The organism is Bacillus mycoides, assembly GCF_018742245.1.
In the GTDB taxonomy this organism is placed as follows: domain Bacteria; phylum Bacillota; class Bacilli; order Bacillales; family Bacillaceae_G; genus Bacillus_A; species Bacillus_A cereus_U.
Map to the genome: position 1 here is coordinate 420,343 of NZ_CP036132.1, position 115,343 is coordinate 535,685.

Consider the following 115,343-nt stretch of genomic DNA (forward strand, 5'->3'; position numbering starts at 1 on the left):
TACACCTTGGTTTGGCATGAATCCAAATTACAAAGAAATTAATGTTGAAAAGCAAAAAAATGAAGAAAAGTCTATTTTCAATTTCTATAAGAAAATGATTGCCTTGAAAAAAGAGCACGATGTATTGAACTACGGTACGTACGATTTACTTTTAGAAGATGATCCACAAATTTATGCGTATACACGTACGTTACAGGATGAAAAAGTCATTGTAATTAGTAATATCTCAAAAGAGGAAGCTGTGTATAATGAGAGTTTATTTGCATTAGAACGCAAACGTTTGCTTTTAAATAACTATGAAGTTGCGGAACATGAACAAATAACTACAATCACGTTAAAACCTTATGAAGCAAGGGTTTATCGCATTTTATAATGAAAAAGGATGCTCCTTGAGCATCTTTTTTTATGAAAAAAAATAAATTTCTATTGCAATGTGAAAACGCTTTTATTAAAATAGATTTATGAAAACGGTTGCGTAAAGAGGAGAAGTAACATAAGGAATCGTTTTCATAAGAGAAACAGAAATTATAATTTAAATCATTATGTTGTTATAAATAAAGGGGAGGAAGAACAGATGAAAATTACGTCTTTTGATTTTTGGCAAAAGTTCGGGAAGGCATTATTAGTTGTTGTAGCTGTAATGCCAGCAGCGGGCTTAATGATTTCGATCGGTAAGTTAATTGGGATGTCTGCTGGGGATATTAACGCAGTTCATACAATTGCTCGAGTAATGGAAGACATCGGTTGGGCAATTATTACAAATCTACACATTTTATTCGCAGTAGCAATTGGGGGATCTTGGGCGAAGGATCGCGCAGGTGGTGCATTTGCAGCACTATTAGCATTCGTCTTAACAAACAGAATTACAGGAGCTATCTTTGGCGTAAACGCTCAAATGTTAGCGGATTCAAAAGCGACAGTTTCTTCATCATTAGCAGGTGATTTACTTGTAAAAGATTATTTCACTTCTGTACTTGGTGCACCAGCATTAAACATGGGAGTGTTCGTAGGGATTATCACAGGTTTCTTAGGAGCTACTTTATATAACAAATACTACAATTATAATAAACTGCCACAGGCACTAGCATTCTTTAATGGAAAACGATTCGTACCATTCGTTGTAATTGTATGGTCTACAGTCACTGCGATTGTATTATCACTTGTATGGCCATTTATCCAAAGTGGATTAAATGAATTTGGTCGCTGGATTGCAGCATCTAAAGACAGTGCACCAGTTGTTGCACCGTTTGTATACGGAACGTTAGAACGTTTATTATTACCGTTTGGATTACATCATATGTTAACGATTCCGATGAACTACACAGAGCTAGGCGGAACATATACGATGTTAACTGGTTCAAAAGTTGGACAAATTGTAGCAGGACAAGATCCATTATGGCTTGCATGGATTACAGATTTAAATAACTTATTAGCAAATGGAGATACGAAAGCATATAACGACTTATTAAATAACGTTGTACCAGCTCGTTTCAAAGCTGGACAAGTTATCGGCTCAACAGCAGCGTTAATGGGGATTGCATTTGCGATGTTCCGTAATGTTGATAAAGAAAAACGTGCAAAATATAAACCAATGTTCTTATCAGCTGCATTAGCAGTATTCTTAACAGGTGTAACAGAACCAATTGAATTCATGTTCATGTTTATTGCACCAGTATTATATGTTGTGTATGCAATTACAACAGGACTTGCATTTGCATTAGCAGATTTAATTGATTTACGTGTTCATGCATTTGGATTTATTGAGTTAATTACACGTACACCAATGATGGTCAATGCAGGATTAACAAGAGACCTAATTAACTTTGTCATTGTTTCATTAGTATTCTTCGGTCTTAACTTTACGTTATTCAATTTCTTAATTAAAAAATTCAATTTACCAACACCAGGGCGTGCAGGTAACTATATTGATAATGAAGATGAGTCATCAGAAGGAACAGGAAATGTACAAGACGGTTCATTAGCAACAAAAGTTATTGATTTATTGGGCGGAAAAGATAATATTGCTGACGTAGATGCTTGTATGACACGTTTACGTGTAACAGTAAAAGATTTAGATGTTGTTGCACCAGAAGCAAAATGGAAACAAAATGGTGCTTTAGGACTTATTGTTAAAGATAAAGGTGTACAAGCCGTATATGGCCCGAAAGCTGACGTATTAAAGTCAGACATTCAAGATATGTTAGGTGCGTAATAATATGAAATTGCTAACTTTAAATTGTCACTCTTGGCAAGAAGAGAATCAAATTGAAAAAATAAAGTATCTTGCTAAAGCAATTCAAGAAGAAGATTATGATGTGATCGCATTGCAAGAAGTAAGTCAGTCTATACAAGCTGAAAATGTATGCGGTAACAAGAAAAAAGATAATTTTGGACTTTTACTGCTAGAAGAGTTAAGAGCATTAAATGTAAAAGAATACAATATTATTTGGGATTTCTCTCATATTGGATATGATGTGTACGAAGAAGGATTAGCAATTATAACAAAGCACAACATTGTAAAGGAAGATACGTTCTTTGTCTCAGAAAATAAGGATACAACGTATTGGAAAACACGCAAAATTGTAAGTGCAACAATTGCTTATAATGATAAGAATATAACGTTTTATTCTTGCCATCTCGGTTGGTGGAATGATGAAGAAGAATCATTCAAAGACCAAGTTGATCGTTTAATGGAGCGTGTAAATAGCAATGAACTTTCCTTCTTAATGGGTGATTTTAATAACAATGCTCGTTTGGAAGGAGAGGGTTATGAGTATACGATGCAAAAAGGTTTATATGACACATATGAACTAGCGATAGAGAAGGATGAAGGAACAACTGTCCAAGGAGAGATTGCTGGTTGGGATGAAAATAAACAAAACTTACGAATCGACCTAATATTAAGCAATCAAAGTAAAACAGTTAATTCTTCAAAAGTCATTTTTAATGGAACAAATCGAAATGTAATTTCTGATCATTTCGGTGTAGAAGTACAATTAGATATATAATAGAAGAAACCCTCACAGATAATGAAAAGCTGGGAGGGTTTTTTGATAAATACAAGTATTCCCAAGAGAAAATACTTGTATTTTTTATGACATTTCCTATATATTTGTTATTATTGAATGTAAAACTAATTTGGTCATTTTGTATGCATACTTTTTTTACTTCGTTATATAATGAAGTAAGTGAAATATTTAATGGGAAAAATAGTATGTTTTCGTTTAATCCACGATGTAGAAAGTGATATAATTGCAAAATGTATGTATCATTTTCTAAAGAAAGAAAAATATATAATTAGGTGATTGCTTATATGAAACAGATTTGGCGTATTTATAAGACAGATTTACGGAATGTAGCCAAACATTGGGCTGCAATTGTTATTGTTTTAGGATTAATGATTTTACCATCGTTATATGCATGGTTTAACATCAAAGCTTCTTGGGATCCTTACGGAAATACGAAAGGAATCCAGATTGCAGTTTCTAACCAAGATGTTGGATCAAATTTAAGAGGGAAAGATATTAACATCGGGAAAGAAATTGTAGATTCACTTAAGAAGGACAAAAATTTCGGGTGGAAGTTTGTTGATGAAAAGCAAGCAATTTATGGAGTAGAGCGTGGAGATTATTCCGCAAGTATTACTATTCCAAAAGATTTTTCTGAAAAGATTGCAACAGTCTTGAATGAAAATCCACAGAAGCCGGAAATTGATTACTATGTAAATGAAAAGGTGAATGCCATTGCACCGAAGATTACAGCTAAAGGTGCATCGGGTCTTACAGAAGAGGTTAGTAAAAACTTTGTTAAAACAGCAAACGGTGAGATTTTTAAAATCTTTAATGACCTTGGAATCGATTTAGAAACTAACTTACCAAGTATTGAGAAGGTCAAGGATCTTGTATTTAAGTTAGAAGCGCAGTTCCCAGAAATGAATACACTTGTGGATAAGGCATTAGATGATGCGACTCGAGCAGAAGATGTTGTGAAAGTAGCACAGAAAGAGTTGCCAGTTGTAGAAAGTGTTATTAATGATGGGCAAGAAGCGTTAGGGAATTTAGATAAATTCTTTGCGAGAAATGATGAAACATTGAAACGTGCTCCAGGAACTATTAAGAATAATTTAATTGTAATGCAAAAAGGTTTAGATGGTGCGGCGGCAATTACGGATTACTTAAAAAATCCGGCATTTGATTTTAATCTGACACTTCCAGATCCAGCTAAATTACCAGAGTTACCTAATATAACTATTCCACAAATACCAACGCTTCCAGAGTTACCGCAAGTGAATGGTGAGGGATATAAAAATATTGCTACAAATATTGATCAAACTGTAAACAATGTTTTCAATTCTACTCGTGTTGGAACGGCATATGTGAAAAGTGTTATGGATGGGCTTCAAAATAAGGGCGTGGACCCAACTGTAGCTCAGAAAAATGTTCAGGATGCTTCAAAACTTCTCCAAGACCGTATTGATAGTGTTTCATATTTAATTGATTTCTTTACAACTTTTAAAGAATCAGCTTCAACGGACTTTGGTAAGCAGTTCTTTGGAAACAGAGCGGAAAGTCTAAAAGTGCTTAAAAATTCTATGGTGGATGCTAACAATAGAGTTAAGCATGTAGGGGATTTAATTAGTTCTGGTCAAGAAGTTAAACAAGATGTACGAGATGCTGTAAATCAAAAATTAGATGCAGTAAATAATTTAGTAAATCAAGCTGAAAAAGACTATAATGCAACATTTGTAGCTGACTTTGAAAAAGCAGTAAGCACAGCTGAACAATTGAAAAATAAGGCTGAAAATGTACAAGGAGATGCTCAGCAGCTAAGAGGCAATTTAAATCAAGATATAAACAAAGCTAATGAGATATTAAACAATGGTAGAGAGAACTATGATCAGGCTGTAACGGATTATGCAAAACTAAAAACTAATCTTGAAAAAGCAACAGCAGACTTAAGTAACAAAGGCGTTAATGGATTAGATTCCACAAAAGTAGCCTTAAATGATTTAAATGGACAGTTCCAAGCAGGATGGAATTTAGTTAACGATATGATTCCGGTTATGGAAAGTACAAATAAAGTTTTGGCCGATGTGAATAGTGGTAAAAATCTTAATGGCACAATTGCTAAGTTAAATAAGGCAAAAGATGGTTTGCAAAAAGGAATGGATTTAACTGATAAAGGAATTGACGCTATTAATAAAGGTCAAAAACCAGCAGCAGATGTTATTGAAAGTATTAATCAAGTATCTAAAAGTGTTTCAGGACAAATAGGTGACATCTTAGCTAATTACGATTCAGAAATTGTTCCAAACTTTAACGCAGCAATTGCTCGTACAAAAGAGATGTCTAAAAATACATCTCAAATTTTAGGCGAGGCAGATAAGAAGCTTCCAGATGTGAAAAAATTACTTGAAGACTCATCAAAAGGCTTAGTAGATGGTCAAAAGAAAATTGCAGATATTAAAGCTGAAATGCCAGCTACTGAGAAAAAGATTAAAGAATTAGCAGATAAAATTCGTGATTTTGAATCAGAAGAGGATATAAAAGACATCATTCGTTTATTGAAAAACGATGTTGAAAAGCAAAGTGATTACTTTGCGAATCCAGTAAATTTAAAAGAGAATAAATTATTTGCGATGCCGAACTACGGTTCAGCAATGTCACCATTCTATACAGTGCTTGCATTATGGGTAGGCGCATTATTAATGGTTTCATTATTAACAGTGGAAGTACACGAAGAAGGCGCGAATTATAAGAGCCATGAAATATACTTCGGACGTTTATTAACATTCTTAACGATAGGTCTTTCACAAGCGTTTATCGTATCGATGGGGGATATATTCCTACTCGGTACGTACGTAGTCGATAAGTTTTGGTTTGTGTTATTTAGTTTATTTATTGGGGGAGTATTTGTTTGTATCGTGTACTCACTCGTTTCTATTTTCGGAAACGTTGGGAAATCGATGGCGATTATTTTACTTGTACTACAAGTAGCAGGATCGGGTGGTACGTTCCCAATTCAAATGACACCACCGTTCTTCCAAGCACTGTATCCGTTCTTACCGTTCACATATGCTATTAGTGCAATTCGTGAAACAGTAGGTGGAATGCTTTGGGATATAGTAACTAGAGATTTGCTTGTGTTAAGTGCTTTCGTAGTAATCATGGTTGTGGCTGCATTATTACTGAAAAAACCAATTAACAAATCAAGTGAAAAGTTTGTTGAGAACGCAAAAGGAAGTAAAATTATTCATTAAAAATAAAAGGTTCCTACCGATAGTGGTAGGAACCTTTTTGTTTAGTCAAATTTTAATTTCTTTAATGCTTCTGCGAATGGATTGTTTAATGGTTCTTCTTCTTTGTTCTGTTGTTTCATATATTTTTGGACGTCACGTTTATCAGCTTTGCTGCCGGATTCTTTTTTACGTCTTTCTTGGAAGGTAGAAAGTTTCTCACGATAGCCACATTTACATGCGAAAATTTGGCCCGCTCCTTCACCACGAAGTTCTAGTTTCTTTTTACACTGAGGACAGCGTGCGTTTGTAGTGCGGGATACATTTTTACGGTGACCACATTCGCGGTCTTGGCATACAAGCATTTTACCTTTTTTACCGTTTACTTCTAACATTGGTTTACCACAGTCTGGACAAGACTTCGTTGAAATGTTGTCGTGCTTATATTTTTTATCGCTTGATTTAATTTCAGTAACAATTTCCTTCGTATAGTTCTTCATTTCTGAAATGAATACTTCTTTCTTTAACTTTCCTTTAGCGATAGCTTCTAACTTTTGCTCCCATTCACCAGTTAGTGTAGGAGATTTCAGTTCTTCTGGCACTAAATCAAGTAACTGACGGCCTTTTGAAGTAATATGAATATCTTTACCACGTTTTTCAAGTAAGAACGAATTGAATAACTTGTCGATAATATCAGCACGTGTAGCTACAGTACCTAATCCACCAGTTGATTTTAATGTATCAGCAAGTTGTTTGTTTTGCGTATCCATGTATTTTGTTGGGTTTTCCATCGCTGAAAGTAATGTTGCTTCATTAAAACGTGCAGGTGCTTTCGTTTGACCTGATGTTTGGACAATTAGTTTTACGTTTAATGTGTCGCCTTTTTCGATGCGAGGTAAGATTTGTTCTTTTACATCATCGATTGCATCATCATCTTCAAATCGATTTTCATAAACCTCTTTCCAACCAGCATGTAAAATCGTTTTTCCTCGTGCGATGAACGTTTCGTCACCAATTTTCGTGCGCAATGTTAGTTGTTCATATTCAAAGACCGGGAATAAAACAGCTAAGAAACGTTTTACAACTAAGTCATAAATTTTACGTTCTTTATCGGTGAAAGCTGAGAAGTTTACATAGCTCTCTGTTGGAATAATTGCGTGATGATCACTTACTTTACTATCATCAACAAATGATTTATTAGATTTTACAGGTTTCTGCAATACTTTATGTGCTAAAGGACGGTATTCTCCAACTCCACAAGCCTTCAGACGCTCTGGAAGTGTTCCGACAATATCAGATGAAATATAGCGTGAATCTGTACGAGGGTACGTTAAAACTTTATGCTGTTCATATAATTTTTGCATAATGTTTAATGTTTCTTTCGCAGAGTAACCAAATATTTTATTCGCATCACGTTGTAGCTCAGTTAAATCGTAAAGACCAGGAGCGAACGATTTCTTTTGTTTTTTATCAATGTCTACAACAGTAGCGTTTTGCTTACTAATTTTGTTCACGATTGCATCAGTTTTTTCTTTATTAAAGCTACGGCTATTTCCTTTTGTATCTTGCCAAGTTAGCTTTAATCTCTCAGCTGTTTGAGCTTCGATACCATAGTAAGTTTGAGCTTTGAAATGTTTGATTTCATCTTCACGGCTTGCAATCATGGCTACAGTAGGTGTTTGAACACGACCACAATTTAGTTGGGCATTAAAGCGGGTAGTTAATGCTCGAGTCGCATTAAGCCCGATATACCAGTCAGCCTCTGAACGTGCGACAGCCGAAGCATATAGATTTTCATATGCTTTTCCTGGTTTTAAATTTGCGAAGCCATCTTTAATTGCTTTATCGGTAACAGATGAAATCCATAGACGTTTAATCGGTTTCTGCATTTTAACTTTATCGATAATCCAGCGTGCGACCAACTCTCCCTCACGACCGGCGTCAGTAGCTATAATGATTTCATTTACATCTTTTCTAATAAGCTGACTTTTCACAGCGTTAAACTGTTTCCCTGTTTGTTTAATAACTGTTAATTTCAAACGCTCCGGTAGCATCGGTAAATCTTCTAAATTCCAATTTTTATATTTCACATCATAGCTTTCTGGATCAGCTAATGTAACGAGATGACCTAAAGCCCAAGTTACAATATATTTACTACCTTCAAGATAGCCGTTTCCTTTTTTATCACATTTCAGTACACGCGCGATATCACGTGCAACAGAAGGTTTTTCAGCAATTACAATACTTTTTGCCATTTAATCGAACTCCTTTATTAACTATATATCGTCTAATATACCACAGTTTTCAAGAGGGAATGTAAAGGAGCCCCCTACCTTATAGGAGGCCACTGAAAAACGTAAGTTTTTCAGTGGCCTCATTTATTGCGCTTATTGTTTTATCAGTTGCGTCTATTTTCATTGGTGAAAAAGATGTTAGTCTGAATGATATTTTGCATATGGAAAGGTAAAGAGCTTGTTATTTTACTAGAATAAGAGTAGACTCTGAAGTAAGTGAATAAGAAGCACATGGGGGTTTGTGGATGCAAACTGAGAGTATGACTAATAGTCCGTCATTGACCATTTGAACCTGTTGGATAATGCCAGCGTAGGGAGAGTGTAAAAGCACATGTTCAGGCACTTTGCGTACGCGCAAAGTGCCTTTTTGTGTATCTCCCATCACTATAGTTAGGAGATGAAAAGGATGAATATGAAAGAAATTAGTAAAGTAGTGGATTTGGTAAGAGAGTCTAATCCGCTCGTTCATAATATTACAAATGTTGTTGTAACGAATTTTACAGCAAACGGTTTATTAGCATTAGGGGCATCGCCTGTAATGGCGTATGCAAAAGAAGAAGTAGCAGAAATGGCTAGCATTGCAGGAGCTCTTGTTTTAAATATGGGTACACTTCGTCCTGAAGAGGTAGAAGCGATGTTACTTGCTGGTAAATCAGCAAATACGAATGATGTACCGGTACTGTTTGATCCAGTTGGTGCAGGAGCGACCTCTTATCGAACAGAAGTTGCGAGATATATTCCAGCTGAGATCGATTTAGCTATTATTCGCGGAAACGCAGCTGAAATAGCTAATGTTATTAATGAGAGATGGGAAATTAAAGGTGTAGACGCTGGTACTGGAAATGGTAATGTTGTAAATATTGCAAAACAGGCAGCGGATGAATTAAATACAGTTTCGGTGATTACTGGAAAAGAAGATGTTGTTACAGATGGAGAGCGAACTATTCTGATTCGAAATGGCCATCCTATTTTAACGAAAGTTACTGGAACAGGTTGTTTACTAACTTCTGTAATAGGAGCATTTGTAGCGGTAGAAAAGGATTATGTAAAGGCAGCAGTAGCCGCATTAACATTCTATGGAGTAGCAGCAGAAATATCAGCTTCGAAAACAGTAGAGAATGGACCAGGAAGCTTCCAAATTGAATTTTTAAATCAGTTAGCGAATACAACTTCAGATGATATTGAGAAGTATGGAAAGATTGAGGTTATACAGTAAGGAGGGGAACTAGATGTCGCGTATTACAATGGATGAAATGTCTAGGTTATTACCGGTATATTTTATTATGGGAAGTAACAATTGCATGAAGGAGCCACTACAAGTATTGAGAGATGCACTAGAAGGTGGTATAACAATTTTTCAACTTCGTGAAAAGGGAGAAGGGGCTTTAACGGGAGAGAAACGTATTGATTTTGCGAAGGAACTACAAGCGCTTTGCAAGGAGTACGGTGTACCATTCATCGTAAATGATGATGTGGAACTAGCCCTCGAGTTAGATGCAGATGGCGTACATGTTGGACAAGATGATGAAGGAATTACATCTGTTCGTAAAAAAATGGGAGATAAAATTATTGGAGTATCTACACATACAATTGAAGAAGCACGCTGGGCGATTGAAAATGGAGCCGATTATTTAGGAGTTGGTCCAATTTTCCCGACGAGTACGAAAAAAGATACGAAAGCGGTTCAAGGAACGAAAGGTCTAAAGTATTTTAGGGAACAAGAGATTACAATACCGATCGTTGGGATTGGTGGGATTACCATTGAAAATACTGCTTCTGTTATAGAAGCGGGTGCGGATGGTGTTTCAGTTATTTCAGCGATTAGCTTAGCAGAATCTGCGTATGAAAGTACGAAGAAATTAGCTGAGGAAGTAAATAAGAGTTTGTAGAGTCGCAAAATGGGTTGTTTCGTTTATCCTGCTATTTGTGGGAGCCTTGCTGCCCGTAAAGGTCCGATTGGTGAGGGCTAATAATCAGTGAGGGATGAACAAAATCCCCACTGATTAAAGCTTCACTTTATTTAAACAAACGTTTGATTAAAAAAGCACAAACCCTTTAGAAGTGTAGGTTTGTGCTTTAATTTAAAACATAATTGAAATTAAGAGCATTCCAATTCCGATAGAAGTGAATGTTGCAATTAGGCCCGGAATCATAAAGCTATGATTTAATACATATTTACCGATGCCTGTTGTGCCAGTACGGTCAAAGTTAATGGCAGCAACGATTGTTCCATAGTTTGGAATGAAGAAGTATCCATTTACTGCAGGGAACATTGCAATAAGTAATGCCGGCGGAATACCAAGTGATAGTCCAAGTGGCACTAAAGCACGAACTGTTGCTGCTTGGCTATACAGTAAAATAGATAGAATGAATAGTGCAATAGCAAATAGCCATGGTGCACTTGTCACTAAGTGTTGAATTGATCCTTGAATTATATTTAAGTTTCCGTTGAAGAAAGTATCTCCCATCCAAGCGATACCGAAAATAGCAACAACTGCTGTTGCGCCTGCTTTAAAGACGTTACCAGTTACAATGCTTTCCACATTTGGCTTACAGAAAATAATAATAAGAGCAGCAATGGTTAACATGACCATTTCAATTGTGTTTGGCATTGACAGACGAACTAATTTCCCATCAACCATCCATCCTGGACGAAGTGTTTCAAATGAACCGAGAAGTACAACAAGGAAAGTTGCGACTAGGAAAAGAATAACTGATAATTTCGCGCCTTTTGAACCTACAAATTCTTTTTTCTCTTCAAGTTTAGGAATCATTCCCTCTTTTAATCGCTTCAAGTATTCAGGGTCTTCATTTAATTCTTTTCCCATTTTACTAGCAACGAATGCAGCTACCATACAAGCGATGAAAGTAGAAGGGATACTGACTTTTAAAATATCTAACAAGGTGATTTTATAGTCGGCTAACATTGCTAAAAGTGCAACTGTTGCAGCCGATATTGGACTAGCTGTAATTGCCTGCTGGGAAGCGATAACGGCAATTGACATTGGTCGTTCAGGTCTAATTCCTGATTCACGAGATACTTCGGCGATAACGGGAAGTACAGAATAAGCGACATGACCAGTTCCTGCGCATAGCGTGAATAAATAAGTAACAATAGGAGCAAAAAATGTAATGCGCTTTGGATTTTTTCGTAATGCTTTCTCAGCAAGGTGGACGAGATAATCCATTCCTCCAGCAGCTTGCAAAGCACCGGCAGCTGTAATTACTGCTAAAATCATAAGCATGACATCAATAGGAGGAGCTGTAGGTTGTAAGTGGAAGACGAAAACAAGTATTGCCATACCAACGCCACCCATTACTCCTAGACCAACTCCGCCTAGGCGTGCACCAATAAAAATACAGAGTAGTAACGTAAGAAATTGTAGCCAAAACATGATAAACTACCTCCGAAATTCGTAAGTTAAGATATATTCGAATAGTTTAATTTGAATGAAAATTAAATGAATATCCGGAATAATCCTTGTGTTGTATACGTTTTTTATTATATAACACAAGAAATGTAACATTCACGAACTTTGTTAAATTATTTCGAAAAAATAATACATTAAAACTTTATATTTACATCTTTAAATGGGTGGACATTTTAATTTTTATGTTGTAATATTTGGAAGAGAATATTTTAATTCTCATAGAACTCCCATATCGTTCAACTCGTTCAGCGAGAAAGGCAAACTTATGGAAACATGAGGACGCAAAACTACAGGGGCTAAGGTCGAAGGGCTAAGCTAGCCAGTTACCGGACGGATAGGGTTGGTCTTGGCCAATGCTTATTACATTGGTCTTTTTTTATCTTTATTCATATTGAGAACCATTTTCAAACAAAATATTCTTATATTTTGTTTTTTTTTTGCTGGAGATATTAGGGAAGGTGAAGTTAATGAAAAAATATTGGCATAAGTTATCGTTTCTTCAAAAGAATGTATTGTTAACTGTATTAGTTATTTTGACGCTTGTTGGTAGTATGGGGGCGTTAAGTTTTAACATGTTTCAAAATAGTATGATGTCTATATTCGAAAGGCATTCTTTTGAAACAGGAGATACGGTATTACATAAATTAGACGCAGAAATAGTGAGAGATGTTGCAAAAGATCCAACGGCAGAAAGAGAAAAGAGAGAGAAGTTAACAGAGAAATTAGATGAATCAACGGAAGAATTGAACAGTGTTGGACAAACGTATATTGTTGGAGCAAAAGAAAATGAAAAAGGTGAGTTACAAATCGTCGACTTGTCTACAGACTTAGCAAATGTTGTTGAAGTAAAGCCGGGGGACTATTATAAACAACCAGATCTTTGGATGAAAGCATATGATAAGGTAATGAGCACGAAAAAAGCAAACATGACAGTAGTATATGAAGACGCATTAGGATCATGGGTAACGATATTAGAGCCAATTAAAGATGGAGAAGATAATATTGTGGCAATTGTTGCAGCCGATGTAGATGCCTCTATTGTTCCTATTACAAAGGGGAAATTCATTATACAAGGTTTAATGTTTATTTGTATTTCTGTTTTAATTGCAACTGTTATTCAATTCTTAATCGTACGTAACGCACTTGCTCCATTGCGGGATTTACGTGAAGGGTTGCGCAAAGTCGGTGAAGGTGATTTAAGTATTAAATTAGAGGAAAGAACAGATGATATTGGTATTATTAATGCGTATTTTAATAATACCATCGAGAAGTTTAAAGGAATTATAGATAAAGTGAAGCAGACAGCAGAACAGGTTTCCTCATCTTCAAAAGAATTGTCAGTGAGTACGAAAGAGAATAGCATGGCAGTTCAAGAAATCGTAAGTTCTATGGTTGAGTTAAGAGCTGGCGCCCAGTCACAAGAAACTTCAGTACCACAGTATTTAGGTATTGTATATGAAATGGAAGATAAGATGGAAGAGATAACGAATGCTGCAAAACAAATGGCGAAAGAGTCTGAAGGTATGGAGCATTATTCAGTAAAAGGAAATAGTGTTATTGAACAGACGATTAATCAAATGAACATAATACAAAATGCAGTACAAGATTTATCTTCTATTATTTATTCTTTGGAAACAAGATCAAAAGAAATTAGTGATATTGTAACAGTAATTACAGATATTTCAAATCAAACTAATTCGTTAGCTTTACATGCTACTATTGAAGCTTCACGTGCTGAGGAAACTGGAGAGGGATTTGCCGTTGTTGCTGATGAAGTGCGTAAATTAGCAGAGCAGACGGAAGCATCAGCAAAAGATATAGCAAAATTAATTGGGGAAACACAAGCTGGAACGGAAGAAGCTGTTGTTTCAATGCAAAAAGCTTCAAAAGAAGTAGAATCAGGAATTAAACTTGTTGAAAGTAGTGGTGCTTTCTTTGAAAAAATTTCGAAATCAGCACAAACTGTTACCAATCAAGTTAGAGTTGTTTCTAGCAATTCAAATGATATATTGCAAAATAGCCAAAATATTGTTCGTGTTGTAAATGAACTATCACTTATCACAAATAAGTATGCGAATAGTAGTAGTAATGTTCAAGAAAGTATGAAAGAACAGGAAATGTCTGTACAAGATATTGCTGAATTAGCTAGTTCTTTAAGTTGGCTTTCACAGGAGCTACAAGAGTTAATAGGAGAATTTAAAAGTTAATAACATAATATACACCGTCTAATGAAGTTGAAGAAAGAATAGCGAAAGCTTGGATTGATGTATTAGGAATCTCAAAGATTGGTGTACATTTATTAAAAGTATTGAGAGCTTTAGCGTTATTAAAAGAAGATTTTCCACATTTAACAATTCAAGATTTCTTTAACGAGAGAACGATATACGGATTAGCTCGAATTGAGGGAGAAATAAAAGTAGAGACAGAAGAAGTTGGATATTTTCCGAAAATAATGAAATGATATGTACGCTTTTGTTTGTTCAATAAAATAAATCATGCTACAATGAAAACGAATTAAGAACCGGGGAGCCAATTGGCTGAGAGGATGTAAGTATACATCGACCCTCAACCTGATCTGGATAATGCCAGCGTAGGGAGTTACTTTAAAGTGATGTAGCATAAGTTATTATAGAATAACTTGTATACAAGGCTTTCCTACATGGTAGGAAAGCCTTTTCTTTTTTTGAAACCATATTTTGTAAGGGGGATTTTATTATGTCACAACAAGTTACAATTTCATTTTCAGTAGTACCACAAGCGAAGAATAAAGATGTGTATTCCGTTGTTGATAAAGCAATTGAAGTTGTACAACAGTCGGGAGTTCGTTATGAAGTAGGGGCAATGGAAACAACGTTGGAAGGAGAATTAGATGTACTTCTTGACGTCATTAAACGCGCGCAACAAGCTTGCGTCGATGCTGGAGCAGAAGAAGTGATCACTTCTATTAAAATTCACTATCGTCCAAGTACGGGCGTAACGATTGACGAAAAAGTTTGGAAGTACCGTGATGAATATGCAAAACCAGAAGCAATCTAAACTTATTACAACTATTTGGCTTATCCTTCTCATTGTGATATGGGAAGGATCTGTCTCATTATTTAAAATTGAGCCATGGATTTTACCAAAGCCTTCGGCCGTTGTTCAAGAGTTAATTGGAATGAAAGATCTATTATTACCAAATACGATGCAAACACTGCAGGAAGTTATAATCGGACTGTTTTTTGCGATTTTACTTGGGACGAGCATTGCAATTCTTATGGACGTTATACCTTTATTTCGTATTTTAATAAACCCGTTGCTCGTTATTTCGCAAACAATTCCAATCGTTGTACTTGCACCGTTATTTATTATTTGGTTTGGATATGGGATGTTGCCGAAAGTAATGGTCGTCATACTCGTTTGTTTCTTCCCAATTGCGCTTAGCATTTTAGAAGGGTTTCAAACGGTAGATAAAAACATGTTGAAATTGTTGCAAACAATGAAGGCAACGAAATGGCAAGTTTACCAAAAAGTAAAGTTTCCAGCAGTGCTCCCATACTTTTTCTCAGGCTTAAAAATTGCAGTTACATATAGCGTAATGGGGGCAATTATTGGAGAATGGCTCGGTGCAAGTGAAGGGTTAGGGGTTATGCTTACGAGAGCTACAAAATCCTTTTTAACTGCCCGAGTATTTGGTGTTGCAGCGATTATCGTCATGTTGACATTATGCCTGTATTTTATCGTGGAGTTTATGGCAAGAATAACAGCACCATGGATATATAGAAAGGACGGCAGGAAATGAAAAAAGGTTTAAAAGTTATGTTAGCTGCTTTATTAGCAGTAGGGGTGGCTGGGTGTAATCCGGCGAAGAAAGAAGAAAGTGTAAGTAAAGACCAAAAAGTAAAAGTAGTGTTAGATTGGTTTCCAAATACGAATCATACTGGCTTATATGTAGCGCAAACGAAAGATTATTATAAAAAGCAAGGGCTTGATGTAGAAATTATCCAGCCTGGTGATAATGTAACAGCAGAGCAGATGATTGCTTCTGGGAAAGCAGACTTTGCAATAAGTGCACAGGAAAATGTAACACTAGCTCGTGTTGAAGGGATCCCAGTTGTGTCTGTAGGGGCGATTATTCAGCATAATACTTCAGCTTTTGCATCGCTAAAAAAAGATAATATGACGTCACCGAAAGATTTTGAAGGGAAACGTTACGGCGGTTGGGGAGGACCTGCAGAAGAAGCGATGTTAAAAACGATTATGGAGAAACATCAAGCTGATTTTAACAAAGTCGAAAAAATTATTCTTGGACAAACAGACTTCTTCAAATCAATCGGTCGTGATGCAGACTTTGAATGGATTTATTATGGATGGGACGGCATTGAAGCGAAGCGTCAAGGAAAAGAGTTAAACACAATTATGGTGAAGGATCTAGATCCGGCGCTTGATTTTTATAGTCCAGTCATTATTACAAGTGAAAAGCATGCGAAGCAAGATAAAGACTTTGTGAAAAAGTTTATGACTGCAACGACAGAAGGTTATAATTTCGCAATTAAAGAGCCAAAAGAAGCTGCTGATATTTTAATTAAAGCTGTTCCAGATGTGAATAAAGAATTAGTACAAGAAAGTCAAAAGTGGCTAAGTATGAAGTATCAAGATGATGCAAAAGCGTGGGGAGTACAGAAGGAAGAAGTTTGGACGAATTACATGAATTTCTTATATGACAACAAAGTTATTAAAAAGAAAATCGATGTAAAAGATGCCTTTACAAATGAATTCCTTCCAAGTGAAAAATGAGCGGATTACAAATAAAAGATATTGTGAAATCTTTCGATGGAAAGAATGTATTAGAAAATATTAGTGCCTCTATACAGGAGGGAGAGTTTGTCTCTTTTGTAGGTCCAAGTGGTTGCGGGAAAAGCACATTGTTAAATATGATCGCGAGTGTCGAAGAACCAACGAGCGGAGAGGTATTTTATAACGAGGAACATGTGAAAAAACAAGATGCTGTAAGCTATATGCCGCAACAAGATTTATTATTACCGTGGCGATCGGCTTTACAAAATATTGTTCTTCCGTTGGAGATTGAAGGGAAACCTAAAAAACAAAGGTTAATAGAAGGAATGGAAGCATTAAAGCAGTTTGAGCTAGATGAATATGCGGATCATTATCCAGATGCACTGTCTGGTGGTATGCGCCAAAGAATTAGTTTTCTTCGCACATATTTATGTGAAAAACCAATTATGTTACTTGATGAGCCTTTTGGAAAATTAGATGCCTTTACAAAAATGGAAGTACACAGTTGGCTTTTAAATTCTTGGCATCAAGAAAAGCAAACAATCGTTATGGTTACACATGACTTAGATGAGGCCATCTTGCTTTCTGATCGCGTATTTATTTTATCTCAACGACCAGCATCAATTGTCGGCGAGGTGCAAGTGAAATTACCTCGTCCTCGAACGATGGATATGTTAACGTCACTGGAGTTAAAGAAGGATAAGGAAGAAATTTTGAGAGTATTAGCTCCTTATATGAAAAAATAGAAAAAGCTCTTACCAGATTTTAAGATAATTGCTGGTAAGAGCTTTTTTTATAGAAAATGAAAAGAATGAGAAGGAACAAAAGAAAAAATAGAGAATAGAATATAACAGAGTAGTTTATACTCTTAATATAACAAATGTTAAAGGAGTGAAAGGATAAAATGACTTTATCAACTGTTCTTCAAATGGTTTTAGCTTAAGACGGGAGAAGTCTGCCCATTTTTAACAAATAAGCTAAATTGAAGACAGCAGGTAAAGAACCTTAATCCTTTTTTACGATAATATGTAATGGGTAAGGTGTATTCACCTTACCCATTTTTATATGCACAATTAAATAAGGCTTTATACTGTTGGTCTCTCTATTTAGCTTATGGATGATAAGTAAAGGAGAGAGAAAAATGAGTATATTAACAGTAGAAAATGTAGGTTATTCATATGGCGAAAAATCCATTTTATATAATGCGAGCTTCCGATTATTAAAGGGCGAGCATGTTGGCTTGGTAGGTAAAAACGGAGTTGGAAAGTCTACGTTATTAAAGGTTTTAACAGGAGAGCTCATACATGATGATGGGAAAATTGAATGGTTTCCACATGTGAAAATTGGTTTTTTACAGCAACATGTAGATTTGCAAGAAGGTATAACAATTGAAGAGTACTTGCAAAGTGCATTTTCTGATTTATACGCAATTGAGCGTGAGATGTTAAAAATTACAGAAGAGATGGCGACAGAAGGAGAAATAGAAAAGCTGTTAGTAACATATGGAGAACTACAAGCTAGATTAGAGGGCTCTAATTTTTATCAAATTCATACAGAAATTGAAGAAGTGGCAACGGGTTTAGGGTTATTTGAAGTAGGGATGAAGAAGGACGTTTCAAAATTAAGTGGTGGTCAGCGAACGAAGTTATTACTTGGAAAGCTTCTTTTAGAAAAAGCTGATGTTTTATTGTTAGATGAGCCAACAAACTATTTAGATACAGCACATATAGAGTGGTTGCAATCGTATTTACGAATGTATGAAAAAGCTTATATTATCATTTCGCACGATGAAGTATTTTTGAACAGTATTACGAATGTTATTTATCATCTAGAAGAACGAAAGGTAAAGCGCTACGTAGGTGATTATAGTAGTTTTGTACGGAATTACGAGCTACAAAGGAAGCAATTACAAGCGGCGTATGTGAAGCAACAAAAAGAAATCGCGCATTTAGAAACTTTTATTCAAAAAAATAAAATTAGAAAAGCAAAGCAAGCAAAAAGCCGAGAGAAAGTACTGGAGAAAATGCAAAAGGTTGAAAAGATTAATCATGTACCTCGGTCCCGTTTTGTTTTTAATGTTTATAATGAGCCAGTGAGTTGTATATTGCAGGCTGAAAAACTAAGGATAGGGTATAGTGATCCGTTATTTCCAGAATTGGATTTGCAAGTGAAAAAAGGAGAGAAAATCGCCATTGTTGGTCATAATGGGATCGGAAAAACGACAATGTTAAAAACGTTATTAGGTCAAATAAAACCACTAAGCGGTTCAATTTCTGTTGGGGAACGAGTAACCCCTGCTTATTTTGCCCAGGAAGAGTTCGCTTCGGAAATAACGCCATTAGAGAAAGTTTGGACAGAACGGCCAGACATGACAAAGAAAGAAGTGCGTCAAGCATTAGCGAAGTGTGGGTTGAAAGAAGAACACGTATTAAAGCCTATTTGTTTATTAAGCGGTGGGGAACAAACGAAAGTGCGATTATGTGACCTTATCGTAACGAAAAGTAATGTTTTAATTTTAGATGAACCGACTAATCATTTGGATATAGAAACTAAGAAGGCTTTGCAGGAAGCGTTACAACAATATAAAGGAACGGTTTTAATTGTTTCACATGAGCCTTCTTTCTATGAAGCGTGGATAACGAAGATATGGAACATAGAAGAATGGAACGTTGAAAAATAATCATAAAGAAAAGGCATTAGCTCATAAAAGCTAATGCCTTTTCTCTATGATTAACATGATTTTCGAGAACTCTTACATAAGAGTGCTTTTTCTTTTGTTATATTTATAATAATACTAGATGCCTTTCCCTAATAGGCCACTATCTTTCTTTATATATATAGATAGTTTGAAATGGAATGAAAATAATTCCTATATGTAAAGGATAAGGTGATTAAGATGGGAAGACAATAGAGCTTAAAGGAAATTCATGTAAAATTCAGATGAACTTCACAGGAACTTCATATTATAAACTGAATATAACTATAATAGGTTATCGTTATATTTGTTTTTATTTTTCCCTAAAATTAAAAGTTTGGCGGGATCTTGTGTTTTTGTCATTGCTTGAAGAGAAGGGGTATCACCGTTTTTTTGTTGATTAGTAATTTTATAATGATTATTTGTTTGACTACTAATTGTAGCCTGGGAAATTTGAAGTCAATCTTGAATGGCGTAGCAAGATAATAAAATTTCATGTAAAATAATAGTAAAAATATGTAAAGGAGGGAATGGTGTGGATGTGTTTTTGAACATTGCTGAAGAAAAAATTCGACAAGCAATACGGAATGGGGATCTTGATCATATTCCGGGAAAAGGAAAACCACTACAATTAGAAGACCTTTCAATGGTACCTCCAGAACTGAGAATGAGTTATAAAATTTTAAAAAATGCGGGTATGATTCCACCAGAAATGGAACTACAAAAAGATATATTAAAAATAGAGGATTTAATCGCTTGTTGTTATGATGAAGTAGAGAGAAAAAATTACAAGAAGAGTTAACAGCAAAAACGCTGCGTTTTCAGCAGGTAATGGAAAAGAGAAAGATTAAAGATAGTTCAGCATTTCGTATGTATCAAGATAAAGTGAAACTATAATCAGTGGAGGGGGCTCATCCTCCACTGATTATTAGCCTTCACCAATCGGGCATTTACGGGCAGTTGACCTCTCATCTAACTTCTTCGCTCCAGCTGAATTTTGAGGTGAGAGTCTTACTGCCCGTTAATGCGGGGTAAAGTATTTCGTAAATTACGCTAAGAGGGATAAAATGAATAAATTTGAAACGATAGAAGAATTAGCGACATATATTGAAGAACAACCAGTAGTACTTCTGTTTATTAAAACGGAAAATTGCGGTGTTTGTGATGTCATGTTAAGGAAAGTAAATTACGTATTAGAGAATTATGATTATGTAGAGAAAATAGAGATATTGCTACAAGACATGCAAGAGGTTGCAGGGCGATATGCAGTATTTACAGGGCCAACAATTTTATTATTTTATAATGGAAAAGAGATTCTTCGTGAATCACGCTTCATTTCACTTGAAAATTTAGAGAGAACGATTCAACTATTAGAGAATTAAGGGAGGTTTTTATATGGAATTTATTATTGTCATACTATTATTTGTTGTGGTTGGAACAATTGTAACAGCAGTTCGATCAAACAAAAAGAAGGTAAACCTTACGAAACAAAATAACATACATAATTCGTCGAACAGCTCGTCACCATTATTTTTCTTTGCTGGATCGGATAATGATAGCTCGCACGATGGTGGTTCACATGATTGTGGCGGTTCTTTCGGTGGAGATAGTGGAGGTAGCTGCGGTGGCGGCGGTGATTGATGAAAATACGCCTTATATAGGCGTATTTCTTTTTTAAACAAACGTTTGATTAGTTGGCTTACATATGCATAAAAACAGTTAAACAAACGTTTGATTAATATTTTTAACACACTAAGGGGAAGGGAACTGAAAGTAAAAAACAAAGGGAAAGTAGTATTATTCTTGTTAGTTGCGGGAGGGGTATTTCTCGTCAAACCAGTATTTAAATTTGGAACAATACATATGATTCAAACGTGGTTTGAAAGTGTGTTTTCTTAAATAAGGAATCCAGCCTCTTGCAATTGAGGTTTTTTATTTGTTAATATTAGACTGAACGGTCGGTTTAAAGAGGTGTGAATATGAGAAAAAGCGCAGAAGAAATAAAGAAGGAAATCGCATATAAAGCAGAAAGTCTGTTTTCACAAAAGGGTTATGCAGCCACATCTATGGAAGATATTTGTGAAATTACAGGGCGAAGTAAAGGCAGTATTTATTACCACTTTAAGAGTAAAGAAGAATTATTTTTATTTGTAGTGAAACAGCATACATATGATTGGCTTGAAAAATGGAATGAAAAAGAGAAGTTGTATAGTACTAGTACTGAAAAGCTATATGGTCTCGCTGAATATTATGTAGAAGATATACAACAACCTATTTCGAATGCAATAGAGGAATTTTCTATGAGCCAAGTTGTAAGTAAAGAGATTCTAGATGAACTGTTAGCTTTAACTAGAGAATCATATGTTATGGTTGAGCGATTAATCGAAACAGGCATACAGTCTGGAGAGTTTCGTGAAGAAAATACGCGCGATTTGATGTATATTGTAAATGGCTTATTATCAGGGCTTGGAGTGCTTTACTATGAGCTAGATTATAGCGAGCTAAAACGTATTTATAAAAAGGCAATAGATGTATTGTTAAAAGGGATGGCAGCTGAATAATAAATCAGCAGCTTTTCTTATAAAATAAACTAGACCGAACGGTCGGTTTATAAAGAGGGGGATGAAAATGAAAGCTTTATTTAAAAATCGAGCATTTATGCTCGTTATGGCATCTGATATTTTACAGCAATTTGCAATTTGGATTAGAAACATGGCTCTACTGTATTTCATAATGGAGAGGACGAATAATGATCCAGTTTCAGTATCACTATTATCAGTCATGGAATATGCACCTATTTTTATTTTCTCATTTATTGGTGGTGCATTAGCAGATCGCTGGAATCCGAAAAGAACAATGGTTGCTGGAGATGTGTTAAGTGTACTGTCTATTATAGGAATTGTCTTATTGTTAAAGGTCGATTATTGGCAGGCCATATTTTTTGCGACACTCGTTTCTGCAATTGTAGGTCAGTTTTCTCAGCCGTCATCTTCACGCATATTTAAGCGATATGTAAAGGAAGAACAGGTAGCAAATGCGATTGCATTTAACCAAACACTACAGTCATTGTTTATGATCTTCGGGCCAGTCGTAGGATCACTTGTATATACACAACTTGGTTTATTTACGTCACTATATAGTTTAATCATTTTATTTTCGTTATCTGCTATCGCCCTTTCATTTTTACCAAAATGGGTTGAACAAGAGCCAGCAGTGAGAGAGTCATTAAAAAATGATATAAAAGAAGGGTGGAAATACGTTCTTCATACGAAAAATTTACGTATGATTACGATCACTTTTACAATCATTGGTTTAGCAGTTGGATTAACGACCCCATTAGAAGTATTCCTTGTAATCGAACGTTTAGGCATGGAAAAAGAAGCTGTTCAATATTTAGCAGCAGCTGATGGAATAGGTATGTTAATTGGTGGTATTGTTGCGGCAATTTTCACTTCAAAAGTAAATCCGAAAAAAATGTTTGTATTCGGGATGAGTATATTAGCAATATCATTTTTAGTAGAAGGGCTGTCTACATCGTTTTGGATTACTAGCTTTATGCGATTTGGAACAGGGATTTGTTTAGCTTGTGTTAATATCGTTGTCGGTACACTTATGATTCAGCTTGTACCAGAAAATATGATTGGCAGAGTGAATGGGACAATTTTACCGCTGTTTATGGGAGCTATGCTAATTGGCACTTCTCTAGCTGGAGGGTTGAAGGAAATGACTTCACTAGTTATTGTATTTTGTATAGCAATGTCACTTATTTTATTAGCGATAGGTCCGATTTTACGTATGCAAATAAATAAAGAAGCTGTTGCTAATAAAGAGGAACTAACGAATTCATTAGCTTCGAAATAGCTATTGTAAGGGAGCATATTTGCTCCTTTTTTCTATGGGGATCTTTTGACAACTATATGAGCCAATTATATACTGATGTTGTAAAAACGATTTTACAGGTTAGGAGAAATGGTGTGAAAAATCAAATTTATGAATTGCGCACTGAAAATAATATTTCACAAGGTGCATTAGCTGATAAGTGTAGTGTATCAAGACAGACGATAAATGCAATTGAAAACAATAAATATGATCCAAGTTTAGCGTTAGCCTTTCGTTTAGCGGAAGTATTAGGAACAACTGTTGATAAACTATTTTTGTATAAGCTGTAGAGTCTTTAATTGTAAGACGTTATCGATAAAAATAAACAAAGATCCTCTTCTTGTTTGAAGAGGATCTTTTTCTTATAGCGTTTTAGCTTTTGGATTGGGTGGTGTAACAGGAGTATCCTGTTCAGGCACTTTTGTTAACAGAATGCCACCAATAACAAATAGTATGATAATACTAAGTACACCAGCGTTTGTTTTTCCAGTTAACTGAGTCGTAACCCCAACTAATACTGGCCCCATAATGGCTGCAAATTTACCAAAGATATTATAGAATCCGAAGAATTCATTAGCAGATTCTTTTGGTACTAGCTTTGCAAAATAAGAACGGCTTAATGCTTGAATCCCGCCCTGAGATGTGGCAACTAACATTGCTAAAATCCAGAAATCAAGTGTCGTTTTTAAGAAATAAGCATATGTGCAGATAATGATATAAATAATAATACCAACATATAGCATTTTTTTACCGGTAAATGTTTCCGAGAGTTTTCCATACAATAAAGCGAACGGACAAGCAACGATTTGTGTTACAAACAAGATGATTAATAGATTAGTTGCACTAATCCCAAGATCCGTTCCGTAAGCTGTAGACATGGTGATAATCGTATCAACTCCGTCAATATAGAAGAAGTAAGCGATTAGAAACATAAATACAGTTTTGTATTCTTTAATATTTTTAAACGTATCAGCAAGGCGCTTGAAGCTCATTGCAATTGGTCTTGGATGGCGTTCGATATAGTGTGTTTGTTCTACGTTTTTGAGCATTGGAATTGTAAATAACCCCCACCAAAGAGCTGTTATCGCGAAGGAAATTTGACTAGCAATGCCGACTGATAGAGGGATAGTCCCTTTTTGAGCAAGAATGATAAGAGCAATACAACCGATAAAAGGAATTGTGCTCCCAATATAACCTAAGGCAAATCCTCTTGTAGAAATTTGGTCCATTCTATCTTTAGAAGTAACATCTACTAAGAATGCATCATAAAAAATATTTGCTCCGGCAAAACCGACTAATGCGAGCATATAGCACCCTAATAATAAGTACCACTGAGATGTTGGAACAACTGCTAGCATACTTGTAAATACGATACCGAGCCCAAAGAAGAATGTGAAAAAGCGTTTTTTAAATCCTTTATAATCAGCAACCGTGCCGAGAATAGGGGCAAGTATAGAAACTAAAAGTGTAGCGAATGAGTTTGCATATCCCCAATAGGCTGTTGAAGTTGCTCCAGATAGTCCGGCTTCTTTTGCAGCTGCTTTAAAGTAAATTGGAAATAATGCAGTTGTAATGACAAGCGAATATACCGAGTTCGCCCAATCGTATAATATCCAGCTTTTTTCTTGTCTGGACATTTTTTTCATATAATGTTCCCCCTTAAATTTGTTCTACTAACAGTGTACAAAATTAAAAATTGTAAAAAGAGAAACAGTGGTGATTTTTACATAACTTTTACATATATACACAGTTCTTTACAATTGAAGCAAATCCTCTACAATCGCTCCGTCTGTTTCACCTAAGTGCAAACCGAGTAATCTAGCGATAGTAGGACCTTCATCAATAAGTCTCATATACGGGATTGTAACGCCGCTTTTTATACCTTTCCCAGCAGCTATAAAAATTGTTTCATAGTTAGGTTTTGTTGGAGAATATCCATGAGTTCCGAATGTATATTTTTTACTAGGAGTAACATCTTTTTGAACAATGTCTTTTATAAAATCTCCTGTATAATTTTCAGTGAAATAATACCCTTCTTGTGCTTCTAACATAAATAAACAATTACCATCTGCACCGCATTCCTTCGCATCTTCATCATGAAGGATAAATTCAATTCCGTTTTGTTTATTTTGAAGCAATTCTTCAAGAAGTAGTTGTACTTCTCGGATTGTATCTGTATCGTTTTTGTCCTTCACATATACATAGGCAGACCCGTCGCAACTTTGACAATAGGCCTTCCAATCTACTATTTTCCCTTTTGAATTTATAGAGATAAGCCCATTTTGATGAAATAGCACATTTAATTGAATTGCTTTGTTTTCACTTAAAGCGCTATGATCGCCAAGAGCAATAATTGTACTCTCTTCGTATATCCCGCTTTCTTTTAATGCATGAATAATTTTTCCGAGGCGTTCGTCGTGTCTATGGATTGCAGCTACTGTTTCCTCGGACTCGAAGCCATGGTAATGTCTTTGAGTGTCTAAATCAGTAAAATGTACAAACATCACATTAGGCTTTTTCGTATGGATTGTATGTACGGCAGAAGCAAGGACGAAATCATCAAGCTCAGGCTGTGATAATCCATTTCGTATATGGCCGAAACGACGATTTAAATCTAATTGATATAGCGGGCTACCGCTAAATAATGAAACTAAAATTTGATTTTGCCACGGTCTATTTGGAAAAATTTCTGGTAAATTGTAATCGATATTTGCTCTTCCAGTAACAGGCCATAGAAGGGCTGCTGTCGTTAAATTTGCTTTGCGTGCTTCATCATATAAAGTTGTTCCTTTAATGGACTTTCGATACCAATGCCAATCTGGTGACTCACGTCCTGGTTGAAGTAATGTATTGCTGACAACGCCATGCTTATTAGGATAATTACCGGTTACGATTGTTGAGTGGCTTGGATATGTTACAGAAGGATAAATTGGCTCCACTTTTTTCGCAATCGCGCCCTTTTTTATTAAAGTTTGGAAATTAGGTAGTTTTTGTAATATAGGAAAATCTAAAGCTGATAAGCAGTCGAAAGATAAAATAATGACGTGATTTGTTAATGCTTTATCCATAAAGTTTCCCTCCTGATTATATAAAACCTATTCTTATATATTACTATTAATACCTGGTAATAAAAATATATTTTCGAATAAAATTCTATTGTTTATTTTCAGAAAAATTAAACATATAATAAGTATAAGGGAATGAATGGAAGGAGGGAATACGGTGGATTGGTTAGATGGATTTGGTATCTTTTACATCATTGGTGGAGTCACGATTCTCCTTGTATTTTTTATGTCATATTTACTAAAGAAACGTTTTCCAGACAAACAGTTTGATATTATATTTGCACTTAGTTTAGTACTTCTTTGTTTAGCCTTCTTTCCTGTAACAATGATTGCTATTGGTGGATGGGAAGGAATGGGATATGGATTTATTTGTTTCTTCGTTTTAATTGGTACACTTATTGGTATGATTGCTCATCAACTTGTAAAAATAGTTCGGAAAAGTTATGTATAAAACAGTAAGAATTGAAAAGAATGTATAAAAAAAAGAAAATTCACTCTTGTTTTGGAGTGGAATTTATATTATGATATTCAACAAATTTATTTCGTTATAACGATGAAAAAGGAATAGTACATGTCTTACCTTTTTGCAGAGAGAGAATCCTTTTGGCTGGAAGATTCTTAAAAGACGATATGGAACCTACCTTTGAGTTCTGCATATGCAGCGGGAAATTCCCGTTATCAAAAAGAGAGCATACTCAATTTTTTTGTGTATGAATCAGGGTGGTAACGCCGACAAAGCTCGGTCCCTATTTGGGGACGCGGGCTTTTTCTATTTTCTAAAGGAGGAAGAATGACTATGGTAAAAGAACAAGTACAAGCCATTACGAAGATGGAAGAAGACTTTGCTCAGTGGTATACCGATATTGTAAAAAAAGCGGAGCTTGTTGATTATTCAAGTGTGAAAGGTTGTATGATTTTACGTCCATACGGTTATGCATTATGGGAAAATATGCAGAAAGTGATGGATGAAAAATTAAAAGAATCTGGTCATGAAAATGTGTACATGCCAATGTTTATTCCAGAGAGTTTATTACAAAAAGAGAAAGATCATGTTGAAGGATTTGCTCCTGAAGTAGCATGGGTTACTCATGGTGGGGATGAAAAGTTAGCGGAAAGGCTTTGTGTACGCCCTACATCTGAAACTTTGTTCTGTGAGCATTTTTCAAAAATTGTTCAATCATATAATGATTTACCAAAGTTATATAATCAGTGGTGTTCAGTAGTTCGTTGGGAGAAGACGACGAGACCATTCCTTCGTACAACTGAATTTTTATGGCAAGAAGGTCATACGATTCATGAAACGGCGGAAGAATCTCAAATTGAAACATTAAATATTTTAAATCTATATGCTGCTTTTTGTGAAGAGTATTTAGCGATTCCGGTTATTAAAGGGCAAAAAACAGAAAAAGAAAAGTTTGCAGGAGCGAAGGCAACTTATACGATTGAAAGTTTAATGCATGATGGAAAAGCACTTCAAACAGGAACATCTCATAACTTTGGAACGAATTTCTCTGAAGCATTTGATATTAAGTTTTTAGATCGTAACGGTAAGTGGCAATATGTACACCAAACTTCGTGGGGTGTATCAACGAGAATGATAGGTGGACTTATTATGGTCCATAGCGATAATAACGGACTTGTAATGCCGCCAAAAGTCGCTCCAGTACAAGTTGTTATTGTACCTATTGCTCAGCATAAAGAAGGTGTGTTAGAAAAAGCAACAGAGTTACAAGGACGTATTCAGAAGGTTGCGCGTGTAAAAATAGATGCTAGCAATAAAACACCGGGCTGGAAATTTAATGAGTATGAAATGAAGGGAATTCCAATTCGATTAGAAGTTGGTCCAAAGGATATTGAAAAGAATCAAGTTGTACTTGTAAGGCGAGATACGAAAGAAAAAGAATTTATAGCAATGGATCAATTAGAAGAACGTATTCCATCATTACTTGAGGAAATTCATCATTCTTTATTTAATAAAGCAAAAGTATTTCGCGATGAGAATACGTATAGTGTGACGAATTTCGAAGAGATGAAAAAAGCAGCTGATGAAAAGCAAGGGTTTATTAAGGCGATGTGGTGTGGAGAACTAGCTTGTGAAGAGAAACTAAAAGAAGAAGTTGGAGTATCTTCACGCTGTATGCCTTTTGAACAAGAACATTTAGCTGACGAATGTATTTGCTGTAGTAAAGAAGCAAAGCACATGGTCTATTGGGGAAAAGCATATTAATACTCTTTCTGATAGATGCCAAAAGGACTTTGGGTTGCATAATAAACTGCAATCCAAAGTCCTTTTTAGTTTTATATTGGTTTCATGTATTTTTTAGATGGAAGGATGTTGGTCTTTATTTTGCATTTTTACGGCGAATAAACAATAGCATACCAATTAGGAATGTTGAAAGTCCCATTAAAATAGATGCAGGATAATGCGCTGCAGTAGTAGGTAACTTATCACCTTGTTTTGTCGCATTATCTTTTACGTTACCACCTTGTGAACTGCTATCACCTTTAACTCGATTGCCCTCTTGAGAGCCTTTGCCATCTTGCGAACTGCTATCGCCCTTAACTCGATTGCCACCAGAACCACTGCCATCAGAACCGTTGCCACCAGAACCGTTACCACCGGAACCGTTGCCACCAGAACCGCTACCACCAGAACCACTGCCACCAGAACCGTTGCCACCAGAACCACTGCCATCAGAACCGTTGCCACCAGAACCGCTACCGCCAGAGCCGCTACCACCGGAACCATTGCCACCAGAACCATTGCCACCAGAACCGTTGCCACCAGAACCACTGCCATCAGAGCCGCTACCGCCAGAACCGTTGCCACCAGAACCGTTACCACCAGAACCGTTGCCACCAGAGCCGCTACCACCAGAACCACTGCCATCAGAGCCGCTACCGCCAGAACCGTTGCCACCAGAACCGTTGCCACCAGAACCGTTGCCACCAGAGCCGCTACCGCCAGAACCGTTGCCACCAGAGCCATTGCCGCCAGAACCACTATCGTCCTGAGAACCGTTGCTTCCTGGAGGTTTATTATTATCTTTTGAGTTTCCTTCTGCTAAATGATCACTGTTTTGTACAATAGCGTTTGTTATTGGATTGAAGTTTTCAGTTGCAGCACTACCAATATTTAAGCCGCTAAAAAAGGATAAAGAAAGTGTTGATGCTAAAATGAAGATTTTTGTCATTGTTTTCCTCCTGAAGAAAAAATTATTGTTCCATCTAAAATACACACCTTCGTAATATTTCATAGGAAAAAGAGTTTTATGCAAAAAAAACTATATATAGAAAAAGGTGGTGTATTTCTAAAGGGAGAAAAGAGTTAATGTAAATTTTTTGCAAATAGTAGAGTGATGGAGAATTTATACTCATAACAGTAGAGGAAGTGGCAACGGATGAAAGAATATATTGCATTTGATATTGGTGGTACGCAAATTAAATATGGAATTGTTTCAGAAATAGGGGTAGTACTAATGCATAAAAAGGTCCCAACAGAAATTCACTTGGGCGGGGAACAAATTGTTCAAAAGCTTATATATTTATCAAAAAAGTTAATGACTGAACATACTATTTCCGGAATTGGTATTAGTACAGCGGGAATTGTTGATATTGATAAAGGAGTGATAACGGGAGGTGTGGATCATATTCCGCGTTATGCTAATATTTCTATTGTTGAGAGATTACAAGAAGCATTAAAAGTTCCTGTATCTATTGAAAATGATGTTAATTGTGCAGCCTTAGGCGAGAAATGGAAAGGTACAGGGAGGAGAGAAAGCGATTTTATTATGCTTACGCTTGGAACGGGCATTGGTGGAGCAATTGTTATAAATGGGGAGTTATACCGTGGACATTCGTTTGGCGCTGGGGAATGGGGGAACATGTTAATAGAAGGGAATACTTTTGAGGAGGTTGCCTCAATTTCGGGATTAATTCATCTTGTACGAAGATATAAAGGGGAAAAGGAGTGGGATGGTAAAACAATTTTCGAATTATATGATAAGGGTGATAGCGGTGTTACTCAAGCCGTGAAGATTTTCTTTAAACATTTGGCGATTGGAATTAGTAACCTTGCTTATATTTTTAATCCGAAAATAATTATTATTGGTGGAGGAATTACTGAAAGAGGAGATGATTTCTTAAATGAAGTGAAGAAAGAGATAGGAACATACTTAAATCAAGAGATTTATAGTAATTGTGAGATTAAACTTGCACAAAGCGGCAATTGTGCAGGAATGATTGGTTCTATTTACCACTTATTACATCAGTATAAATAAATATAGTATCTGTTTTCATATAATTGAGAATTTATCCTTTTTCTCATTAGATAAATAATGCTACAATATAAGAGGAGAATACAATGTTTTCCGATTTGGAAAATGCTTTGTAGAAAGGAAGAAACTTCATGCCTATTATTTTAGAAAAAGGACAAAAGATTGATTTAACGAAAGGACAACCGAGAGTAGCGAAACTGCAGGTTGGCTTAGGCTGGGATCCAATTGGGCAATCAGGTGGGTTTCTGTCTTCTTTATTTGGAAGTAAACCAAGTGTAGATTGTGATGCATCTGTTGTTATGTTAGAAGGAGATCGTTTTTTAAACAAAAATGATTTAGTTTACTTCGGCAACAAACTTTCTACTTGTGGTAGTATTATTCATTCAGGAGATAATTTAACAGGTGAAGGCGCTGGTGACGACGAAACAATTTTCGTAGAATTACATAAAGTTCCGAGCCGTATTAATCGTTTAGTATTCGTTGTAAATATTTATGACTGTGTAAATCGTCGTCAAGATTTCGGGATGATTCGCAATGCATATATTCGTATTCAAAACCCACAAACAGGTGAAGAATTAGCACGTTATAACTTGTCAGATAATTACGCTGGCAAAATGACTTTAATTGCAGGGGAAATGTATCGAGACGGAAACGAATGGAAGTTTTCAGCAGTTGGAGAAGGAACACAAGATAAAAACTTAAGTGAGATTGTATCACGTTACCAATAAAATAAACCAAGGAGGAATTGTATATGGCATCAATTTCATTGAAAAAAGGACAAAAGGTAGACTTAACAAAAACAAATCCAGGTCTTTCGAAAGTTCTTGTAGGGCTTGGTTGGGATACGAATCGTTATGACGGACAAAACGATTTCGATTTAGATGTTAGTATCTTCTTAGTAGGTGCTAACGGTAAAGTTTCAGGAGCAGAGGATTTCGTCTTCTATAATAATCCAAAAGGTGCGAATGGTGCTGTAGAGCATTTAGGGGATAACCGTACAGGTGAAGGTGAAGGCGACGATGAAACAATTAAAATAGACTTAAAAAATGTTCCTGCACATATCGAACGTATTTGCTTCACAATCACAATTTATGATGGAGAAGGCCGTAGCCAAAACTTCGGACAAGTTTCTAACTCTTTCGTACGCATTCTGGATGAAGAAAAGAATGCAGAATTAATTCGTTACGATTTAGGAGAAGATTTCTCTATTGAAACAGCTGTAGTAGTAAGCGAATTATACCGTCACGCAGGTGAATGGAAATTCAATGCAATCGGAAGTGGATTCCAAGGTGGATTAGGTTCTCTATGTAATAACTTCGGTTTAGATGTAGAGTAATAGATTTATATATCCATCAGTGAAACGCGTATTTACTGATGGATATATTTTTTGAAATTAAAATATAGAGGTGAATATATATGGTTATTCAATTGCAAAAAGGACAGAAAATAGATTTAGCAAAAACAAGCCCAGGTTTATCACGAGCAGTAATTGGTCTTGGATGGGATATTAAATCTTATGATGGTGGATCTGATTTCGATTTAGATGCATCTGCCTTTTTATTAGATGCGAACGGGAAATGTACGAAGGAAACTGATTTTATTTTCTATAATAATTTACAGTCTCCTTGTGAATCAGTTTTACATACAGGAGATAACCGTACTGGTGCAGGTGACGGTGATGATGAGCAACTTGTTGTCGATTTGAAAAAGGTTCCAGCAGATGTTCATAAAATTGCTATTACAGTTACAATTTATGATGGAGAAGGCCGTAATCAAAACTTTGGACAGGTTGCAAATGCATTCGTTCGTTTAGCAAATGAAGAGACAAACGAAGAAGTTCTTCGTTTTGATTTAGGGGAAGATTTCTCCATTGAAACAGCAGTTGTCTTTTGTGAATTATATCGTCATAATGGACAGTGGAAGTTTAGTGCAGTAGGAAGTGGATTCCAAGGTGGATTAGGTGCGCTTGTAAGAGCGTATGGCTTGGATGCATAAGAAGGGAAACGGCATTCGTTTCCTTTTTTTGACCTTTCTATAAATCTAGCAAAGAATAGGGGATAAAGGTAAGATGAGTATTTTGCAAGGAATCCTTGATACGTATGCTCAGTTTTTCGACTTGGACATGTGGATTAAAGTGTTACAAGATCCAGTATCTTGGGGGTTAATAGGTACACTTGTTGTACTTGAAGGTTTATTATCTGCTGACAATGCACTTGTGTTAGCGGTAATGGTAAAACATCTTCCAGAAGAAAAACGAAAAAAAGCATTATTCTATGGACTGATTGGAGCTTATGTATTCCGTTTTATTGCAATTGGAATCGGAATGTTCTTAATTAAATTGGCATGGGTAAAAGTGTTAGGTGCGCTTTACTTAGCTTGGCTGTCAATTAAATATTTCATTGATAAAAGAAAAGGCACTTCAGAAGAAGAGGAAGCCCATGGTATGAACCAAAATAGTATTCTCTTCAGAATGTTCGGTGTTTTCTGGGGAACGGTTGCGATGGTTGAATTAATGGATATCGCATTCTCTGTGGATAGTGTACTTGCTGCATTTGGTGTATCGAATGAAGTTTGGATTTTACTATTAGGTGGAATGCTCGGTATTTTAATGATGCGCGGTATCGCTGGCGTATTCTTAAAATTGTTAGAGCGTATTCCAGAACTTGAAACGACAGCATATATTTTAATTTTAATTATTGCAGCAAAAATGCTATTGTCTGTCATTCATATTGAAATAAGTCATACAGTGTTCTTTATTGTTTTAGTTGTAGCGTTTGCAATAACATTTATAATTCACTACATGAAGAATAGTGGACAAGCACGAGAAGAAGTTGCAGCTACTAAAAATGAACATAAATAATTGAAATGGGTTTGCTCGTTATGCGAGCGCCCATTTTTTATAACTAAAAATAGTTTATAATAGAAGAGAGACTTTAGAAAAAACGTAAATGTTTTTGGAGGTGAACTGTTGTGTTTTCACGTTTTACACTTCAACCATGTGCATTAAAAGATGAATCAGATTTAAAGCAATTTGAAGCGCTTTTAGAAAAACGCCCACAATATGAACTGACAGAGAATGAGATGAAATTTAGTTATATAGCAAGTCGCATTCTTGGTGTTCCTAATGATGTAGATGAATATTTCAATGAGCTATTTGATTATAGTGAAGCAAAAGGGATCGAGGTTTTGCATGAACAAAATTTAAATAAGGTGATTGATCCCGAAAAACTGCGCCATATTCAAGAAGTTTTTGCATTACATCAAGAAGCACCGAATGGACTTACAGTAAATAGGCTTGTAGCACATTTGTCTGGAAAACAACTATTACCGCAAGTAGACAATCCTGATTTACAGCATTATATACATACGACGTTTATTTCTGTATTGAAATTGTATGAGAAACAACATAATCAATCTTTAAAAACAGAAGGATTCCGGCGTTTCTTAATCGATATGATTAAATTAAGTGAAAATTACGTAGCGAAGTGGTTCTCTACGATTAATTATAAGAAACAAATGCCGCGTATCGTTTGGTACGGTGATGCGACGGAGAGTCGTATATATTTCTTATACTTTCTTATTATGCTCGGCTGCGATGTGCTTTATTATCACCCAGAAGGAAAAGATGGATTTGAGAGTGTAGATGAGGAAGGAAAGACCTTTGTCGTATCTCATTCGGGCCGTATTTCATTGGAACCATTTCCTGATCGGCGTCGTGAACGCGTTGCAACAGTAGCTTATCAAGCTTCAAAAGAAATCGAGCAAGTACTTCACCACGATAATTCATTATTATACAAACCGTGGCAATTCCGTTCGTATACACCTGTAGCCCGTACGCTCAAAACAACGTACGATGAACTCTTTTTAATTACGAAAGAAAAGGCATTTGTACGTCCAACATTCTTTGTTGAAAATAAGCATATTTATATTCCTTCTTTATTTGCAAAAATATCAGGTGTTTCAAAGAATGATAAAGAATATTTCCAGCGATTAAAGGCTGTTACATCATTTGATAACAGTTTCTTAATTAATACATTCCCGTTTACGAAAGAACAAAAAGCGAATTTCCAATATCATTATCGAGATGCATTGGACCGCACAGGGAAGTTACATCCGGATTTAATTATGAACAGCCATTGGTGGCCACATAAGCGTTTACCAGAAGGATTACAACATGGTATTGCAGAAGCAATCATCCATACGTGTGAAAGTGAAATGTGTAAACCAATTGCGAAAGAGACGAAACAAGATGTAGCACTGTATGTTTTCGCACAACTCTCTCAAATACCACCGAACATTTTAGAGCAGCTTGAGAAATTTGATTATTCGCAAGAAGTACCGAAAATTGTTATATTTAATAATGAGAAGAGCGGAGAATTAAGTCGTTCTGATGCTGTGTTATTACTATTTTTAAATCAAATTGGAGTAGATGTATTCCACTTTAATCCAACGGGGAGAAACGATATTGAACCGTATATTGAATCAGGAGCATTTGATTCACATTGGCTTGAAGAAGTTAATTTTGATCTTGAATTTCATGGTTCATCAGCCTATAAAAATTTATCACAAACAATAAAAGGACTATTTCGTCCATTTTTATAAGGAAAGGGAGAATATCATATGAATAACCCAGTCGTACTAGATTCGAAAACAGAATTGAATGAGCAAACCGCACAAGATGTTCGCTTGCAACTTAGACAAGATGCTGAAGTACAACGTATTTATAATGCAGTAGACATTAAAGACCAATTAGAATTAATCGAGCTTGGAAAAGAGCCTTCTATGGAGATTTCACGTTTCGCTGATCAAATTTTACATACAATGTCTTTATCGAAAGTAGAAGACTCTGGTGAATTATTAAAACAGCTTGGTAAAATTATGGACAGATTTGATAGTAAAGACTTTGCGGAAGAGAAAAGTGGTTTCTTCTCACGTATGTTCAAAAAAGCAGATAAAATGATTGAACAAATCTTTAGTAAGTATCAGACGATGGGTCGCGAAATGGATAAAGTATACGTAGAAATTACGAAGTATCAAGATGAAATGAAAAAATCAATTGGTACGTTAGATGGTTTATATGAGCAAAACTTAAAGTATTATTTAGACTTAGAAAAATACGTAGTAGCAGGGGAAATGTTATTAGAGCGTTTAAATACAGAGTTAGTTCCGATGTACGAAGAACGCATACGTAATAATGATCAGTTAGCAGGTATTGAATTAGAATCGCTTAAAAACTCTGTTGAAATTTTAGAACAACGTATTGATGATTTAGAAAAAGCACGTATGGTTGCTCTATTAACAGCGCCACAAATTCGTATGATTCAACGCGGTAACAATAAATTAATCGGTAAAATCAATACAGCATTTATTACAACGATTCCTATTTTTAAAAATGGTATCATTCAAGCGGTAAATGCGAAACGTCAAAAACTTGTTGCGGACTCTATGGCTGAACTTGATCGCCGTACAAATGAATTACTTAAGAAAAATGCACAAAATATCGCAACTCAAAGTGTGGAAGTAGCGAGAATATCAGGTTCTTCTAGTATTAAGATGGAAACACTTGAGGAAACTTGGAACATTATTTCAAGAGGTATGCAAGAAACACAACAAATTGAAGAGCAAAATAAACGTGAGCGTGAAGAAAGTCGTAAGCGTATGGCTACATTAACAGAAAACATTAAAAAAGAATTACAAGGATAAACAAAAAGGCAATGAGGAATATTCCTCATTGCCTTTTATTCGCTATTTGCGTGCTAATAATTAGTGGGGATGAACAAAATCCCCACTGATTAAAGTTGCACTTTATTTTCTCTTAAATAATTTAATGATTTCATTCACAACAAGCGGAATGATACTTAACAAGAGAACAAATCCCCAATCTCGCATTGTTAATGCATGCACACCAAATATATTGGCAAGAGGTGGGATGGAGATGATACACACTTGCATAAGAACACCGATTAGAAGTGAGAAGACTAAATATTTATTTGTAAATATCCCAATTGAAAAAATTGATTTCGTTCTTGAACGTAAGTTAAATGAATGAACGAGTTGAGAAAAACTAAGAACGACAAATGCCATCGTTTGAGCGTGTAATAGAGCGTCTTCATCAATTTGATCTGGGAAGAGAGGAAATAAATTTGTATCTCCTGTATAGAGCTTTGCCCCAACGATAAAGGCTGTTAAAGTAAGAAGTCCAATTACAACCCCATTGAAAATAAGAAAAGGAACGCTGCCGCTAAATAAGCTTTCTTTCGCATGTCGTGGTTTGTCCTTCATCACATCTGGATCTTCAGGATCAACACCGAGTGATAATGCAGGCAGTGTATCTGTAATTAAATTTACCCACAAAATGTGAATAGGTCGTAGTGGTGTTGCCCAGCCGAGTAAAATAGCTAAAAAGAGAGCTATAATTTCGCCGAAGTTACAAGAGAGTAGGAAGAGAATAGACTTTTTAATATTACGATAAATATTTCTTCCTTCTTCAACAGCTTTCACAATAGATGAGAAGTTGTCATCTGTTAAAACTACATCTGCTGCGCCTTTTGCGACATCTGTTCCTGTAATTCCCATCGCTACTCCAACATCAGCTTGTTTTAAAGAGGGAGCATCATTTACACCGTCACCAGTCATGGAAACGATATTTCCTTCATCACGTAATGCTTTTACAATCTTCACTTTATGTTCTGGAGAAACCCTAGCAAAGACATTTAAGTGATTAATTTTACTTGCTAGTTCTGTATCTGAAATGTTATCTAATTCAGTTCCAATCATAATTTCAGATTTTTCTTCAGCAATACCAAGTTCTTTGGCAATTGCAAAGGCGGTATCCTTATGATCACCAGTAATCATAACTGTGCGAATACCAGCTTTTTTACATTCTATAATTGAATCTTTTACTTCTGTGCGTGGTGGATCAATCATACCGACAAGACCGATAAAGATGAGATTTTCTTCGAGGTGATTAATATCCACATCGTTTGAATCGTATCGTTTATATGCGAATGAAAGTACTCTCAAGGCTTCTTGCGACATTGACCCGGCAGCTTCTAATATTTGATTTTTATCAGAATCTGTTAGGACCTCCAGTTTATTATTTATAAAAATATGGGTACAGTGAGGTAAAAGTTTATCAATAGCACCTTTCGTCATGCTATAGTAGCCTTCATCGTACGTATGTACAGTTGACATCATTTTACGATCAGAATCGAAAGGCAATTCGTTAACACGATCATGTTTATTTTCTAAATAATCTTTTTGAATGTTAAAAGAGCTTCCGGCAACAAGAAGGGCAATTTCTGTAGGATCCCCCGTTTGTGAGTCGGCACCGTAAGAAGCATCGTTGCATAAAACCATATTTTCTAATAATAGACGGTGTGCAGCATTATTTACATTCAAATTTTCTAGCTGATCGTATGCACGATCACTATAAAAGTGAGTAACAGTCATTTTATTTTGAGTTAATGTACCTGTTTTATCTGAACAAATAATCGTGACAGAACCGAGAGCTTCAACAGCTGGTAGTTTACGAATGATAACGTTCTGTTTAATCATACGCTGAACACCAATTGCAAGAACGATGGAAACGATAGCTGGTAAGCCTTCTGGAATGGCTGCAACAGCTAAACTAATTGCGGTCATAAACATTTCCAAAGTATCTCTTCCTTGTAAAAAACCGATGAGAAACATAATAACGCAAATAGCTACAGCGACAAAACCTAAATATTTTCCTACTTGTGCTAAGCTTTTTTGAAGCGGTGTCATATCATCTTCAGCTTCATGCAAAAGAGTTGCGATTTTTCCGATTTGTGATTTCATTCCAGTTTCGACAGCAACACCGACGCCACGTCCGTATGTTACTAACGTCGACATAAAGGCCATGTTTTTTTGATCGCCTAATGGTACTTGCTCATCACTTTGCATGGAAGGGTGGTAGACTGCATCTTTATCGACAGGGACAGATTCACCAGTTAGAGCAGATTCTTCAATTTTTAAATTCGCAGTTTCGATAAGTCGTAAATCGCAGGGGATATACCGCCCAGCATCAAGCATAACGATATCACCTGGAACGACGCGCTCAGATGGAATCTCTTTAAGTTCACCATCTCGCTTTACGATAGCTTTAGGGGTTGCCATCTTTTTCAATGCTTCTAAAGCCTGTTCTGCTTTCGATTCTTGGATTACACCGATAACAGCATTTAAAACTACAACGAGCGCGATAATACTTGCATCGGCCCATTCACCTACAAAGGCGGAAATAAGGGCAGCGATAATAAGGACATATACGAGGACGTCATTAATTTGGGCGAAAACGCGCTGCCATAAAGTACGTTTTTGTTTCGAAGTCAATTCGTTTGGACCATACTGTTTTAAACGTTCATTTACGTTTTCATCTGTTAAACCGTGCTGTTCATTTGTTTCTAGGTCGATTAATGTTTGATTTTTCGTCTTACTGTACCAATTGCTCATAAGTAAGCACCCCCAGTAAAAACAGTTAGCAATGGTAGTGTGGCAATTTTTTTAGAGTAGTATGTATGGAGAAAAAATCTAAGGTGAGGTTCTACTTTCATTGTACAGTATTTTAGAATGTGATGAGGAAAAGAGAAGAGTTGTCATGAATTTGTTGAAATTAAAAGAGCCTCGAATACGTGAGGCTCTTTGTTATTTTTTAATTAATGTACCTAATTCCTCAGTAATAGCTTGCATTTCACTAATACTGAATGTTTCACGTTTCATAACATGCTCATAAATGTCACGTAAGTCCTCGTACATTTCTGCGTTAAAACTAGCAGCTCTCATTGCTCCAGCATTAACCATGCGTAATTTTTCTTTAATAGCTTCTACCATATATTCAACGTTTGCTTCTGATTTTACGGATAAATCCACCGAAGTGTCCCCCTTTAAAATAACATAAGGTTATCTTAACATTTTTTTATCATTTTCGTTAATGAAACTTTTCAATCCTATTAAATTAGTAGGGATTTCCTTTATATTTAATAATTGGTTGTTTATACTATATAAGTATATAGTAAGAAATGCACCAAGAAGGGAAGAAACAAAAATATGGTCCGGGTATTGTTTGTTTGTCTTGGGAACATTTGTCGTTCTCCAATGGCAGAAGCAATTTTTCGAGATCTTGTCGTAAAAGAGGGACTCGAAGAGAAATTTGTCATTGATTCTGCAGGAACTGGAGATTGGCATATTGGTCATCCACCACATAAAGGAACACAAAAAATTTTAAAAGAAAATGAAGTCTCTTTTGAAGGAATTAAAGCACGGCAAGTAGAAAAAGAAGACTTAACAAAGTTTGATTATATTATTGCCATGGACAACAAGAATATAGCGGATTTAAAAAGTTTTGATAAAACTGGAGGCTATATTGGTAGACTGTCCGATTTTGTTCCAGACGGTGGCTGGACAGACGTTCCTGACCCTTACTTTACAGGGAACTTCCAAGAAGTGTATGACCTTGTAACAGAAGGGTGTGTAAAGCTATTAGCTTTCATTCGAAATGAACAAGGAATATGAGGAAGCTTAGAAAGTAATACTTTCTAATATAAGAAATGAAAGGGTGAAGGAATATGGCAAAGAAAAATAATATTGCTCGAAACATTGCGATTGGTGTAGCTGCAGGTGTAGCTGTATCTATGTTAAAGAAAGAAAACCGTGAAAAAGTAAAAAACACGGCAGAAAAAGCAAAAACAAAGATGATTGAAATTGGTGAAAATGCGAAGATAAAAGAAAAAGTGCAAACTGTTACAGATAAAGGACGCGAACTTGCTGATTTCAATGTAGTGAAAGCGAAAGTAGCAGAAATTAAAAAATTGACGCCGTCTGTTGTAGAAACGTTAAAAGAAACGAAAGAAATTTTTAGTAAGAAAAAAATTGTTCCAGTAGAAAAGCCGGAAACGATTGAAATTCAAGCTGTATCTCCAAAGGTAGATGAGCTTAAAGCAGAAGAAGAGCCAGTGGTAGCTGAAGATGGTGGTATGAAAGAAGCTCGTGAATTATTTATGAAGGACTCAAATGCAGAGGAAAAAAAAACTGAAGAATACATTGAGTTAAAGCAAAATAAAGAAGAGAAGAAAAGCGTCTAAAACATATGAAAAAATTTCTAGAAAAAGCAAAAAGACATCGTACTTTTTCGTTTGGGAAAGATTTATATGACCGGACGATGCGCGATGATGTAGCGGGCTTAGCAGCACAGCTCGCTTATTTCTTCTTGCTTGCGATTTTTCCTGGGCTTGTTTTCTTAATTACGCTTCTTGGCTTTATTGACCTTCAAACAGAAAGTGTGCTCAATTTATTAGAACCGTACGTACCAGAAGATGCGATGAACTTAATTGAAGTAAACGTAGATAAAGTTGTAAACGAACAAAATGGTGGTTTATTATCATTCGGTTTACTATCGATGTTATGGTTTGCTTCTAATGGAGTAAATGCGATTATGAATGCTTTTAACCGTGCTTATGATGTAACAGAAACACGCTCCTTTATTAAAACAAGAGCTTTATCAATTGTGTTTACATTAGCTATTATTTTTATGATTGTGTTTGCGCTAATTGTTCCAGTATTCGGACAAGTAATTGGTGCAGCAGTGTTTAAAGCAATTGGTTTATCGGATAGTTTTGCTTATGTGTGGAGTATTGCACGTTTAGTAGCGAGTTTCTTCGTTTTGGTCGCTTTGTTTAGCTTTTTATATACGTTTGCACCTGATCGGAAATTAAAGCGAAGAGAAGTCATATCGGGGGCTTTATTTGCTACTGTAGGGTGGATTGTGGTATCGTACTCATTTGCCTATTATGTAGATAAATTTGCAAATTACGCTAATACATATGGTGGTCTCGGTGGTATCATTATTTTAATGTTATGGTTTTACTTAACTGCGTGGGTAATTTTACTTGGTGGTGAAATTAATGGTTTACTCCATCATTATAGAACGGGTGACAATAATTCCCGTAATGAAAAATGAGCTCTTGTTCCATAATAAAAGGGAACAGGGGGGATATTTCATGAGTAATAATAAAAAGAACCACAATAATAAAAGCAACAATAAACAAAAGAGCAGTTCGCATCCAAAGCATAAAACAAGCAGCAGTGCGAACGGTCATAATAGCTACCATTAAAAAAAACGGGTCCTTCATCAGGGACCCGTTATTTATTTCCTTTTAATAATCGTAAACCATTCAAAATGACAAGGATGGTACTTCCTTCATGTCCAATAACACCGAAGGGAAGAGCTAAAAACTGTAAAAAATTTGAACAAATCAGCATTGCAATGACAGCTAAAGAGAAGATAACGTTTTGCTTCACAATACGGTTCATTCGTTTTGATAAACGGATTGCTTGAGAGAGACGAGATAATTCGTTTTTCATAAGAACAACGTCTGCAGTCTCTAATGCTACGTCTGTTCCTTCACCCATTGCAACACCAATACTAGCAGTAGCGAGGGCAGGTGCATCGTTTATACCATCTCCAACCATGGCGACTATGCCATACTTTTCTTTTAACTGCTTTATCGTTTCAACTTTTGTTTCCGGTAAACATGATGCGTAATATTCTTTTATATTACTTTCATTGGCAATTGCTTTTGCTGTTTCTTCATTATCACCAGTAATCATGATTGCTTCGACACCAATGCTTTGCAAATCACGAATAGCCGCTATCGTTTCTTGGCGAAGGGTATCTTTTAAAGCGATCAGTCCAAGAATACCATCCTCATCACTAATATAAACGACAGTTTTCCCCTCTTTTTCAAGTGAAGCAGAAATGCCATTATGGAATGTTTTTATTTCTTCCCCGATAAAATCAGCTTTACCAATTTTATAAGCTTTGTTTTCTAATATTCCTTTTAATCCAAAACCAGTTACATCTTCAACGTTTTCTGGTTTTTTTATCGTAATGTCGTAAGCATGTTTTGCATATTTAACAATCGCTTCTGCTAAAGGATGTGTAGAGTGACTTTCAATCGCTGCTGTAATAGAAAGTACTTCACTTTCTGCTATGCCTTCTCGAACATATACATCTGTTACAGTAGGTTTTCCTTGTGTTAATGTTCCTGTTTTATCAAAGGCAATCGCCTTTACTGAAGCTAGACGTTCTAAATGAATACCACCTTTAAAGAGAATACCGTTTCTCGCTCCGTTTGAAATTGCTGATAAAGTTGCCGGTGTAATGGCTGCAACTAGTGCGCAAGGAGAAGCGACTACAAGTAAGATCATAGCGCGATAAAACGTTTCATTCCAACTCCAATCAAGTAAGAAATGAGGAACGAACATCATAAGCGCAACAACAAGTAGTACACCTTTTACGTATGTTCCTTCAAATTTTTCGATGAATAGTTGTGATGGTGATTTTTCGCTTTGTGCACTTTGAACGAGACGAATAATCTTTTGGAATAATGTTTGATCGCTCGGCTTCGTAATTTTAACTTCAATAGCTCCACGTAAATTTACAGTGCCAGCAAATACTTCATCACCGAATTTTTTCTCATTCGGAATAGGTTCTCCTGTAATAGCAGCTTCATCAATATTTGTTTCACCAGTATGAATTGTGCCATCAGCAGGAACACGCTCACCTGGCTTAATTAAAATAATATCGTTAATTTGTAATTGTCCAACTGGAATACGTTCCTCGGTTCCGTGTGAAATACGTAATGCTTCTTCAGGTTGTAAGTCAAGAAGCGCTGAAATTTCTTTTTGGCTTTTACTTAATGTATAAGATTCCATTGCTCCGCTTAATGCAAAGATGAAGATTAAAATAGCACCTTCTGCCCAGTAACCGATAACTGCGGCGCCGATAGCTGCAAAAATCATGAGCATTTCAACATTTAGCTCTTTCTCTTCAATTGAGTCTGCAATACCTTCTTTCGCTTTTGCGAATCCTCCAATTACATAAGCAAGGATATAGAAAGTAATACCTGCACTTATTGCATCATTTTTTGTGAATAACCAGCCAGCTAAAATAAAAATACCAGATGCGATTGCAAATATAAGTTCATAATGTTTCTTTAATGTATCCCATAAAGAGGGATGAGAAATATCTTTTTGTGCTTGTAATGTTTTTACGTCTGCGTTCATTAATACTCGCTCCTTCCGAATTCTTATTGAGAAAAAGAATCAAAATCGAAACCCCTATAAAACGACGAAAGCTGCCATCCATAATGGATAGCAGCATTTCTGTTGAATCTGATTTTAATAGTTATTATGTTGTAATTATTCTATAGTATATCATATGTTTTTCTTAGATGATATGTTTTTGTTTTAGTATAAAGTGAAACTTTAATCAGTGGGGGTTTTGTTCATCCCCCACTGATTATTAGCCTTCACCAATCGGGCTTTTACGGACAGCGGGGCTCCCACCTAACTTCTTTGCCCCAGCCGAATTTGGAGGTGGGAGTTTTACTGCCCGGCGAATAGCGGGATAAACTGAAAACTTGTGTTTTCGCATTTCCTTTGGTATATATGAATATTGTTCATAAAAAGGTCGGAAAGGAAGACATCAAGTTGAAGACAGAGAAATTTTTTACCCATCCGATTGGCGTGTTTATTGCTGCAATAGTAGCAACATTTTTATGGGGAAGCGCATTTCCCTTTATTAAATTAAGCTATGTTGAACTTGGAATTCAGCCACAAGAAGTCGGGGAACAAATATTATTTGCTGGCTATCGCTTTTTCTTATCTGGTGTAATGCTCTTATTATTTTTTAAAGCGTTAGGAAAAGATATGAAGTTCAAAAAAGGAACAGGAAAGCAGTTAGTTCAAATTGGCTTGTTTCAAACTTTTCTTCAATATATATGTTTTTATATTGGAATGAGTTACAGCTCAGGAATTGAAGGAGCGATTATTTCAGGAACATCATCATTCTTTCAAATTTTACTCGCACACTTTTTATATAAAGATGATGCTCTAAATAGGAGAAAAGTAATTGGAGTAGCTATCGGTTTTTGCGGTGTGATTTTAGTGAATGTACCGAGTGATGGAAGTTTATCATTCCATTTTGGAATAGGTAGCTTATTACTTCTTGGAGCAGCGATGATGTATTCGTATGGAAACATATTAGCGAAAGAAGGTAGTAAAACGTTAGATATTGGGTATATGACAGCATATCAGATGATTTTCGGATCAATTGGTTTGATATGTATAGGTGCATTTCAAGTTGGAATGGTGCCATTCGCATTTAATCTACATGCAATACTTATGCTCATATATTTATCGTTCTTATCAGCAGCGGGATTCTGTATATGGAATACAATTATGAAGTATAACAAAGTAGGGAAAGTCTCGATGTATATGTTCTTTATACCAGTGTTTGGTGTGCTACTATCAAGTCTGATTTTAGGGGAAGCAATTCATTCCTTTGTACTATTTGGTTTAGCATGTGTCGCAGCGGGAATTATTGTAGTAAATCGTAACCCGGTTAAAAAGAAAGTTGAGCAAGAAAAACAACTAGCATAGAGAACAGAAAAACGATTAAAATGGAAGAACAGTATTGTTCTTCTTTTTTTACATAGAAAAAGGAGAACGTGCTATATGTAACGAAAAAAAGATAGAAAAAGCATTTATTGAGGAGAACATATTATGAATGTACTTTACATTGTGTTAGTCGGGCAAATTATTCTTTTTTTAATGGGAGCAATTTATGCAATAGGACAGACGAAAAGAACGAGAAATAATATGCCGTTACCTTTAGCGGTTCGTCTTATTCTTAGTTTTTCTTTAACAGGAAGTGCAATTTGGATATGGTTACAAGATCCATCGGTTGAGTACAGTACGTGGGTTGCACTCGGTATGACATTGTCAACTGTAGGGGATTTATTTATGGCAGGATTAATTCCAATTGGTCATCGATTAATTGGAGGAATGGTTACTTTCGCTCTTGCACATTGTTTCTATGTGAAAGCATTTTTACAAACAGGTATTTCATGGAATGGTTTTTGGATCGGTTTACTCGTATACGGACTTTTTCTAATTATAGGATGGTTCTTTTTTATCCGAAATGAAAAACAGGATAAATTGTTTACGATTGGGGCTCTAATTTACGGTTTGTGGGTTGGAGGAATGGCATGTTTTGCATTCGCCTTATATTACGAGAATACAGGAATATGGTGGGTGCCAGCACTTGGTGGCTTATTGTTTGTGATTTCTGATTTTATTATCGGTGTGACAGATATCGGGGGGCGCAAACTGAAGTATGAACCACTTTGGATTTGGTTTACATATGTCGCAGCGCAGATGTGTATCGTATATGTAGGATTATAAAAAGATACTCTCAAAAATAGTTGATAGACTATTTTGAGAGTATCTTTTTTATTGCTATGCTACTATATTTGTTTTTTAACTTATGCAGTATTCTATATTTTCTAAGCATGAATGTCATAGAAAAAGTCCTGTTTAGTAGATGAAAAATATAGTATATAAGGATAGTAAATTTATGGGGGGTTATTATTTTTATATTTGTAATATTCTAATGTTATAATTCAGAATTTTGTGGAAATTCACCGGTCGGGGTACTTATAATAAAAATAAAAAGATGATGAGATGGTGGAATGATGCAAAAGAAAAAACGTTTGCGTGAATTCTTTGAAATAATTGCGATTGCATGCTTAGTGGTGTTTTTGGCAAAAATCTTTTTGTTTTTTCCTACGACTGTAAAAGGCGCATCGATGAGGCCGACGTTACAAGATGGAGATAAAGTAATTATTAATAAACTTGCAAAGAGATTTGAAAGTTATGAGAGAGAGGATATTATTGTCGTGAAGACAGATAATTTCTACGTGAAGAGAGTTATTGGATTGCCAGGAGATGTAATTGAGATGAAGAATGATCAATTATATGTTAATCATCAAGTGAAAAACGAAGAGTATTTAAAGAATAATAAAAAACAGGCAGAAAAATTACTTATCAATTTAACTGAAGATTTTGGACCGATTACAATTCCTAAAAACAAAATTTTTGTGATGGGAGATAATCGTTTAGTTAGTAGGGATAGTAGGAACGGCTTAGGGCTCATTGATAGAACAGAAGTATTAGGAAAGCTCATGGCGATATATTATCCATTTGAACATGTGAAAATGGATAATTAGAAATAAGAAAAACCAAGCGAATTAGTTGCTTGGTTTTTCTTATTTAAACAGTTGGTGTTTTATTTATTGTTTCTTGTGAAGTAATGATTTCATTGTTTCGGTCGATATTTAACATGAATTTTCGTTGTAACAATTGCAATTTAAAGAGTGTTAAAGGATCATGATAAGTTTCTGGGTTCGTTCTTAGCTTTGTTAAAGTTTGCTCATCTTCTTGTATTTCAAGTTGGGCCGCTTCTACGGTTTGTTTCAATATGCTAAGAGGGTCTTTAAAGAACATCATGATATCACGTTCTAGCGCACCTTCAAATACTTCAAATTGAAGGAAAAATTGTTTTGAAATCATCTGAGCAACTTCTGTATAATCTTCTGTTTCAATATATTGTTTATATTTATTTGATAGCATAGATTGATTTTTTTGCATATTACCGAATAATTTCCCTGCACTCTTTAAGAAAAATTGTGTCGGTGTAAAGCGTAATAAAATATTGATGTTAGCTACTGTAATTCTATTCGTCATTCTTGCAACATCTCTATCCCAGTCATCTAGTAATTTGAAATCACAAGGAAGTTTAATACGCTCTTCCTCATAGAGCTTATTAAAGGTATCGCCCATTTCATCTAAATAAGCCTGAGCTTGAATGAATTCATTATGAGCAGTTTCAATCCATTCTTGAATAGATTGAGTAAATTTAGGGAGAAGCACTTGCTGTACATGTTTTTGAATTCTTTCATTCATTGCTACATTTAGTTCTTCATGGACCAATTTGAAATCACTATCTTCTTGAACAAGATCAGAGCAACTCTGCAACAATTCAGGAATTTGAGAATGTATATCCTGCGTAATCTCCTCTTTCGTTAAGAGATAAGATTCTGTAATGGAACGAATTTTATCTTTTTGGATGGCAGTAAGATTATTAATAAAACCATCAAGTTTTACTAAAATATGTTTATTCCAGCGGACGGATTTCACTAACGTATTTTCTAATTCCACACGTTCATTGACAAGGTATGCGATTGTTTTTTGGATAAACCATAATAATTTTTCAATGCGTTCTTTTTCAACGTTACGCTGAGTAAGGTTAGAAAGAATAGATTCTGTTACGTTACCTAGCTGTTCACTACTCTCTTGTGAAGGAGAGTAAGGGAAAAATTGTGCTTCTGGGAAATGTACGAGTATTTTCTTTTTAATGTTGTTCGTGATGTTTTCACTAGTATTCGTATCAATTGTTTGTAAGACGAATTGAATTTGTAAATTTGGTACTTGCTCACGAATATATAATAATGTATCGAGCTCTTCATCATGTAATGGTGAAGCTGAATTTAGTACATAGATGAGACTATCTGCTGCCTGTAAGTATTCAAAGTGAGAGCTGTTTTTGTCAAGTTGTCCATGCACAGTAGGTGTGACAAGGAATGAAAACTTATTTTTTCGTAAAAATCTACTTGGTAATTTAACTTCAATACATTTTTTTTCTAGTTCTGACTGAGAAGGTGCCGCTAGTATGTTATGAAGTTCGTCAAAGTTTGGTATATTTCGTATATCTAGCTCTGTAAGCTCAGTTATTTCAGTTTGACTATCATCTTTAAATGTAATTGAAGTTGTTATAGCCTCATTTAATATATTTTCTCCTAGAATAGAGTTAATAAAGGCTGATTTATCATAATCGCTAGCGCCTGCTACTAGAAGTTGTGTAACAGTTAAATCGTATAACTCACGAACAAGTAGTGTGAATTGATGACCTAAATCTACATCATTCTTCTCAGCCCATACAGCAATCGTTTCAAATAATGCTGATACGTCTGCCATATCAACATTTGCATGAGCTGATGCATTTGAAAGTAAGGCACCTGCGCTTTTTACGAGTAATGATTCTAGAGTTGTCGGTGAAACTTCATTCCATGCTAATACTGCTGCGGAGACAAGTAAAGAATCCTCGGTTTTCGTTAAACTAAACCAATTTGTTAATAAATCTGGTACAAGTCCTTGTAATTCGTGCATGAAATATTGTCCAGTAATCAATTCAAAATACGTCTCTTGATAGCGAGTAGAAATTTCATTCCAATCATCATTAGCGTCTACTTCAATATGTAAGAATAAGTGATTTATTGTTTGAATCCAAGGTAGATGTAATGATTCATTTTGATAACTGTTCCAAAGTGAAATAACAAGCTCTTTAAATTGAACTTGATCAATTGTATATAAGGCTTTTAAAGATTCATAGAAATACTCAGGTTTAATTTTTTTAGTAAAGCCTCTGTTCACATAATTTATTAAAGTATCGAACCAGTGTAATGATTTTGTTCGAATTCCTTCTTGAACAGCGAGTTCAATAGCATTATTCCAATCTTCTTGTTTTTCATAGAACGATCGAGCAATCGCAGTAATATTCGGATAGTCTGGTTGAAATGCAACAGCTTCACTAATCGTCTTAAATGCCAGTCCTAGACGGTTTTGCTCGATATAAAGAGAAAGAAGTTGTAGGGAAACTTCCATCGTAAGAGTTGTATCTTCTGATTGAATAGATTTATAAAGTTCCTCTGCTTTTGGTAAGAAACCTAATTCGAAATAAGCATCTGCAATATTCTTCATGGCCCAGAGAGCAAGTTCATTATTTACTTTCTCCCATTTAAATATTGCTGCTTCAAAGTCGTTATTTTGAAAGTAAACTTCACCTTGTGCGAAGCGAATATTAGATATATTGGAGAATTCATTTTTTGATTCATTTATATATGCTTCACCGAGTACTTCCGTTACCGGAATGGAAGTTTCTTCTGTTAAAAATGTTTTATAGTAAATCTTTTGGATAAATTGTTTTTCAATGGTCATGTTCGTTCCCCCTGTATAATTTAGAAAAATGATGTTGTATGTAAAAGGGTGCATGTTACTCTATTAGGTAGAAGTTGCATTATATAGACCAAACTACGTTTTTGCTAGATATATCATTTTTCCTGAGAGTTAAACCGTTGCGAAAAGTAACTTTCCTTTATTGTAACAAAAAAACAAGCCTATGAATTTTTATTTTTTAATCCCGGTTGGTGCAGGCTAATAATCAGTTGGGATGGATAAAAAACCCACTGATTAAATCTCTGTTTAAGGAATGGAATAGAAGTAGAGTTCATTATAAAAACAATGTATAGTGAATATGTATACCATGTTTGCCTTAAAGATAGAATGGGCACAATATGGAATAACGATCGTGTATAGGATGTGTCTTCCGAATGGAACAACATATTGGCGAGTTAATCGCACATTATGGTTATTTTGGAATTATTATAGCTCTAGCTGGCGGGATTGTTGGATTACCTATACCGGATGAGTTTTTATTGACTTTTATTGGCTATAACATTTCAAAAGGAGTTATGTCAGGAACAGCTGCTTTTTTAAGTGGAATGGCAGGGGCAATGCTTGGCATTACATTAAGTTACATATTAGGTTTAAAACTTGGGCTCCCTGTTTTAAAAAAATATGGTCCGAAAGTTAGAATTAAGGAACATCATATTGAAAAAACACATATTTTATTTGAAAAATACGGTCCATTTCTTTTAATGATTGGATACTTTATACCAGGAGTACGTCATTTAACAGCATATTTTGCTGGAGTTTCAAATTTAACATGGTGGCGTTTTTGTTTGTATGCTTACGGTGGTGCACTAATCTGGATAAGTGTTTTTATTGGCCTAGGTTGGAAACTAGGAGAGAAGTGGCGCTTCGTTGAGTATAGTTTACATCATTATGGAATGTGGATTTTATTTATTTCGGCAATTGTAACATTGATTGTGTGGATTTACATAAGGAAAAGAAAAAACCGCTAATAATAGCGGTTTTTTAGCTGAAAGCAACAAATAATACACCAGCTGTAATAAAGACTACACCAATACCAGTCATAAAGTTTAACTTTTCCCCCAATATAATCATCGCGAGAATAATGGAAAATACTACACTTAATTTATCGATAGGTGCTACTTGTGAGACTTTTCCTGTTTTTAGTGCAAGAAAATAAAATAGCCATGACGAAGCACCAGCGATTCCACTTAATGTGATAAATAGCAGTGCTTTTTTATTTAGGAGGACATCACCGATATTTTGAAATTTACCTTGGATAATAATAACCCCTACCATAAATAATGCCATAATAATAGATCGAATAGTTGTTGCAACGTTGGCATCGATTCCATCTAAGCCAATCTTTCCAAAAATAGATACGAGGGCAGCGGCAACTGCTGATAATAGTGCGAATAATAGCCATGAACTCATAGGGAAATTCCTCCAATCTTACATTATTATACATGAAAATCATTCTCATGTATAAATAACGAAATAAACCCCCGCCCTATATTTTTAATAAGGTGGGGGTTTATTATGCTACTCTGCTATTTCTTCATATAAAAAGTACGTTACATTATAAATATGTTCTACTTCATCATCCGTCATAAATAATAATTCGTCACGTTCAATCCCTTTTTTCTTTTCAATAAACTCAATCATGTTTTTTCGTTCTTCTCTTTTCATCAATTTTTATTTCTCCCCTCAATCTGTTTTAATACAGTTTATTTAAGTTACTGCTATTATATAACAGAATCTTTAGAAAGTTCCACCTATTTTATTGTTTTTTTTAGAAGAACCTTTCGACAAAACAAGCCCGCTTAAAGGGCTTGTTTTCATTTTAAAGTCGTAAAAACTCGGGCTCGGTCGTACCAGCACCATCGATGTAATAAATTGTATCGGGATTGATTTTTATTAGTACGTAATTAGGGTCTTCCGCACCGAGTAACCAGCGTTTTAAGCTATTAGTCCAAAATTTGTTTTTTAATGTTTGATCTTCTTCGATGGAAGCTATACCTTCAACTTCAATGTAATCTTCATCTAATTTCTTTCCTTCACGTCCAAGTAGTACATGTACATTGGGATTTTTTTCGATATCTGTTATCTTTTTTGAATTTCGATCTGTTGCAACATATAGTACAAAATCTTCGTGGAAAAACATCATAAAGGCGCTATGTGGCTTATCGTTACGTACAGTAGATAATACACCAGTACGTTGACCTTGAATAATAGTTGCGATTTTTTCTTTTAAGTGCATATTTTTAGCCTCTTTTCATAATTCGTAATTTTTTCTGTCTGAACAAGATAATTTAAATATCTTTCATACTGTTTTCTTCAATCCGATTTTTTAAACGTAATTGTGATGAAATCGGACAAGTTAGGAGATGAATAATAATAATATCGAGGAGAAATACATACGATGGAAGGATGAAAAGCATGTTTAATAAAATATTTCTTACAGTAGCGCTTATAGGTGTACCACTTTCTGTAATCGGAAAAACACTTCATTGGCCACAAACCATTATGTTTGCTGTATACTGCATTACTATTATTGCATTAGCTGGTTTTATGGGGAGGGCGACAGAAAGTTTAGCAATCGTTTCTGGGCCTCGGATAGGTGGTTTATTAAATGCCACTTTCGGTAATGCCGTTGAACTTATCATTTCAATTTTTGCACTTCAGGCAGGGTTAACAGAAGTTGTTTTAGCTTCCTTAACTGGTTCTGTACTTGGAAACTTATTACTGGTAGGAGGGCTATCCTTCTTTATAGGTGGCCTTAAGTATAAAAGACAAAGTTTCAATGTTTATGATGCAAGACATAATTCAGCTTTATTAATATTTGCTGTTGTCGTAGCCTTTGTTATTCCGGAGATTTTTTCAATGAAGATGGATGCTGGAAAGACGTATCAATTAAGTATTGGTGTTTCTATTATCATGATTATTATGTACCTTGCTGCATTGCTATTTAAGTTAGTTACGCACCGTGGTGTATATCAACATAAAAGTGATGAAGTAGCGCATGAGGAAGAGCCAGAGTGGTCAAAGGGTAAAGCGCTACTCATTTTAGCGATAGCAACACTTGCAGTTGCTTATGTGTCAGAGGCACTCGTACATACTTTTGAAACGGTCGCAAAGTCGTTTGGCTGGTCAGAGTTATTTATAGGGGTTATTATCGTTGCAATTGTTGGTAATGCAGCAGAACATGCATCTGCGATTATTATGGCATATAAAAATAAAGTGAATATCGCAGTAGAAATTGCAGTAGGTTCTACATTACAAATCGCCATGTTTGTTGCTCCTGTGTTAGTACTTCTTTCGATGCTCTTTGCACAAAAGATGCCTTTAGTCTTTACAATACCAGAACTTGTTTCTATGATTACAGCTGTTTTCTTAACCATTGCGATTTCAAATGATGGGGATACAAACTGGTTTGAAGGAGGCACTTTATTAGCGGCGTATGTCATTATGGGAATTGGTTTTTATTTATTATGAAAAATAGGGATAACAATGCGTATGAGAGAAAACAATAAAGTGAAACTTTAATTAGTGGGGGATGTCCATCCCCCGCTAATTATTAGCTGAACCAATCGGGCTTTTACGGGCAGTTGATTTCCAAAATAATTTCTTTGTTTAATTGGAATATTAAGGTGGAAATCTTACTGCCCGCAAATAGCGGGATAAATACAGTAAATTATATACCTTTATGTAGGAAGGAGCCAGACAGGTGAAACGAGTATACAGCATATGTCTTTCAACCATGGTCTCGTTTATCTTATTATTTCCTAACAGTAGTTTTGCAAAGACAACGGTAGAAGTAAAAATGCCTTCATCTGTTTTAAATATTTCAAAAGATAATACATTTCCGAATGATGCACAAGATTTACCGCGTTTACAGCCAAGTAAGTTTGCGCAAGAACTATTGAAAACAGCAAATATCAAAATTGAAAATCCAGATTTAATTCGAATGTTTAATGAAACAACAATTTCGAATGCACCGCTTGCGGTAGGATACCGGGCGAAAATTTATTTAGGTCAATGGGCATTAAATTATGAGTCAATAGATACAGCGATTAATTGGGAATATAAGCAAGTGAATCGCAACGTGTACGATAATCGCGGAGGTGATCGCTTATACCCACTTCGCTATAAGCAAGAAACCCAAAAGACAATCGAAGGTGATTTAACAGCAGATATGAAAGATGCCACAGATGTGAAAAAAATGATGCTTCTAAAAGCGCTTGAAAAAGTACAATTGCCACTTTCATTTAAAACAACCATTGGTTATGGTACCGGACATGAGCGTGTTTATAATATTAGTCCAAGTCAAATTGGATATTTATATGCGTATACACCAGCAGTAAATGAAAAAGGAAAAGTAACATTTGGAGAAGTCTACCTTGTGTTAAAAGGGAATCAAAAAAGACTTGTCGTGAAAAATATTACATCTCAAGGAATCGGAGCTGCTATTCCAATTCATGATCATTTATTTTTTAAATTTGTTTCTTCATCGCATTCACAATGAAATAAAAAACGTCAGCCTATAAGCTGACATTTTTTATTTATCCCGCTATTTGCCGGACAGTAAAACTCCCATCTCAAAATTCGGCTGGAGCAAAGAAGTTAGGTGGGAGCCCTGCTGCCTGTAAACGCCCGAATGGTGAAGATTAATAATTGGTGGGGGATGAATAAAACCCCCACTGATTAAAGTTTCACTTTATAACATAATGTTTGATGTTTTTGATAAGAAATCTTCTTTTGGATAGTAGCTATTTTTTACAAGAACATTTGGTCCAAGGCATTTCACGGCAGGACAATGGCAACTTAATGATTTTGCTGTTTTTGAGTCACACCATTTGTCGTAAGCCTCTTGTAGTGTATTTGTTTGTACATTACCTAGAAGCGGGACATCACCGAAATCGGTCACGATAATATTTCCATCGAAAATATTTACGTTCAAACGAGAACGACCATCGGGATCATTGCGGACAGTTACATTTTTACTTTCATGTAATCTCTTCAATGTGTATAAATCACGTTCATCATCACTACATGCATAGAAAGGTAATGTTCCAAATAACATCCATACATTTTCATCACGGATCTCTAATAAATGTTCAATTGCATTTCGAATTTCTTCTTTTGTTAAAATTTCAAGTGTGCTAGCGAAGTCACTCGGATACATCGGGTGCACTTCATGACGTTTACAGCCCATTTCTTCAACGATTTGACGGTGAATATGTTCAATATGTGGTAGAGTTCGTTTGTTTAACATAGTTTCGGCTGATACGAGTACACCTGCCTCTGATAAAGCTTTACTATTTGTAATCATTCTTTCAAATAATTTAGCGCGCTGTTCATAAGTAGGTTTACGCTCCATCATTGCAAATCCGCCTTCAACGAAGTCATCGATTGTTCCCCAGTTATGTGAAATGTGCAATACATCTAAGTAGGGAATAATTTGTTCGTAACGTGCTAAATCTATAGTTAAGTTTGAGTTGATTTGAGTGCGAACGCCTCGTTCATGGGCGTATTTTAAGAGTGGTGTTACATAGTTGTCGACGGATTTTTTTGAAAGCATAGGTTCTCCGCCTGTAATACTTAAAGAACGTAGATAAGGAATCTCATCTAATCGTTTTAATAAAAGCTCCATCGGAAGCGGATTTGGATCTTTCGGCTGTAATGTGTAACCAACAGCGCAATGCTCGCAACGCATATTGCATAACGTCGTCGTTGTAAACTCAACGTTTGTTAATAGTAGTTTGCCGTACTCTTCAAGGTCCATATACGCTTCCCATGGATCGTAAGAAGGAGTAATCGGCTTCATTATTTGTGATATCGTCATATGAAATACTCCTTTGACTATTGAAATAACAATTTGTCCATTCTCTATAATAGAAGAATATGTGCTTTTTATAAAGTGAAACTTTTTTGTGAAAAAAGAGAGAGGGCTTACATTATAATGAATTACTGAGACAAATTTGATGAAATTACATGCCCATAGCCATCATTTTTGCGGTATAATAAAAGCAACTCGAATTAAAAGGAGAGTGCCTTCATGGGAAAAGCAATTCAAGATAAAGATTCACAACTAGTATATTTGAAAAAACGTTTAAATATGTTCATTGAAGTAATTGATACGATTGAACCAGAAGAGGTAGAATTAGAAGATGTAGATCGTCTTCTTGCAATGTTAGATGAATTAGAACTGAAATGTGAGCAATTTAAAAAAGACGAATAATATATTAAAAAGGCTGCCACTACAAAATTGGCAGCCTTTTTCTGTACGGATAATAGAAGGAATATAGAAAAAAAGGTATAATCAAGTTGTGAAAAATTTCATTTAACCTTTAATGGCGTGAAATAAAGTGAAACTTTACTCAGTGGGGGTCATTCCCCACTGAGTATTAGTTGAACCAATCGGGCGTTTACGGGCAGTTGATCTCCCACCTAACTTCTTTGCTCCACCTGAATTTTGAGGTGGGAGTCTTACTGCCCGCAAATAGCGGGATAAATAAACAGCTGAAGAGTATAACAATGGAATTTTCATTTCATAACGTTTTGGTAGCGTTCACAATTGAGGGGGAAGTAACAATGGAAAAGCTTCAAGAAAGCATGTATCAACTAATTGTTGAAACGTCAACGAACTTACCGAAAGATGTTCGTCGCGCAATTCAACAAGCGAAAGAACGAGAAAATGCAGGAACTCGTTCGGCGATGGCACTTGGCACAATTACGAATAATATTAAAATGGCAGATGATAATATCTCGCCAATTTGCCAAGATACAGGGATGCCAACGTTTAAAATTTATACACCAGTTGGTGTGAATCAATTAAAACTGAAGGAAGCTATCTATAGTGCGCTTGAGCGGGCTACAAAAGATGGTAAACTTCGTCCAAACTCTGTTGATTCTCTTTTTGGAGACAATAGCGGAAATAATTTAGGACCAGGTACACCTGTTATTAAGTTTGAACAATGGGAAAAAGATTACATTGATGCACGTTTAATTTTAAAGGGCGGGGGCTGTGAGAACAAAAATATTCAATATAGCTTGCCTTGTGAAATAGAAGGACTTGGACGAGCTGGGCGTGATTTAGAAGGAATTCGTAAATGCCTTCTTCATGCAGTATATCAAGCGCAAGGGCAAGGGTGTAGCGCTGGGGTAATCGGCGTCGGTATCGGGGGAGACCGCACATCAGGTTACGAATTAGCAAAAAATCAATTATTCCGTACATTAGATGATGTAAATTCAGTTCCAGAATTACAAAAGCTTGAAGAGTACGTATTAGAGAATGCAAATAAGCTTGGCATTGGTACGATGGGATTTGGCGGAGAAACAACTTTATTAGGTTGCAAAGTTGGAGTATATAATCGTTTGCCAGCAAGCTTCTACGTATCTGTTGCATATAATTGTTGGGCATATCGTCGTCTTGGTGTAACAATTCATCCTGAAACAGGTGAAATTATGGATTGGTTGTACCAGGAAGGTGAAGATACACTTCAGCAAGATGCTGCGCAAGAACAAACAGAGCAGCGTGAAATCGTATTACAAGCTCCAATTACAGAAGAGCAAATTCGTGAACTTCGTGTTGGTGATGTTGTTACAATTAACGGCATGATGTATACAGGACGTGATGCGATTCATAAACATTTAATGGATAACGATTGTCCAGTAGATTTAAAGGGACAAATTATTTATCACTGCGGTCCAGTTGTAGTGAAAGATGAGAATGACAATTGGCAAATTAAAGCGGCAGGTCCAACGACAAGTATTCGTGAAGAGCCATATCAAGGCGATATTATGAAAAAGTTCGGTATTCGTGCTGTGATTGGTAAAGGCGGTATGGGTGCTAAAACATTAGCAGCTTTAGAAGAACACGGTGGTGTGTACTTAAATGCAATTGGTGGTGCAGCACAATATTATGCTGAATGTATTAAAGAAGTGAAAGATGTTGATTTCTTACAATTCGGTATCCCAGAGGCAATGTGGCATTTACGTATCGATGGTTTTAAAGCAGTTGTAACGATGGATTCTCATGGTAAAAGTCTACATGCTGATGTTGATAAAACATCACTTGAAAAATTGGCGAGCTTTAAAGAACCTGTATTTAAGTAAAGAGAAATGCATCTCGAATTATTCGAGGTGCATTTTTTGGTATATATAGAAAAACATGTTCAGCATGAAAGAAAGCAGGGAAACAGAAACTACAGGTACGATTATATATGGAAAGGAGACTATTTATGAAATATAAATGGTTATATATAGGTCTCATTTTTTCAATTATGATGGCACTTGTTCCAGTTTCAACATTTGCTTATACGAATACACCACATAACTGGGGAATTCCACGTCCTAAAAATGAAACGGTGCCAGATGCAGGGAAACTATATACAGAATTACTACAAAAAAATGGTGGGTTTTATTTAGGAGATACGAAGAAAAAAGATATTTATTTAACATTTGATAATGGATACGAAAATGGATACACAGGAAAGATTTTAGATGTATTAAAGGAGAAAAAAGTACCAGCAACTTTCTTTGTGACGGGACATTATATAAAAACACAAAAAGATTTATTATTAAGAATGAAAAATGAAGGACATATTATTGGTAATCATTCTTGGAGTCATCCAGATTTTACAACAGTAAATGATGCAAAACTTCGTGAAGAATTAACGAGCGTAACGGAAGAGATTAAAAAAGTAACAGGGCAAAAAGAAGTGAAATATGTACGCCCTCCGCGAGGTGTATTTAGCGAAAGAACGTTAGCTCTTACGAAAGAAATGGGATATCATAACGTGTTTTGGTCGCTGGCATTTCTTGATTGGAAAGTAGATCAGCAAAGAGGATGGCAATACGCTCATAATAATGTAATGACTATGATTCATCCAGGATCTGTTTTGTTACTTCATGCAATATCAAAAGATAATGCAGAAGCACTTGCGAAAATCATTGATGATTTGCGCGAGAAAGGGTATCATTTTAAAAGCCTAGATGATTTAGTAAAAAGCAATCAACCGTAAGCATGTATGCTTGCGGTTTTCTCATGCTATAATGATGTGTAAAAAGGATGGGGAAACGTATGTGGAGCGAACATGTTACGTTAGAATATCCGTACCATTTTGAAGAAGTGCTAAAGCGTTTAGCTTTCGACCCGTTAAACGTCATTCAATTAGACGAGAAAGTAATTTATGTCCCGCTTTTTATAGACGAAGAACAAATTGTTGTTCGTTTGCAAGGGATTGGTACTGTTCAAAATCCACAGTTTTGGATTTCTAGTCAGGCAGGAGATCAAGAGAAAGTAATGAAACGAATGAGGTCCATTTTTCACTGGAATGAACCGTTTCAAAATATACAAGATCATTTTTTAAACACATCATTACGTCCACTGTTTGAAACATATGCTTATACTCCAATTATATTAGAATTTGATTATTTCGCTTGTCTTCTTCGTTGTATTATTCATCAACAAATAAATTTGAAATTTGCTACGGTGCTAACAGATCAATTTGTAAAACGATATGGGACAGAGAAGGACGGCGTTTTCTTTTTCCCAACACCAGAAAGAGTAGCGAATATTTCAATAGAGGAATTGAGAGAGCAGAAGTTTAGTCAGCGAAAAGCCGAATATATAGTAGGATTAGCAAAACATATTGCAGGCGGTAAATTAGATTTAGCAAGGATAGAAAACGAAACAGAAGAAGAAGTATCGGCACAATTGTTACCAATAAGGGGTATTGGAGCATGGACAGTGCAAAACTTTTTAATGTTTGGGCTTGGCCGGAAAAACATGTTTCCAGAAGCAGATATCGGGATTAGGCGTGCACTTCAAGGTGTATTTCAATTAGATAATAAGCCTGATGATGCATTTTTAGAAAAAGTGAAACAAGAGTGTGAACCATATTGCAGTTATGCAGCGTTATATTTATGGAAAAGTATAGAGTAGAGGTGTAATAATGATACAAGAGCAACAAGAGAGTAAGTTGGAAGTTGGTCAAACATTTCCTGTGACAATTAAACGTCTTGGGATTAACGGAGAAGGCGTTGGTTATTTTAAGAGACAAGTTGTTTTCATTCCAGGGGCATTACCAGGAGAAGAAGTTGTTGCTGAAGCAACGAAAATTCAGCGTGGCTTCGCTGAAGCGAAAGTGAAAAAAGTTCGTAAATCATCACCACATCGTGTGAAAGCACCATGTTCAGTATATGAGGAGTGTGGTGGCTGTCAATTGCAGCACTTAGATTATAAAGAACAATTAAATCAAAAGCGTGATATCGTTGTACAAGCATTCGAGAAGTATATGAATGACAGTCTAGAAGAGAAAATTCGTCCGACGCTTGGTATGGAAAATCCATGGCATTATCGTAATAAAAGTCAATTGCAAGTGGGGCGTAAAGACGAAAAGGTTATTACAGGGTTATATAAGCAAAACTCACATCAGTTAATTGATATTTCTCATTGCATAATTCAGCATAAAGCAACGAATGAAGCGACAAAAGTTGTAAGACGTATATTAGAAAAATTAAATGTTTCTATTTACAATGAGAAAAAACAAAAAGGTTTAGTACGCACAATTGTGACACGTACTGCAGTTCAAACAGGGGAAGTGCAAGTCACACTTATTACAACAAAAGAAGAATTACCAAATAAAGATCAATTTATCGCAGAAGTACAAAAACAGATGCCAAGTGTTAAATCAATTATGCAAAACGTAAACTGGCGTAAAACATCTGTTATTTTCGGTGATAAAACATTTAAATTAGCTGGAAAAGAAGTAATTCAAGAAACACTAGGTGATTTATCATTTGAATTATCAGCACGCGCATTCTTCCAATTAAATCCAGAACAAACGGTTGTTTTATACGATGAAGCGAAAAAAGCAGCTGCTTTAACAGGAAACGAGAAGATTGTGGATGCGTATTGCGGTGTCGGTACGATTGGACTTTGGCTTGCGAATGATGCAGCGGAAGTACGTGGTATGGATGTAATTCCAGAAGCGATTGAAGATGCAAAGAAAAATGCAAAACGCCACGGATTCACAAATACAAAGTATGAAGCTGGTAAAGCGGAACAATGGTTACCGAAATGGGTGAAAGAAGGCTGGAGCCCAGATGTCATTGTTGTCGATCCACCGCGTACAGGTTGCGATGATAAATTACTTGAAACGATTTTAAAAGTGAAACCGAAACAAGTTGTTTACGTGTCTTGTAATCCATCTTCATTAGCACGTGATGTACAAACATTAATGAAGAGTTATGAAGTGGAGTATGTGCAACCAGTTGATATGTTCCCGCATACAGCTCATGTAGAAAATGTAGTGAAACTTGTTAGAAAGTAACATTCAATAAGGATATGTCCCTCACAAAGCAGGAGTTATGTGAGGGTATATTTTATTTAGCGAATGGAAGTAAGGAGAATACGATGAACAATTATAAATTGACGATTCAATATGACGGTGCGCGTTATAAAGGGTGGCAACGTCTTGGGAATAATGACAATACGATTCAGGGGAAAATCGAAAGTATAATATCTGAAATGGTCGGAAAAGAAACTGAAATTATCGGCTGTAGTAGAACGGATGCTGGTGTACACGCTTTGAATCAAGTAGCTAACTTTCAAAGTGATGAGAAGTTAGTAGAACATAAAGTGAAAAAGTATTTAAATCAATATTTACCAAATGATATTAGTATTACGAGTGTAGAAGAAGTACCAGATCGTTTCCATGCTCGTTACAATTCTAAAGCAAAAACATATCTGTATAAAATTTGGAATGAAGAGCATACGAACCCATTTATGCGTAAATACAGCATGCACGTGAATAAACCATTAAATGTGAAAAGCATGAAAGAAGCTGCGAAACATTTAATTGGTTCACATGACTTCACTGCTTTTTCAAATGCAAAGTCTAAGAAAAAATCTATGGTTCGAGAAGTGTATACACTTGATGTTTTCGAAGAATCAGGATTTGTACAAATTAGAGTAAGTGGTAACGGATTCCTTCATAACATGGTGCGAAAAATTGTTGGAGCATTGATTGAAGTTGGATTAGGACAATTAGAGGCGGACGCAATTCCAAACATTTTAGAGGAAAAACAACGTAATCAAATTAATTGTCTTGCTGAGGCGAGCGGGTTGTACTTGGAGAATGTTAAATTTTAATAATAAGTAAAAAAATCGAGCTGATAAGGCTCGATTTTTTTTGTACTTTGAAATTAAGAAGATTTTTCTTTCTTCATAAGTAGCTTCAAATTCCAAAAAGCAGCAAGCATAATAGCTGCAAAGGAGCCGCTAATTGTGCCTAAGAGCTTTGCATAAGGAAAGCTGCTCATATCAGCATTAATGAATAACATCATACATAGAACGGCAGGGAGAAGGTATAAGTATTGTAATAACTTTAATTTTTTATCATTACTCATATATATAGCCCCTTTCTAGCATGTTATATGTATATTGTAACATATTTTTCCAAGTAATTACTTGTACTTGGAGAGAGAGTCATTTTATATGTGTAAATGCAATTTTTTAATTCGATATTGTAAGTTTTGTCTACTTAATCCTAAAAACTTTGCGGCTTGTGAGATATTACCTTTATTTTCTTTAAGAATTTGATTGATGTAGTTCTTTTCCATTTCTTCTATCGTGTACTTTAAAGTTTTAGGTGTATCAGTATTGTGAGTAGTTAGTGAAGGTTGCATATTGAATTCTTTTTTTATTCGTTCGCGAAAGCGAGTGGGTATATGAAAAGCTGTTATGATATTCTCGTCTTCTATTAAGTTCATTGAACCTTCAATTATATGTTCTAATTCTCTTACGTTTCCAGGCCAATCGTATACATAAAAGAATTCTCTTACATTTACATCTACATCCGTTACACCGAGCCCAAATTGAATGTTATACTTTTCAATAAAGTGTTGAACAAGATATGTAATATCTTCTTTTCGTTCCCGTAAAGGTGGAAGACATAGAGTAACAACGCTTAATCGGTAATATAAGTCTTGCCTTAATCGATTGTGTGTTATGGCTTCAAGAGGATCTTCATTAATAGTTGCTATAATACGAACATCAATTTCTTTTTCTTGTGTGCCTCCGATTCTTCGTATTGTTTTTTCTTGTATAGCCCGCAGCAATTTAGCTTGAAGTGTTGGACTTAATGAGTTGATCTCATCTAATAACAAAGTCCCACCGTTTGCTTCTTCAAATAAACCTGGTTTATCTATTGCTCCTGTAAAAGCACCTCGATTTGTACCAAATAGTAGACTTTCCATTAAGGTTTCTGGTATAGCGGCACAGTTTTGCGAAATAAATGGTTTTGTTGAACGCTGGCTTTCATTATGGATGCTCTGCGCAAATAGCTCTTTACCAGTTCCTGTTTCTCCGATGATAAGTATGGAGGAGGATGTACGTATTACTCTCTTTGCTTCTGCAATGACCGATTGAATAGCTCTAGAATCACCAATTATGTGATCAAAGGTAAACTTAGTATTTTGTTTGCGAGAAAGGTTCGTTTTCATTGTTTGCTTTAAATGACTAATCTCTTTTGAAATTTCAATAGCGCCTTTAATTTTTCCATTTTCTATTATAGGAAAAGTATCGTTAATCGTCGTAATCTCTTGTCCTTTATTGTTAAAATACGTTTGTTTTATATTTTTGTTTGTTTTTCCAAGTTTTAATGCTTCTATAAGAGTACTATTTTTATTTTCTTCAAATGCAAATACTTCTAAAGGGTTTTTATCTAGCACATCAGAACGATCCATTGATTCAATGTCCATCATTTTGCGGTTATAGATAATCGTTTTACTTTCCTCATTAATAATATGAATCCCAATATCTAGTTCATTTAGTAAAGTTTCATATAGCATATTCATTTCAATAATCTTTTTAAAATTGATTTCTTCTGTATGCATGTATTATCTTCTCCTCGTTATACCCTATGAAGACTGACTTTTTATAATTTTATTAAAATTCTCATAAAATCGCAAAATTTTTTTGCTATTTTCTCTTAAAACTTTTCAAATGATAGAAAAATTTTGCGGTTATGCAGATTTTTTTCTTAAGAAATCCCAATTTCACATAGGTGTTGAGGTTGGTACGTATTTTGCATGAATAGTAGTTGAGATCTCTAAATTTAAAGAGTAGGGGGATTAGGAATCTTTATAGGTTATGCAACGTTTCAGTGCCAATTAATAAGAGGGAGGAATTTATAAAGTGAAGACGGTTGTAGAAGGCGTGTATAGTCCTTGTTACGGGAAAGTAGAGAAATTATTTGTTACTGAAAGTTCTTACGTATATGAGTGGGAGAAATTAGCGTTAATTGAAACAATAGATAAGCAGCAAGTGGAAATTAAAGTGGGAATCAGTGGTTATATCGAATCATTAGAAGTGGTAGAAGGACAAGCTATCGCTGATCAAAAACTATTAATAACAGTGAGGGATGACCTTTTAATAACAGGTAGTGATTAATAGAAGTAATATGTATTTTTGCTCTTTTAAATAATTATTTTTACTATGAAGAATTTTTAAAACGCTTACATTAAATGGATTTGCAAAGTGAAAAGGGGGGATTTATATAATGGATCAAAACCAAGGATTAAAAAGGGAATTGAAAAGTCGGCACATATTTATGATTGCACTCGGAGGGGTTATTGGTACTGGGCTTTTTTTAGGATCCAGTTATACAATTCATGAAGCTGGACCTGGAGGAGCGATTGTAGCGTATCTTGTCGGTGGGTTTGTTATGTATTTAACGATGCTCTGTCTTGGAGAGTTAGCAGTTGCGATGCCTGATGCAGGATCTTATCAAACGTATGCTACAAAGCACATTTCCCCTGCAGCAGGTTATGTAGTGGGATGGATGTCGTGGCTAAACTGGACGGCTACGATAGGTATTGAATTAATTGCAGTTAGTATTTTAATGAAACGATGGTTTCCGGATGTACCGTCATGGATTTGGTGTGTAGTGTTTGCAGTGTTGCTCTTTGTTATTAATGCGTTATCTTCAAGAAGTTTTGCGGAGGTTGAATTTTGGTTTGCAAGTATTAAAGTCATTACAATCATTGCATTTATTATTTTGGGCGGGGCGGCAATGTTTGGTTTTCTAGATATGAAAGGAAATGAGCCAGCACCAATGTTTTCTAGCTTTACTGATTATGGTGGATTGTTTCCAAATGGATTATCAGCTATTTTAATTACGATGATTGCAGTTAACTTTTCCTTCCAAGGAACAGAACTAGTTGGTATTGCAGCTGGAGAGAGTGAAAATCCAGAGAAAACTATCCCGAAGGCAATTAATAATACAGTTTGGCGCATACTGGTTTTCTTTGTACTATCTATTTTTATCCTTGCTGGATTATTTCCTTGGCAGCAAGCAGGAGTTATAGAAAGTCCATTCGTAGTTGTATTTGATAAAATTGGTATTCCTTATGCGGCTGATATTATAAATTTCGTTATTATTACAGCTGTACTATCAGTTGCGAATTCAGGATTATATGCAACTTCTCGTATGCTATGGTCTATGTCTAATCAAGGAATGATTAGCCCGATTTTTGGTAAGTTATCTAAAAATGGTGTTCCTATTTATGCATTGATTGTAAGTACGATTGTAGGCTGTCTCTCATTACTATCAGGGATTTACGCGGAAGATACAGTTTATTTATGGCTTCTTTCTATTGCTGGGTTTGGTGCGATATTAGTTTGGGCATCTATTGCTCTATCTAACCTATTAGCTAGAAGGACATACGTGAAGCAGGGCGGAGATATTAAGGATTTGAAATTTAAAACACCACTGTATCCATTTGTTCCAATTCTTGCGTTAGTATTAAATTTAACAGTAATTGTAGCTATGGCTTTTATTCCGGAACAAAGAATGGCATTATATTGTGGTATTCCATTTATGATTATTTGCTTACTGTTTTACCGTGCTACAAGAAATAAGGGAAGTAAAGTAGAACATATTGAAAAGACAAATACAACAGAAGTAGAAAGTTTACCCCGCATTAACGGGCAGTAAAACTCCCACCTCAAAATTCGGCTGGAGCAAAGAAGTTAGGTGGGAGATCAACTGCCCGTAAACGCCCGATTGGTGAAGGCTAATAATCAGTGGGGATGAACCCCCCCCACTGATTATAGTTTCACTTTATAATATTGATTAATTTGGAGACTGTAAGATTGTAAACAGTCTCTTTTTTTGTGAAAATAAAGCTGGAAACATACTACGTATGTAAAGGGGAATTAGCAATGAATCGAGAAGTTTCACAGCTATTAAAACAAATTGATTTACGAAAAGACGAGCTACTAGAACTTACAAAAGCGTTAATTCGCTTTGAAACACCAGCACCACCAGCAAGAAATACAAATGAGGCGCAAGAATTTGTGGCAGAGTTTCTAAAAAAACGAAATTTTAGTATTGATAAATGGGATGTATATCCGAATGATCCGAATGTTGTTGGAGTGAAAAAAGGGACAGCAAGTGAGTCACATAAAAGTCTCATTATTAATGGGCATATAGATGTTGCAGAAGTATCAAAGGACGAGCCGTGGGAAACAAATCCGTTTGAGCCGTTTATAACAGATGGTTGGTTAGTTGGGAGAGGCGCGGCAGATATGAAAGGTGGACTAGCTGGAGCCTTATTTGCTATTCAGCTTTTAGAAGAAGCGGGGATTGAATTACCTGGGGATTTAATTTTTCAATCGGTAATTGGCGAAGAAGTAGGAGAAGCAGGGACACTTCAATGTTGTAAGCGTGGTTATGATGCTGATTTTGCAGTAGTAGTGGATACGAGTGATTTACATATGCAAGGACAGGGCGGTGTAATTACTGGATGGATTACTGTGAAAAGCCCGCAAACGTTTCATGATGCAACACGTAGACAAATGATCCATGCTGGAGGACGCCTATTTGGAGCGAGTGCGATTGAGAAAATGATGAAAATTGTACAAAGCTTACAAGAATTAGAGCGTCATTGGGCAGTCATGAAAACATATGAAGGCTATCCATCTGGAACAACTACAATTAATCCAGCTGTTATTGAAGGAGGACGTCATGCGGCATTTATTGCGGATGAGTGCCGATTGTGGATAACCGTACATTTTTATCCAAATGAAACGCATGAACAAATAATAGAAGAAATAGAAGAGTATTTAGGAAAAGTGGCAGCAGCAGATCCATGGTTAAGCGAGAACCCACCACAATTTAAGTGGGGCGGAGAATCAATGATTGTGGATCGTGGCGAAATTTTTCCTTCTTTAGAAGTAGATAGCGAACATGTTGCTGTAAAAACTCTAAGTTCAGTACATGAATCTATTTTATCTAAAAATGCAATTTTAGATATGTCAGCAACGGTAACTGATGGCGGTTGGTTTAGTGAGTTCCACATTCCAGCGATTATTTATGGACCAGGCACACTAGAAGAAGCACACTCTGTAAATGAGAAAGTTGAAGTGGAGCAGTTAATTGAATTTACAAAAGTAATTACTGCTTTTATATATGAATGGTGTCATACGAGAAAATAGTTTGATTTTTGAATCGTGCGAGTGAGTATGCTTGTACGATTTTTTTGTAACTATTTCAGAGGTGGATAAATTCAATATCTGAAATAGCTTGTTATGCTTTTTATGTTCTTCGTTTGACTTCAATTAATTTCTCTTTAGCTAATTCAACGGCAATGGCATCATCTAAATAGCCAATTGGAAAAAGGTAATCGGGGATAATGTCTGTTGATAAAATGAAATATAGTAAGGCACCCCCAATAATTGCACGTTCTTCGTTTGAAATGGTTTCTGTACAAAATTGTTGGTACATACTTGTTAATTGTTCAATGAAAGGGCCAGCACTATCAATTTGTTCTAGTTTACTTTTGAAGCTCTCGTGAATACGTTTTTCGCCTTCAGTAGTTTGAGCATAGCGCTCGTAATTTTCAAGTTCTTGTTTCACACGAGTTGTTGTGTACTCGAAGTCGAATAGGTTAGAGGATTGTAATGTTTGTTGAATTGTATCGAGAGATGTGTACATATCTGCTTTTTCCTTATTTATGTGTGGAGAGTCAGGGTACATTTCATCAAGTAATAATTGCGGTGGAACTTGTAGACATTTTGCGAATTTTTGTAAATGGTTTTGCTTCGGTTGTTGTTTGCCATTAATTATTCTTGAAATTGTTGCAGGATCAATATTTGTCAGTGTTCCTAGTTGGCGCATAGATAGAGCGCGCTCCTTTAACAGTTTCTTTATTAATTTACCGAGCCGCTCATTTGGATTTTCATTGGGCATAATGTAGGCACTCCTTTTCTAGTGTTTATCGTTGAAAAAATGTTGAGCATTTATTACAAGTATATGAAACAGACAGGCACAGTTGCTCAACATTTTCATAATATGCATTGAAAAGTGAGAAAAGGGGTGACTGTATGATGAGTACAGCGGGTTTATTTTCAATTTTTTTAATCGGGATTGCGTCTAATTTAGATAATGCAGGTGTTGGGATTGCATATGGCATTCGCAAAATTCGAATTTCGTGGTTTAACAATTTTATCATCGCATTTTTTGGATTTTTATTTACTTTACTAGCTGGATTTTTTGGGAATTGGATCGCATTATTTATTTCAGAGTTCACAGCAAACATTATTGGAGCAATCGTTTTAGGCATAATCGGGGTGTTTATTTTATGTCAGCCTTTCTTGAGTCAACAAGATACCGTAGGATCTAAAGATAGTAGTGTACTTATGGGGGTTTTACGTGATCCAGAAAAAGCAGATTTTGATGGTTCTAAAACAATTAGTTTTTCGGAAGCAATTGTTTTAGGAGTTGCATTATCCATAAATAATATTGCAGGTGGATTTGATGCTGGAGTAACAAATTTAAATCTTTGGCTTACGGCATGTATTTCTGGGATTTTTAGTTTTATTTGTATTAGCGGTTTTACGTATGTGGGTAAAAGATTTTTAGCTGAATACTTAGGGAAATGGGCAACTATAATTGCAGGTGTGTTATTAATTCTTATTGGAATTGATCAATTGTTGTAAGAAGGATAGAGAAAACAGTATTCGAGTATTTCCTTGGAAATACACTAAGAAATTGCATATATCGACGTGAAATCTTTTCGAGGTAACGAAAATTTGCAAGTATTATCCAATTTTTGCGCAAAAGGTTTAAAAAAATAAAAGCACCTGTATAGGTGCTTTTTAGCGTATATCTTCAATTAGTTGTGCACATTCATCATCAGGCATACTGTACTCACTTAAAACTTGAATACAAAGCCATTTCAGTTCTTCAATACTATGCTCAAGTTCTTCGGGAAGTACATGGTAAATGTCTTCAAGTCCCATTCCGAAATGAATAAGTTCTAGTACTTGATCATCGATGTTCCGATCCATTAATAGTTCAAGCACTTCTAAATTGAATATGTATCGGTGAGCTTCATCGAGTGAAACAACTTTTAGTTTCAAACTTTCTACAATACTCAATATGAAAAGGAGAATTGTTTTTTCGAGAACAGGTTGTTTCTCCATTTGAAATATGAGTTTCATCTTTTACACCTCCACATACAGCGCTAGGTTGTACTATATTATTCAGGAGGGGGGAACAAATATGCATAATAAAGAGAACTTTTATTACTGTTTTTTTGAATTGTGTTGATGCCTAGTAGAACGGACTTTTTCGTGAAATAAAAAATCCTGCCAATATAGCAGGATAACTTCTAAATTAAAACATACTCCAACCTTCTTGGGCAGAAAGTAATTCGAGAATTTTAAAACCAGCGATACTATTTCCGTTTGCATCTAAAGCTGGTCCGAAAATACCGATTCCCATTTCGCCTTTTACGCAGCCGAAAATGCCGCCCGCTACACCACTTTTTGCAGGGATTCCAACACGAATTGCAAATTCACCAGATTCATTATACATCCCGCAAGTAACCATAAATGTTTTACAGATTTTCGTAATATGTTTAGGGATGATCTGTTTCTTTTTATATGGATCATATCCATCCATTGCAAAAATTAAGCCAATACGTGCTAAATCGATACAGTTTACTTCAACTGCACATTGACGAGTGTATAAATCCATAAGTTCTTCAATATCACAATCGATAATGCTGTTTTGTTTCATATAGTAACAAAGTGAACGGTTCAAGTAAGCAGTCTCTAATTCTGAATTAGCAACTGTAGAAGAATAATTAATAGTAGGATTATCTGTTATTTCACGTACAAAATGAAGAATATGCTCCATTTTTTCTTCGTTATCTTTTCCAGCTAACATGCTTGTAATAGCTAGTGCTCCTGCATTAATCATTGGATTAAGAGGTTTGGAAGGACTTGTCGTTTCTAACTTAATAATAGAATTAAAAGGGTCACCAGTTGGCTCCATTCCGACTTTAGAAAATACATATTCTTCACCACGATCTAAAAGGGCAAGTGCAAGTGTAATTACTTTGGAAATACTTTGAAGAGTAAATAGTGTTTGTGAGTTGCCAGCATGGATATATTCTGTTTCTTTATGGAAAATGGCAATCCCTAAATCAGCTGGATCTGCATTTCCTAGTTCGGGGATATAAGTAGCAAGTTTTCCTTTTTTCGTATATGGTTTTACTTGTTCTAACAACTGCCGTAAGTTGTTTGTTTCAATGCACTGCATAGTACCAACGCTCCTATTTCGAATTAACTAAGTTTACTTTTCCCGATATGCTCGGAAATAAATAATAACATGAAAAAGTGGAATGATAAAACGAAAGTTAAATGTTTATAGTGAGTTTTCAGTGCCAATGATCTGCTATTAAAAAAGGAGAATTTTCCTTTTATATAACAGTTTAGAAATAGAAAACTTATCCATAAAAAGTTCGGAAATAAAAACTACACATCTATACAACTATATGTTATTATGGTTATGTAATAGAAAGCGTTTTCTAAAGCGTACTTATAATGATAACGATTTCATAAATTTGATAGGGGGAATTAAAATGTTGCAGTTTTTACAACGTATTGGTAAAGCGTTAATGCTTCCAATCGCCGTACTACCAGCAGCAGGATTATTGCTTCGTTTAGGGCAAGAAGATGTATTTAATATTCCTGTTATGGCACAGGCCGGTGCAGCAATTTTTGATAATTTAGCACTTATTTTTGCAATTGGTGTTGCAATCGGTTTGTCTATTGATGGTAGTGGAGCAGCAGGACTTGCTGGGGCAATAGGATATCTTGTTTTACAAAATACAACGAACGCTCTAAGTAAGGCATATTCAGCAGCAGAGCTGAATGATAAATTAAAAAGTGTTCAGGATTTAGTCGGTTCAGCAGATCCAACTAAATTAGCAGATACAATGACAAAAGTTTCAAAAGCAGCGGCGTTAACGCCAAAAATAAATATGGCCATACTTGGTGGTATTATTGCTGGGGTTGTTGCGGGGTTACTATATAACAAATTCCATAAGATTAAATTACCAGAATGGTTAGGTTTCTTTGCGGGGAAACGTTTCGTACCAATCATTACTTCTATTGTAATGCTTCTTCTAGGATTAGTATTCGGTCAAATTTGGCCAACAATTCAAAGTGGTATTGATGCGGTAGCACACGGCATCGTGAACTTAGGTTCAGTTGGTGCTGGTTTATTCGGATTATTAAACCGTTTATTAATTCCAATCGGTTTACACCATGTAATGAACACATACTTCTGGTTTGTACTTGGTGACTTTACAAACGCAGCTGGTGATATCGTTCATGGTGATATTGCACGCTTCTTTGCAAAAGATCCATCAGCAGGTATGTTTATGACTGGTTTCTTCCCAATCATGATGTTCGGTTTACCGGCAGCATGTTTCGCAATGATTGCGGCTGCTAAACCAGAAAAACGTAAAATGGTTACAGGTATGTTAGGTGGTCTAGCATTAACTTCATTCTTAACTGGTATTACAGAACCAATTGAATTCTCATTCATGTTCTTATCACCAGTATTATATGGTATTCATGCAGTATTAACAGGTCTTTCTTTATTCATTACAACGACACTTGGCATTCATGATGGTTTCTCATTCAGTGCCGGTGCAATCGATTACGTTTTAAACTTTGGTATTGCAACAAAACCAGTATTATTAGCGGGAATCGGTTTAATTTACGCAGCAATTTACTTTGCAGTATTCTACTTCTTAATTAAGAAGTTCGACTTAAAAACTCCTGGTCGTGAAGATGAAGATGAGTTAGCTGAAGAGGGTGATGCACCAGTTGCAGGTTCAATTGGTGAAACTTACGTAGCTGCTTTAGGCGGAAAAGAGAACTTAGCAGTTATTGATAACTGTGCAACTCGTCTACGCTTACAAGTGAAAGATGCAAGTTTAGTAAATGAATCAGCATTAAAACGTGCCGGTGCAAAAGGTGTTATGAAATTAAGTAACACAAGTGTACAAGTTATCGTAGGTACAAACGTTGAATCAGTTGCCGATGATATGAAAAAACACGTATAGATAGTTAGATAAGAGGATATCCCAAAAGATTGATAACATCAGTCTTTTACAGGATATCCTCTTTTATTATGTTGAAATTTCAAAGGGAATCTTACTTTTGTAAATTTTCTTTTTCTTTTTTATGCATATAGGTTGGTAATATGTTCAGCGCGTGATAAAGTAGGGATGATATAGAATGGAGTGTCTATAATCTACTGAAATGATTTGGAAAAAGTCTTGTGTAGATGAATTAAATTATCGGTAAATAAGGGGAAAAAGGTAATCATGGATCAGGAAAAAAATACTGTTAATGGGAAAGTAAGTCGTCCGATTGTATACATAAAAAGAACAATCATTCTAGCCCTACTACTTTCACTTGTATATTTCATGTATACAAAAATTGTTGCGCATAATAAAAAAGAGGAAACTTTAAAAGCAGCAGCAGAAATGAAGAAGCAAGAAGAGATAAAAAAGAAAGAAGAAATGAAAAGGCAAGAAGCTGAAAAACAAAGAAAACAAAAAGAACAGGAAGAACAGATAAAGCAGGCGCAAGTTATAGAGAAACCTGCTGAAGGACCGCCTCAAGAGATTAATGAAAACGCTCAATTGGATCAATATTTACAAAACGCAGGATTTAGTGGGACAGCTGTTATTGTGAAGAACGGAAAAGTTCTTTTGAATAAAGGATACGGTATGGCGAACAAAGAGAAGCAAGTACCGAATAATTCAGAAACAACCTTTTATATTGGCTCTATTTCAAAGGCATTTGTAGCGACCGCTATTATGCAATTGAAAGATCAGAATAAATTACAAGTAGAAGATACAGTAGCGAAGTATATCCCAGATTTTCCTCAAGGTAATAGCATTCAGCTAAAACATTTATTAACACATACATCAGGAATTCCTGAATATGAGCAGGGAACAGAAGATATCTCTCATGAAGAACTGATAAAGCGGATAGGGAATCAAAAGCGTATTGGCGGTCCAGGAGAGAAATGGAAGTATTCCGATTCGAACTACTCTATACTTGCTTACATTGCTGAGAAGGTAAGTGGACAACCGTTAGAAGAATATATTAAACAACATATTTTTGCTACTGCTGGTATGAAGCATTCTGGTTTTGGTAAAGCGTTAGAGCAAACAAGGTTCCCATCAACGGGCTATAAAATAGTGAATAACAACATGACAACACCTAACATTCCGAGCATGTCACAACTATATGGTTGCGGTGATATATATACAAGCGCGCATGATCTATATTTATTTAATGAAGCGCTATTCTCTGGAAAATTAATTTCAAAAGAGAGTTATGATCAAATGTTTACAGCCGTGAAAAAGGATTACGGATTTGGCTGGTATGTAGATCCAGGCAGTTATTCAAATCACGGTGTAATGCCAGGTTGGAATTGCTTAAATGGATTTAGTAAAAACGGAAGTGTGTATGTCGTTTTATTATCAAACATTCAAAATAACATTAAATCATTTGGTAAAGTGAATAACGACATTTATACAATGTTACGAAATATAGAAGTGTAAAAGACTGTCCTTTTGGATAGTCTTTTTTGCATTGAGGAAATATATGTGCGGTGCGATAATGAAATAAATGGAAAAGGGGGAGGTTTATGAGTATACATAAGCATCATGCACGCAATGCGAAACGAACTTTGTTTATAGCTATCATTGTATGGATTATCGTTGTAATTGGATTAGTTATGGAATATAAAAAAGGAACAATATTCACTTCAGATAAAGAAATCCTGAAATTAATAGGTATTTTGCTACCAGCGTTTGGATTACTAATATATAGTTTTATAGAAAAGCGAAGAGCAAAAATGCTTAAACAGGACAATTGTAATATAGGGAGCTCTAGATTATTTGAACAACAAAAGTTCGTTGTTCGTAGAGAGGTAGGGGTATTTCAAGTAATAACGTACTTTGGGTTAGATGGCAAGGCAGTAGGGTTTTTAAAAGAAGAGTATAATTCCGTTATTCAAAGTATATGGAAAGGTGCACTTTCTTTTCTTTTTAAGGGACTACATAAGCAACAATTTTATTTATATAATCAATCGGGAGAAAGATTGCTGCGTGTTCAAAAGAAGATGGGCGTGCGTAACTTCTATATATTTTATAGTATAAATGGAAAGAAAATTGGAGAGTTGAAACAAGTACTAAGTTTAACAAAATGGGAATGGATATTTTTAGAGATGAATGGTAAGGAAATTGGTAAAGTGACTGGGGACTTTTCAGCAACAATGCAGAAAATAGACTGGCAAGATGGAACACATATTGATGTGAAAGAAGATGGTATTCCGTTAGAAGCTGCAAAATATTTTTCGGCAAGTGGTGGATCCCTTGTTACAGCTTCTATATCCGAACAAGCAGAATTATCAAGAGCGGTATATTACGGCGTAGCTGCCATTGTGACAATTAAAAATTAAAGATTAGCAAAGAGATAGATGGGAAACCATCTATCTCTTTTTATGCTCTGAAACAATTATTTCTTTTAGAAAATGTATGCCTTACCTATCACAAAAAAAGCCTGCTTTGTATAAATTAAGATGTATGGATGTAAATTTTTATACTTTAAAAATAATAGGAGGAGAAGCGTATGTGTCTGTTCAGAAAATATTGGCACAAATTATCCAGACTGTTTAATAGACAATTAGGTTATTTTTTAGATGACAAGTTACTGCCTGCTGTGGAACGACTTTTATTTTCGCAAAACTTCGCGAGATTTATTCAAAGAAATTCTAAGCAAGCTACGGAAGAGTTTATAGAATCAAGTCAATTTCAATCTATTATTTGTAACATTTTAAAAGAATGCAATACATCACCTTTTAAAGAAATTGCAAAGCAATATTTAGGTAAAAACGTAGAAATTACTGTGACAGTTGGACAGTTAACAGGTGTTATTGTAGCAGTTGGTGACGATTTCTTAACGCTGCAAGAAGGAATAGGAACAGAAGTTTTATTACCATTTACAAGTATTATATCAATGAAAGAAGCGTAAGAAAGGAGACTTATATATGTTATTTACTGATGAATTGCGTAACCATGTTGGTGAATTAGTGCAAGTTGTAACAGCTGTTGAAATTGTAGCAGGTATTCTTTTATCTGTGACCGACGGGGCAGTAAGCGTTCGTACATCTCCTTCTTATGGACCACCTGAAGATGTACTTGTGCGTATTCCTATTATTGCTTATGTTCGCTTGGAAGGGTAAGAGTGATACAAGTATGAGAATATCAGTTATTATTCCAGCGCATAATGAAGCAAGTACTTTATCACAAGTTTTAGTAGAAGTGGAAAAGCTGAAGCCGTATGAAATTATTGTAGTAGATAATGGATCGACAGATGGAACGAAGGAAGTCGCATTACAGCATAGTTGCCATGTGATTTATTATCAACATTCTCTTGGCAATGATGTAGGAAGGGCAATTGGAGCTAGGGAAGCAAAAGGCGAAATTGTATTGTTTTTAGATGGTGACATCGTTATTGAGAGCAAAGAGCTACAACGTTTCGTGAAAGGAATTCAGCAGGGGCATCAAATTGTTGTGAATAATTTAACATGGTCTGTTTATTTAAAGATGAGACCACATTATACGACAGTTGGAAAATTCGTGTTGAATCGTTATTTGAATAAAAAAGAGCTTGTTGTTGGTTCTTTAATCGCAATTCCACATGCGATGAATCGGGATGTTATTGAGAATCTTGGGTGGTGGAATTTAGCAGATCCCGCATTATTTCAAGCGATGGTGATGTCTAGAGGAGTAGATATTGCCGATATGGCTTCGGTCGATGTAATTCACACGAATAAGGTTCGTCCTGTGCATACGGGTACATCACCTGGTTCTCCTTATCCGAAAGCGACTAGTCGTATTATGGGTGATCATTTACGTGCTTTGCAATATGTAATCGAAACATATGGTAAACGCGGCGGTTTTTCGGAGGGAAACAGGGATAGAGAGTTTATAGGGAAGTATAAACCAGTTTTATTACAAAGGAAAAAAGCGAAATACAGTGCGATTATACCAGTATCAGAAGAAAGAATGACTATAAGATCTGTCATACAAGAAGTGAAAAAAGCAGGTGTAGATGAAATTATAGTTGTTGCGAATGGAGCGGATGTAGAGACAATTAAACAAGCAAAACTAGAGAATGTTATTGTAGTTGAATTCGCGAAGGCACTTGGACATAATGTAGCTCGAGCGATAGGGGCTATGCATGCTACGGCAGATATTTGTTTATTTGTTGACGGTGATTTTGCTATTCCGGCAAAAAAGCTAATTCCATTTTTGCATGCTATTGAAGACGGAAATGATGTGGCGTTAAATGATTTGCAATGTTTGTTAGATATGTTTCACCCGGCAGATCCAATTAGTATGGGGAAATATTTCGTGAATTTGGTAGCGAAACGACCAGATTTATGGAACAACTCATTAACGGCAGTGCCACATGCTATGCATAAAAAGGTAATAGAGAAAATTGGATATGATTCTCTTATTATTCCACCATTAGCTCAAATGAAAGCTATTTTAGAAGAATGCTCTATTACAGCAGTGGAATTTGTAGATGTTATAAAAACAAATCGAGTACGTCCAGAGCAACACGGGTTTGTAAACGGACGAATTCCTGCATTTGATCGTATTTTCGGAGATCAGCTTGAGGCGATTGCTTATTTATTACAGCATACAGACGAGCGCGGAAGTTTTACAGATGGAGAAAGGGATAGAGATATAATACTACAATTGAGAAGGGAAGAAGAGAATATAGATGAATGCTAGTAGTAAAGTAACCATTATTGGATTAGGATATGTTGGCCTTCCTTTAGCGGTCCTTTTTGCAGAAAGAGGACATGCTGTACTTGGATTAGATAAGGATACTAGGAAAATAGAATCAATTATAAAAGGAGAAAGTTATATTCCTGATGTTTCTTCTAACATATTACAAAATTTATTGAACGAGAGAAAATTAATAGTAAATACACCAGATAAAGGTGTTGCGGAGTTCCAAAATAGTGAGTATGTTATTGTGACTGTGCCAACGCCAATTAATGAGCAGAAAGAACCAGATTTAAGTGCCCTCATTTCAGCCTCTTATTATATACAACAAAACCTTCAAAAAGGACAAACCTTCATTTTTGAAAGCTCCACATATCCAGGTACACTGGAGGAAGTTATCATTCCAATTATTTCTCAAACAGGTAAAAAGGTAGGAGAAGATTATTATATTGGCTATTCTCCAGAACGCATTGATCCAGCGAATAGCCAGTATTCAGTCCAAACTATTCCGAAAGTTATTAGTGGACAAACCGAGCGGTGTAAACAAAAAGTACAGGATTTGTATAGCGCTATATTTGATGTCGTCGTTCCAGTTAGCTCTCCGAAAGTGGCCGAGATGTGTAAGCTATTTGAAAATATTCAGCGCTTAGTTAATATTTCATTAGTAAATGAGTTAAATATACTTTGTGAAAGTTTGAATGTTAATTTTTATGAGGCGCTTGAAGCTGCATCTACAAAACCGTTTGGATTTACTCCATATTGGCCAGGTCCAGGGATAGGGGGACATTGTATTCCAGTAGACCCTTTATATTTTCAATGGAGAATAAAAAAGAGTGGAGCAATTAGTCAATTAATTGAGGCGGCACATGTAATTAATGAAGAAATGCCAGAGAAAATAATTGGGAAAATAAAAGGTATGGTGCAATCACCCGCAACGGTGTTAATTGTAGGGGTTGCGTATAAGAAAGATGTAAATGATCTGAGAGAATCACCAGCGTTGCCAATTATTCAATTATTAATAAAAGAAGGGTACAAGATAGAATATCATGACCCTTATATTTCTTCAGCGAAAATTGGGGATACACTATATCAATCCATTCCATTAGATGAACAAAGAATTAAACAAGCAGATTGTATTTTAATTGTAACTGATCACTCTAGTATCGATTGGAAGCTCTTTAAAGGAATTGAGCGATTAATAGATACACGTGGAATTATAAAGAAGGTGAGTGTATGAGTAAAAAATGTTTAATTACAGGTGGAGCAGGATTTATTGGATCGCATTTAGCTGAAGAATTGGTGAAAAGAGGTTATGAAGTTACTATTGTTGATAACTTCTATAAAGGAAAAAATAAATATCATAATGAGTTAATGAAAGAGATTTCAGTTATTCCAATAAGCGTGTTAGATAAAAGTTCAATTTATGAATTAGTAAATCAACATGATGTGGTGTTTCATTTAGCTGCAATTTTGGGAGTCAAAACTACAATGGAAAAAAGTGTAGAGCTTATTGAAACGAACTTTGATGGAACGAAAAACATTTTGCAAGCAGCATTAAAAGGGAAGAAGAAAGTAGTTTTCGCATCTACTTCGGAAGTATACGGAAAGGGAAAACCTCCATTCTCTGAAGAAGGAGATCGTTTATACGGTGCAACTTCCAAAATACGTTGGAGTTATGCAATTTGTAAAACGTTAGAGGAAACATTGTGTTTAGGGTACGCATTAGAAGGCTTACCTGTAACGATTGTTCGTTATTTTAATATTTATGGTCCAAGAGCGAAAGATGGTCCGTACGCAGGAGTAATTCCACGATTTATTCGTGCGGCTTTGCAAGGTGACGATATTCTCGTGTATGGAGATGGAAAGCAGACACGTTGCTTTACGTATGTAAGTGATGCGGTCGAGGCAACGATTCGTGCAATGGATGAAAAGGTAAATGGTGAAATTATTAATATAGGTTCTGAGAATGAAAAAAATATAAGGGAAGTAGCGGAAGATATAAAAAAAATAACGAAGTCTGTTTCCAAAATTGTGCACGTTCCATTTGAGGAAGTATATCCACATGGATTTGAAGAGATTCCAAATCGAAAGCCGGATGTAACGAAATTAAGAGAACTTGTTCAGTTTCAAGCGAAAGTAACGTGGGAACAAGGATTGAAAGAAACTATGAAGTGGTTTCGTGAAGAAAACCATGACTAAATCAGTATCTGTTATTATTCCAGCGTGTAATGAAATAGATACAATTTCTGATGTTATTCATTCAATAATACCTTTAAATCCATTGGAAATCATAGTAGTGACTAATGGGTGTACAGATGGAACAGATAAGGTCGCTGAAAATTTAGGATGTAAAGTTATTAATTATAGAGAGTCACTTGGGAATGATGTAGGGCGTGCAGTAGGTGCCAAACATGCAAAAGGTGACGTTCTATTATTTGTAGATGGTGATTTTGCTATTCGAACTTCACAATTGCAATTATTTCTTAATCCAATTTTATATGATCAGGCTGATGTAGTTTTAAATAATTTGGGCGCATTATTTTTAAAGAAACAAAGACCGCACTCTATTACAGTATGGCGCCAAATATTAAATGCAATGTTAGAGAAAGAAGAATTACAAATTGACTCTTTACTATCTGTACCTCATGCGCTGACGAAGGAAGTTGTGCAAAATATTGGATACGAATGTTTTGTTAATCCTATTGTGGCTCATCTACGTCTAGTACAAAGTAAATGGAGAATTAGCCGTCATTGTGCGATTGATGTTATTACTCCGAATAAATTTCGCCCACTCGAGCATGCTGCATACGGCACGAATCTTGCTCATTCCGAAAAACGAATGATAGGCGATCATATAGAAGCTGTAGCAGAGAGGATATTAGGCAGTGATACGCGCGGGGGATATTGCGATGGAAATAGGAAAAGAGATAGTGTCTACCATACTCTAAATTTTGAAGATTTTTATCAAGGGTGGGGCATTACATCTAATTTGTATAAAGGACAGCAATTATCGGTTATTATTCCTGTGCAAAATGAAGAGATGACGATTGGAAAGATTATAGAAGAGCTTCGCAAAATTGAACCATTGGAAATCATTGTTGTTGTAAATGGTTCGTCCGATAAAACGGCAACAATTGCAAAAGACAAGGGAGCAACAACAATTGTGTATAAAGAAGCACTTGGAAACGATGTGGGGCGTTCACTTGGAACTTATTTTGCAAAAGGAGAAATTGTTTTATTTATAGACGGTGATTTTGTTATCCCAGCTAGTGAGCTATATCCCTTTGCAAAAGCTATTGCAGATGGAACGGATGTCGCATTAAATGATTTAAATCATTATTTAGATTTGAGAGTACCACTTCATCTTGTAACAGCATTTAAATATGCATTAAATTTAGCTTGTGATAGAAAAGATTTAGGAGTAGGCTCTCTTATTGCTGTACCTAATGCATTTAGTCGTACTTGTTTGAAGGAAATAGGGTATAAATCATTATTGTCACCTTGTGTAGCACAAGTTAAAGCTGTACTCTCAGGTTTTGAAATCGCTTGTGTAAGTCGTATCGATGTTGATAAGATGAACCGTATTCGTCCCAGTGAACATTTCGCAAAAATAGGTCATCCTCCAGCTGTCCTTCGAATTATTGGTGATCATATAGAAGGATTAGAGCAATTAATTACATTAACAAACAGTCGTGGTGGATTTTATGCTGGAAATAGAAAAAGAGATGTTTTATAGTGGTAACAAAAAAAGTGTACAACGTATGTACACTTTTTTGCTCTGTTATAAAAACTATAACAGATTAGGAGATAAGAGTATTACAGCTCTACAATGGGTATCGTTCTTATATTACAAAATAGGACTCGTATATAAGGGTACCAAAAAAATACAATTAAAGAAAGGTTTAGTTATAAAGACTTTTACATGAAGTTAACACTACGGGCATAGTAGTTTGCTCAACATTTCACAAACATGTCACAACTATTTCGTCCACCTCCGAAAAAAAGTAGTATTCTAAGTGTGTAAGCTGTTATATAAAAAAACGCAGTCCTGTACTAATCAAAAATGGAGGAGATTAGGATGACTCAAGTATTAGAAAATGTAAAAAACGCGTGGGAAAACTTTAAAGGTGAAAAATGGAAAGCAGAGATTGATGTTCGCGATTTCATTTTAAATAATGTAAACGTTTACGAGGGAGAAGACTCTTTCTTAGCGGAAGCAACTGAAGCAACGAAAAAACTTTGGGATCAAGTAATGGATTTAACAACAAAGGAACGTGAAAACGGTGGCGTTCTTGATATGGATACAAAAATTGTTTCTTCTATTACATCACATGAACCAGGATATTTAAATAAAGATATTGAAAAAGTGGTCGGTTTCCAAACTGATAAACCATTTAAACGCTCTTTACAACCGTATGGTGGTATTCGTATGGCGGAACAAGCTTGTGAAGCGTATGGATATGAAATGGATAAAGAACTTAGCAAGATTTTCAGAGACTGGCGTAAAACTCATAATCAAGGTGTATTTGATGCATACACACCAGAAATGAAAGCGGCTCGTAAATCAGGTGTTATTACTGGTCTTCCAGATGCATATGGACGTGGACGTATTATCGGTGACTATCGCCGCGTAGCGCTATATGGTATAGATCATTTAATTGAAGCGAAAAAAGCTGATTATAATTTAACTGGCGGTGTAATGAGCGAAGATACAATGCGTTTACGCGAAGAATTATCTGAGCAAATGCGTGCACTTCAAGAGTTAAAACAGATGGCTGCTTCTCATGGATTCGATATTTCTAAGCCAGCTACAAATGCACAAGAGGCCTTCCAATGGTTATACTTTGCTTATCTTGCAGCAATTAAAGAGCAAAACGGGGCAGCAATGAGCCTTGGACGTACCTCTACATTCTTAGATGTTTACATTGAAAGAGATTTAGCAAATGGTACTTTAACAGAAGAAAAAGCACAAGAAATTGTTGATCATTTCATTATGAAATTACGTCTTGTGAAATTTGCAAGAACACCTGATTACAATGAACTATTCTCTGGAGATCCAACTTGGGTAACTGAATCTATCGGTGGTATGGCGTTAGACGGTCGTCCGTTAGTAACAAAAAACTCATTCCGTTTCTTGCATACATTAGATAATTTAGGACCAGCACCAGAACCAAACTTAACAGTTCTTTGGTCTAAACAATTACCGCAAAACTTTAAAAACTACTGTGCAAAAATGTCTATTAAAACATCAGCAATTCAATATGAAAATGATGACATTATGCGTTCTGACTACGGTGATGACTACGGTATTGCTTGTTGTGTATCAGCAATGAGAATTGGTAAACAAATGCAGTTCTTCGGAGCACGTGCAAACTTAGCGAAAGCATTACTATATGCGGTTAACGGTGGTAAAGATGAAAAGTCAAAAGCACAAGTTGGTCCTGAATACGCACCAATTACTTCTGAAGTATTAGATTATGAAGAAGTTATGCGTAAATTCGATATGACAATGGAATGGTTAGCTGGTCTATACTTAAATACATTAAATGTAATTCACTATATGCACGATAAATATAGCTATGAACGTATTGAAATGGCACTTCATGATACAAATGTTCTTCGTACAATGGCAACAGGTATCGCTGGATTATCTGTAGTAGCAGACTCTTTAAGTGCAATTAAATACGCAAAAGTAAAACCAATTCGTGATGAAAATGGTATTGCAGTTGATTTCGAAATTGAGGGAGATTTCCCTAAATACGGTAACAATGATGATCGTGTAGATGAAATCGCAGTAAATCTTGTGAAAACATTTATGAACAAGATTCGTAAACATAAAACATACCGTAATTCTGTTCATACAATGTCAATCTTAACAATCACATCTAACGTTGTATACGGTAAGAAAACTGGTAACACTCCAGATGGACGTCGTACTGGAGAACCATTTGCACCGGGCGCAAACCCAATGCATGGCCGTGATACAAAAGGTGCATTAGCGTCATTATTATCTGTAGCTAAATTACCATATGAAGATGCACAAGATGGTATTTCAAATACATTCTCTATTATTCCAAAAGCACTTGGTAAAGAAGATGATGTACAAGTACGCAACTTAGTATCTATGCTTGATGGATATGCAATAAAACAAGGACACCACTTAAATATTAACGTATTTAACCGTGAAACATTAATGGATGCAATGGAGCACCCTGAAAAATATCCACAATTAACAATTCGTGTATCTGGTTACGCTGTTAACTTTATTAAATTAACTCGTGAACAACAAATTGATGTAATTAACCGTACAATGCATGAAAGCATGTAAGTGAAAAAAGTGTCCCTCCGCTTTTAATATATAGCGGAGGGAGGCTGTTTCAATAAAGGAGGAAGTAACATGGTAAAAGGAAGAATACATTCTGTAGAGTCTTGTGGTACTGTTGATGGCCCTGGGATTCGTTATGTCATATTTACACAAGGGTGTTTATTACGTTGTCAATATTGTCATAATGCTGATACGTGGGAAATCGGTAAAGGTAAAGAAATAACAGTTGAAGAAGTGATACAGGATGTGACATGTTACCTTCCATTTATTGAAGCTTCTGGAGGCGGTATAACAGTTAGCGGTGGAGAGCCACTATTGCAGCTAGACTTCCTAATTGAGTTGTTTAAAAAGTGCAAAGAAGCTGGTATTCATACAACAATCGATTCTTCGGGAGGTTGTTATTCTGAAGAACCAGAATTCCAAAATAAGCTAGATATTTTAATGGATTATACAGATTTAGTTTTATTGGATTTGAAGCATATTGATTCAAAGAAACATCGTAAATTAACAGGGAAACCAAATGAACATATTTTACAATTTGCTCGTTATTTATCGGATAAAAAGAAACCAATTTGGGTAAGACATGTATTGGTTCCCGGTGTTACCGATGGTGAAGAGGATTTACAAAATTTATCAAACTTTATTCAAAGTCTATCTAATGTTAAGAAAGTGGAAGTGTTGCCATATCATAAACTCGGTGTTTATAAATGGGAGGCACTTGGACATAAGTATCCACTTGCGGATGTGAATCCACCGACAGAAGAAAATGTTGAGCATGCGAAATATATTTTAAAAGCAGTCTAATCCAAATATTGGATTAGGCTTTTTGTTTCTTTATCCTGCTATTTGTGGGCAGCCCGATTGATGAAGGCTAATAATCAGTGGGGGATGAATAACCCCCCCACTGATTAAAGTTTCACTTTATAATAAAATCTAGAGTATATATTTAGAAAAGAGTATACTGAAGAGAGAATATCCATATTTTTGTAAAGGATAGGCGGAGAAATTTACATAATTGTAAAGGGAAATCAAAATAGTAAAAAGAATTAAGAAGTAAAAGAGTGAGTATCATGAAATATAGAACATTTGTAAGTTATTGCGAAAGCTCTTATAGGAAAGTATAATGTAAAGATATGAGCACAGATAGGATTAAGGGGTCAATCTTATATGCTTTGCATATCCACGACAGGTACATAGCTAACAGGGGAATATTGGAATCCGAGTATGTAATGTTTAAGGAAAATGTTTTTCCTATTGTCGTATATGCAATATGGAGAAACAAAAAGCTAGGAGTGGATTTGTTTGATAAAAAACCCCAAGGTTTTAATATTAACTGCACATTACGGTAACGGTCATGTGCAAGTAGCGAAAACATTAGAACAAACCTTTCGTCAAAAAGGAATCAAAGATGTAATAGTATGCGACTTGTTTGGAGAATCACATCCAGTTATAACCGATATTACAAAATATTTATATTTAAAAAGCTATACGGTAGGAAAAGAATTATATCGTTTGTTTTATTATGGTGTAGAGAAAATTTATGATAAAAAAATAGCATCTTGGTATGCGAATTTTGGGAGAAAGCGTTTGAAGACGCTATTACAGGTGGAGAAACCGGATATTGTTATTAATACCTTTCCAATCATCGCTGTACCAGAATTGAAAAAGCAAATAGGTATTTCTATTCCTGTTTATAACGTATTAACGGATTTTTGTGTGCATAAAATATGGATCCATCGAGAAGTAGATCGTTATTTTGTAGCAACCGATCATGTGAAAAAAGTGATGGTTGATATCGGTGTACCTGCAGAGCAAATTGTTGAAACAGGGATTCCGATTCGCAGCAGTTTTGAGCTAAAGATAAATCCAGCAATTATATATAATAAATATCAGTTATGTAAGGATAAAAAGATGTTACTAATTGTAGCAGGTGCTCATGGTGTGCTAGGGAGTGTAAAAGAGCTATGCCAGTCATTTATGTCAGTACCAAACTTACAAGTAGTTGTCGTTTGTGGGAAAAACGAAGCTTTAAAGCAGGATTTAATGGAACTACAGGAACAAAGTTCTGATGCTTTAAAAGTATTTGGTTATGTTGAAAACATTGATGAGTTGTTCCGTGTTACTTCTTGTATGATTACGAAGCCAGGTGGTATTACATTAAGCGAAGCAGCAGCATTACAAGTACCTGTCATTTTATATAAACCTGTCCCAGGACAAGAGAATGAAAATGCGTTGTATTTTGAAAAAAAAGGGGCTGCAGTTGTAATTCGTGATGATAGTGAAGTTTTTGCAAAAACAGAGGCGTTATTACAAGATGATATGAAGCTTCTTCAAATGAAAGAAGCAATGAAAAGTATTTATCGTCCTGAGCCAGCTGGTCATATTGTGGATACAATTTTGGCAGAAAATCATGCAGAGCCGAATCATATACCTATTAAATCACCAGCTCTTGCCGAATCTTTTACTTAATATGAAACCCCTCTTTTAAGCATTTAAAGAGGGTTTTTTTATTGTTGTAAAAAAAGTAAACGTGAATTATTAACTTATCCCGCTATTTGCGGGCAGTAAGACCCCTACCTCAAAATTCAGCGAAAGCAAAGAAGTTAGGTGGGGGATCAACTGCCCGTAAAAGCCCGATTGGTGAAGGCTAATAATCGACAAACCCCCGCTGATTACAGTTTCACTTTATCCACAACGGATTGCGCTTCTATTAGACAGTAAAGTCGGAATATTAACAACTATATCCACATAGTCCACAATTTTTAGAAAATTATCCACAATTCTCACGTTTAGAATTCATTTAAATAGATGAATTCGTAAAATACTTTTGGAATTTATGCACAATTCTACGATTTTTGTGGATAAAGTTATCCACAAAAAAGATTCCTTATTTATAAGGAACCTTTTTTGCTAATCTATTGGAAGATCTTATGTAATGAAACTGAATAATTAGGGGGGAAACCTTCTAATTATTCAGTTTCACTTTAAATGCTTTTTGAGCGATAGCCCGCTGCACGATCTGCTTTTCGAAATTCTCGTTGATAGAGAACTTCTTGTGTACTAGATAATGTGTTTTTTGCTTTATCACGTTTCTTTTTATCCATTACAAATCACCTCGTGTCCTAAAGTCACTATCTATCGTTTCCAAAGACATGGGGTGATATACATATATGTCAAACTAGAAAAGATTAATTATCATTTCTGAATTTTTAGATTACGCTTCTTTTAATTGGTGTGCTTCTTGGAATGTTGTATCTCGCATTGTTGCAAGTGTATATTGATCTTTTGGAATTTCATATAAATTATATACTTCTTCATGCGCGTTAATTTCATCATAAACGGCTTTTCTTGTTTCGTTTGCTAGATTTACATATTGTAGTTTTTCGGCAGCCTTAATAGACCGGATATTTATTTTACGAATACGCATAAAAATCGTTTCAATATCTAATTCGTAGAAAAGTTCGCTAAAAAATGAATCTTTCGCTAATTTATTATATCCTTTGCCATGATAGGGTTTGCCAAGCCAGGTTCCAAGGAATCCGGCTTTTTCTTGCACATCAAATAAAGTAATTGTACCGATAGGGTTACCCCATTCATCTAAAATTGTGCGTGAGATTAATTCTCCACGCTCTTCGGCTTCAATTGTTTGTTTCGTTAAAAATAAATATTCTTCATAAGAATAAGCCTTTTGACGCACAAAAGGGAAGACAGCTGGATCCACCATTAACTCGTATAGAACGTGGCTGTCGTGTAAGTCGCGTTTTTTCAACACACTAACTCCTCCTCACACGAGGGTAGCATGACGAAAAAACACCCACCCTCGAAATTTTTATATCAATCTTTAAAAAATTTCGGGGTGGGAATCGAACCCACTAGAACCAGTTTATAACGCTGGTGGCGCACCATTTGCCTTCCCCATTCATCAATTTGAAAATGATAATCACGACACAAATTGATTATGGTTTCATTCAGTTTATAATCGTATAATACTTTATCTAGTCAAAAAAATAAACTAGTTTTTTTTATTTTTTTTGTAAATTATTTTTCCGTCAATCATGGTGAGTACAGGCTTGGCTAAATAATGGAAAGGATGGTGAGTCCATAACACGAGATCAGCATCTTTTCCAACTTCAATGCTTCCAATTCTATTCTCTAAACGTAAATTACGAGCTGGAAAAATAGTTATTCCTTCCAAGGCAGTTTTTTCATCTAATCCTTCTCGAACAGCGATAGCGGCACAAACATTTAAATATTGAATGGGTGTATAAGGGTGATCTGTTGTAATAGAAACTTCTATGCCACTTTTCGATAATATATGATAAGTATCCCATGTTTTGTTTTTAAGCTCGATTTTCGAACGTCGTGTAAGGGTCGGACCAACTGAAATCTTTAAATTATGTTTCGAAAGTTCCTCAACAATAAAGTGTCCTTCTGTACAATGTTCAATACGTAAATCAAGATTGAATTCTGTCGCAAAGCGTAAAGCTGAAGTGATATCATCTGCGCGGTGAGCGTGGATACGTACTGGTATTTCTCGGCGGAGTGCTTTTAAAATAGGGAGCATTCGAAAATCAGCTTCATGCCCGTAGTGTTGTGCGTCATAGAATGTTTCACGAAGTAACCCCATAATTCCCATACGTGTTATTGATTCTTTTGTGCCGTTGCTATGGACCTTTTTAGGGTTTTCTCCAAAGGCAATTTTTAAACCAGCGGGTTCCTGAATAATCATATGATCAATACAAGTTCCAGCAGTTTTTATTACACAAGTAGTACCGCCGATAATATTTTGGCTTCCGGGCATAACGTGAACAGTCGTAACCCCATTTTGTACAGCGTCTTGAAATGCAATATCAAAAGGATGGATCCCGTCTAAAGAACGGATATGTGGTGTTGAAACTTCAGATGTTTCATTTGCATCATTACCAGCCCAACCAGTGCCTTCGTCATAGAGACCAAGATGAGTATGCACATCAATAAATCCAGGTAAAAGATGAAGAGCTCGTGCGTCGATAACAGTCATATCTTGAGTAGGCTTAATATAAGGTTTGACCTCGGTGATTCGTTCTCCTGTAACCAGTACATCTCCTTGAAATTTTGGAGAGGTAATAGGATATACGATGGCTTGTTTGAGCAATGTTTTCATAGGTACCTCGTTTCTGTTACTTTGTAATATTTAGTGTAAGTTAAGACAAAGTAACTGAAAGGTTGTTCGTGTAGTAATGCTCCGGAGTTTAGAAAGTGAGAAGTTTTGAAGGAGATAAACTACCCGTAAAACTATTTTAGAAGTACTACATTGTATGCAAGAGTATATTTTGTAATGCATGGTTAACTGTAGGAAATGTGTATCGATATCCATGTTCAATCGCTTTATTGGGTAATACATGTTGCCCTTCTAATACAAGTATACTCATCTCACCGAGTAAAGCGCGCAGTACAAATGAAGGAACAGGTAACCAATGAGGTCGCCTAGTTATAGTGGCAATAATTTCACCGAACTCTTTCATCCGTATTGGCGTTGGCGCTGTAATATTAAAAGGTCCGTCAATTTTTTTTGTGTGAATGATGAAATCAATCATGCGAACGACATCGTCTATATGAATCCATGATAACCATTGGTTTCCAGATCCAATTGTCCCCCCAATATATAATTGATAGGGAAGTAGCATTTTTGGAAGAGCTCCTCCGTCTGCACCTAATACGACTCCAAATCTTGAGTAGATTGTTCTTATTCCAAGAGAACGTGCTTTAGATGCTTCTTGCTCCCATAAAAATACTGTTTCTGCTAAAAAGTCATTTCCGGGAGTTTCTTGTTGCTCAGTAAAAGACTCTGTTTCAGATGTTCCATAGTATCCAATAGCGCTTGCGTTAATAAATGTGTGTGGTTTTGTTGCGAGTGCTTGTAATTGTTTCATGAGTCCTTTTGTTGTTTGAATCCTACTGTTTAAAATTGTTTCTTTTTGTTTCTTTGTCCATCTACTATTAATAGACTCTCCAGATAGATTAATAACTACATCGATAGAGGAGAGGGGGAAGGTCTGTAAATCCGGTGTCCACTGTACGTATTGAAGGTTAGTATGTGAAGTTTCAGCAGTTTTTTTTCGAGTAAGAATGTAAACAGTATACCCCTTTTGAATAAAAAAATTAGAAAGGTATTTGCCGATAAAGCCAGAGCCACCAGAAATTGCGATTTTCACAATCATTTCCTCCTCATTATATATATTCTTGAAAAGCAAAAACGTTCCTTGACTATGTTAAAATAATAGAGAGGTGAGAGTATGGCTGTCATTACAAAAATAGAAGTGCAAAAACGATCGAAAGAACGATTTAATATTTATATTGATAAAGGCCAAGGTGAAGAGTACGGGTTTAGTGTCAATCAATCAATCTTAATGAAACATGGGTTACAAAAAGGCTTAGAAATTGATGAAGTAGCGTTAGGAAATATTTTGTACAATGAAGAGGTACAAAAAGCATATTTACAAGCAATTTCCTATTTATCCTATCAAATGAGAACAAAACAAGAAATAGAAGATTTCTTACGAAAAAAAGAAGTGGGACAGGCCATCATCTCTGAAGTCATTTCGAAATTATTACATGATCGATATATTAATGATAAAGAGTACGCGATTTCATACGTGCGAACGCAAAGTAATGTGAATCAAAAAGGTCCAACTGTTATTAGGAGAGGGCTATTAAGTAAAGGTGTTCAGGATTTAATCATTACACATAGTTTACAAGAGTATCCAAAGGAGAAGCAAATTGAGAATGCTTTGTTTCTTATAGAAAAGAAAAAAAAATCTTATCAAAAGCATTCATTTTTACAAATGAAACAAAAATTAGAAGAAATGCTTGTTCGTAAAGGGTATTCTAGAGAGGTAATTCAAATTTGTTTGGAAGAATTGAAAGACGAAAAAGATGACGAACAGCAACAAGAAGCGTTACACTATCATGGGAATAAATATTATGAAAAATATAAGAAGTATGATGGTTGGACATTCGAAAATAAGGTGAAGCAAGCGTTATATCGAAAAGGATTCTCTATTGATGAGATAGATATATTTTTACAAATGAAACGTGAAGAGGGATGAGGAAATAAGATGGGTATGCCAAAACGCTACAGTGAAATGACGCCACATGAGCTAAGGGAAGAAATTGGGGTTTTGAAGGAGCAAGCAGTAAAGGCTGAGCAACTTGGAATTGTAAATGAATTCGATGTATTAATGAGAAAAATGGCTATGGCTCGTGCTTATATGATAGATATAAATAAATTCCATATTGGTGAGACATATGAATTAGTAGAAGAACCTGGTGTGGTATTTAAAATTACGTATTTCAATGGGGTATTTGCTTGGGGATATAAGCAAAATGATAATGAAGAGATTGGAATACCAATTTCCTTGCTGCAGGAAAAATAAAAACCAGAGAGTGAATATCTCTCTGGTTTTCATCTTTGGTAGGCGTTAAAGGAGATAGGAGATTCTAAAATTGGCGTTTTTTACATTCGTTTGCCAGTATAATGAGAGACTGGGTTTGTTGCGTCTGTCCATTAACTTGCGCTTTCGCATGTTTTGGACGAGTCCACGTATGGTTAAATAATTCAGAACGACGATCTAAATGGTCACGGTAGCTCATCTTTATCACCTCGTGTAGGAAGTTAATTTAGTTTGTTACTGTACTACTCTTCCTGCTGATTTGCAGCACGCATACGTTCTTGTGGGTGCGTGTTAATTGTGCCGTTAGATCTTTTCGAAGCGAAGCGTGATTTCGCTTTCGGTTGACCTTCGATTTTGCTGTTGTTTTTTGACTCAGACCAAAATTCGGCTTGTCTACCCATTAAGGACGCCCCCTCATTATCAGTCGATACCTCTTTAAGAAGTATCACTTATAGAATGTGCAAAATAGAAGAAACTATCCTTTAGAAATTAAGGGAATAAATAGGTAAAAGGAGAATAGAACATGAATGATATTTATGAAACATTAACGAAAGAATTATTAGATAAGAATGACAACCTTTCTTACGCACAAGCTCGTGCATGGGTTGAATTACTGTGGGAAGACTTCCGAACAACTTATGCTAAATCAGGTCGTTACCAAGGTGAGGAAATGACTGAGCAAGTGGTACGAACATGGATTAATAATCATGGAAGTCGCCTTCATGAAATGCGTACAAATAATCCGAAGTATAGCCATTTAATCAATCAAGAAGATCATTTGAAACATTAAAAAAAGCGACTTAGGTCGCTTTTTTTAATGTGGAAGCAATTCTAGTTTTTTTCGAAGTTTTTCTTCGCTGAAAATCCATCCTGTATAGGAACTAATAATATTTAAATTTTGATCGAGCTGAACGATTGCGACGAATGGATAATAATCTTTACTTCGATACCGTAAATCAATAAATCGAACTTCATAATAGTTATCATAATCGAAAATATCCCAGCGATATACAGGTGAGAAAGATAAGAAAGCAGATATATTTTCATCTCGCACAGCAGCTTGCATAATGGCAGTATTCGGGAACGGTACGCGATTAAATTTATCGTATACAAGGATGTTACCGCGGTGCCATCTTGCGACGTAGTAATGTTCAGTTGTAACGACAGCTAAATGGTAATGGTAAAATTTGTAAGAAGGAGAAATAATTACTTTCTCTACATTTTTGAAACGTTTGTATACTACACTTTTGATATTTCGATGCATCATAATGCGGCCGATGTAGTAAACAAACATTAATATATACGCTGCTAAAGCAGTATAGCCTTTATGTGCTCCGACAAGCATACAGGCGATAGCGAGTATATGGATAAAGAAAATGACAGTATCAAACGTATTAATTATGCCGAGCGCTACCCATTTTTTTGTGAAGGGCCTTAATGCCTGTGTACCATAGGCATTGAAAATATCCACAAAGACATGAAGAAAGACGGCAATAAATGACCAAAGTAGTAGATGCAGATAGGGAGCGTCTGAAAAGAAGGCGAAAGAGATGCCACTTATAAGGAGTGACCAAAGAATCACTGCAGGAATGGAATGAGTAATCCCACGATGATTTCTTATATATTTAGCGTTATTACGCAATTTTAAAACTGTATCGATGTCAGGAATATTGGAACCAGCAATTGTTGCAAGCATCACTGCTTGTGGCCCAATATCACTTTGTGCTATAGCCGGATCTAATGTTGCCAAACTGCCTAGAGTAACGCCCATAACAAGGTGAGTGGCTGTGTCCATAGAAATCCACCTCCGTTTTTTATTAATGTAACTCTTTTTATTCGATACCTCAAGTCCTTTGCCTTCTATTTCCTATGTCATCTTACTTAAATTTTTTCCTAAAATCTTTATAATAGTACGTATATGCAAAAAAATGAGGGGGATCAAGTTTGACACTTGAAATATTAAATGAGTTTAACATAGAACAGTTTCAAAATGATTTAATTGGTTGGTTTGAAAAAGAACAACGTGATTTACCGTGGCGAAAAAATAAAGATCCATACCGTGTTTGGGTTTCGGAAATTATGTTACAGCAAACAAGGGTAGAGGCTGTAAAACCATATTACGCAAATTTTATGGGGAAGTTTCCTACGCTTGAAGCGCTAGCAACTGCCGATGATGAAGAAGTATTAAAAGCATGGGAAGGCTTAGGTTATTATTCTAGAGCACGAAATTTACACGCTGCAGTAAAAGAGGTAAAAGAAGTATACGGCGGGACAGTACCGAGCGATGTAAAGAAAATTGAAAAATTAAAAGGAGTGGGACCATATACAAAAGGTGCCATTTTAAGCATTGCATATGGCATACCAGAGCCAGCGGTTGATGGAAATGTTATGCGCGTATTATCTCGTATTTTATCAGTGTGGGATGATATTGCAAAACCGAAGACGAGAAAAGTTTTTGAAGAGATTGTGCGTGAAATTATTTCGGCTAAAAATCCATCTTATTTTAACCAAGGTTTGATGGAATTAGGGGCATTAATTTGTATACCGAAAAATCCCTCTTGTTTACTTTGTCCTGTACGTGAACATTGCAGAGGGTATGCTGAAGGTGTTCAAAAAGAACTACCAGTGAAAAGTAAAGCGAAAGCACCTACAATGGTACCGCTCGTTGCAGGAGTACTTCAAACTGAAGATGGTCGTTACGTAATTAATAAACGCCCAAGTACGGGATTACTGGCTAATATGTGGGAGTTCCCGAATATTGAACTAGGTGAAGGTATTCGTAATCAGAAACAACAGCTTACGGATTATATGAAGGAGAGCTTTGATCTCTCGGTTTCAATTGATGAATACGCGATGAATGTACAACATACTTTTACACATCGTACTTGGGATATATTTATATTTTACGGAAAAGTAACAGGTAATATTGTCGAAACGGATACATTAAAGTTTGTGTCGAAAGAAGCGTTCGAACAGTTACCTTTCTCGAAATCACATCGTACAATTTACGAAAAGTGTGTTGAGAAAATTACAATGCAATAAAGTGAAACTTTAATCAGTGGGGGTTTTCTTCATCCCCCACTGATTATTAGCCTTCACCAATCGGGCTTTTACGGGCAGCCCGTCCCCCACCTAACTTCTTTGCTTTCGCTGCATTTTGAGGTGGGGGTCTTACTGCCTGGCGAATAGCGGGATAAATAATAAAAACGTGTTCCAGAACTTTGGAACACGTTTTTTATATTGAAAATAAATTTGTATTTTGAGGTTGAAAATCCACGCGTTTATAATCCGCCCCGTGACTCAATTTCTTTCACAATTTCTTTATAAATCGTTTGTCCCTCTACATTTAGATAAGGCATAATTTGCTGAAATGAATGATGAAAATGAGCTAATTCATCCTCTTTCCATTCATTTTTGGAAATCATAGTTAGCTCAGTCATATCACGTCCAGTATACATATTCCCACCTCCATCATATGTAGTTTGAATGAGTGATAAGAGATATATGCGTGAATTTTTTTAAAGAAAATTAAGGATAACTTCTAAGTGAATTGGTTACATTATTGATTGTGGAGGTGAGAAAGATGAGTAAAAAACAACAAGGTTATAATAAGGCAACTTCTGGTGCTAGCATTCAAAGTACAAACGCTAGCTATGGTACAGAGTTTGCAACTGAAACGAATGTACAAGCAGTAAAACAAGCAAACGCACAATCAGAGGCACAGAAAGCACAAGCTTCTGGTGCTCAAAGTGCAAATGCTAGTTATGGTACAGAGTTTGCAACTGAAACAGATGTGCATGCAGTGAAAAAACAAAATGCACAATCAGCTGCAAAACAATCACAATCTTCTAGCTCAAATCAGTAATGAAGGAAAAACACTTCTCCGTTCGAGAGAAGTGTTTTCTTTGTGTGCGTGTCACTGTAATGAAAATAAAGTGAACGACATAACTTCTAATAAGTCAACAAATGTAGTCAAAGGAGAAAGAAGTTCACGATTAGAAATAGGTAATAGGAATTATAACTGGCGAATGAATCAAAAAGGGGGTAAGTGATGAACGACTTTGATAAGTTGGTAGGAGAGCAGTTGGAAACGATGGATGAGCTTTTAAAGTTACAATCACATTTAGAGAAGTATCAGCAAATTGAAATGAGTGGAAGGGATACGTGCGATAAAAAAGAATTGCATTTTATCCGTCAAGAAATATACAGAACAGAAATAGCATTAAAACTTTTGCATGAAAAATTTGAACAGCAAACGAATAATGTGATTCAATCTTTTGAAACCGAAAAAATAATTTAAAATTAAGGGTGAGATATGTTGTTGATTTTAGGGGGAAGTCCTTTCTTAAACAGAGATGAGGGGGACTTTTCTTTTTGTTATATCTTCGTTCAATCTTCTAAATACGTATTGCTAATTCATAGAGGATTTTCCTTTAGTAAAAGGATCGGTGATGTGGTATTCAATAGTACAAACTTCATTATATTCCTCATGAAAACAAGTGTCCTATCGCTTTAGTTTTAAAATTTCGACAAAAAAGTTATAATAGAAAAAAAGTGAATGCAGTTCAAGGGGTAGTTAGGACAACTTAAGAATGGCATTTGCAGTTGAAAGAAGGGAGCATATATGGGATTTCCCAAAGAAGGAGAAAAGGTACAAATACATAGTTATAAACATAATGGCTCCATTCATAGAATGTGGGAAGAGACAACGATTTTAAAAGGGACGCAGAGTCTTGTGATCGGAGCGAATGATCGTACAGTAGTTACGGAATCAGATGGTCGAACATGGATTACTCGCGAACCTGCGATTTGTTACTTCCATGCTAATTATTGGTTTAATGTGATTGGAATGCTGAGGGAAGAAGGAGTATATTATTATTGTAATTTAAGTTCTCCTTTTGCATATGACTCTGAAGCATTAAAGTATATTGATTACGACTTAGACATTAAAGTGTATCCAGATATGACATATACACTTTTAGATGAAGATGAGTATGAGAAGCATAGTCAAATCATGCAGTATCCACCTGTTATTGATACAATTTTAAAACGAAATGTAGCACATTTAACACAGTGGATTCATCAAAGAAAAGGTCCATTTGCACCGGATTTCGTAGATATGTGGTATGAAAGATATTTAATGTACAGAAATTAAAACAAACCTGCAGGGGATTTCCCGGCAGGTTTGTCCTATTAGAGGGGGGATTATGTGCAAGGTATAAAAAGATATTTACAATTTGTTAAACCATATCGATGGCTCATTGCTATTACAATAATTATTGGTCTTGTGAAGTTTGGTATCCCGCTTATTATGCCATGGTTATTAAAGTATATTATTGATGATGTTATTCAAGGCGCGGGCTCACTTCAAGAAAAAACGTCCCAATTAATAACCGCAATCGGGATTGCTTTTTTTATTTTTGCAGTAGTAAGACCACCAATAGAATATTATCGCCAATATTTCGCGCAACGTATCGCCAATACAATACTATACGATTTACGAAAATATATTTTTGGACACTTGCAAAAATTGAGCTTACGTTATTATTCGAACACAAAAACAGGGGAGCTTATTTCACGTGTAATCCATGATGTAGAACAAACGAAGGATTTTGTAATTACAGGTCTTATGAATGTCTGGTTAGATACTGCAACAATTGTTATTGCCATTATCGTTATGTTTTCTATGAATATAAAATTAACCTTTGTTGCTTTATTAATCTTACCTATTTATGTAGTTGCAGTGAAATATTTTTTCGGGCGCCTTCGAAAATTGACGAAAGAGCGCTCACAAGCGTTAGCGACTATGCAAGGGTATTTACATGAACGTATTCAAGGAATGCAAGTGACACGTAGTTTTGCATTAGAGGAGTATGAAAGAGGGCAGTTTGAAAAGAGAAATAATGAATTTTTAACGAAAGCACTAACTCATACGAGTTGGACGGCGAGAACGTTTTCGGCAGTGAATACGTTAACGGATTTAGGGCCATTACTTGTTATTGGTTTTGCGGCGTATGAGGTAATTCAAGGATCGTTAACACTGGGTACTATGGTTGCTTTTGTTGGATATATGGATAGTTTATATAGTCCGCTTCGTCGCCTTGTTAATTCATCTACAACATTAACACAGTCTTTCGCCTCGATGGATCGAGTGTTTGAATTGTTGGATGAAAAATACGATATTGTTAATGTGCCAAATGCGGTGCAAACGAAAAGGTTAAATGGGGAAGTTACATTTGATAATGTTTCTTTTCGTTATAATGCGGATGAAAAAGAAATATTGCATAATCTGTCATTAACTATGCGCCCGGGAGAGAAGGTTGCGCTTGTAGGGGCAAGTGGAGGAGGAAAGTCATCTCTTGCTAGTTTAATTCCGCGTTTTTATGATGTTTCTGAAGGCGCAGTTTATATAGACGGGATAGATGTAAGAAAGTATAATATGAGAAATTTACGTAGTCATATTGGAATTGTGCTACAAGATAATTTATTATTTAGCGATACAATCGGGGCTAATATTTTATATGGCAATCCGAAAGCTACAGAGGCGGAAGTGATTTCAGCTGCCAAAGCTGCACAAATTCATAATTTTATTATAGAGTTGCCAGAGGGCTATGATACTGTCGTTGGGGAACGTGGTGTGAAATTATCTGGCGGGCAAAGACAGCGTGTAGCAATCGCACGGGTTTTTCTGAAGAATCCATCTTTACTTATATTAGATGAAGCAACTTCCGCTTTAGATTTAGAGAATGAACGATATATTCAAGAGGCGCTGCAAACGTTAGCTGCAGATCGGACAACAATTATCATTGCACACCGATTAGCGACGATTACGCATGTCGATACAATTATTTATGTTGAAGATGGTGAAATAAAAGAAAAGGGTTCTCATGAAGAGTTAATGAAAAAGAGGGGGTTTTATTACAATCTATATCAACTTCAGCATATAACAGAAACAGCTCCTTTAGTGTAAAAGGAGCTGCTTTTTATTCGTCTTCTTTTTTATCTTCGATTTGGAGTTCACTCTCTGGTTTATGGTATGTGTAGAAGCTATCCACAAGTAAATCTAAATGCTCTACTTCCTCACTGTAGTTAATAATTGAAGAAATAAGAGGGAAGAGATGTAACCATATTTTATATGCTTCCTCATCGTCCTTATTTTGATAATCCATAAAGATATCAATCAATTCTTGTTTACCTGTTTCAACTTCATCAAGCATTTCAACAGATTGTTGTTTCTTTGCTTTACCAATAAATTTTAATAACACTTGTTCGTGATAATGCGTTAATGAATCAAGTTCGTTTTGAATAGATTCCTGAAACTCTTCTGGCATATAGCGCAGTTCATTTTCAGTGCGATGCAATGACTTTAACGTGCTTAAAGCGCGGCTTGTTGTCGCTAGCATTTGTCTGAATAAAACGAGCTTACGAATTTTCGCGAATTGTATTTTTTTCGTATAGCTTCTTTCTTCTTTATACAGCAAATAGTAATGATTTAGTTTAATCATTTTTTCTTTCATGCGATCAATATCGGTTTTTAGCGTTGTAAAATCAGAAGCTTGCCTACTGTTCATACGAATCCATTTAACAATTTCCTCTGTATTATCAACGATACGATGGTAAAGTTTTGTTTCATATTTTGGCGGCATAAATACTAAATTTACAAGTGAAGCCGCAATAATTCCAATCATAATCGTCGCGAATCGAAGTAAGGCAAAATTAAAGAAATCTTCGCCTTGATACTCCATAATGGCGATAACTGTTACTAAAGCGATTGATATTGTTTTTTCTAAGCGTAATTGTAAAGTAAGAGCAATTACTAATATACACGTTAATCCAATAATAAAAGGATTATGTCCAAAAGCAGTAGCAAATACGATAGCGAATACCGCACCAATTACGTTTGCTTGAATTTGCTCAAGAGCTGTTAAATACGAGCGGTATACAGACGGTTGGACAGCAAAGATAGCTGAGATTCCCGCAAATACTGGACTCGGTAATTGAAGTAAAATACAAGCAAATAAAGCTAATGTAATGGCAATACCCGTTTTTAAAATGCGAGCACCAAGTTTCATACCCTTATTGATATCCTTTCTCTTGTCATAATGAATGTACAACATGATACTATACATTCATTACAATATGTTAGCAAGTGATATTTTAGTGACATTCAAAAGAAATTAAGATTCATTTATACTTTTTCCTAATTCTTTTTAAACATCAATTTTTAGTGAAAAAACCTGCTGAATTTCAGCAGGTTTCAAATTGTTACTATAGATTACTATGAGAAGTGTACTTCGTCAATTTTTTCTTGAAAATGAAAATTAGGCATATCACTCTGTTGAGATAGACGGATCAGCCTGCTCTTTTTTCGGAATAATTTCAAAAAACTGATGCTGAATATCATCGAGTAACGGTGTTAACAAAGCGACTTCCTCGTATTGTTCATGCTCATTTAATACAAGAATGTAGTCTAATAATAATTCGTTCACATCTTGTAAACCATGTTTACTAATTGGCTGCAATGTTACATTTGCACCTTTAGCGATTCTTCTTTTTAAAGCGTGTTCTGTTAAACCTAAGTTTGGCTCATGACGTAAATAAACAACACCACCAGTCATGCCGGCACAAATCCATGGACCAGGGTCTCCTAAAACAAGAGCACGACCATTTGTCATATATTCAAAAGCAAATCCTTTTATATTAGAATATACTCCGATATTTCCTTGTTCTTTTTCGCGAAGTGGTTTTGTAATTCTGCCTCCAATTATCATATCTGCTCCAGAAAGGCGAATGCCAGCACGAGCATCAGCGTTACCTTGCACGTATAATGCACCTTTTTGAGCGCCGTATCCAAATCCTTTTCCGACAGAACCGTTATAATATGTTCCATCTTTTCCTTTTGCTTTCGTTATATAAATGCCACCGCCAAATGAAGTTTTTCCAATTCCATCTTGCGCGCCACCATTTACGTGTATAAATAAGTTCTCGCTATTATACGCGCCTAATCCGTTTCCAGGAACAGATCCGTTTGTATACTTTAATGTAAGTGGTTCAAGATGGGTGTTTTCATATAATTTGCTACGAATACGATAACAGGATTCTAGACCGCCCATTACGCGTTGCTCTACGCCGACGCTTACTAATTCTTTTGACTGGAGAGAATTTGTTGTTTCAAATTGTTTTTCTTGTACAGATGCCGTTATTTTCACGGATGAATCTTCTATCGTTTGTATTAAATTACGTAAGTCTAATAAGTCCTTGCCTCGAGTTTGTTCTAATAAATCCGATCGTCCGATAATATCTTGTAAGTTTGTGTAACCGAGCTGCCCTGTTAAACGTTTCAATTCTGTACCGAAAGTAGTGAATAGGCTTAATAGCCCTGTAACTGCGCTTTCTAATTCACGTGGAACGAAACGGCGCAGTCCATGTTCTTTCGCTTGAGCTTCAGATTCAATTTGTGTTGCAATTCCGACGTGGCACGTATCGAGATGACAACCACGGCAAGTTGTACAGCCAATTGCAATCATTGATAATGTGCCAAATCCGATCCGGTTTGCTCCAAGGAGCATGATTTTTAAGGCGTCATTGACACTTCGAATACCGCCATCTGCCCAAATTTCTACTTTATGTCTCATATGTGCTTCTAATAGAGCGTTATGTGCAGCTTTAACACCGATTTCTACAGGAAGACCTACATGTTGCAATGCGTGAATACGCGCAGCGCCTGTTCCGCCATCAAATCCACTAATGTTAATAAAGTCAGCGCCAGCTTTTGCGATACCGACAGCAATTGTTCCGATGTTAGGAACGACAGGAACTTTTACAGCTACTTTTGCAAGATGATTAGCCGTTTTAATTTCTGTAATCATTTGAGCCAAGTCTTCAATTGAATAAATATCATGGTTGTTAGAAGGTGAAATTAAATCTGAACCAATTGTAGCATTACGTGCTTCAGCAATTTTGGCAGTTACTTTTGAACCAGGCAAATGTCCACCTTCACCAGGCTTTGCTCCTTGACCGATTTTAATTTCAATTAAATTTGATGAATTTAGTAGTTCAGCGTTTACTCCAAACCGGCCAGATGCAACTTGTTGTCCGCGTGTATGTGGGTATTTACCAATCATATCTTTAATTTCGCCGCCTTCACCGTTCAAACTAATCATATTTAGCTGATTGGCAGCTTCTGCATATGCACGGAAGGCAATTTCATTTTGAGAACCGAATGACATAGAACTAATAATAAATGGTAAATCATGATTGTGAATGCCGATGGACACTTCTTCAGTCGGAATTACATGTTCTGTTTGTTTTGTTTGAATAAGGTGCCTGATTGCGATAGGGTTATTTTCTTCTAATTCACTTAACTTGTCGCGGTAATCATCATAAGAGTTTCCTTTTGCAACATCACCAATTGCTTTCCAAATCCGGGGGAATATATGAAATGATTTTCGCATTCTAACTTTTGGATTGTTATAATCATCAGCTCGAATTTTCGCATCTTCAGCAAGTGATTCAAGTGAAAAAGCTAAATCATTTGAACCGAAGAAGTTTGTAATTTGTAATATATTTGCAATTTCCTCATCTAATCCAATAGAGGAGAAGAGGCGACCGTAACCGCGTAATTCATGAATTCCAATCGTTGAAATTACTTTCTCTAGTCCTTTATTAAGTGCGGTATACAAATTAGTAATTGGTGCTTTTGTTCCATCATTTACCGTTGCGAACAATAAATATGGATTAATACCATCTGCCCCTAATCCGTATAGCGTGACGATATCGTGTAAGGAGCGAAGGGCGCCAGAACGTATAACGAGAGAGCATTTCCGGCGTAATTTATTTTCAGTTAATGTTTGATGTACTTTAGCAGTAACTAAATGTGGATCAATCCATAACAGTTCATTTTGATGAGATTTAGCGTCATCTAATAAAAGTAGGGAAGCCCCGTTTTTAACGGCTGTTATCGCCTCGGAACTAATTCGATTTAATGCGCTTTGTAAAGTTTCTGATGGGCTAAATGTAACAGGAATTGTAGAGACAGAGCTATGAGTGATGAATAGCTGTACAAGTTGTTCGTACGTAATCGTCTGTAAGTCTGCCGCGATAGATTGAGCTAAACTCCCTTCTAAAATAATTGGTGAGAGCATCTCAATTACAAATGGTTGTTTAGAGTTATCTAATAAACTCGGACGCTCTCCGAGTACAGTACGTGTGGAGAAGTGTTCGACTTCTCGATCACGATCGATTGCTGGATTGGTAACAACGGCTACACTTTCTTTAATGAAATCAGCAATATTTCGTCTATCTGTATCAAGTGCGGCAAGTGGTGAGTCATGCCCAAGTGACCGAATTGGTTCGACACCTTTTGTTGCCATCTGTTCAAGGAGCTGAATATGTTCTCGATCCCAGCCGAAAGCGACGTATTGCTTCGTTTCAACTTGAACAGAATCACATAATCCCTCAGTTTCTTTCGTTTCAGGGATAGATAAGTTTACATGATAGTTGGTAACATCGATTCGTTTCTTAAAACGGTTGTATACTTCAATTTGATAATTATCGTATTCATAGAGAACAAGCTCACCTTGTTCATTCCATTTTAATCCAACCTTTTCGCCAGGAGCGAGTGGTTTCGGCTCTGCTACATATTCGGCTGGTGATACAACTCCAGGTTCAGAAGAGAAAATATAGGAGCTCTCTGTCTCTACTTTCCAAACAGGGCGTAATCCAAGGGAATCGACACTGAAAACAGCTTCATCTTTATAACGTGAAATGATGCCAGCTGGACCTTGTGCGAAATGCCCCCAAGCCTCACGTATATAAGTGTATAAGTTTTGTAAGTTTGTTTCGTAAAGTTTTATTTCATTAATAATTGGTGGAAATAATATATCCATTGCTTCAAATAAACTGTAGTTATACTGAACGAGAAGGGTTTCTAAGGTACGGTTTAAATCTTGGGAATCACTACCCCCAGCAGTAAGTGGTACATTAATCATGTCAGCTTGATCGCGTAATTTTGCAATCGTGTTAATTTCACCATTATGCCCAAGAATACTAAATGGTTGTACACGAAAAAAATTAGATAAAGTATTAGTAGAATAGCGATTATGTCCTAGTGTCATAGTTGAAGCGATAAGTGGGTGTTGTAAATCATTGTAATAAGCAACGAGTGTATCACCAGCGCCGAGAACTTTATATACAACATGTTCATGACTTAATGAGGCAACATGAATTGCTTCATTTTCTTCGATTTTTATTGTTACAGAAAATAATGTTTGTTCAATATTTTTAACTTCACTTTCGGCGATAAGGGCAATTTGCCAAAATAAAGGTTCTTCTTGTTTACCAAGAGGACCGAGTGCATCTGAGTTTATTACATCATCATTTTCGAGAACAATTGTAAACTTTTCATTGTTTAGTTGCGTACGAATGTAATCTTTTAACTCAGCAATGTTTTCTTTTTTGTTTAGAAAAAAATGTCCAACGATAAAGTGGGGATGATCCACGATCGTTGGATTATATCCGCTACTTTTCAGTTTTTCATGCCAAAGTGCCTTTGGCATGTCGATATGAATTCCGATGCCATCTCCTTCGCCATTAATGAAACCAGCCCTATGATTCATTTTGACTAGTGATTGTATACAAAGGTCGATGTTTTCTTTTGTAGGAATTCTTCGTTTTTCCATAACGGAAACGATTCCACACGCATCATGTTCTGTATTTTTATAATTCCGAAATAAAGACGGTGTCCATTTATTTTTTTTATTGAGCATCCGTCAATCCCCCCTCTGGAAAATGATTTTTGAATAATCTTACTATTTAAGGCGTGAACTGCCTTGTATACAGGGATAGTAAGGATATAAAAGAATATAAAACAGATAATTATGAATAATTATACTATTAACGAGGGATTTATGAAATAGAAAAAAGGAAAAAAGAAAGATGGGCTTTCTTTTTTCCTTTTGAATGAAGAGATTATTTATTGTTCGCTAGGGTAGAAAATGCTCTGCCAACAGCTTCAATTGTATATTCAATATCTTCTTTTGTATGTTCTGTCGTTAAGAACCATGCTTCATATTTAGAAGGTGCTAAATTAATACCTTCTTGAAGCATCAATTTGAAGAATCTACCGAACATTTCACCATCTGTATTTTTGGCTGCATCGTAATCTTCAATTATATTTGTCGTGAAGTATACAGTTAATGCACCCTTTAGACGGTTTACTGTAATATCGATGTTATGTTTTGTAGCTTGTTCTAAAATTCCTTTTTCAAGCATTGCGCCAAGTGCATCTAATTTCTCGTATACGCCTTCTTGTTGAAGTACTTCTAGGCAGGCAATACCTGATGCCATAGAAGCAGGGTTCCCGGCCATTGTACCAGCTTGGTATGCAGGGCCGAGCGGTGCAACTTGTTCCATAATTTCTTTCTTACCACCGTAAGCACCAATTGGAAGGCCACCGCCGATAACTTTACCAAGTGCTGTTAGATCTGGGGTTACGCCAAGTAAGTCTTGAGCGCCGCCATACATAAAGCGGAAAGCAGTAATAACTTCATCATAAATTACTAGTGCACCAGCTTCGTGAACAAGTTCATTAACTTTTTCAAGGAAGCCAGGTTTTGGCTCTACAATACCGAAGTTTCCAACGATTGGCTCTACAAGGATAGCTGCTACTTCATGTCCCCATTTATCTAACGCTTCTTTTAAAGTTTCTACATTATTAAATGGAACAGTAATAACTTCTTGGGCGATACTTTGTGGCACGCCAGCTGAATCAGGAATTCCAAGGGTAGAAGGACCAGAGCCAGCTGCTACAAGTACTAAATCGGAATGACCGTGGTAACAACCAGCGAATTTCATAATTTTTGTGCGGCCAGTGTAAGCACGAGCAACACGAATGGTTGTCATAACGGATTCTGTACCAGAGTTTACGAAGCGGACTTTATCTAAAGCGGGCATTGCTTCTTTTAACATTTTTGCGAATTTTACTTCTAATGCTGTTGGAGTACCGTATAGTACGCCGTTTTCAGCTGCTGTTTTAATTGCTTCTGTTACGTGCGGGTGAGCATGTCCAGTAATAATTGGGCCATACGCTGCTAAATAGTCGATATATTTATTTCCATCTACATCCCAGAAATAAGCACCTTTCCCGCGTTCCATTGCAACAGGGGAACCGCCTCCAACTGCTTTAAAAGAGCGAGAAGGACTATTAACACCACCAACGATATGTTCTAACGCTTCTTTATGTAATGCTTCTGATTTCGTGAAATTCACTACAATTCATCTCCTTACAAAAATCTATGTATTATTCTAACATGTTTTTCGAAAAGACGTATTGTTTGTGATAGAAGGAGCAGTTGGGTAAACTATTCGTTGTGACATTTAGGAAGGGGGTCCGATTATGAAATCGGTAATTGAGGTACAAGGGTTACGTAAAGAGTTTACAGCTTATTCAAGTCGTCCGGGCTTAAAGGGTGCGTTTCGCGATTTATTAAATCGTAATTATAAAATAGTGCCAGCAGTAAATGATGTTTCTTTTACTATAAAGCAAGGTGAAATGGTTGGTTATATTGGTGAGAATGGTGCTGGTAAATCAACGACGATTAAAATGCTTACAGGGATTTTGACTCCGACATCAGGACAAATTACAGTGAACGGAATGAATCCACACAAACAGAGAGAAGAATTTGTAAGAACAATCGGTGTTGTGTTTGGGCAGCGTTCGCAGCTTTGGTGGGATATCGCAGTGCAAGAATCATTTCGTTTATTGAAGAAAGTGTACGGTGTATCAGACGCTCAGTATAAGGAACATATGGAACATGTTATTGAAACGTTAGATATCGGTCCTTTATTAGATAAACCGGTACGGAAATTATCTCTTGGTCAAAGAATGCGTTGTGAATTAGCAGCGGCGTTAATTCATAATCCGCCGTTATTATTTTTAGATGAACCAACAATTGGACTAGATGTTCTTGTGAAATTGAAAATACGAGAATTCTTAAAAGAGATGAATGAACGTTATAAAACAACAATTTTATTAACGACACATGACATTACTGATATTGAAGCTTTATGTGAACGCGTCATCATGCTTGATGAAGGAAATATTATGTATGACGGATCTTTAGATAATCTTCGTACACAGTGGGGAGTAGAGAAGGAAATACATTTTCAATTTGTTGCCCCAGTTTCATACCAGGAGTTATCAATGGTTATGCCAGATAGTCATGTTGTTTGGTCAAAAGCGAAAGAAGAAAACGCATGGGTTGCAAAAATACCGAATGAAGAAGTTATCATTTCTATGTTGATTTCTAAAGTAGTACAAGCCTTTCAAATTAAAGATTTGAAAATTAACGAAGTGTCTACAGAGGAAATTATTCGTAACATTTATGAAGAAGGTATTATGCATGGGTAAGTATATTGAAATGATTCGGATTCGTTTTTTAATGATGCTTGCTTATCGTACAAATTATTACAGCGGGATTTTAATTTATACGATTAACATTGGTGCTTATTATTTTTTATGGCAAGCAATTTATAGCGGGAAAGAGAATATTGAAAGTTTATCTATTTCGCAAATGACTACGTATATTGCGATCGCATGGATGGCACGCGCTTTTTATTTCAATAATATAGATAGAGAAATTGCGATGGAAATTCAAGAAGGACGTGTGGCGGTAGAACTAATTCGTCCATATAACTATTTAGGTATGAAAGTTATGCAAGGGCTTGGAGAAGGGATATTCCGTTTTGCTTTCTTTTCAATTCCGGGTATGGTTATTGTTACGTTATTATTTTCATTACAAATTACAACGAATTTTCAAACGTGGTTATATTTCTTCTTATCTTTAATATTTAGTTTTATCATTAATACACAAATAAATTTAATGACAGGAATGCTTACATTCTTCTTATTTAATAATAGTGGAATTATGTATGCGAAACGTGTTGTTATCGATTTATTTTCTGGTTTATTATTACCGATTAGTTTTTATCCGTTATGGGCCCAAAAAGCAATGGTGTTTTTACCGTTTCAAGCAATTAGTTATATTCCGAGTATGATTTTCTCTGAAGGTATACAAGGAAGTAAGTTATATGAAGCTTTATTATTTCAAATGATTTGGGCAATTATACTTATTATTCCAATTGTACTGATGTGGAAAACGGCGAGAAAACGTCTAATCGTACAAGGGGGATGACGAGATGATATATATAAAATTATTTTTGCAATATGCAAGTCAATATATAAAAACAAAATTGGAGTATCGTGGCGATTTTATCGTCGGATTACTTTCAGATTTATCACTACAAGCTGTTAATTTAATCTTCATTCTCGTTGTGTTTGGGCATACTCAAGCACTAAAAGGGTGGAGCCGAGAAGAAGTAATCTTTATCTATGGGTTCTTTTTAGTACCGTTTGCCATTTTTTCAGCTTTCTTTAATATATGGGACTTTAATGATCGTTACATTATTAAAGGAGAAATGGACCGTATATTAACGAGACCGATTCATAGTTTATTTCAAATTATATTAGAAAGAATGGAACTTGAATCTTTAATTGGAGCTATTACGGGGATTATTGTGATGGGTTATGCAGCAATGGAGCTGCAATTATCTTTTTACTGGTATGATTTCTTCCTATTCCTACTTATGGCAGGGGGAGGGGCACTTGTGTACGGCGGGATATTTGTTACGCTTGCAAGTCTTGGCTTTTGGTCGGATGCGAAAAGTTCCATTATGCCGCTTATGTATAACATAGGGAATTATGGACGCTATCCTGTTGATATTTATAACCGTGTTATTCGCTTTGTTTTAACGTTTGTTTTACCGTTTGCATTTGTTGGGGTATATCCAGCAGCATACTTTTTAAGAAAAACAGAGTGGAATAGCTATGCTTTCGCAACGCCAATTGTTGGTGTTATCTGTTTTACTATTGCAATTACCCTCTGGAATCAAGGGGTTAAACGATATCGTGGTGCAGGAAATTAATTATAGAAGCTTGTTCGTTTCTAAGGGATAAATCAGCTATAGTCCTCATACATATAAAATGAGGTGGAGGACATGTTATGGGGATTTATTCTATTAATTGCAGCAATCGCTATTTTGAGAAGTGTCCAATTATTATGGAGTTCATATTCAAACTCCAATCGTTTCTTTTCGCTGTACAATTTAGCTACGTTGTTTTTGATTTATACAACGGTACTGATTGCGTTTGGATTAAGTTATGTTGTGCTAGAGGAAATGGGGTTTGCAGTTTTGAAAGAAGATGGGGATAGGCTAAGTGCTCATTCCTTTCAGCTCGTTGAAATATGTTTATATTTTAGTGCGGTTACTTTATTGTCCGTTGGATACGGTGATATCGCTCCGATTGGAATCGGAAGATGGATTGCAATTGGAGAAGCGCTAATTGGATATACATTACCGTTTGCCTTTGTGGTAAGGACTGTAATGGACAATGAAAAATAAGGTAGCATTTGTTATAGTAATAGAAAAGAAAAGGAGTGATAACAATGATCACAGTAGGAGAAATAGCGCCGGAATTTACATTAGAGGGAAGTACCGGAGAACAAATTCGCTTAGCTGACTTCCGAGGTAAAAATGTAGTTTTATATTTTTATCCGAAAGATATGACTCCAGGCTGTACAACTGAAGCATGTGATTTTCGTGATGCATATGGATTATTCCAAGAGAAGGACACGGTCATCCTTGGTGTAAGTCCTGATTCGGTGAACAGACATATGAAATTCATAGAGAAGCATGAGCTTCCATTTGTACTTTTAGTAGATGAAGATCATAAAGTAGCAGAATTGTACGATGTTTGGAAGTTGAAAAAGAACTTTGGAAAAGAGTACATGGGAATCGAGCGTTCTACATTCCTTATCAATAAAGATGGTGAACTTGTAAAAGAATGGCGTAAAGTGAAAGTGAAAGGACATATTGAAGACGTTCTTTCTTATATAAAGTGAAACTTTAATCAGTGGGGGTGTCTATCCACACTGATTATTAGCCCGCACCAATTGGGCTTTTACGGGCAGTTGATATCCCGCCTAACTCCTTCGTATTTGCGGAATTTTGAAGTGGGAGTCTTACTGCCCGCAAATAGCGGGATAAAATAATCTATATTAATGTGGAGAAAAAATATATATGTAAGGCATGCGTCTATACATATTTTCTTGTGATACATAAAGTGAAAGTGTAGGGCATACCTCCTCAGATGATAGTATTCCAAGTGCGATTATGTCGCACTTTTTTCTATGTAAATGTATAGGAACTGGGGGAAGGTACATAAGAATAAGGCTATATACAAAAATAAACCACATACTTATAGTAGAAATATTGACGATTTATAAGAAAAAGAGTACACTCTTTATAAGAATTATAAAATAATAATCCGTATAGAATCGGGGTGCATGACGGTGGTCAAAGAAGAATTAAAAGAAGCGCTAGAAATGCTGAAAAATACGGGTGTACGCATTACTCCACAGCGTCATGCTATTTTAGAGTACCTTGTGGAATCTATGACGCACCCAACAGCGGATGACATTTATAAAGCATTAGAAGGTAAGTTTCCAAATATGAGTGTTGCAACTGTCTATAATAACTTACGTGTGTTTAAAGAAGTTGGACTTGTAAAGGAATTAACTTATGGGGATGCTTCAAGTAGATTTGATTATGTTACAAGTCAACATTATCATGTGATTTGCGAAAAATGTGGTAAGATTGTTGATTTTCCTTATGGAGGTTTGGAACAGCTTGAAGAGGAAGCTGCGAAAACGACAGGTTTCGTTATTAATAGTCATCGCTTAGAAATTTATGGCGTTTGTCCAGAGTGTCATAAGGCGTAATATATAATAAAGAAAGAGGGTGACGATTTCGTCACCCTCTTTCTTTATTATATGGGGATGAAAAAATACTAAAGTGAAAGTACGTGTTATCCTTTATAGCTTTTTTTATTGTACTTCTCATTAAATTCTTTTCCTTCTAAACTCGGATCGAGTGTTAAAGGTTGGTTGCAATGCATACATGCGTCGACACGACCAAGCATTTTTGTTGGCTTATCGCAGCTTGGACAAATAATTTGTACAGTCTTAGTAGATAACATACCAATCCAAAAGTAAACGACAGTACTAGCGATAACAGCTAAAAAGCCAACCATCATAAATGTTGTCATAATAATAATGTTGTCACGGAAAAAGACTCCTAAGTATGCAATGAAGAGGCCGATAAATACTAAACTTAATGCAAAGGTTCGGATTTTATTAATTTTGTTCGAATATTTAATACCCATTCCCACCACACTCCTATAGGAATAATATAACACACAATTTAGAATATTTTATGAAAGTGAAGGCGATGATTAAATTTATCACTTATTAAAGAACAGTAGTGCTTTCTTTTAAGATGCAATACAGAAAGAGATTAGGTGGAAGAAGCATGTCTATAAAAGAGGAGTAGTAATTTTTTCTATAGTTAATTTAGCTTTTTAACGGGATGTGAAATTTTTTTAGAAAAAGTATTGACCCTATATATACTGCGTGATATATTAATAAACGTCGCTGATGCGGAAACGCAGAAAACGACAAAAAAGAAATTTAAAAAACTTAGTTGACATCGAAAAACGAAGATGTTAACATAAGGAAGTCGCAATTGAGCGGCGAAGTAGTTCTTTGAAAACTGAACGAAACAAACAACGTGAACGTCAATTTTTATTTTTAGATGCTAGACAAACTAACTTTATTGGAGAGTTTGATCCTGGCTCAGGATGAACGCTGGCGGCGTGCCTAATACATGCAAGTCGAGCGAATGGATTAAGAGCTTGCTCTTATGAAGTTAGCGGCGGACGGGTGAGTAACACGTGGGTAACCTGCCCATAAGACTGGGATAACTCCGGGAAACCGGGGCTAATACCGGATAATATTTTGAACTGCATAGTTCGAAATTGAAAGGCGGCTTCGGCTGTCACTTATGGATGGACCCGCGTCGCATTAGCTAGTTGGTGAGGTAACGGCTCACCAAGGCAACGATGCGTAGCCGACCTGAGAGGGTGATCGGCCACACTGGGACTGAGACACGGCCCAGACTCCTACGGGAGGCAGCAGTAGGGAATCTTCCGCAATGGACGAAAGTCTGACGGAGCAACGCCGCGTGAGTGATGAAGGCTTTCGGGTCGTAAAACTCTGTTGTTAGGGAAGAACAAGTGCTAGTTGAATAAGCTGGCACCTTGACGGTACCTAACCAGAAAGCCACGGCTAACTACGTGCCAGCAGCCGCGGTAATACGTAGGTGGCAAGCGTTATCCGGAATTATTGGGCGTAAAGCGCGCGCAGGTGGTTTCTTAAGTCTGATGTGAAAGCCCACGGCTCAACCGTGGAGGGTCATTGGAAACTGGGAGACTTGAGTGCAGAAGAGGAAAGTGGAATTCCATGTGTAGCGGTGAAATGCGTAGAGATATGGAGGAACACCAGTGGCGAAGGCGACTTTCTGGTCTGTAACTGACACTGAGGCGCGAAAGCGTGGGGAGCAAACAGGATTAGATACCCTGGTAGTCCACGCCGTAAACGATGAGTGCTAAGTGTTAGAGGGTTTCCGCCCTTTAGTGCTGAAGTTAACGCATTAAGCACTCCGCCTGGGGAGTACGGCCGCAAGGCTGAAACTCAAAGGAATTGACGGGGGCCCGCACAAGCGGTGGAGCATGTGGTTTAATTCGAAGCAACGCGAAGAACCTTACCAGGTCTTGACATCCTCTGAAAACTCTAGAGATAGAGCTTCTCCTTCGGGAGCAGAGTGACAGGTGGTGCATGGTTGTCGTCAGCTCGTGTCGTGAGATGTTGGGTTAAGTCCCGCAACGAGCGCAACCCTTGATCTTAGTTGCCATCATTAAGTTGGGCACTCTAAGGTGACTGCCGGTGACAAACCGGAGGAAGGTGGGGATGACGTCAAATCATCATGCCCCTTATGACCTGGGCTACACACGTGCTACAATGGACGGTACAAAGAGCTGCAAGACCGCGAGGTGGAGCTAATCTCATAAAACCGTTCTCAGTTCGGATTGTAGGCTGCAACTCGCCTACATGAAGCTGGAATCGCTAGTAATCGCGGATCAGCATGCCGCGGTGAATACGTTCCCGGGCCTTGTACACACCGCCCGTCACACCACGAGAGTTTGTAACACCCGAAGTCGGTGGGGTAACCTTTATGGAGCCAGCCGCCTAAGGTGGGACAGATGATTGGGGTGAAGTCGTAACAAGGTAGCCGTATCGGAAGGTGCGGCTGGATCACCTCCTTTCTATGGAGAATTGATGAACGCAGTTCATCAATAAACGTTGACTTGTTTTGTTTCGTTCAGTTTTGAGAGAACTATCTCTCAAGTTTAAATGTATGTTCTTTGAAAACTAGATAACAGTGTAGCTCATATTTTTTTAATTTTAGTTTGGTTAAGTTAGAAAGGGCGCACGGTGGATGCCTTGACACTAGGAGTCGATGAAGGACGGGACTAACGCCGATATGCTTCGGGGAGCTGTAAGTAAGCTTTGATCCGAAGATTTCCGAATGGGGAAACCCACTATACGTAATGGTATGGTATCCTTACCTGAATACATAGGGTATGGAAGACAGACCCAGGGAACTGAAACATCTAAGTACCTGGAGGAAGAGAAAGCAAATGCGATTTCCTGAGTAGCGGCGAGCGAAACGGAATCTAGCCCAAACCAAGAGGCTTGCCTCTTGGGGTTGTAGGACATTCTATACGGAGTTACAAAGGAACGAGGTAGACGAAGCGACCTGGAAAGGTCCGTCACAGAGGGTAACAACCCCGTAGTCGAAACTTCGTTCTCTCTTGAATGTATCCTGAGTACGGCGGAACACGTGAAATTCCGTCGGAATCTGGGAGGACCATCTCCCAAGGCTAAATACTCCCTAGTGATCGATAGTGAACCAGTACCGTGAGGGAAAGGTGAAAAGCACCCCGGAAGGGGAGTGAAAGAGATCCTGAAACCGTGTGCCTACAAATAGTCAGAGCCCGTTAATGGGTGATGGCGTGCCTTTTGTAGAATGAACCGGCGAGTTACGATCCCGTGCGAGGTTAAGCTGAAGAGGCGGAGCCGCAGCGAAAGCGAGTCTGAATAGGGCGTTTAGTACGTGGTCGTAGACCCGAAACCAGGTGATCTACCCATGTCCAGGGTGAAGTTCAGGTAACACTGAATGGAGGCCCGAACCCACGCACGTTGAAAAGTGCGGGGATGAGGTGTGGGTAGCGGAGAAATTCCAATCGAACCTGGAGATAGCTGGTTCTCCCCGAAATAGCTTTAGGGCTAGCCTTAAGTGTAAGAGTCTTGGAGGTAGAGCACTGATTGAACTAGGGGTCCTCATCGGATTACCGAATTCAGTCAAACTCCGAATGCCAATGACTTATCCTTAGGAGTCAGACTGCGAGTGATAAGATCCGTAGTCAAGAGGGAAACAGCCCAGATCGCCAGCTAAGGTCCCAAAGTGTGTATTAAGTGGAAAAGGATGTGGAGTTGCTTAGACAACTAGGATGTTGGCTCAGAAGCAGCCACCATTTAAAGAGTGCGTAATAGCTCACTAGTCGAGTGACTCTGCGCCGAAAATGTACCGGGGCTAAATACACCACCGAAGCTGCGAATTGATACCAATGGTATCAGTGGTAGGGGAGCGTTCTAAGTGCAGTGAAGTCAGACCGGAAGGACTGGTGGAGCGCTTAGAAGTGAGAATGCCGGTATGAGTAGCGAAAGACGGGTGAGAATCCCGTCCACCGAATGCCTAAGGTTTCCTGAGGAAGGCTCGTCCGCTCAGGGTTAGTCAGGACCTAAGCCGAGGCCGACAGGCGTAGGCGATGGACAACAGGTTGATATTCCTGTACCACCTCTTTATCGTTTGAGCAATGGAGGGACGCAGAAGGATAGAAGAAGCGTGCGATTGGTTGTGCACGTCCAAGCAGTTAGGCTGATAAGTAGGCAAATCCGCTTATCGTGAAGGCTGAGCTGTGATGGGGAAGCTCCTTATGGAGCGAAGTCTTTGATTCCCCGCTGCCAAGAAAAGCTTCTAGCGAGATAAAAGGTGCCTGTACCGCAAACCGACACAGGTAGGCGAGGAGAGAATCCTAAGGTGTGCGAGAGAACTCTGGTTAAGGAACTCGGCAAAATGACCCCGTAACTTCGGGAGAAGGGGTGCTTTCTTAACGGAAAGCCGCAGTGAATAGGCCCAAGCGACTGTTTAGCAAAAACACAGGTCTCTGCGAAGCCGTAAGGCGAAGTATAGGGGCTGACACCTGCCCGGTGCTGGAAGGTTAAGGAGAGGGGTTAGCGTAAGCGAAGCTCTGAACTGAAGCCCCAGTAAACGGCGGCCGTAACTATAACGGTCCTAAGGTAGCGAAATTCCTTGTCGGGTAAGTTCCGACCCGCACGAAAGGTGTAACGATTTGGGCACTGTCTCAACCAGAGACTCGGTGAAATTATAGTACCTGTGAAGATGCAGGTTACCCGCGACAGGACGGAAAGACCCCGTGGAGCTTTACTGTAGCCTGATATTGAATTTTGGTACAGTTTGTACAGGATAGGCGGGAGCCATTGAAACCGGAGCGCTAGCTTCGGTGGAGGCGCTGGTGGGATACCGCCCTGACTGTATTGAAATTCTAACCTACGGGTCTTATCGACCCGGGAGACAGTGTCAGGTGGGCAGTTTGACTGGGGCGGTCGCCTCCTAAAGTGTAACGGAGGCGCCCAAAGGTTCCCTCAGAATGGTTGGAAATCATTCGTAGAGTGCAAAGGCATAAGGGAGCTTGACTGCGAGACCTACAAGTCGAGCAGGGACGAAAGTCGGGCTTAGTGATCCGGTGGTTCCGCATGGAAGGGCCATCGCTCAACGGATAAAAGCTACCCCGGGGATAACAGGCTTATCTCCCCCAAGAGTCCACATCGACGGGGAGGTTTGGCACCTCGATGTCGGCTCATCGCATCCTGGGGCTGTAGTCGGTCCCAAGGGTTGGGCTGTTCGCCCATTAAAGCGGTACGCGAGCTGGGTTCAGAACGTCGTGAGACAGTTCGGTCCCTATCCGTCGTGGGCGCAGGAAATTTGAGAGGAGCTGTCCTTAGTACGAGAGGACCGGGATGGACGCACCGCTGGTGTACCAGTTGTTCTGCCAAGGGCATAGCTGGGTAGCTATGTGCGGAAGGGATAAGTGCTGAAAGCATCTAAGCATGAAGCCCCCCTCAAGATGAGATTTCCCATAGCGTAAGCTAGTAAGATCCCTGAAAGATGATCAGGTTGATAGGTTCGAGGTGGAAGCATGGTGACATGTGGAGCTGACGAATACTAATAGATCGAGGACTTAACCATATAATATGAAGCAACGTTATCTAGTTTTGAGAGAATATAAAAAACTTATTGACTTTCAGGTTGAATAAGTTATAATAATGATTGTCTCAAAAGAATAATGTCTGGTAATGATGGCAGAGAGGTCACACCCGTTCCCATACCGAACACGGAAGTTAAGCTCTCTAGCGCCGATGGTAGTTGGGACCTTGTCCCTGTGAGAGTAGGACGTTGCCAGGCAATATTATTCCGCAGTAGCTCAGCGGTAGAGCTATCGGCTGTTAACCGATCGGTCGTAGGTTCGATTCCTACCTGCGGAGCCATTGGAGAGCTGTCCGAGTTGGCCGAAGGAGCACGATTGGAAATCGTGTATACGTCACAAGCGTATCAAGGGTTCGAATCCCTTGCTCTCCGCCATAAGGATTTTATAATATTTGGCCCGTTGGTCAAGTGGTTAAGACACCGCCCTTTCACGGCGGTAACACGGGTTCGAATCCCGTACGGG

103 protein-coding genes, 3 tRNA genes, 3 rRNA genes, 2 pseudogenes, 3 riboswitches and 1 other annotated feature (2 of these 115 only partly in view) are annotated in these 115,343 nt (G+C 36.4%); of the genes and pseudogenes, 81 read left to right on the top strand and 30 right to left on the bottom strand.

The window, feature by feature from the left end:
* The 4 genes from EXW56_RS02155 to EXW56_RS02170 all read left to right on the top strand — a co-directional run.
* Positions 1–373, top strand: partial view of a glycoside hydrolase family 13 protein gene (locus EXW56_RS02155; protein WP_215557874.1) — the 3' end only. It extends 1,292 nt beyond the left edge of the window; only the last 373 of its 1,665 coding nucleotides appear in the window; its start codon lies off the left edge, out of view; its stop codon occupies positions 371–373.
* 201 nt (positions 374–574) lie between these two features.
* Positions 575–2,212, top strand: coding sequence for a PTS transporter subunit IIBC (locus EXW56_RS02160; protein ID WP_002113631.1), 1,638 nt, complete (start codon positions 575–577; stop codon positions 2,210–2,212).
* A gap of 4 nt (positions 2,213–2,216) precedes the next feature.
* Complete coding sequence (locus EXW56_RS02165; protein ID WP_002113634.1) at positions 2,217–3,008, top strand: endonuclease/exonuclease/phosphatase family protein; 792 nt, start codon at positions 2,217–2,219, stop codon at positions 3,006–3,008.
* Positions 3,009–3,313: 305 nt separating this feature from the next.
* Positions 3,314–6,259, top strand: coding sequence for a YhgE/Pip domain-containing protein (locus EXW56_RS02170; protein WP_078180180.1), 2,946 nt, complete (start codon positions 3,314–3,316; stop codon positions 6,257–6,259).
* 41 nt (positions 6,260–6,300) lie between these two features.
* Here the strand turns inward: EXW56_RS02170 and topB are convergent, their stop codons facing one another.
* On the bottom strand, positions 6,301–8,490 hold the full coding sequence (topB, locus tag EXW56_RS02175) for a DNA topoisomerase III (protein WP_070138683.1): 2,190 nt from the start codon (positions 8,488–8,490) through the stop codon (positions 6,301–6,303).
* A 260-nt stretch (positions 8,491–8,750) separates the two neighbouring features.
* A riboswitch (TPP riboswitch) is annotated at positions 8,751–8,863 on the top strand.
* Between the two features lie 72 nt (positions 8,864–8,935).
* Here topB and thiM point away from each other — a divergent pair.
* Positions 8,936–9,745: a hydroxyethylthiazole kinase gene (thiM, locus tag EXW56_RS02180; protein WP_215597153.1), complete on the top strand. Its 810-nt coding sequence runs from the start codon at positions 8,936–8,938 to the stop codon at positions 9,743–9,745.
* Positions 9,746–9,758: 13 nt separating this feature from the next.
* The gene (gene thiE / locus EXW56_RS02185; protein ID WP_002201901.1) at positions 9,759–10,418 is read left to right on the top strand and encodes a thiamine phosphate synthase; all 660 of its coding nucleotides are present in this window, start codon (positions 9,759–9,761) and stop codon (positions 10,416–10,418) included.
* Between the two features lie 192 nt (positions 10,419–10,610).
* Here thiE and EXW56_RS02190 read toward each other — a convergent pair whose 3' ends face one another.
* Positions 10,611–11,924 carry an anaerobic C4-dicarboxylate transporter family protein gene (locus tag EXW56_RS02190; RefSeq protein WP_002113643.1) on the bottom strand — a complete coding sequence of 438 codons (1,314 nt, stop codon included), beginning with the start codon at positions 11,922–11,924 and terminating at the stop codon, positions 10,611–10,613.
* Positions 11,925–12,206: 282 nt separating this feature from the next.
* Positions 12,207–12,291, top strand: a riboswitch (cyclic di-GMP riboswitch).
* Positions 12,292–12,427: 136 nt separating this feature from the next.
* Here EXW56_RS02190 and EXW56_RS02195 point away from each other — a divergent pair.
* From EXW56_RS02195 to EXW56_RS02260, 14 genes and pseudogenes are all read left to right on the top strand, one after another.
* Entirely contained in the window at positions 12,428–14,167 is a 1,740-nt protein-coding gene (locus tag EXW56_RS02195) for a methyl-accepting chemotaxis protein (protein WP_215557881.1), read from the top strand.
* A 14-nt stretch (positions 14,168–14,181) separates the two neighbouring features.
* A pseudogene (locus EXW56_RS02200) lies at positions 14,182–14,394 on the top strand (hypothetical protein); the annotation flags it as partial.
* A gap of 78 nt (positions 14,395–14,472) precedes the next feature.
* Positions 14,473–14,574: riboswitch (TPP riboswitch) on the top strand.
* A gap of 101 nt (positions 14,575–14,675) precedes the next feature.
* Positions 14,676–14,996 (top strand): MTH1187 family thiamine-binding protein, encoded by a 321-nt coding sequence (locus tag EXW56_RS02205; RefSeq protein ID WP_000082898.1) that lies wholly within the window; start codon positions 14,676–14,678, stop codon positions 14,994–14,996.
* On the top strand, positions 14,968–15,741 hold the full coding sequence (locus EXW56_RS02210; protein ID WP_002201899.1) for an ABC transporter permease: 774 nt from the start codon (positions 14,968–14,970) through the stop codon (positions 15,739–15,741). Before EXW56_RS02205 ends, EXW56_RS02210 begins: the two co-directional genes overlap by 29 nt.
* Entirely contained in the window at positions 15,738–16,736 is a 999-nt protein-coding gene (locus EXW56_RS02215; RefSeq protein ID WP_002201898.1) for an ABC transporter substrate-binding protein, read from the top strand. Before EXW56_RS02210 ends, EXW56_RS02215 begins: the two co-directional genes overlap by 4 nt.
* Positions 16,733–17,482: an ABC transporter ATP-binding protein gene (locus EXW56_RS02220; protein ID WP_002201897.1), complete on the top strand. Its 750-nt coding sequence runs from the start codon at positions 16,733–16,735 to the stop codon at positions 17,480–17,482. Before EXW56_RS02215 ends, EXW56_RS02220 begins: the two co-directional genes overlap by 4 nt.
* A 395-nt stretch (positions 17,483–17,877) precedes the next feature.
* Positions 17,878–19,416 carry an ABC-F family ATP-binding cassette domain-containing protein gene (locus tag EXW56_RS02225; RefSeq protein WP_215597154.1) on the top strand — a complete coding sequence of 513 codons (1,539 nt, stop codon included), beginning with the start codon at positions 17,878–17,880 and terminating at the stop codon, positions 19,414–19,416.
* A gap of 550 nt (positions 19,417–19,966) precedes the next feature.
* Positions 19,967–20,328 (top strand): annotated as a pseudogene (locus EXW56_RS02230) (DUF1992 domain-containing protein).
* 170 nt (positions 20,329–20,498) lie between these two features.
* Complete coding sequence (locus EXW56_RS02235; RefSeq protein ID WP_002201894.1) at positions 20,499–20,813, top strand: thioredoxin family protein; 315 nt, start codon at positions 20,499–20,501, stop codon at positions 20,811–20,813.
* A gap of 13 nt (positions 20,814–20,826) precedes the next feature.
* Positions 20,827–21,072, top strand: coding sequence for a hypothetical protein (locus EXW56_RS02240; protein ID WP_000394369.1), 246 nt, complete (start codon positions 20,827–20,829; stop codon positions 21,070–21,072).
* Between the two features lie 99 nt (positions 21,073–21,171).
* Positions 21,172–21,330 carry a histidine kinase gene (locus tag EXW56_RS02245; RefSeq protein WP_215558591.1) on the top strand — a complete coding sequence of 53 codons (159 nt, stop codon included), beginning with the start codon at positions 21,172–21,174 and terminating at the stop codon, positions 21,328–21,330.
* Between the two features lie 80 nt (positions 21,331–21,410).
* Entirely contained in the window at positions 21,411–21,992 is a 582-nt protein-coding gene (locus EXW56_RS02250; protein ID WP_002201893.1) for a TetR/AcrR family transcriptional regulator, read from the top strand.
* 67 nt (positions 21,993–22,059) lie between these two features.
* Positions 22,060–23,292, top strand: coding sequence for an MFS transporter (locus EXW56_RS02255; protein ID WP_002201892.1), 1,233 nt, complete (start codon positions 22,060–22,062; stop codon positions 23,290–23,292).
* A 56-nt stretch (positions 23,293–23,348) separates the two neighbouring features.
* Positions 23,349–23,600 (top strand): helix-turn-helix transcriptional regulator, encoded by a 252-nt coding sequence (locus EXW56_RS02260; protein WP_000081045.1) that lies wholly within the window; start codon positions 23,349–23,351, stop codon positions 23,598–23,600.
* Between the two features lie 72 nt (positions 23,601–23,672).
* On the opposite strand, the gene EXW56_RS02265 is transcribed toward EXW56_RS02260, so the two are convergent.
* Positions 23,673–24,956, bottom strand: coding sequence for an MFS transporter (locus EXW56_RS02265; protein ID WP_215597155.1), 1,284 nt, complete (start codon positions 24,954–24,956; stop codon positions 23,673–23,675).
* A 108-nt stretch (positions 24,957–25,064) separates the two neighbouring features.
* On the bottom strand, positions 25,065–26,378 hold the full coding sequence (locus tag EXW56_RS02270; protein WP_098988257.1) for an alkaline phosphatase family protein: 1,314 nt from the start codon (positions 26,376–26,378) through the stop codon (positions 25,065–25,067).
* A gap of 154 nt (positions 26,379–26,532) precedes the next feature.
* Here EXW56_RS02270 and EXW56_RS02275 point away from each other — a divergent pair, with 154 nt between their 5' ends.
* Both EXW56_RS02275 and proS read left to right on the top strand, forming a co-directional pair.
* Entirely contained in the window at positions 26,533–26,826 is a 294-nt protein-coding gene (locus tag EXW56_RS02275; protein WP_080013753.1) for a YesK-like family protein, read from the top strand.
* Between the two features lie 93 nt (positions 26,827–26,919).
* Positions 26,920–27,126, top strand: a binding site (T-box leader).
* Between the two features lie 45 nt (positions 27,127–27,171).
* Entirely contained in the window at positions 27,172–28,602 is a 1,431-nt protein-coding gene (proS, locus tag EXW56_RS02280) for a proline--tRNA ligase (RefSeq protein ID WP_002201888.1), read from the top strand.
* 115 nt (positions 28,603–28,717) lie between these two features.
* Here the strand turns inward: proS and EXW56_RS02285 are convergent, their stop codons facing one another.
* Positions 28,718–29,569, bottom strand: a complete 852-nt coding sequence (locus tag EXW56_RS02285; protein WP_215597156.1) for a cell wall anchor protein — start codon at positions 29,567–29,569, stop codon at positions 28,718–28,720.
* 207 nt (positions 29,570–29,776) lie between these two features.
* Here EXW56_RS02285 and EXW56_RS02290 point away from each other — a divergent pair, with 207 nt between their 5' ends.
* From EXW56_RS02290 to EXW56_RS02320, 7 genes are all read left to right on the top strand, one after another.
* Positions 29,777–30,655 (top strand): ROK family protein, encoded by an 879-nt coding sequence (locus EXW56_RS02290; protein ID WP_215557900.1) that lies wholly within the window; start codon positions 29,777–29,779, stop codon positions 30,653–30,655.
* 128 nt (positions 30,656–30,783) lie between these two features.
* Positions 30,784–31,380, top strand: coding sequence for a TerD family protein (locus EXW56_RS02295; protein WP_002029589.1), 597 nt, complete (start codon positions 30,784–30,786; stop codon positions 31,378–31,380).
* Positions 31,381–31,403: 23 nt separating this feature from the next.
* Positions 31,404–31,988, top strand: a complete 585-nt coding sequence (locus tag EXW56_RS02300) for a TerD family protein (RefSeq protein WP_002029588.1) — start codon at positions 31,404–31,406, stop codon at positions 31,986–31,988.
* Between the two features lie 80 nt (positions 31,989–32,068).
* A complete protein-coding gene (locus EXW56_RS02305) occupies positions 32,069–32,647 on the top strand; it encodes a TerD family protein (RefSeq protein ID WP_002010227.1) in 579 nt (192 codons plus the stop codon).
* A gap of 73 nt (positions 32,648–32,720) precedes the next feature.
* Positions 32,721–33,512 (top strand): TerC family protein, encoded by a 792-nt coding sequence (locus tag EXW56_RS02310; protein ID WP_215597157.1) that lies wholly within the window; start codon positions 32,721–32,723, stop codon positions 33,510–33,512.
* A gap of 110 nt (positions 33,513–33,622) precedes the next feature.
* Positions 33,623–35,254: a YceG family protein gene (locus tag EXW56_RS02315; protein WP_215557902.1), complete on the top strand. Its 1,632-nt coding sequence runs from the start codon at positions 33,623–33,625 to the stop codon at positions 35,252–35,254.
* A gap of 18 nt (positions 35,255–35,272) precedes the next feature.
* Positions 35,273–36,355, top strand: coding sequence for a toxic anion resistance protein (locus tag EXW56_RS02320; protein ID WP_002113709.1), 1,083 nt, complete (start codon positions 35,273–35,275; stop codon positions 36,353–36,355).
* A 102-nt stretch (positions 36,356–36,457) separates the two neighbouring features.
* On the opposite strand, the gene EXW56_RS02325 is transcribed toward EXW56_RS02320, so the two are convergent.
* Both EXW56_RS02325 and EXW56_RS02330 read right to left on the bottom strand, forming a co-directional pair.
* Positions 36,458–39,124 carry a cation-translocating P-type ATPase gene (locus EXW56_RS02325; protein WP_215557903.1) on the bottom strand — a complete coding sequence of 889 codons (2,667 nt, stop codon included), beginning with the start codon at positions 39,122–39,124 and terminating at the stop codon, positions 36,458–36,460.
* Positions 39,125–39,316: 192 nt separating this feature from the next.
* The gene (locus EXW56_RS02330; RefSeq protein WP_002113714.1) at positions 39,317–39,541 is read right to left on the bottom strand and encodes a DUF1128 domain-containing protein; all 225 of its coding nucleotides are present in this window, start codon (positions 39,539–39,541) and stop codon (positions 39,317–39,319) included.
* 177 nt (positions 39,542–39,718) lie between these two features.
* On the opposite strand from EXW56_RS02330, the gene EXW56_RS02335 reads away from it, so the two are divergent.
* From EXW56_RS02335 to EXW56_RS02345, 3 genes are read left to right on the top strand one after another with little or no spacing between them, the layout of a single operon-like run.
* A complete protein-coding gene (locus tag EXW56_RS02335; protein ID WP_215557904.1) occupies positions 39,719–40,183 on the top strand; it encodes a low molecular weight protein-tyrosine-phosphatase in 465 nt (154 codons plus the stop codon).
* A gap of 53 nt (positions 40,184–40,236) precedes the next feature.
* Positions 40,237–40,752, top strand: a complete 516-nt coding sequence (locus tag EXW56_RS02340) for a DUF4075 domain-containing protein (protein WP_002201882.1) — start codon at positions 40,237–40,239, stop codon at positions 40,750–40,752.
* 5 nt (positions 40,753–40,757) lie between these two features.
* Positions 40,758–41,627 carry a YihY/virulence factor BrkB family protein gene (locus EXW56_RS02345; RefSeq protein ID WP_070138694.1) on the top strand — a complete coding sequence of 290 codons (870 nt, stop codon included), beginning with the start codon at positions 40,758–40,760 and terminating at the stop codon, positions 41,625–41,627.
* Positions 41,628–41,809: 182 nt separating this feature from the next.
* Here the strand turns inward: EXW56_RS02345 and EXW56_RS02350 are convergent, their stop codons facing one another.
* On the bottom strand, positions 41,810–43,735 hold the full coding sequence (locus EXW56_RS02350; protein ID WP_215597158.1) for a heavy metal translocating P-type ATPase: 1,926 nt from the start codon (positions 43,733–43,735) through the stop codon (positions 41,810–41,812).
* A 426-nt stretch (positions 43,736–44,161) separates the two neighbouring features.
* Between EXW56_RS02350 and EXW56_RS02355 the strand changes: the two genes are divergently transcribed.
* The 3 genes from EXW56_RS02355 (at position 44,162) to lepB (ending at position 46,740) form a co-directional block, all read left to right on the top strand.
* Positions 44,162–45,112: a DMT family transporter gene (locus tag EXW56_RS02355; RefSeq protein ID WP_215557905.1), complete on the top strand. Its 951-nt coding sequence runs from the start codon at positions 44,162–44,164 to the stop codon at positions 45,110–45,112.
* A 123-nt stretch (positions 45,113–45,235) separates the two neighbouring features.
* A complete protein-coding gene (locus EXW56_RS02360) occupies positions 45,236–45,916 on the top strand; it encodes a lysoplasmalogenase (protein WP_002159411.1) in 681 nt (226 codons plus the stop codon).
* 287 nt (positions 45,917–46,203) lie between these two features.
* On the top strand, positions 46,204–46,740 hold the full coding sequence (lepB, locus tag EXW56_RS02365; protein ID WP_002159410.1) for a signal peptidase I: 537 nt from the start codon (positions 46,204–46,206) through the stop codon (positions 46,738–46,740).
* Between the two features lie 43 nt (positions 46,741–46,783).
* Here lepB and EXW56_RS02370 read toward each other — a convergent pair whose 3' ends face one another.
* Positions 46,784–49,567 carry a tetratricopeptide repeat protein gene (locus EXW56_RS02370; RefSeq protein ID WP_215597159.1) on the bottom strand — a complete coding sequence of 928 codons (2,784 nt, stop codon included), beginning with the start codon at positions 49,565–49,567 and terminating at the stop codon, positions 46,784–46,786.
* A gap of 392 nt (positions 49,568–49,959) precedes the next feature.
* Here EXW56_RS02370 and EXW56_RS02375 point away from each other — a divergent pair, with 392 nt between their 5' ends.
* Positions 49,960–50,553, top strand: a complete 594-nt coding sequence (locus EXW56_RS02375) for a DedA family protein (RefSeq protein ID WP_215557907.1) — start codon at positions 49,960–49,962, stop codon at positions 50,551–50,553.
* Between the two features lie 13 nt (positions 50,554–50,566).
* On the opposite strand, the gene EXW56_RS02380 is transcribed toward EXW56_RS02375, so the two are convergent.
* The 3 genes from EXW56_RS02380 to EXW56_RS02390 all read right to left on the bottom strand — a co-directional run bounded on the left by EXW56_RS02380 (position 50,567) and on the right by EXW56_RS02390 (position 51,821).
* A complete protein-coding gene (locus EXW56_RS02380; protein ID WP_002201876.1) occupies positions 50,567–50,995 on the bottom strand; it encodes an EamA family transporter in 429 nt (142 codons plus the stop codon).
* Between the two features lie 108 nt (positions 50,996–51,103).
* Entirely contained in the window at positions 51,104–51,250 is a 147-nt protein-coding gene (locus EXW56_RS02385) for a BH0509 family protein (protein ID WP_000817786.1), read from the bottom strand.
* A 154-nt stretch (positions 51,251–51,404) separates the two neighbouring features.
* Complete coding sequence (locus tag EXW56_RS02390; RefSeq protein WP_002125015.1) at positions 51,405–51,821, bottom strand: pyridoxamine 5'-phosphate oxidase family protein; 417 nt, start codon at positions 51,819–51,821, stop codon at positions 51,405–51,407.
* 179 nt (positions 51,822–52,000) lie between these two features.
* Between EXW56_RS02390 and cax the strand changes: the two genes are divergently transcribed.
* Both cax and EXW56_RS02400 read left to right on the top strand, forming a co-directional pair.
* Positions 52,001–53,056, top strand: a complete 1,056-nt coding sequence (cax, locus tag EXW56_RS02395) for a calcium/proton exchanger (RefSeq protein ID WP_002113759.1) — start codon at positions 52,001–52,003, stop codon at positions 53,054–53,056.
* Positions 53,057–53,288: 232 nt separating this feature from the next.
* Entirely contained in the window at positions 53,289–54,086 is a 798-nt protein-coding gene (locus tag EXW56_RS02400; protein WP_215557908.1) for a YfkD famly protein, read from the top strand.
* Between the two features lie 192 nt (positions 54,087–54,278).
* On the opposite strand, the gene yfkAB is transcribed toward EXW56_RS02400, so the two are convergent.
* Positions 54,279–55,406, bottom strand: coding sequence for a radical SAM/CxCxxxxC motif protein YfkAB (gene yfkAB / locus EXW56_RS02405; RefSeq protein ID WP_002113768.1), 1,128 nt, complete (start codon positions 55,404–55,406; stop codon positions 54,279–54,281).
* Between the two features lie 213 nt (positions 55,407–55,619).
* Here yfkAB and EXW56_RS02410 point away from each other — a divergent pair, with 213 nt between their 5' ends.
* The 6 genes from EXW56_RS02410 to truA all read left to right on the top strand — a co-directional run bounded on the left by EXW56_RS02410 (position 55,620) and on the right by truA (position 61,721).
* On the top strand, positions 55,620–55,802 hold the full coding sequence (locus tag EXW56_RS02410; RefSeq protein ID WP_002091170.1) for an SE1561 family protein: 183 nt from the start codon (positions 55,620–55,622) through the stop codon (positions 55,800–55,802).
* Between the two features lie 353 nt (positions 55,803–56,155).
* Positions 56,156–57,679: a class I fumarate hydratase gene (gene fumA, locus EXW56_RS02415; RefSeq protein WP_087945984.1), complete on the top strand. Its 1,524-nt coding sequence runs from the start codon at positions 56,156–56,158 to the stop codon at positions 57,677–57,679.
* Between the two features lie 125 nt (positions 57,680–57,804).
* Complete coding sequence (pdaA, locus tag EXW56_RS02420; protein WP_002201873.1) at positions 57,805–58,587, top strand: delta-lactam-biosynthetic de-N-acetylase; 783 nt, start codon at positions 57,805–57,807, stop codon at positions 58,585–58,587.
* Between the two features lie 59 nt (positions 58,588–58,646).
* The gene (locus tag EXW56_RS02425) at positions 58,647–59,510 is read left to right on the top strand and encodes a DNA-3-methyladenine glycosylase family protein (RefSeq protein WP_215557909.1); all 864 of its coding nucleotides are present in this window, start codon (positions 58,647–58,649) and stop codon (positions 59,508–59,510) included.
* Between the two features lie 10 nt (positions 59,511–59,520).
* Positions 59,521–60,900: a 23S rRNA (uracil(1939)-C(5))-methyltransferase RlmD gene (gene rlmD, locus EXW56_RS02430; protein WP_199661220.1), complete on the top strand. Its 1,380-nt coding sequence runs from the start codon at positions 59,521–59,523 to the stop codon at positions 60,898–60,900.
* 83 nt (positions 60,901–60,983) lie between these two features.
* Positions 60,984–61,721 (top strand): tRNA pseudouridine(38-40) synthase TruA, encoded by a 738-nt coding sequence (gene truA / locus EXW56_RS02435; protein ID WP_215557910.1) that lies wholly within the window; start codon positions 60,984–60,986, stop codon positions 61,719–61,721.
* 53 nt (positions 61,722–61,774) lie between these two features.
* Here truA and EXW56_RS02440 read toward each other — a convergent pair whose 3' ends face one another.
* Both EXW56_RS02440 and EXW56_RS02445 read right to left on the bottom strand, forming a co-directional pair.
* Entirely contained in the window at positions 61,775–61,978 is a 204-nt protein-coding gene (locus EXW56_RS02440) for a hypothetical protein (protein WP_002113778.1), read from the bottom strand.
* 84 nt (positions 61,979–62,062) lie between these two features.
* A complete protein-coding gene (locus tag EXW56_RS02445; protein ID WP_002201869.1) occupies positions 62,063–63,466 on the bottom strand; it encodes a sigma-54 interaction domain-containing protein in 1,404 nt (467 codons plus the stop codon).
* Between the two features lie 301 nt (positions 63,467–63,767).
* Here EXW56_RS02445 and EXW56_RS02450 point away from each other — a divergent pair, with 301 nt between their 5' ends.
* The 3 genes from EXW56_RS02450 to EXW56_RS02460 all read left to right on the top strand — a co-directional run bounded on the left by EXW56_RS02450 (position 63,768) and on the right by EXW56_RS02460 (position 67,070).
* The gene (locus EXW56_RS02450; RefSeq protein ID WP_199661218.1) at positions 63,768–64,022 is read left to right on the top strand and encodes a biotin/lipoyl attachment domain-containing protein; all 255 of its coding nucleotides are present in this window, start codon (positions 63,768–63,770) and stop codon (positions 64,020–64,022) included.
* Between the two features lie 106 nt (positions 64,023–64,128).
* Positions 64,129–65,568, top strand: a complete 1,440-nt coding sequence (locus EXW56_RS02455; protein ID WP_215558592.1) for an amino acid permease — start codon at positions 64,129–64,131, stop codon at positions 65,566–65,568.
* A gap of 179 nt (positions 65,569–65,747) precedes the next feature.
* Positions 65,748–67,070, top strand: a complete 1,323-nt coding sequence (locus EXW56_RS02460) for an acetylornithine deacetylase (protein WP_080013752.1) — start codon at positions 65,748–65,750, stop codon at positions 67,068–67,070.
* A 100-nt stretch (positions 67,071–67,170) separates the two neighbouring features.
* On the opposite strand, the gene EXW56_RS02465 is transcribed toward EXW56_RS02460, so the two are convergent.
* A complete protein-coding gene (locus EXW56_RS02465) occupies positions 67,171–67,824 on the bottom strand; it encodes a helix-turn-helix domain-containing protein (RefSeq protein WP_002201865.1) in 654 nt (217 codons plus the stop codon).
* A gap of 137 nt (positions 67,825–67,961) precedes the next feature.
* On the opposite strand from EXW56_RS02465, the gene ytaF reads away from it, so the two are divergent.
* On the top strand, positions 67,962–68,573 hold the full coding sequence (gene ytaF, locus EXW56_RS02470) for a sporulation membrane protein YtaF (RefSeq protein WP_033716932.1): 612 nt from the start codon (positions 67,962–67,964) through the stop codon (positions 68,571–68,573).
* 159 nt (positions 68,574–68,732) lie between these two features.
* On the opposite strand, the gene EXW56_RS02475 is transcribed toward ytaF, so the two are convergent.
* Both EXW56_RS02475 and glsA read right to left on the bottom strand, forming a co-directional pair.
* Positions 68,733–69,077, bottom strand: a complete 345-nt coding sequence (locus EXW56_RS02475; protein WP_002201863.1) for a DUF3969 family protein — start codon at positions 69,075–69,077, stop codon at positions 68,733–68,735.
* A 175-nt stretch (positions 69,078–69,252) separates the two neighbouring features.
* The gene (glsA, locus tag EXW56_RS02480; RefSeq protein WP_002201862.1) at positions 69,253–70,182 is read right to left on the bottom strand and encodes a glutaminase A; all 930 of its coding nucleotides are present in this window, start codon (positions 70,180–70,182) and stop codon (positions 69,253–69,255) included.
* A gap of 322 nt (positions 70,183–70,504) precedes the next feature.
* On the opposite strand from glsA, the gene nagE reads away from it, so the two are divergent.
* The 13 genes from nagE (at position 70,505) to EXW56_RS02545 (ending at position 85,550) form a co-directional block, all read left to right on the top strand.
* Positions 70,505–71,998: an N-acetylglucosamine-specific PTS transporter subunit IIBC gene (nagE, locus tag EXW56_RS02485; RefSeq protein ID WP_002201861.1), complete on the top strand. Its 1,494-nt coding sequence runs from the start codon at positions 70,505–70,507 to the stop codon at positions 71,996–71,998.
* A 264-nt stretch (positions 71,999–72,262) separates the two neighbouring features.
* Entirely contained in the window at positions 72,263–73,513 is a 1,251-nt protein-coding gene (locus tag EXW56_RS02490; RefSeq protein WP_002201860.1) for a serine hydrolase domain-containing protein, read from the top strand.
* A gap of 86 nt (positions 73,514–73,599) precedes the next feature.
* A complete protein-coding gene (locus EXW56_RS02495; RefSeq protein WP_002201859.1) occupies positions 73,600–74,415 on the top strand; it encodes a hypothetical protein in 816 nt (271 codons plus the stop codon).
* Positions 74,416–74,585: 170 nt separating this feature from the next.
* Positions 74,586–74,987 (top strand): LSm family protein, encoded by a 402-nt coding sequence (locus EXW56_RS02500; protein WP_002201858.1) that lies wholly within the window; start codon positions 74,586–74,588, stop codon positions 74,985–74,987.
* A 16-nt stretch (positions 74,988–75,003) separates the two neighbouring features.
* Positions 75,004–75,198, top strand: coding sequence for an LSm family protein (locus EXW56_RS02505; protein WP_002029614.1), 195 nt, complete (start codon positions 75,004–75,006; stop codon positions 75,196–75,198).
* Positions 75,199–75,211: 13 nt separating this feature from the next.
* Positions 75,212–76,759 (top strand): glycosyltransferase family 2 protein, encoded by a 1,548-nt coding sequence (locus EXW56_RS02510; RefSeq protein ID WP_002201857.1) that lies wholly within the window; start codon positions 75,212–75,214, stop codon positions 76,757–76,759.
* Positions 76,749–77,993, top strand: coding sequence for a nucleotide sugar dehydrogenase (locus EXW56_RS02515; protein ID WP_002201856.1), 1,245 nt, complete (start codon positions 76,749–76,751; stop codon positions 77,991–77,993). The genes EXW56_RS02510 and EXW56_RS02515 overlap by 11 nt, the downstream gene beginning before the upstream one ends.
* On the top strand, positions 77,990–78,955 hold the full coding sequence (locus EXW56_RS02520; protein ID WP_002201855.1) for a UDP-N-acetyl-alpha-D-glucosaminuronate decarboxylase: 966 nt from the start codon (positions 77,990–77,992) through the stop codon (positions 78,953–78,955). Before EXW56_RS02515 ends, EXW56_RS02520 begins: the two co-directional genes overlap by 4 nt.
* Entirely contained in the window at positions 78,948–80,492 is a 1,545-nt protein-coding gene (locus tag EXW56_RS02525) for a glycosyltransferase family 2 protein (protein ID WP_002201854.1), read from the top strand. The genes EXW56_RS02520 and EXW56_RS02525 overlap by 8 nt, the downstream gene beginning before the upstream one ends.
* On the top strand, positions 80,461–80,682 hold the full coding sequence (locus EXW56_RS02530; protein WP_002201853.1) for a hypothetical protein: 222 nt from the start codon (positions 80,461–80,463) through the stop codon (positions 80,680–80,682). Before EXW56_RS02525 ends, EXW56_RS02530 begins: the two co-directional genes overlap by 32 nt.
* Before the next feature lie 152 nt (positions 80,683–80,834).
* Positions 80,835–83,084: a formate C-acetyltransferase gene (gene pflB / locus EXW56_RS02535; protein ID WP_002113820.1), complete on the top strand. Its 2,250-nt coding sequence runs from the start codon at positions 80,835–80,837 to the stop codon at positions 83,082–83,084.
* A gap of 69 nt (positions 83,085–83,153) precedes the next feature.
* The gene (pflA, locus tag EXW56_RS02540) at positions 83,154–83,885 is read left to right on the top strand and encodes a pyruvate formate-lyase-activating protein (RefSeq protein WP_002113822.1); all 732 of its coding nucleotides are present in this window, start codon (positions 83,154–83,156) and stop codon (positions 83,883–83,885) included.
* Between the two features lie 498 nt (positions 83,886–84,383).
* Positions 84,384–85,550 (top strand): diglucosyl diacylglycerol synthase, encoded by a 1,167-nt coding sequence (locus EXW56_RS02545; protein ID WP_002113823.1) that lies wholly within the window; start codon positions 84,384–84,386, stop codon positions 85,548–85,550.
* Positions 85,551–86,065: 515 nt separating this feature from the next.
* On the opposite strand, the gene EXW56_RS02550 is transcribed toward EXW56_RS02545, so the two are convergent.
* The 4 genes from EXW56_RS02550 to EXW56_RS02565 form a co-directional block, all read right to left on the bottom strand.
* Entirely contained in the window at positions 86,066–86,185 is a 120-nt protein-coding gene (locus EXW56_RS02550) for a YfhE family protein (RefSeq protein WP_000358484.1), read from the bottom strand.
* A 110-nt stretch (positions 86,186–86,295) separates the two neighbouring features.
* Complete coding sequence (locus EXW56_RS02555; protein ID WP_002091129.1) at positions 86,296–86,853, bottom strand: GNAT family N-acetyltransferase; 558 nt, start codon at positions 86,851–86,853, stop codon at positions 86,296–86,298.
* A 240-nt stretch (positions 86,854–87,093) separates the two neighbouring features.
* Positions 87,094–88,224, bottom strand: coding sequence for an amidohydrolase (locus EXW56_RS02560; protein WP_002113826.1), 1,131 nt, complete (start codon positions 88,222–88,224; stop codon positions 87,094–87,096).
* Positions 88,225–88,369: 145 nt separating this feature from the next.
* Entirely contained in the window at positions 88,370–89,275 is a 906-nt protein-coding gene (locus tag EXW56_RS02565; protein ID WP_215597160.1) for a TIGR01777 family oxidoreductase, read from the bottom strand.
* A gap of 81 nt (positions 89,276–89,356) precedes the next feature.
* On the opposite strand from EXW56_RS02565, the gene recX reads away from it, so the two are divergent.
* The gene (gene recX / locus EXW56_RS02570) at positions 89,357–90,169 is read left to right on the top strand and encodes a recombination regulator RecX (protein ID WP_002113830.1); all 813 of its coding nucleotides are present in this window, start codon (positions 89,357–89,359) and stop codon (positions 90,167–90,169) included.
* Positions 90,170–90,178: 9 nt separating this feature from the next.
* Positions 90,179–90,496, top strand: coding sequence for a YfhH family protein (locus tag EXW56_RS02575; RefSeq protein WP_002113842.1), 318 nt, complete (start codon positions 90,179–90,181; stop codon positions 90,494–90,496).
* Positions 90,497–90,560: 64 nt separating this feature from the next.
* Here EXW56_RS02575 and EXW56_RS02580 read toward each other — a convergent pair whose 3' ends face one another.
* A complete protein-coding gene (locus tag EXW56_RS02580) occupies positions 90,561–90,713 on the bottom strand; it encodes a YpzG family protein (protein WP_002010325.1) in 153 nt (50 codons plus the stop codon).
* Positions 90,714–90,756: 43 nt separating this feature from the next.
* On the bottom strand, positions 90,757–90,915 hold the full coding sequence (locus EXW56_RS02585) for a small, acid-soluble spore protein K (protein ID WP_215597161.1): 159 nt from the start codon (positions 90,913–90,915) through the stop codon (positions 90,757–90,759).
* 122 nt (positions 90,916–91,037) lie between these two features.
* Here EXW56_RS02585 and EXW56_RS02590 point away from each other — a divergent pair, with 122 nt between their 5' ends.
* Positions 91,038–91,304, top strand: coding sequence for a YfhJ family protein (locus EXW56_RS02590; RefSeq protein ID WP_002113846.1), 267 nt, complete (start codon positions 91,038–91,040; stop codon positions 91,302–91,304).
* Between the two features lie 24 nt (positions 91,305–91,328).
* Here EXW56_RS02590 and EXW56_RS02595 read toward each other — a convergent pair whose 3' ends face one another.
* The gene (locus EXW56_RS02595; protein WP_002125060.1) at positions 91,329–92,309 is read right to left on the bottom strand and encodes a metal-dependent hydrolase; all 981 of its coding nucleotides are present in this window, start codon (positions 92,307–92,309) and stop codon (positions 91,329–91,331) included.
* 149 nt (positions 92,310–92,458) lie between these two features.
* On the opposite strand from EXW56_RS02595, the gene mutY reads away from it, so the two are divergent.
* Positions 92,459–93,556, top strand: a complete 1,098-nt coding sequence (gene mutY, locus EXW56_RS02600) for an A/G-specific adenine glycosylase (RefSeq protein WP_070127871.1) — start codon at positions 92,459–92,461, stop codon at positions 93,554–93,556.
* Positions 93,557–93,795: 239 nt separating this feature from the next.
* Here mutY and EXW56_RS02605 read toward each other — a convergent pair whose 3' ends face one another.
* Positions 93,796–93,972, bottom strand: a complete 177-nt coding sequence (locus EXW56_RS02605; RefSeq protein ID WP_199661209.1) for a hypothetical protein — start codon at positions 93,970–93,972, stop codon at positions 93,796–93,798.
* A gap of 125 nt (positions 93,973–94,097) precedes the next feature.
* Between EXW56_RS02605 and EXW56_RS02610 the strand changes: the two genes are divergently transcribed.
* The 4 genes from EXW56_RS02610 to EXW56_RS02625 all read left to right on the top strand — a co-directional run bounded on the left by EXW56_RS02610 (position 94,098) and on the right by EXW56_RS02625 (position 97,484).
* Complete coding sequence (locus EXW56_RS02610) at positions 94,098–94,379, top strand: gamma-type small acid-soluble spore protein (RefSeq protein WP_002151730.1); 282 nt, start codon at positions 94,098–94,100, stop codon at positions 94,377–94,379.
* A gap of 186 nt (positions 94,380–94,565) precedes the next feature.
* Positions 94,566–94,814 carry a YgaB family protein gene (locus EXW56_RS02615; RefSeq protein WP_002091121.1) on the top strand — a complete coding sequence of 83 codons (249 nt, stop codon included), beginning with the start codon at positions 94,566–94,568 and terminating at the stop codon, positions 94,812–94,814.
* Between the two features lie 324 nt (positions 94,815–95,138).
* Positions 95,139–95,669, top strand: coding sequence for a nucleoside tri-diphosphate phosphatase (gene ntdP, locus EXW56_RS02620; RefSeq protein WP_000506627.1), 531 nt, complete (start codon positions 95,139–95,141; stop codon positions 95,667–95,669).
* A gap of 54 nt (positions 95,670–95,723) precedes the next feature.
* A complete protein-coding gene (locus tag EXW56_RS02625) occupies positions 95,724–97,484 on the top strand; it encodes an ABC transporter ATP-binding protein (protein WP_215597162.1) in 1,761 nt (586 codons plus the stop codon).
* 13 nt (positions 97,485–97,497) lie between these two features.
* On the opposite strand, the gene EXW56_RS02630 is transcribed toward EXW56_RS02625, so the two are convergent.
* The 3 genes from EXW56_RS02630 to hemL all read right to left on the bottom strand — a co-directional run bounded on the left by EXW56_RS02630 (position 97,498) and on the right by hemL (position 104,782).
* Positions 97,498–98,586, bottom strand: a complete 1,089-nt coding sequence (locus EXW56_RS02630; protein WP_002010342.1) for an aromatic acid exporter family protein — start codon at positions 98,584–98,586, stop codon at positions 97,498–97,500.
* A gap of 258 nt (positions 98,587–98,844) precedes the next feature.
* Positions 98,845–103,281: a glutamate synthase-related protein gene (locus tag EXW56_RS02635; RefSeq protein ID WP_215597163.1), complete on the bottom strand. Its 4,437-nt coding sequence runs from the start codon at positions 103,279–103,281 to the stop codon at positions 98,845–98,847.
* A gap of 202 nt (positions 103,282–103,483) precedes the next feature.
* A complete protein-coding gene (hemL, locus tag EXW56_RS02640; RefSeq protein WP_002201844.1) occupies positions 103,484–104,782 on the bottom strand; it encodes a glutamate-1-semialdehyde-2,1-aminomutase in 1,299 nt (432 codons plus the stop codon).
* Between the two features lie 127 nt (positions 104,783–104,909).
* Here hemL and EXW56_RS02645 point away from each other — a divergent pair, with 127 nt between their 5' ends.
* The 6 genes from EXW56_RS02645 (at position 104,910) to perR (ending at position 109,353) form a co-directional block, all read left to right on the top strand.
* Positions 104,910–105,923 (top strand): ABC transporter ATP-binding protein, encoded by a 1,014-nt coding sequence (locus tag EXW56_RS02645; RefSeq protein WP_002113870.1) that lies wholly within the window; start codon positions 104,910–104,912, stop codon positions 105,921–105,923.
* Positions 105,916–106,707: an ABC transporter permease gene (locus EXW56_RS02650; RefSeq protein WP_002113871.1), complete on the top strand. Its 792-nt coding sequence runs from the start codon at positions 105,916–105,918 to the stop codon at positions 106,705–106,707. Before EXW56_RS02645 ends, EXW56_RS02650 begins: the two co-directional genes overlap by 8 nt.
* Positions 106,708–106,711: 4 nt before the next feature.
* The gene (locus tag EXW56_RS02655) at positions 106,712–107,497 is read left to right on the top strand and encodes an ABC transporter permease (protein WP_002113872.1); all 786 of its coding nucleotides are present in this window, start codon (positions 106,712–106,714) and stop codon (positions 107,495–107,497) included.
* A gap of 72 nt (positions 107,498–107,569) precedes the next feature.
* The gene (locus tag EXW56_RS02660) at positions 107,570–107,974 is read left to right on the top strand and encodes a potassium channel family protein (protein ID WP_002091112.1); all 405 of its coding nucleotides are present in this window, start codon (positions 107,570–107,572) and stop codon (positions 107,972–107,974) included.
* A 44-nt stretch (positions 107,975–108,018) separates the two neighbouring features.
* On the top strand, positions 108,019–108,474 hold the full coding sequence (gene bcp, locus EXW56_RS02665; RefSeq protein ID WP_002010353.1) for a thioredoxin-dependent thiol peroxidase: 456 nt from the start codon (positions 108,019–108,021) through the stop codon (positions 108,472–108,474).
* 450 nt (positions 108,475–108,924) lie between these two features.
* On the top strand, positions 108,925–109,353 hold the full coding sequence (gene perR, locus EXW56_RS02670; RefSeq protein ID WP_000237831.1) for a peroxide-responsive transcriptional repressor PerR: 429 nt from the start codon (positions 108,925–108,927) through the stop codon (positions 109,351–109,353).
* Between the two features lie 86 nt (positions 109,354–109,439).
* Here perR and EXW56_RS02675 read toward each other — a convergent pair whose 3' ends face one another.
* Positions 109,440–109,796: a YgzB family protein gene (locus EXW56_RS02675; RefSeq protein WP_078180122.1), complete on the bottom strand. Its 357-nt coding sequence runs from the start codon at positions 109,794–109,796 to the stop codon at positions 109,440–109,442.
* Positions 109,797–110,242: 446 nt separating this feature from the next.
* Here EXW56_RS02675 and EXW56_RS02680 point away from each other — a divergent pair.
* The 6 genes from EXW56_RS02680 to EXW56_RS02705 all read left to right on the top strand — a co-directional run.
* Positions 110,243–111,794: ribosomal RNA gene (locus EXW56_RS02680) — 16S ribosomal RNA — on the top strand.
* 146 nt (positions 111,795–111,940) lie between these two features.
* A 23S ribosomal RNA gene (locus EXW56_RS02685) occupies positions 111,941–114,862 on the top strand.
* 100 nt (positions 114,863–114,962) lie between these two features.
* Positions 114,963–115,078: ribosomal RNA gene (gene rrf / locus EXW56_RS02690) — 5S ribosomal RNA — on the top strand.
* The 16S, 23S and 5S rRNA genes sit together here with 3 tRNA genes alongside, the layout of an rRNA operon.
* Before the next feature lie 8 nt (positions 115,079–115,086).
* Positions 115,087–115,161, top strand: a tRNA-Asn gene (locus tag EXW56_RS02695).
* Between the two features lie 2 nt (positions 115,162–115,163).
* Positions 115,164–115,255: transfer RNA gene (locus EXW56_RS02700), tRNA-Ser, on the top strand.
* A gap of 19 nt (positions 115,256–115,274) precedes the next feature.
* A tRNA-Glu gene (locus tag EXW56_RS02705) sits at positions 115,275–115,343 on the top strand; it runs 6 nt beyond the window's last position.

Coding starts and splice junctions, on each gene's coding strand:
- EXW56_RS02160 (WP_002113631.1), top strand. CDS start 575: ATGAAAATTACGTCTTTTGATTTTTGGCAAAAGTTCGGGAAGGCATTA.
- EXW56_RS02165 (WP_002113634.1), top strand. CDS start 2,217: ATGAAATTGCTAACTTTAAATTGTCACTCTTGGCAAGAAGAGAATCAA.
- EXW56_RS02170 (WP_078180180.1), top strand. CDS start 3,314: ATGAAACAGATTTGGCGTATTTATAAGACAGATTTACGGAATGTAGCC.
- topB (WP_070138683.1), bottom strand. CDS start 8,490: ATGGCAAAAAGTATTGTAATTGCTGAAAAACCTTCTGTTGCACGTGAT.
- thiM (WP_215597153.1), top strand. CDS start 8,936: ATGAATATGAAAGAAATTAGTAAAGTAGTGGATTTGGTAAGAGAGTCT.
- thiE (WP_002201901.1), top strand. CDS start 9,759: ATGTCGCGTATTACAATGGATGAAATGTCTAGGTTATTACCGGTATAT.
- EXW56_RS02190 (WP_002113643.1), bottom strand. CDS start 11,924: ATGTTTTGGCTACAATTTCTTACGTTACTACTCTGTATTTTTATTGGT.
- EXW56_RS02195 (WP_215557881.1), top strand. CDS start 12,428: ATGAAAAAATATTGGCATAAGTTATCGTTTCTTCAAAAGAATGTATTG.
- EXW56_RS02205 (WP_000082898.1), top strand. CDS start 14,676: ATGTCACAACAAGTTACAATTTCATTTTCAGTAGTACCACAAGCGAAG.
- EXW56_RS02210 (WP_002201899.1), top strand. CDS start 14,968: ATGAATATGCAAAACCAGAAGCAATCTAAACTTATTACAACTATTTGG.
- EXW56_RS02215 (WP_002201898.1), top strand. CDS start 15,738: ATGAAAAAAGGTTTAAAAGTTATGTTAGCTGCTTTATTAGCAGTAGGG.
- EXW56_RS02220 (WP_002201897.1), top strand. CDS start 16,733: ATGAGCGGATTACAAATAAAAGATATTGTGAAATCTTTCGATGGAAAG.
- EXW56_RS02225 (WP_215597154.1), top strand. CDS start 17,878: ATGAGTATATTAACAGTAGAAAATGTAGGTTATTCATATGGCGAAAAA.
- EXW56_RS02235 (WP_002201894.1), top strand. CDS start 20,499: ATGAATAAATTTGAAACGATAGAAGAATTAGCGACATATATTGAAGAA.
- EXW56_RS02240 (WP_000394369.1), top strand. CDS start 20,827: ATGGAATTTATTATTGTCATACTATTATTTGTTGTGGTTGGAACAATT.
- EXW56_RS02250 (WP_002201893.1), top strand. CDS start 21,411: ATGAGAAAAAGCGCAGAAGAAATAAAGAAGGAAATCGCATATAAAGCA.
- EXW56_RS02255 (WP_002201892.1), top strand. CDS start 22,060: ATGAAAGCTTTATTTAAAAATCGAGCATTTATGCTCGTTATGGCATCT.
- EXW56_RS02260 (WP_000081045.1), top strand. CDS start 23,349: ATGAGCCAATTATATACTGATGTTGTAAAAACGATTTTACAGGTTAGG.
- EXW56_RS02265 (WP_215597155.1), bottom strand. CDS start 24,956: ATGAAAAAAATGTCCAGACAAGAAAAAAGCTGGATATTATACGATTGG.
- EXW56_RS02270 (WP_098988257.1), bottom strand. CDS start 26,378: ATGGATAAAGCATTAACAAATCACGTCATTATTTTATCTTTCGACTGC.
- proS (WP_002201888.1), top strand. CDS start 27,172: ATGGTAAAAGAACAAGTACAAGCCATTACGAAGATGGAAGAAGACTTT.
- EXW56_RS02285 (WP_215597156.1), bottom strand. CDS start 29,569: ATGACAAAAATCTTCATTTTAGCATCAACACTTTCTTTATCCTTTTTT.
- EXW56_RS02290 (WP_215557900.1), top strand. CDS start 29,777: ATGAAAGAATATATTGCATTTGATATTGGTGGTACGCAAATTAAATAT.
- EXW56_RS02295 (WP_002029589.1), top strand. CDS start 30,784: ATGCCTATTATTTTAGAAAAAGGACAAAAGATTGATTTAACGAAAGGA.
- EXW56_RS02300 (WP_002029588.1), top strand. CDS start 31,404: ATGGCATCAATTTCATTGAAAAAAGGACAAAAGGTAGACTTAACAAAA.
- EXW56_RS02305 (WP_002010227.1), top strand. CDS start 32,069: ATGGTTATTCAATTGCAAAAAGGACAGAAAATAGATTTAGCAAAAACA.
- EXW56_RS02310 (WP_215597157.1), top strand. CDS start 32,721: ATGAGTATTTTGCAAGGAATCCTTGATACGTATGCTCAGTTTTTCGAC.
- EXW56_RS02320 (WP_002113709.1), top strand. CDS start 35,273: ATGAATAACCCAGTCGTACTAGATTCGAAAACAGAATTGAATGAGCAA.
- EXW56_RS02325 (WP_215557903.1), bottom strand. CDS start 39,124: ATGAGCAATTGGTACAGTAAGACGAAAAATCAAACATTAATCGACCTA.
- EXW56_RS02335 (WP_215557904.1), top strand. CDS start 39,719: ATGGTCCGGGTATTGTTTGTTTGTCTTGGGAACATTTGTCGTTCTCCA.
- EXW56_RS02340 (WP_002201882.1), top strand. CDS start 40,237: ATGGCAAAGAAAAATAATATTGCTCGAAACATTGCGATTGGTGTAGCT.
- EXW56_RS02345 (WP_070138694.1), top strand. CDS start 40,758: ATGAAAAAATTTCTAGAAAAAGCAAAAAGACATCGTACTTTTTCGTTT.
- EXW56_RS02350 (WP_215597158.1), bottom strand. CDS start 43,735: ATGAACGCAGACGTAAAAACATTACAAGCACAAAAAGATATTTCTCAT.
- EXW56_RS02360 (WP_002159411.1), top strand. CDS start 45,236: ATGAATGTACTTTACATTGTGTTAGTCGGGCAAATTATTCTTTTTTTA.
- lepB (WP_002159410.1), top strand. CDS start 46,204: ATGATGCAAAAGAAAAAACGTTTGCGTGAATTCTTTGAAATAATTGCG.
- EXW56_RS02370 (WP_215597159.1), bottom strand. CDS start 49,567: ATGACCATTGAAAAACAATTTATCCAAAAGATTTACTATAAAACATTT.
- EXW56_RS02375 (WP_215557907.1), top strand. CDS start 49,960: ATGGAACAACATATTGGCGAGTTAATCGCACATTATGGTTATTTTGGA.
- EXW56_RS02380 (WP_002201876.1), bottom strand. CDS start 50,995: ATGAGTTCATGGCTATTATTCGCACTATTATCAGCAGTTGCCGCTGCC.
- EXW56_RS02385 (WP_000817786.1), bottom strand. CDS start 51,250: ATGAAAAGAGAAGAACGAAAAAACATGATTGAGTTTATTGAAAAGAAA.
- EXW56_RS02390 (WP_002125015.1), bottom strand. CDS start 51,821: ATGCACTTAAAAGAAAAAATCGCAACTATTATTCAAGGTCAACGTACT.
- cax (WP_002113759.1), top strand. CDS start 52,001: ATGTTTAATAAAATATTTCTTACAGTAGCGCTTATAGGTGTACCACTT.
- yfkAB (WP_002113768.1), bottom strand. CDS start 55,406: ATGACGATATCACAAATAATGAAGCCGATTACTCCTTCTTACGATCCA.
- EXW56_RS02410 (WP_002091170.1), top strand. CDS start 55,620: ATGGGAAAAGCAATTCAAGATAAAGATTCACAACTAGTATATTTGAAA.
- fumA (WP_087945984.1), top strand. CDS start 56,156: ATGGAAAAGCTTCAAGAAAGCATGTATCAACTAATTGTTGAAACGTCA.
- pdaA (WP_002201873.1), top strand. CDS start 57,805: ATGAAATATAAATGGTTATATATAGGTCTCATTTTTTCAATTATGATG.
- EXW56_RS02425 (WP_215557909.1), top strand. CDS start 58,647: ATGTGGAGCGAACATGTTACGTTAGAATATCCGTACCATTTTGAAGAA.
- rlmD (WP_199661220.1), top strand. CDS start 59,521: ATGATACAAGAGCAACAAGAGAGTAAGTTGGAAGTTGGTCAAACATTT.
- truA (WP_215557910.1), top strand. CDS start 60,984: ATGAACAATTATAAATTGACGATTCAATATGACGGTGCGCGTTATAAA.
- EXW56_RS02440 (WP_002113778.1), bottom strand. CDS start 61,978: ATGAGTAATGATAAAAAATTAAAGTTATTACAATACTTATACCTTCTC.
- EXW56_RS02445 (WP_002201869.1), bottom strand. CDS start 63,466: ATGCATACAGAAGAAATCAATTTTAAAAAGATTATTGAAATGAATATG.
- EXW56_RS02465 (WP_002201865.1), bottom strand. CDS start 67,824: ATGCCCAATGAAAATCCAAATGAGCGGCTCGGTAAATTAATAAAGAAA.
- ytaF (WP_033716932.1), top strand. CDS start 67,962: ATGAGTACAGCGGGTTTATTTTCAATTTTTTTAATCGGGATTGCGTCT.
- EXW56_RS02475 (WP_002201863.1), bottom strand. CDS start 69,077: ATGAAACTCATATTTCAAATGGAGAAACAACCTGTTCTCGAAAAAACA.
- glsA (WP_002201862.1), bottom strand. CDS start 70,182: ATGCAGTGCATTGAAACAAACAACTTACGGCAGTTGTTAGAACAAGTA.
- nagE (WP_002201861.1), top strand. CDS start 70,505: ATGTTGCAGTTTTTACAACGTATTGGTAAAGCGTTAATGCTTCCAATC.
- EXW56_RS02490 (WP_002201860.1), top strand. CDS start 72,263: ATGGATCAGGAAAAAAATACTGTTAATGGGAAAGTAAGTCGTCCGATT.
- EXW56_RS02495 (WP_002201859.1), top strand. CDS start 73,600: ATGAGTATACATAAGCATCATGCACGCAATGCGAAACGAACTTTGTTT.
- EXW56_RS02500 (WP_002201858.1), top strand. CDS start 74,586: ATGTGTCTGTTCAGAAAATATTGGCACAAATTATCCAGACTGTTTAAT.
- EXW56_RS02505 (WP_002029614.1), top strand. CDS start 75,004: ATGTTATTTACTGATGAATTGCGTAACCATGTTGGTGAATTAGTGCAA.
- EXW56_RS02510 (WP_002201857.1), top strand. CDS start 75,212: ATGAGAATATCAGTTATTATTCCAGCGCATAATGAAGCAAGTACTTTA.
- EXW56_RS02515 (WP_002201856.1), top strand. CDS start 76,749: ATGAATGCTAGTAGTAAAGTAACCATTATTGGATTAGGATATGTTGGC.
- EXW56_RS02520 (WP_002201855.1), top strand. CDS start 77,990: ATGAGTAAAAAATGTTTAATTACAGGTGGAGCAGGATTTATTGGATCG.
- EXW56_RS02525 (WP_002201854.1), top strand. CDS start 78,948: ATGACTAAATCAGTATCTGTTATTATTCCAGCGTGTAATGAAATAGAT.
- EXW56_RS02530 (WP_002201853.1), top strand. CDS start 80,461: ATGCTGGAAATAGAAAAAGAGATGTTTTATAGTGGTAACAAAAAAAGT.
- pflB (WP_002113820.1), top strand. CDS start 80,835: ATGACTCAAGTATTAGAAAATGTAAAAAACGCGTGGGAAAACTTTAAA.
- pflA (WP_002113822.1), top strand. CDS start 83,154: ATGGTAAAAGGAAGAATACATTCTGTAGAGTCTTGTGGTACTGTTGAT.
- EXW56_RS02550 (WP_000358484.1), bottom strand. CDS start 86,185: ATGGATAAAAAGAAACGTGATAAAGCAAAAAACACATTATCTAGTACA.
- EXW56_RS02560 (WP_002113826.1), bottom strand. CDS start 88,224: ATGAAAACATTGCTCAAACAAGCCATCGTATATCCTATTACCTCTCCA.
- recX (WP_002113830.1), top strand. CDS start 89,357: ATGGCTGTCATTACAAAAATAGAAGTGCAAAAACGATCGAAAGAACGA.
- EXW56_RS02575 (WP_002113842.1), top strand. CDS start 90,179: ATGGGTATGCCAAAACGCTACAGTGAAATGACGCCACATGAGCTAAGG.
- EXW56_RS02580 (WP_002010325.1), bottom strand. CDS start 90,713: ATGAGCTACCGTGACCATTTAGATCGTCGTTCTGAATTATTTAACCAT.
- EXW56_RS02585 (WP_215597161.1), bottom strand. CDS start 90,915: ATGGGTAGACAAGCCGAATTTTGGTCTGAGTCAAAAAACAACAGCAAA.
- EXW56_RS02590 (WP_002113846.1), top strand. CDS start 91,038: ATGAATGATATTTATGAAACATTAACGAAAGAATTATTAGATAAGAAT.
- EXW56_RS02595 (WP_002125060.1), bottom strand. CDS start 92,309: ATGGACACAGCCACTCACCTTGTTATGGGCGTTACTCTAGGCAGTTTG.
- EXW56_RS02605 (WP_199661209.1), bottom strand. CDS start 93,972: ATGTATACTGGACGTGATATGACTGAGCTAACTATGATTTCCAAAAAT.
- EXW56_RS02610 (WP_002151730.1), top strand. CDS start 94,098: ATGAGTAAAAAACAACAAGGTTATAATAAGGCAACTTCTGGTGCTAGC.
- EXW56_RS02615 (WP_002091121.1), top strand. CDS start 94,566: ATGAACGACTTTGATAAGTTGGTAGGAGAGCAGTTGGAAACGATGGAT.
- ntdP (WP_000506627.1), top strand. CDS start 95,139: ATGGGATTTCCCAAAGAAGGAGAAAAGGTACAAATACATAGTTATAAA.
- EXW56_RS02630 (WP_002010342.1), bottom strand. CDS start 98,586: ATGAAACTTGGTGCTCGCATTTTAAAAACGGGTATTGCCATTACATTA.
- EXW56_RS02635 (WP_215597163.1), bottom strand. CDS start 103,281: ATGCTCAATAAAAAAAATAAATGGACACCGTCTTTATTTCGGAATTAT.
- EXW56_RS02645 (WP_002113870.1), top strand. CDS start 104,910: ATGAAATCGGTAATTGAGGTACAAGGGTTACGTAAAGAGTTTACAGCT.
- EXW56_RS02650 (WP_002113871.1), top strand. CDS start 105,916: ATGGGTAAGTATATTGAAATGATTCGGATTCGTTTTTTAATGATGCTT.
- EXW56_RS02655 (WP_002113872.1), top strand. CDS start 106,712: ATGATATATATAAAATTATTTTTGCAATATGCAAGTCAATATATAAAA.
- EXW56_RS02660 (WP_002091112.1), top strand. CDS start 107,570: ATGTTATGGGGATTTATTCTATTAATTGCAGCAATCGCTATTTTGAGA.
- bcp (WP_002010353.1), top strand. CDS start 108,019: ATGATCACAGTAGGAGAAATAGCGCCGGAATTTACATTAGAGGGAAGT.
- EXW56_RS02675 (WP_078180122.1), bottom strand. CDS start 109,796: ATGGGTATTAAATATTCGAACAAAATTAATAAAATCCGAACCTTTGCA.